This window comes from Flavobacterium sp. 25HG05S-40 (genome assembly GCF_052654735.1).
The window spans coordinates 576716-692058 of the sequence record NZ_CP199750.1; the positions used below are offsets into that span (position 1 = coordinate 576716).

110 protein-coding genes and 2 tRNA genes (2 of these 112 running past the window's edge) are annotated in these 115343 nt (G+C 36.1%); 42 read left to right on the forward strand and 70 right to left on the reverse strand.

Translation table 11 applies throughout. The annotated features are described in order from the left end of the window. The 3 genes in view from ACULEU_RS02460 to surE are tightly spaced (at most 37 nt apart) and all read right to left on the reverse strand, a layout consistent with a single transcriptional unit that may run on beyond the window. Nucleotides 1–646, reverse strand: the 5' portion of a protein-coding gene (locus ACULEU_RS02460; protein WP_445453872.1) for a C40 family peptidase. The gene continues 5 nt to the left of window position 1, outside the view; only the first 646 of its 651 coding nucleotides appear in the window; its start codon is at nt 644–646; the stop codon falls past the left edge of the window. A gap of 37 nt (nt 647–683) precedes the next feature. Beyond that, entirely contained in the window at nt 684–1796 is a 1113-nt protein-coding gene (lpxB, locus tag ACULEU_RS02465) for a lipid-A-disaccharide synthase (protein ID WP_445453873.1), read from the reverse strand. A gap of 10 nt (nt 1797–1806) precedes the next feature. Further along, entirely contained in the window at nt 1807–2577 is a 771-nt protein-coding gene (gene surE / locus ACULEU_RS02470; RefSeq protein ID WP_445453874.1) for a 5'/3'-nucleotidase SurE, read from the reverse strand. A 205-nt stretch (nt 2578–2782) separates the two neighbouring features. On the opposite strand from surE, the gene ACULEU_RS02475 reads away from it, so the two are divergent. Then, entirely contained in the window at nt 2783–5059 is a 2277-nt protein-coding gene (locus ACULEU_RS02475) for a carboxy terminal-processing peptidase (RefSeq protein ID WP_445453875.1), read from the forward strand. A gap of 49 nt (nt 5060–5108) precedes the next feature. Here ACULEU_RS02475 and ACULEU_RS02480 read toward each other — a convergent pair whose 3' ends face one another. From ACULEU_RS02480 to purH, 7 genes are all read right to left on the reverse strand, one after another. Beyond that, the gene (locus ACULEU_RS02480; protein ID WP_445453876.1) at nt 5109–5657 is read right to left on the reverse strand and encodes a hypothetical protein; all 549 of its coding nucleotides are present in this window, start codon (nt 5655–5657) and stop codon (nt 5109–5111) included. 77 nt (nt 5658–5734) lie between these two features. Beyond that, nucleotides 5735–6994, reverse strand: a complete 1260-nt coding sequence (rodA, locus tag ACULEU_RS02485) for a rod shape-determining protein RodA (RefSeq protein WP_445453877.1) — start codon at nt 6992–6994, stop codon at nt 5735–5737. Between the two features lie 12 nt (nt 6995–7006). Further along, the gene (mrdA, locus tag ACULEU_RS02490; protein ID WP_445453878.1) at nt 7007–8962 is read right to left on the reverse strand and encodes a penicillin-binding protein 2; all 1956 of its coding nucleotides are present in this window, start codon (nt 8960–8962) and stop codon (nt 7007–7009) included. Beyond that, the gene (locus ACULEU_RS02495; RefSeq protein WP_445453879.1) at nt 8959–9465 is read right to left on the reverse strand and encodes a rod shape-determining protein MreD; all 507 of its coding nucleotides are present in this window, start codon (nt 9463–9465) and stop codon (nt 8959–8961) included. Before ACULEU_RS02495 ends, mrdA begins: the two co-directional genes overlap by 4 nt. After that, nucleotides 9458–10285 carry a rod shape-determining protein MreC gene (gene mreC, locus ACULEU_RS02500; protein WP_445453880.1) on the reverse strand — a complete coding sequence of 276 codons (828 nt, stop codon included), beginning with the start codon at nt 10283–10285 and terminating at the stop codon, nt 9458–9460. Before mreC ends, ACULEU_RS02495 begins: the two co-directional genes overlap by 8 nt. A gap of 71 nt (nt 10286–10356) precedes the next feature. Next, entirely contained in the window at nt 10357–11385 is a 1029-nt protein-coding gene (locus ACULEU_RS02505; RefSeq protein ID WP_121312631.1) for a rod shape-determining protein, read from the reverse strand. 54 nt (nt 11386–11439) lie between these two features. Further along, the gene (purH, locus tag ACULEU_RS02510; protein ID WP_445453881.1) at nt 11440–12966 is read right to left on the reverse strand and encodes a bifunctional phosphoribosylaminoimidazolecarboxamide formyltransferase/IMP cyclohydrolase; all 1527 of its coding nucleotides are present in this window, start codon (nt 12964–12966) and stop codon (nt 11440–11442) included. 198 nt (nt 12967–13164) lie between these two features. Between purH and ACULEU_RS02515 the strand changes: the two genes are divergently transcribed. Further along, nucleotides 13165–14418, forward strand: a complete 1254-nt coding sequence (locus ACULEU_RS02515; RefSeq protein WP_445453882.1) for an ABC transporter permease — start codon at nt 13165–13167, stop codon at nt 14416–14418. A 49-nt stretch (nt 14419–14467) separates the two neighbouring features. Here the strand turns inward: ACULEU_RS02515 and ACULEU_RS02520 are convergent, their stop codons facing one another. Together ACULEU_RS02520 and nadE are read right to left on the reverse strand one after the other, a co-directional pair. Further along, complete coding sequence (locus tag ACULEU_RS02520) at nt 14468–15097, reverse strand: LuxR C-terminal-related transcriptional regulator (RefSeq protein ID WP_445453883.1); 630 nt, start codon at nt 15095–15097, stop codon at nt 14468–14470. Nucleotides 15098–15172: 75 nt separating this feature from the next. Next, nucleotides 15173–15985 (reverse strand): NAD(+) synthase, encoded by an 813-nt coding sequence (gene nadE, locus ACULEU_RS02525; protein WP_445453884.1) that lies wholly within the window; start codon nt 15983–15985, stop codon nt 15173–15175. 100 nt (nt 15986–16085) lie between these two features. On the opposite strand from nadE, the gene gldB reads away from it, so the two are divergent. Next, nucleotides 16086–17051: a gliding motility lipoprotein GldB gene (gene gldB, locus ACULEU_RS02530; protein WP_445453885.1), complete on the forward strand. Its 966-nt coding sequence runs from the start codon at nt 16086–16088 to the stop codon at nt 17049–17051. After that, entirely contained in the window at nt 17044–17376 is a 333-nt protein-coding gene (gene gldC, locus ACULEU_RS02535; RefSeq protein ID WP_445453886.1) for a gliding motility protein GldC, read from the forward strand. Before gldB ends, gldC begins: the two co-directional genes overlap by 8 nt. 6 nt (nt 17377–17382) lie before the next feature. Here gldC and yihA read toward each other — a convergent pair whose 3' ends face one another. Together yihA and ACULEU_RS02545 are read right to left on the reverse strand one after the other, a co-directional pair. Then, nucleotides 17383–18003: a ribosome biogenesis GTP-binding protein YihA/YsxC gene (gene yihA, locus ACULEU_RS02540; protein ID WP_445453887.1), complete on the reverse strand. Its 621-nt coding sequence runs from the start codon at nt 18001–18003 to the stop codon at nt 17383–17385. A gap of 37 nt (nt 18004–18040) precedes the next feature. Further along, nucleotides 18041–18805 (reverse strand): alpha/beta fold hydrolase, encoded by a 765-nt coding sequence (locus tag ACULEU_RS02545; RefSeq protein WP_445453888.1) that lies wholly within the window; start codon nt 18803–18805, stop codon nt 18041–18043. Nucleotides 18806–19187: 382 nt separating this feature from the next. Between ACULEU_RS02545 and mraZ the strand changes: the two genes are divergently transcribed. Genes mraZ through ftsZ form a run of 14 tightly spaced genes read left to right on the forward strand, consistent with a single transcriptional unit; the run spans nt 19188 to nt 35344 of the window. Further along, nucleotides 19188–19661, forward strand: coding sequence for a division/cell wall cluster transcriptional repressor MraZ (gene mraZ, locus ACULEU_RS02550; RefSeq protein ID WP_445454882.1), 474 nt, complete (start codon nt 19188–19190; stop codon nt 19659–19661). Beyond that, nucleotides 19648–20544 (forward strand): 16S rRNA (cytosine(1402)-N(4))-methyltransferase RsmH, encoded by an 897-nt coding sequence (rsmH, locus tag ACULEU_RS02555; RefSeq protein ID WP_445453889.1) that lies wholly within the window; start codon nt 19648–19650, stop codon nt 20542–20544. The genes mraZ and rsmH overlap by 14 nt, the downstream gene beginning before the upstream one ends. A 39-nt stretch (nt 20545–20583) precedes the next feature. Further along, nucleotides 20584–20931: an FtsL-like putative cell division protein gene (locus tag ACULEU_RS02560; protein WP_445453890.1), complete on the forward strand. Its 348-nt coding sequence runs from the start codon at nt 20584–20586 to the stop codon at nt 20929–20931. Then, nucleotides 20922–22931, forward strand: coding sequence for a penicillin-binding protein (locus ACULEU_RS02565; RefSeq protein ID WP_445453891.1), 2010 nt, complete (start codon nt 20922–20924; stop codon nt 22929–22931). Before ACULEU_RS02560 ends, ACULEU_RS02565 begins: the two co-directional genes overlap by 10 nt. Continuing rightward, entirely contained in the window at nt 22928–24391 is a 1464-nt protein-coding gene (locus ACULEU_RS02570) for a UDP-N-acetylmuramoyl-L-alanyl-D-glutamate--2,6-diaminopimelate ligase (RefSeq protein WP_445453892.1), read from the forward strand. The genes ACULEU_RS02565 and ACULEU_RS02570 overlap by 4 nt, the downstream gene beginning before the upstream one ends. A 5-nt stretch (nt 24392–24396) precedes the next feature. Continuing rightward, nucleotides 24397–25623, forward strand: a complete 1227-nt coding sequence (gene mraY / locus ACULEU_RS02575; RefSeq protein ID WP_445453893.1) for a phospho-N-acetylmuramoyl-pentapeptide-transferase — start codon at nt 24397–24399, stop codon at nt 25621–25623. Beyond that, entirely contained in the window at nt 25623–26957 is a 1335-nt protein-coding gene (murD, locus tag ACULEU_RS02580; protein WP_445453894.1) for a UDP-N-acetylmuramoyl-L-alanine--D-glutamate ligase, read from the forward strand. The genes mraY and murD overlap by 1 nt, the downstream gene beginning before the upstream one ends. 29 nt (nt 26958–26986) lie before the next feature. After that, entirely contained in the window at nt 26987–27349 is a 363-nt protein-coding gene (locus ACULEU_RS02585; protein ID WP_445453895.1) for a four helix bundle protein, read from the forward strand. A gap of 38 nt (nt 27350–27387) precedes the next feature. After that, nucleotides 27388–28677, forward strand: a complete 1290-nt coding sequence (locus tag ACULEU_RS02590) for an FtsW/RodA/SpoVE family cell cycle protein (protein ID WP_445453896.1) — start codon at nt 27388–27390, stop codon at nt 28675–28677. Between the two features lies 1 nt (nt 28678). Then, complete coding sequence (murG, locus tag ACULEU_RS02595) at nt 28679–29782, forward strand: undecaprenyldiphospho-muramoylpentapeptide beta-N-acetylglucosaminyltransferase (protein WP_445453897.1); 1104 nt, start codon at nt 28679–28681, stop codon at nt 29780–29782. 48 nt (nt 29783–29830) lie between these two features. Continuing rightward, on the forward strand, nt 29831–31171 hold the full coding sequence (gene murC / locus ACULEU_RS02600) for a UDP-N-acetylmuramate--L-alanine ligase (RefSeq protein WP_445453898.1): 1341 nt from the start codon (nt 29831–29833) through the stop codon (nt 31169–31171). Then, a complete protein-coding gene (locus tag ACULEU_RS02605; RefSeq protein WP_445453899.1) occupies nt 31168–31890 on the forward strand; it encodes a cell division protein FtsQ/DivIB in 723 nt (240 codons plus the stop codon). The genes murC and ACULEU_RS02605 overlap by 4 nt, the downstream gene beginning before the upstream one ends. A gap of 6 nt (nt 31891–31896) precedes the next feature. Then, nucleotides 31897–33285: a cell division protein FtsA gene (gene ftsA, locus ACULEU_RS02610; protein ID WP_445453900.1), complete on the forward strand. Its 1389-nt coding sequence runs from the start codon at nt 31897–31899 to the stop codon at nt 33283–33285. 58 nt (nt 33286–33343) lie between these two features. After that, nucleotides 33344–35344: a cell division protein FtsZ gene (ftsZ, locus tag ACULEU_RS02615; RefSeq protein WP_445453901.1), complete on the forward strand. Its 2001-nt coding sequence runs from the start codon at nt 33344–33346 to the stop codon at nt 35342–35344. Between the two features lie 247 nt (nt 35345–35591). Here ftsZ and ACULEU_RS02620 read toward each other — a convergent pair whose 3' ends face one another. Beyond that, entirely contained in the window at nt 35592–35912 is a 321-nt protein-coding gene (locus ACULEU_RS02620) for a hypothetical protein (protein ID WP_445453902.1), read from the reverse strand. Between the two features lie 228 nt (nt 35913–36140). On the opposite strand from ACULEU_RS02620, the gene ACULEU_RS02625 reads away from it, so the two are divergent. The 4 genes from ACULEU_RS02625 to ACULEU_RS02640 all read left to right on the forward strand — a co-directional run bounded on the left by ACULEU_RS02625 (nt 36141) and on the right by ACULEU_RS02640 (nt 39000). Then, nucleotides 36141–36590 carry a GatB/YqeY domain-containing protein gene (locus ACULEU_RS02625; RefSeq protein ID WP_445453903.1) on the forward strand — a complete coding sequence of 150 codons (450 nt, stop codon included), beginning with the start codon at nt 36141–36143 and terminating at the stop codon, nt 36588–36590. An 85-nt stretch (nt 36591–36675) separates the two neighbouring features. Continuing rightward, nucleotides 36676–36749: transfer RNA gene (locus ACULEU_RS02630), tRNA-Arg, on the forward strand. A gap of 275 nt (nt 36750–37024) precedes the next feature. Further along, nucleotides 37025–38110 (forward strand): T9SS type A sorting domain-containing protein, encoded by a 1086-nt coding sequence (locus tag ACULEU_RS02635; RefSeq protein ID WP_445453904.1) that lies wholly within the window; start codon nt 37025–37027, stop codon nt 38108–38110. Between the two features lie 77 nt (nt 38111–38187). Next, nucleotides 38188–39000: a zinc-dependent peptidase gene (locus ACULEU_RS02640; RefSeq protein WP_445453905.1), complete on the forward strand. Its 813-nt coding sequence runs from the start codon at nt 38188–38190 to the stop codon at nt 38998–39000. A 2-nt stretch (nt 39001–39002) separates the two neighbouring features. On the opposite strand, the gene ACULEU_RS02645 is transcribed toward ACULEU_RS02640, so the two are convergent. The 7 genes from ACULEU_RS02645 to ACULEU_RS02675 are packed head-to-tail and all read right to left on the reverse strand — an operon-like array spanning nt 39003 to nt 48471. After that, nucleotides 39003–40673, reverse strand: a complete 1671-nt coding sequence (locus tag ACULEU_RS02645; RefSeq protein ID WP_445453906.1) for a sodium/sugar symporter — start codon at nt 40671–40673, stop codon at nt 39003–39005. A gap of 2 nt (nt 40674–40675) precedes the next feature. Continuing rightward, complete coding sequence (locus ACULEU_RS02650) at nt 40676–41722, reverse strand: UDP-glucose--hexose-1-phosphate uridylyltransferase (RefSeq protein ID WP_445453907.1); 1047 nt, start codon at nt 41720–41722, stop codon at nt 40676–40678. Between the two features lie 3 nt (nt 41723–41725). After that, nucleotides 41726–42898 carry a galactokinase gene (galK, locus tag ACULEU_RS02655; RefSeq protein ID WP_445453908.1) on the reverse strand — a complete coding sequence of 391 codons (1173 nt, stop codon included), beginning with the start codon at nt 42896–42898 and terminating at the stop codon, nt 41726–41728. Beyond that, nucleotides 42895–45297, reverse strand: a complete 2403-nt coding sequence (galA, locus tag ACULEU_RS02660; protein WP_445453909.1) for a beta-galactosidase GalA — start codon at nt 45295–45297, stop codon at nt 42895–42897. The genes galK and galA overlap by 4 nt, the downstream gene beginning before the upstream one ends. 3 nt (nt 45298–45300) lie before the next feature. Next, nucleotides 45301–46299 carry a glycoside hydrolase family 53 protein gene (locus ACULEU_RS02665; RefSeq protein ID WP_445453910.1) on the reverse strand — a complete coding sequence of 333 codons (999 nt, stop codon included), beginning with the start codon at nt 46297–46299 and terminating at the stop codon, nt 45301–45303. 2 nt (nt 46300–46301) lie between these two features. After that, nucleotides 46302–47414, reverse strand: a complete 1113-nt coding sequence (locus tag ACULEU_RS02670; protein WP_445453911.1) for a glycoside hydrolase family 53 protein — start codon at nt 47412–47414, stop codon at nt 46302–46304. A gap of 10 nt (nt 47415–47424) precedes the next feature. Further along, entirely contained in the window at nt 47425–48471 is a 1047-nt protein-coding gene (locus tag ACULEU_RS02675; RefSeq protein ID WP_445453912.1) for an aldose epimerase family protein, read from the reverse strand. A 103-nt stretch (nt 48472–48574) separates the two neighbouring features. Between ACULEU_RS02675 and ACULEU_RS02680 the strand changes: the two genes are divergently transcribed. Next, complete coding sequence (locus ACULEU_RS02680; RefSeq protein ID WP_445453913.1) at nt 48575–49573, forward strand: GntR family transcriptional regulator; 999 nt, start codon at nt 48575–48577, stop codon at nt 49571–49573. Nucleotides 49574–49637: 64 nt separating this feature from the next. Here the strand turns inward: ACULEU_RS02680 and ACULEU_RS02685 are convergent, their stop codons facing one another. From ACULEU_RS02685 to ACULEU_RS02730, 10 genes are all read right to left on the reverse strand, one after another. Next, on the reverse strand, nt 49638–51299 hold the full coding sequence (locus tag ACULEU_RS02685; protein ID WP_445453914.1) for a T9SS type A sorting domain-containing protein: 1662 nt from the start codon (nt 51297–51299) through the stop codon (nt 49638–49640). 107 nt (nt 51300–51406) lie between these two features. After that, nucleotides 51407–52069, reverse strand: coding sequence for a ribulose-phosphate 3-epimerase (gene rpe / locus ACULEU_RS02690; protein ID WP_445453915.1), 663 nt, complete (start codon nt 52067–52069; stop codon nt 51407–51409). Nucleotides 52070–52300: 231 nt separating this feature from the next. Beyond that, nucleotides 52301–53164 (reverse strand): sigma-70 family RNA polymerase sigma factor, encoded by an 864-nt coding sequence (locus ACULEU_RS02695; RefSeq protein WP_026707723.1) that lies wholly within the window; start codon nt 53162–53164, stop codon nt 52301–52303. Between the two features lie 142 nt (nt 53165–53306). Next, on the reverse strand, nt 53307–54779 hold the full coding sequence (locus ACULEU_RS02700; protein ID WP_445453916.1) for a hypothetical protein: 1473 nt from the start codon (nt 54777–54779) through the stop codon (nt 53307–53309). Next, complete coding sequence (locus ACULEU_RS02705; protein WP_445453917.1) at nt 54769–55323, reverse strand: RNA polymerase sigma factor; 555 nt, start codon at nt 55321–55323, stop codon at nt 54769–54771. The genes ACULEU_RS02700 and ACULEU_RS02705 overlap by 11 nt, the downstream gene beginning before the upstream one ends. A 12-nt stretch (nt 55324–55335) precedes the next feature. After that, nucleotides 55336–56643: a hypothetical protein gene (locus tag ACULEU_RS02710; RefSeq protein ID WP_445453918.1), complete on the reverse strand. Its 1308-nt coding sequence runs from the start codon at nt 56641–56643 to the stop codon at nt 55336–55338. A 55-nt stretch (nt 56644–56698) separates the two neighbouring features. Continuing rightward, nucleotides 56699–57553 (reverse strand): hypothetical protein, encoded by an 855-nt coding sequence (locus ACULEU_RS02715; protein ID WP_445453919.1) that lies wholly within the window; start codon nt 57551–57553, stop codon nt 56699–56701. 130 nt (nt 57554–57683) lie between these two features. After that, the gene (locus tag ACULEU_RS02720; protein ID WP_445453920.1) at nt 57684–59834 is read right to left on the reverse strand and encodes a polyribonucleotide nucleotidyltransferase; all 2151 of its coding nucleotides are present in this window, start codon (nt 59832–59834) and stop codon (nt 57684–57686) included. A 151-nt stretch (nt 59835–59985) separates the two neighbouring features. Beyond that, nucleotides 59986–60255: a 30S ribosomal protein S15 gene (rpsO, locus tag ACULEU_RS02725; protein ID WP_290284316.1), complete on the reverse strand. Its 270-nt coding sequence runs from the start codon at nt 60253–60255 to the stop codon at nt 59986–59988. A 137-nt stretch (nt 60256–60392) separates the two neighbouring features. Further along, entirely contained in the window at nt 60393–60854 is a 462-nt protein-coding gene (locus tag ACULEU_RS02730) for a GAF domain-containing protein (protein WP_445453921.1), read from the reverse strand. Between the two features lie 70 nt (nt 60855–60924). Here ACULEU_RS02730 and xrtF point away from each other — a divergent pair, with 70 nt between their 5' ends. The 7 genes from xrtF (at nt 60925) to ACULEU_RS02765 (ending at nt 66427) form a co-directional block, all read left to right on the forward strand. Then, the gene (gene xrtF, locus ACULEU_RS02735; protein ID WP_445453922.1) at nt 60925–61479 is read left to right on the forward strand and encodes an exosortase family protein XrtF; all 555 of its coding nucleotides are present in this window, start codon (nt 60925–60927) and stop codon (nt 61477–61479) included. Beyond that, nucleotides 61457–61903 carry an exosortase F system-associated membrane protein gene (locus ACULEU_RS02740; protein WP_445453923.1) on the forward strand — a complete coding sequence of 149 codons (447 nt, stop codon included), beginning with the start codon at nt 61457–61459 and terminating at the stop codon, nt 61901–61903. Before xrtF ends, ACULEU_RS02740 begins: the two co-directional genes overlap by 23 nt. Before the next feature lie 80 nt (nt 61904–61983). Continuing rightward, nucleotides 61984–62403 carry an HYC_CC_PP family protein gene (locus ACULEU_RS02745; protein WP_445453924.1) on the forward strand — a complete coding sequence of 140 codons (420 nt, stop codon included), beginning with the start codon at nt 61984–61986 and terminating at the stop codon, nt 62401–62403. A 108-nt stretch (nt 62404–62511) separates the two neighbouring features. Beyond that, entirely contained in the window at nt 62512–64533 is a 2022-nt protein-coding gene (locus tag ACULEU_RS02750) for a TonB-dependent receptor plug domain-containing protein (RefSeq protein WP_445453925.1), read from the forward strand. Nucleotides 64534–64548: 15 nt separating this feature from the next. Further along, nucleotides 64549–64890: a heavy-metal-associated domain-containing protein gene (locus tag ACULEU_RS02755; RefSeq protein WP_445453926.1), complete on the forward strand. Its 342-nt coding sequence runs from the start codon at nt 64549–64551 to the stop codon at nt 64888–64890. Nucleotides 64891–64948: 58 nt separating this feature from the next. Then, a complete protein-coding gene (locus tag ACULEU_RS02760) occupies nt 64949–65677 on the forward strand; it encodes a DUF2490 domain-containing protein (protein ID WP_445453927.1) in 729 nt (242 codons plus the stop codon). A gap of 66 nt (nt 65678–65743) precedes the next feature. After that, nucleotides 65744–66427 (forward strand): DedA family protein, encoded by a 684-nt coding sequence (locus ACULEU_RS02765; RefSeq protein WP_445453928.1) that lies wholly within the window; start codon nt 65744–65746, stop codon nt 66425–66427. Nucleotides 66428–66476: 49 nt separating this feature from the next. On the opposite strand, the gene groL is transcribed toward ACULEU_RS02765, so the two are convergent. The 16 genes from groL to ACULEU_RS02845 all read right to left on the reverse strand — a co-directional run bounded on the left by groL (nt 66477) and on the right by ACULEU_RS02845 (nt 84523). Then, the gene (groL, locus tag ACULEU_RS02770; protein WP_445453929.1) at nt 66477–68108 is read right to left on the reverse strand and encodes a chaperonin GroEL; all 1632 of its coding nucleotides are present in this window, start codon (nt 68106–68108) and stop codon (nt 66477–66479) included. A 42-nt stretch (nt 68109–68150) separates the two neighbouring features. Continuing rightward, nucleotides 68151–68426 carry a co-chaperone GroES gene (locus ACULEU_RS02775; protein ID WP_445453930.1) on the reverse strand — a complete coding sequence of 92 codons (276 nt, stop codon included), beginning with the start codon at nt 68424–68426 and terminating at the stop codon, nt 68151–68153. 133 nt (nt 68427–68559) lie between these two features. Beyond that, entirely contained in the window at nt 68560–68892 is a 333-nt protein-coding gene (gene secG / locus ACULEU_RS02780; RefSeq protein WP_445453931.1) for a preprotein translocase subunit SecG, read from the reverse strand. Between the two features lie 2 nt (nt 68893–68894). Further along, entirely contained in the window at nt 68895–69743 is an 849-nt protein-coding gene (locus tag ACULEU_RS02785; protein WP_445453932.1) for a tetratricopeptide repeat protein, read from the reverse strand. A 70-nt stretch (nt 69744–69813) separates the two neighbouring features. Further along, nucleotides 69814–70317 carry an LPS assembly lipoprotein LptE gene (lptE, locus tag ACULEU_RS02790; protein WP_445453933.1) on the reverse strand — a complete coding sequence of 168 codons (504 nt, stop codon included), beginning with the start codon at nt 70315–70317 and terminating at the stop codon, nt 69814–69816. Between the two features lie 52 nt (nt 70318–70369). Then, a complete protein-coding gene (locus tag ACULEU_RS02795; protein WP_445453934.1) occupies nt 70370–71191 on the reverse strand; it encodes a hypothetical protein in 822 nt (273 codons plus the stop codon). 54 nt (nt 71192–71245) lie between these two features. Then, nucleotides 71246–72508: a sigma-54 interaction domain-containing protein gene (locus ACULEU_RS02800; protein ID WP_445453935.1), complete on the reverse strand. Its 1263-nt coding sequence runs from the start codon at nt 72506–72508 to the stop codon at nt 71246–71248. Between the two features lie 2 nt (nt 72509–72510). Then, a complete protein-coding gene (gene miaB / locus ACULEU_RS02805) occupies nt 72511–73965 on the reverse strand; it encodes a tRNA (N6-isopentenyl adenosine(37)-C2)-methylthiotransferase MiaB (protein WP_445453936.1) in 1455 nt (484 codons plus the stop codon). Nucleotides 73966–74123: 158 nt separating this feature from the next. Further along, the gene (locus ACULEU_RS02810; protein WP_445453937.1) at nt 74124–75170 is read right to left on the reverse strand and encodes an NAD(P)/FAD-dependent oxidoreductase; all 1047 of its coding nucleotides are present in this window, start codon (nt 75168–75170) and stop codon (nt 74124–74126) included. A gap of 66 nt (nt 75171–75236) precedes the next feature. After that, on the reverse strand, nt 75237–76151 hold the full coding sequence (gene porN, locus ACULEU_RS02815; protein WP_445453938.1) for a type IX secretion system ring protein PorN/GldN: 915 nt from the start codon (nt 76149–76151) through the stop codon (nt 75237–75239). Between the two features lie 49 nt (nt 76152–76200). After that, nucleotides 76201–77742: a type IX secretion system motor protein PorM/GldM gene (porM, locus tag ACULEU_RS02820; protein ID WP_445453939.1), complete on the reverse strand. Its 1542-nt coding sequence runs from the start codon at nt 77740–77742 to the stop codon at nt 76201–76203. 56 nt (nt 77743–77798) lie between these two features. After that, a complete protein-coding gene (gene porL / locus ACULEU_RS02825) occupies nt 77799–78434 on the reverse strand; it encodes a type IX secretion system motor protein PorL/GldL (RefSeq protein ID WP_445453940.1) in 636 nt (211 codons plus the stop codon). Between the two features lie 50 nt (nt 78435–78484). Beyond that, nucleotides 78485–79891 (reverse strand): type IX secretion system lipoprotein PorK/GldK, encoded by a 1407-nt coding sequence (gene porK / locus ACULEU_RS02830; protein ID WP_445453941.1) that lies wholly within the window; start codon nt 79889–79891, stop codon nt 78485–78487. Between the two features lie 251 nt (nt 79892–80142). Continuing rightward, nucleotides 80143–81297, reverse strand: coding sequence for a formimidoylglutamase (locus ACULEU_RS02835; RefSeq protein WP_445453942.1), 1155 nt, complete (start codon nt 81295–81297; stop codon nt 80143–80145). Between the two features lie 3 nt (nt 81298–81300). Next, nucleotides 81301–83817, reverse strand: a complete 2517-nt coding sequence (gene topA / locus ACULEU_RS02840) for a type I DNA topoisomerase (protein ID WP_445453943.1) — start codon at nt 83815–83817, stop codon at nt 81301–81303. A gap of 319 nt (nt 83818–84136) precedes the next feature. Then, a complete protein-coding gene (locus ACULEU_RS02845; RefSeq protein ID WP_445453944.1) occupies nt 84137–84523 on the reverse strand; it encodes a DUF983 domain-containing protein in 387 nt (128 codons plus the stop codon). 101 nt (nt 84524–84624) lie between these two features. Between ACULEU_RS02845 and ACULEU_RS02850 the strand changes: the two genes are divergently transcribed. Next, nucleotides 84625–86532: an ABC-F family ATP-binding cassette domain-containing protein gene (locus ACULEU_RS02850; RefSeq protein WP_445453945.1), complete on the forward strand. Its 1908-nt coding sequence runs from the start codon at nt 84625–84627 to the stop codon at nt 86530–86532. A 33-nt stretch (nt 86533–86565) separates the two neighbouring features. Here ACULEU_RS02850 and ACULEU_RS02855 read toward each other — a convergent pair whose 3' ends face one another. Beyond that, on the reverse strand, nt 86566–87534 hold the full coding sequence (locus ACULEU_RS02855) for an App1 family protein (RefSeq protein WP_445453946.1): 969 nt from the start codon (nt 87532–87534) through the stop codon (nt 86566–86568). 60 nt (nt 87535–87594) lie between these two features. Here ACULEU_RS02855 and ACULEU_RS02860 point away from each other — a divergent pair, with 60 nt between their 5' ends. Continuing rightward, nucleotides 87595–88470, forward strand: a complete 876-nt coding sequence (locus tag ACULEU_RS02860) for a diacylglycerol/lipid kinase family protein (RefSeq protein WP_445453947.1) — start codon at nt 87595–87597, stop codon at nt 88468–88470. Between the two features lie 11 nt (nt 88471–88481). After that, nucleotides 88482–88853 (forward strand): DUF4345 domain-containing protein, encoded by a 372-nt coding sequence (locus ACULEU_RS02865; protein WP_445453948.1) that lies wholly within the window; start codon nt 88482–88484, stop codon nt 88851–88853. On the opposite strand, the gene ACULEU_RS02870 is transcribed toward ACULEU_RS02865, so the two are convergent. From ACULEU_RS02870 to ACULEU_RS02935, 14 genes are all read right to left on the reverse strand, one after another. After that, nucleotides 88846–89334, reverse strand: a complete 489-nt coding sequence (locus ACULEU_RS02870) for a DoxX family protein (RefSeq protein ID WP_445453949.1) — start codon at nt 89332–89334, stop codon at nt 88846–88848. The two genes, ACULEU_RS02865 and ACULEU_RS02870, sit on opposite strands and share 8 nt — an antisense overlap. 2 nt (nt 89335–89336) lie before the next feature. After that, entirely contained in the window at nt 89337–89681 is a 345-nt protein-coding gene (locus tag ACULEU_RS02875) for a hypothetical protein (protein WP_445453950.1), read from the reverse strand. Between the two features lie 31 nt (nt 89682–89712). Continuing rightward, nucleotides 89713–90378: a GIN domain-containing protein gene (locus ACULEU_RS02880; protein WP_445453951.1), complete on the reverse strand. Its 666-nt coding sequence runs from the start codon at nt 90376–90378 to the stop codon at nt 89713–89715. Between the two features lie 60 nt (nt 90379–90438). Continuing rightward, nucleotides 90439–90795 (reverse strand): hypothetical protein, encoded by a 357-nt coding sequence (locus tag ACULEU_RS02885; RefSeq protein WP_445453952.1) that lies wholly within the window; start codon nt 90793–90795, stop codon nt 90439–90441. Between the two features lie 308 nt (nt 90796–91103). Then, nucleotides 91104–92402 (reverse strand): DUF2268 domain-containing putative Zn-dependent protease, encoded by a 1299-nt coding sequence (locus ACULEU_RS02890; protein ID WP_445453953.1) that lies wholly within the window; start codon nt 92400–92402, stop codon nt 91104–91106. Nucleotides 92403–92502: 100 nt separating this feature from the next. After that, on the reverse strand, nt 92503–93054 hold the full coding sequence (locus ACULEU_RS02895; RefSeq protein WP_445453954.1) for a DUF5655 domain-containing protein: 552 nt from the start codon (nt 93052–93054) through the stop codon (nt 92503–92505). A 6-nt stretch (nt 93055–93060) separates the two neighbouring features. Then, nucleotides 93061–93600: an SRPBCC family protein gene (locus ACULEU_RS02900; protein WP_445453955.1), complete on the reverse strand. Its 540-nt coding sequence runs from the start codon at nt 93598–93600 to the stop codon at nt 93061–93063. A 19-nt stretch (nt 93601–93619) separates the two neighbouring features. Continuing rightward, nucleotides 93620–93967, reverse strand: a complete 348-nt coding sequence (locus tag ACULEU_RS02905) for a YciI family protein (protein WP_445453956.1) — start codon at nt 93965–93967, stop codon at nt 93620–93622. An 82-nt stretch (nt 93968–94049) separates the two neighbouring features. After that, the gene (locus ACULEU_RS02910; RefSeq protein WP_445453957.1) at nt 94050–94640 is read right to left on the reverse strand and encodes a Crp/Fnr family transcriptional regulator; all 591 of its coding nucleotides are present in this window, start codon (nt 94638–94640) and stop codon (nt 94050–94052) included. Nucleotides 94641–94708: 68 nt separating this feature from the next. Continuing rightward, on the reverse strand, nt 94709–95569 hold the full coding sequence (locus ACULEU_RS02915; protein ID WP_445453958.1) for a DUF5694 domain-containing protein: 861 nt from the start codon (nt 95567–95569) through the stop codon (nt 94709–94711). A gap of 177 nt (nt 95570–95746) precedes the next feature. After that, nucleotides 95747–96859: a helix-turn-helix domain-containing protein gene (locus ACULEU_RS02920; protein ID WP_445453959.1), complete on the reverse strand. Its 1113-nt coding sequence runs from the start codon at nt 96857–96859 to the stop codon at nt 95747–95749. Nucleotides 96860–96867: 8 nt separating this feature from the next. Further along, the gene (locus tag ACULEU_RS02925; protein ID WP_445453960.1) at nt 96868–98070 is read right to left on the reverse strand and encodes a helix-turn-helix domain-containing protein; all 1203 of its coding nucleotides are present in this window, start codon (nt 98068–98070) and stop codon (nt 96868–96870) included. 26 nt (nt 98071–98096) lie between these two features. Next, nucleotides 98097–99242 carry an 8-amino-7-oxononanoate synthase gene (locus ACULEU_RS02930; protein WP_445453961.1) on the reverse strand — a complete coding sequence of 382 codons (1146 nt, stop codon included), beginning with the start codon at nt 99240–99242 and terminating at the stop codon, nt 98097–98099. Between the two features lie 60 nt (nt 99243–99302). Next, entirely contained in the window at nt 99303–99782 is a 480-nt protein-coding gene (locus ACULEU_RS02935; protein WP_445453962.1) for a DUF1761 domain-containing protein, read from the reverse strand. Between the two features lie 217 nt (nt 99783–99999). Here ACULEU_RS02935 and ACULEU_RS02940 point away from each other — a divergent pair, with 217 nt between their 5' ends. After that, nucleotides 100000–100854, forward strand: a complete 855-nt coding sequence (locus ACULEU_RS02940) for a leucine-rich repeat domain-containing protein (RefSeq protein ID WP_445453963.1) — start codon at nt 100000–100002, stop codon at nt 100852–100854. A 95-nt stretch (nt 100855–100949) separates the two neighbouring features. Here ACULEU_RS02940 and ACULEU_RS02945 read toward each other — a convergent pair whose 3' ends face one another. Next, complete coding sequence (locus ACULEU_RS02945) at nt 100950–101402, reverse strand: KTSC domain-containing protein (protein ID WP_445453964.1); 453 nt, start codon at nt 101400–101402, stop codon at nt 100950–100952. Between the two features lie 289 nt (nt 101403–101691). Between ACULEU_RS02945 and ACULEU_RS02950 the strand changes: the two genes are divergently transcribed. From ACULEU_RS02950 to era, 5 genes are all read left to right on the forward strand, one after another. Beyond that, nucleotides 101692–103014, forward strand: a complete 1323-nt coding sequence (locus ACULEU_RS02950) for a cyanophycin synthetase family protein (RefSeq protein ID WP_445453965.1) — start codon at nt 101692–101694, stop codon at nt 103012–103014. Continuing rightward, the gene (locus tag ACULEU_RS02955) at nt 103014–103217 is read left to right on the forward strand and encodes a hypothetical protein (protein ID WP_445453966.1); all 204 of its coding nucleotides are present in this window, start codon (nt 103014–103016) and stop codon (nt 103215–103217) included. The genes ACULEU_RS02950 and ACULEU_RS02955 overlap by 1 nt, the downstream gene beginning before the upstream one ends. Before the next feature lie 123 nt (nt 103218–103340). Beyond that, complete coding sequence (locus tag ACULEU_RS02960; RefSeq protein ID WP_445453967.1) at nt 103341–104342, forward strand: glutamate ligase domain-containing protein; 1002 nt, start codon at nt 103341–103343, stop codon at nt 104340–104342. A gap of 110 nt (nt 104343–104452) precedes the next feature. After that, nucleotides 104453–104525, forward strand: a tRNA-Met gene (locus tag ACULEU_RS02965). Nucleotides 104526–104585: 60 nt separating this feature from the next. After that, complete coding sequence (era, locus tag ACULEU_RS02970) at nt 104586–105470, forward strand: GTPase Era (protein WP_445453968.1); 885 nt, start codon at nt 104586–104588, stop codon at nt 105468–105470. An 8-nt stretch (nt 105471–105478) separates the two neighbouring features. Here the strand turns inward: era and ACULEU_RS02975 are convergent, their stop codons facing one another. After that, nucleotides 105479–105991: a hypothetical protein gene (locus ACULEU_RS02975; protein ID WP_445453969.1), complete on the reverse strand. Its 513-nt coding sequence runs from the start codon at nt 105989–105991 to the stop codon at nt 105479–105481. 93 nt (nt 105992–106084) lie between these two features. Between ACULEU_RS02975 and der the strand changes: the two genes are divergently transcribed. Both der and ACULEU_RS02985 read left to right on the forward strand, forming a co-directional pair. Continuing rightward, nucleotides 106085–107395, forward strand: a complete 1311-nt coding sequence (der, locus tag ACULEU_RS02980; RefSeq protein WP_445453970.1) for a ribosome biogenesis GTPase Der — start codon at nt 106085–106087, stop codon at nt 107393–107395. A 100-nt stretch (nt 107396–107495) separates the two neighbouring features. After that, nucleotides 107496–110276, forward strand: a complete 2781-nt coding sequence (locus ACULEU_RS02985) for an outer membrane beta-barrel protein (protein ID WP_445453971.1) — start codon at nt 107496–107498, stop codon at nt 110274–110276. Nucleotides 110277–110384: 108 nt separating this feature from the next. Here the strand turns inward: ACULEU_RS02985 and ACULEU_RS02990 are convergent, their stop codons facing one another. The 5 genes from ACULEU_RS02990 to ACULEU_RS03010 form a co-directional block, all read right to left on the reverse strand. Continuing rightward, nucleotides 110385–111206 carry a TPM domain-containing protein gene (locus tag ACULEU_RS02990; RefSeq protein ID WP_445453972.1) on the reverse strand — a complete coding sequence of 274 codons (822 nt, stop codon included), beginning with the start codon at nt 111204–111206 and terminating at the stop codon, nt 110385–110387. Nucleotides 111207–111208: 2 nt separating this feature from the next. Continuing rightward, nucleotides 111209–111646, reverse strand: a complete 438-nt coding sequence (locus ACULEU_RS02995) for a TPM domain-containing protein (RefSeq protein WP_445453973.1) — start codon at nt 111644–111646, stop codon at nt 111209–111211. A 5-nt stretch (nt 111647–111651) separates the two neighbouring features. Further along, the gene (locus ACULEU_RS03000; protein ID WP_445453974.1) at nt 111652–112239 is read right to left on the reverse strand and encodes a LemA family protein; all 588 of its coding nucleotides are present in this window, start codon (nt 112237–112239) and stop codon (nt 111652–111654) included. Nucleotides 112240–112333: 94 nt separating this feature from the next. Beyond that, on the reverse strand, nt 112334–112666 hold the full coding sequence (locus ACULEU_RS03005; protein WP_445453975.1) for a MerR family transcriptional regulator: 333 nt from the start codon (nt 112664–112666) through the stop codon (nt 112334–112336). Nucleotides 112667–112718: 52 nt separating this feature from the next. Continuing rightward, on the reverse strand, nt 112719–113699 hold the full coding sequence (locus tag ACULEU_RS03010; RefSeq protein WP_445453976.1) for a M23 family metallopeptidase: 981 nt from the start codon (nt 113697–113699) through the stop codon (nt 112719–112721). Between the two features lie 232 nt (nt 113700–113931). On the opposite strand from ACULEU_RS03010, the gene alaS reads away from it, so the two are divergent. Continuing rightward, on the forward strand, nt 113932–115343 hold the 5' portion of the coding sequence (gene alaS / locus ACULEU_RS03015; RefSeq protein ID WP_445453977.1) for an alanine--tRNA ligase. The gene runs 1225 nt beyond the window's last position; 1412 of the gene's 2637 nt are visible here — the first part of the coding sequence; it begins with the start codon at nt 113932–113934; its stop codon lies off the right edge, out of view.

A 115343-nucleotide genomic window follows, 5' to 3' on the forward strand; every position in this document is an offset into this window, starting at 1 on the left:
GTATAACTCTATTAATCTGTTTAAAAGTTCGATCGTAGTAGGATTCCTTTAAGGAGGAAATAATTACGCCGCTTTGGGTTGATGAATGGATAAATTTGATGTCATCGCCATTGACTTCCACAATCATACCGACATGATTTATTCTTCTTTGACCTCTATTGATAAAGAAAATTAAATCGCCTTTTTTAGCTTCTTGTACATCAACCGGTTTGCCAACTTCTGCCATTTGATGCGAAGAACGAGGTAATGTGATGTCAAATTTTTTAAATGTGGAATACATCAAACCGGAACAATCAAAACCGTCTTTAGTAGTTCCGCCTCCGCGATAAGTAACCCCTAGATTGTCAGATGCAGTATGGATTAACTGCGAAATTAAATAATTGGAGTCTTCGTTGTCAATAATGATGTCACTTTCGTTTTGATCATTGATAAGCGGAGTTTTTTTAGGACTTGATGCTTCTGCAGTTTGACGATTAGTATATTCTTTTTGGCTTTTTTTGCTCTTAACGGTAGTCGTTTTAGAAGCAACGGGTTGTGTGTAAATACCTTTTTTAACCGCTACATCCTTAGAAGTGATGATAGATGAAGTAGGTTTACACGCAGTAAACAGCAAGAGAATGGATATGATAAATAAATAGTGTCTCAACAAAGAATGATTTTGGCAAAGTTAAAAATTTAAAAAACTACTTTAGGTCTTTTAGGATTAATTTAGCAGTTTTTTCACTAGCGCCAATCCCTCCAAGCTTAGCTTCCAGTGCATCATATTTTTTAAGTAAAGTCGCTCTGTACTTATCGTCCAATAATTTAGTGAGTTCTGTTTTTAGGTTTTTGGCATTTAATTTTTCCTGAATCAATTCGGTTACCACTTGTTCATCCATAATTAGATTGACCAGCGAAATGTATTTGAGCGTAATGATTCTTTTAGCAATTTGATACGATACCCAACTTCCTTTATAACAAACCACTTCGGGAACTTTAAACAAAGCAGTTTCCAATGTTGCGGTTCCTGAGGTCACCAATGCTGCGGTTGCCATACTGAGTAGGTCATACGTTTTATTGGAAACAAATTTCACGTTTTCAGTAGTCAAAAATTGTTCGTAAAAACTGTATTCTTGGCTAGGAGCACCGGCAATTACAAACTGATACTCCGGAAATTCTGAAACGATGCTTAACATGATGCTCAGCATTTTCGAAATTTCTTGTTTTCGGCTTCCAGGAAGTAAAGCAATAATGGGTTTTTCGTATAGGTTATGTTCCTTTCGAAAAGTGACAGGGTCAGTTAGTGGTCGATTATGAATGGCATCAATCAAAGGATGTCCCACAAATTCGACGGGAAAATGGTGTTTTACTTCGAAAAAATCCTTTTCAAACGGAAGAATGACAAACAGCTTGTCAAAATCTTTTTTTACGGCTTTGATACGGTTTTCTTTCCAAGCCCATATTTGTGGTGCAATGTAATAATGTGTTTTAATGCCTTTCTGTTTTGCCCATTGGGCAATACGCATATTGAATCCAGGATAGTCAATAAAAATAATTACATCAGGACTAAATTTTTCGATGTCAGCTTTGCAAAATTTAATATTGTTAAGAATAGTTTTCAAGTTCATTACCACCTCGGCAAAGCCCATAAAAGCTAACTCACGGTAATGTTTCACCAAAGTTCCGCCTACATTTTGCATAAGATCACCGCCCCAAAATCGGATGTCGGCAGCAGCATCTTCCTTATAAAGTGCTTTCATCAAATTGGAACCGTGTAAATCGCCCGAAGCTTCTCCGGCTATGATGTAATACTTCATACGTTGTAGTTTAAAAATTCCAAGTATTCAACTGTTGAATCGCATGATGGGCGGTTAAATCAAACTGAACTGGAACAATAGAGATGTAGCCTTGCGAAAGTGCCCATTCGTCGGTATCTTCTCCTTTATCCTGATTTACAAATTCTCCTGTCAGCCAATAATAATCTTTACCATAAGGTGTTTTTCTTTTATCGAATTTTTCCATCCAAATGGCTTTTGCCTGACGACAAATTTTGATTCCCTTGATTTCGTTGGTTTTGAGTTTCGGAAAATTAACGTTTAAAATCGTGCCTTCCGGTAATTTCTTTTCCAAAACTTCCAAAGCTATTTTTTTGATAAAAGGTTTTATTTGGTCAAAATCGGCGTTCCAATCATAATCCAAAAGCGAGAACCCAATTGCCGGAATTCCTTCAATTCCTGCTTCAACGGCAGCACTCATCGTTCCTGAATAAATCACATTTATAGACGAATTAGAGCCGTGATTCACACCTGAAACACACAAATCCGGTTTCTTTTTCAAAATTTCATTGACGGCCAATTTTACACAATCCACCGGAGTTCCGGAGCAACTGTATTCCGTTATCGTTGCATTTTCGGTTGAAATTTTATTGAGATATATAGTGTTGTTAATGGTAATAGCATGTCCCATAGCGCTTTGCGGACTATCTGGCGCAACTACAAAAACATTTCCAATCTCAGACATGACAGCAATCAAAGCACGAATTCCCGGAGCGTTGATACCGTCGTCATTGGTAACTAAAATAGTTGGTTTGGTTTTCATAAATCTGAATTATGTAACATAGTACCGTTTTTGCACTCTAATGTTTACGACAAAATTAAACTATTTTTAAGATTTAATATGGCTTCGTTTTTATAACTTTGACGGATATGCCTCGCATAGCAATGATAACAACGATTTTTAACAAAACTTTATCGGAATCTAGAATTCATGGCATGGTTTTTTGTTTACTTTAGATAATTAATTAATGAACATTATAGTACAGTTTATGAAAAGAAATTATAAAATACTATTGGTAGTTTTGACACTGTCAGTAGCTTTGTTGGGATTTAGTTTATTTCCAACCAAGAAAGCATCAGATCCTGAAAAGGATAAAATGCTAATAGAATTGTTAACGTTTGTTATTGAAAAAGGACATTATAATCCGGCTAAAATTGACGACACCTTCTCAAAAGGAGTTTACAAGGATTATTTGAATGCTTTAGATCCATCGAAGCGTTTCTTTTTACAATCGGATATCGACGAGTTTTCGAAATATGAAATGCAAATTGATGATCAAATCTTAAACAAAGAGTTGACGTTCTTTGATTTGACCTATGCGCGTTTGATGAAAAGAATGGACGAGTCTAAAGACTATTACAAAATTGCACTTGAAAAGCCATTTGACTACAAGAAGAATGAAACGATTAATACGGAATACGAAAAATTACCGTATGCCAAAAACGTGCAGGAATTGAAAGAAAGATGGCGTTTGCAGGTCAAACTTTCAGCGTTGTCTTCTTTAGTTGAAAAGCAAAAATTGGAAGAGGATTTGCTAAAGGATAAAAACAAAACGTTAGAAGAGAGATTACAGGATTACAGAACTTCTATGGGTGACAAAATTACCCCAGAATTGGAAAAGAAATTTATTGCTGATGTTGAGAAAAAGAAAAATCAGGCACCCAAAACGTATGAACAGTTAGAAAAAGAGACTAGAGAAAGTACGCTAAATTCGCTTAATGATAACTTTAATTTTATCAAAGATTTGGACAGAGAAGATTGGTTTTCTGTGTATGTTAATGCTATTTCTTCTCGTTTTGATCCGCACACTTCCTATTTCGGACCAAGTGAAAAAGAGAAGTTCGATGTCAGTATGAGTGGTAAATTAGAAGGTATTGGAGCAAGGTTACAAAAGAAAAATGACTTTACCGAAATTACCGAGTTGATTTCCGGCGGACCGGCATGGAGAGGAAAACAATTAGAATCCGGAGACGTGGTGCTTAAAGTTGCACAAGGTGATGCGGAACCGGTTGATGTTGTTGGGATGCGTTTGGATGATGTGGTTAAAAAGATTAAAGGACCAAAAGGAACGGAAGTTCGCTTAACGGTTAAAAAGACGGATGGTACTATAAAAGTGATTACCATTATTCGTGATGAAGTTGAAATCGAGGAAACTTATGTAAAATCTAGTGTTGTAGAAAAAGATGGATTTAAATACGGAATCATTTATTTGCCAAAATTCTACATCGATTTTGAAGACCAAAACAGTCGTGATGCCGGAAAAGATGTCGCATTAGAAGTTGAAAGACTTAAAGCCGCTGGAGTTCAAGGTATCGTTATGGATGTTAGAGATAATGGTGGAGGATCCTTAAAAACAGTAGTGGATATTGCGGGATTATTTATTAGCCAAGGACCAATTGTTCAGATTAAATCGGCTGCAGGAAAAAAAGAGGTGCTTTATGACAGAGATGCCAAAGTGCAATGGGACGGACCTTTAGTAGTAATGATTAATGAGTTTTCGGCTTCTGCCTCTGAAATTTTAGCAGCTGCAATTCAGGATTACAAGCGTGGAGTGGTTATCGGAAGTAAACAGTCTTATGGTAAAGGAACCGTTCAGAACGTAATCGATTTGAATCAATTTGTTCGCGGAAGTACTTATGGAGATTTAGGAGCTTTAAAAACTACAACACAGAAATTCTACAGAATCAACGGTGGTTCTACACAGTTAGAAGGAGTGAAGAGTGATATAGCCATTCCAGACAGGTATGCTTATCTTAAAATGGGTGAGAGAGATATTGAAAATGCCATGCCATGGGACAAGATTGATGCTGCTGAATACAAAATTTGGGATAAGCAGAATAACTTCGATTTAACCATTGAAAAAAGCAGACAGCGAATGAGTAATAATTCTCAGCTGAATTTGATAGACGATAATGCTAAATGGTTAGACGAACGTAATAAAGAGAATATTTACAGTTTGAATATCGACAAGTTTAAAGCCGAACAAAAAGCTTTAGATGAGAAAAACAAAAAATATAAACCTATTTCAGATTATAAAAATGCTTTCGATTTTAAGTCATTGCCCTATGAAGTTGAGCAAATAAACAACGATCCTATTCTGAAAGAAAAGCGTGAAAGATGGCATGAAAGCCTTTCTAAAGATATTTATATTGAAGAAGCCATTCATATCTTAAATGATCTTCAATCAGAGAATGGTAAAGGATTGACAACAAAAGTTAAGAAAGATAAGCTAGTAAAATCTTAATCTGATGTAATAGCAAAAAAAAGCCATCCAAATTTGGATGGTTTTTTTATTAATTTCTAGCTTTATTAAGTTTCTTTTCAACTTTTTCAAGATCTTGTTGCAATTCTTTTATTTTGAGTTCTTGCTTGCTGATTTTAATATTCTCTTTGTCAACTTCAATGTCGGTGAGTTTACCTTTTCGTTTTGCTTTGGCAAGTTTCTCTTGCGCCTTTTGTAATTTATCTTTTTCGTTGTTAATCTTTTCTTTGGTCTTGATTACTTTTTTTTCCGCATCTGAAATTCGATCTTGAGCTTTTTCAAAGCGTCTTTGTTCTTTGTCGAGCTTTCGTTGCTCCTTTTCAACTTTTTTAGCCGCATCATCAGCTTTGTCATTGGCTCTTTTAGCAGCCTTTTGATTTTCTAATGTTTTTTTTTGAATGTCTGCAATTTGCTTGTCAGTAAGCACCGTAGTTTTTTCTGTGGCAACGGCCGCATCAATAGGAACAGCTTTAAGAGCGATAGTATCGACCGGTGTCGCAGTAGGTATCGTTATGTCCTGTTGTGCACTAACTGTTGTTATTGTAACAAGAGCAAGTAAAGTGATGATTCTTAGTTTCATATAATTTTATTTAATTATTACAAAATTAGGTTGGAAGTTGGGCTAATAAAAAATGAGTTGAAGATTTTAACGTAAAATTACCATTCATTTACCTTATTGGCGTCCATTTTGAGGAAAATGAATAGCAAGATAGTGAATCCCCACAGTCCTGAGCCTCCATAAGAGAAGAAAGGAAGTGGCACTCCAATTGTTGGGAAAATACCCGCAACCATCGCAATATTTACAAAAAAGTGAATAAACAATATGCCAGCTACACAATAACCATAGACTCGGCTAAACTTCGTTTTCTGTCGTTCGGCAAGATAGATGATGCGCATTATCAAACCTACAAATAGCGCTATTACAAATACAGAACCTAAAAATCCCCATTCTTCACCAACGGTTGTAAAGATATAATCAGAATGTTGTTCTGGTACAAATCCACCTTTAGTTTGCGTTCCTTCGAGGTATCCTTTTCCAAATAAACCACCAGAACCAATGGCGATTTCTGATTGATTGGTATTGTATCCGATACCTTTCATGTCTACTTCTTTTCCAAGAAGAATATTGAAACGATCACGATGATGTTGTTTGAATACATTTTCGAAAACATAATTAACCGAGAAGACAAATCCACTTACTGCTATGAAAATCATGGCGCTGGCAATCCAATTGCGGTTTATGATTCGGCTTCGTAAATAAATTAAAATAATAACCAATAAGGCAATTCCTGATAAAACTAAAGGCTTAAAAATTAGGGCAAGGACAAAAAGGAGTAGCGCGATAAAACCTGTCCATAAGTACCATGATGGTAAGCCTTCTCTATAAAGGACTAGGATGAAAACGCTAAAAATCAAAGCACTTCCGGGATCATGTACTGCAATCAATGCCATTGGAAGAAAAATTATTCCAAGTGCCTGAATTTGTCTGTTTACATCTTTCAAATTAATTTGAACATCACTCAAATATTTGGCTAACGCTAATGAAGTGGCTGCTTTTACAAATTCAGAAGGCTGTAATCCAAAAGAGCCAAAAGAATACCAGTTAGCCTGGCCTTTAACGGTTTTTCCGAATACAAATAAACCCGCTAAAGCTAACAATCCGATGACATAAATAACACTAGAGAATTTTTCATAAAATTTTCCGTCTACAGAGAGTACAACAAATATCAACGGAAAGGAAAGCACAATAAACATAAACTGTTTCCCATAGATTTGCGAGATATCAAAGATGGAAGTTTCTTCGGGAACAGAAGATAACGAAGACGAATAAATATTCAGCCAACCTAAAATTACCATAGTAATATAGATGCCTATACTTATCCAGTCCAGATTATTTGTAACACTTTGATTTTTCATTTACTTAGGAGCTTAATTTCCTTGAGAATCTTTTGGTTTAATTTGAGGTTTTTCAGATTTTATTTCTGGTTTTATAGCAATTGGCTTCTCACCTGAATCAATTTTAGATTTAATAAGAGTATCAACAATTGGTTTTGCTAAGTATTTATTATATTCTCCCTGCAAACTTCCTTCTAACATTCTTTTTTCCAAATCAGTTCTGGTAATTTTCTTTTTAATGTATTTTTCAATCATCAAGCTGGTAATAGGTCCAGCCCAACGAGATCCCCAATATCCATTTTCAACAAAAACGGCGATAGCTATTTTAGGATTGTCTTTTGGGGCAAATGCTACAAAAATAGAGTGATCCTGAAGTTTGACTCTTTTTCCGTTAATTTTGGCAAAATTTTCAGCGGTACCCGTTTTTCCGCAAATATCTATACCTTCAACGTTCAGTCCATGAGCTGTTCCAAAATTATAAACGTCAAATAGCCCATTTACAACTGGGTCAAAATGCCTTTTATCAACCGTAGTTACATGTTTTGTTCTGAACTTTTTGTCAATGGTAGCATTCTTTATTTTTTTGATGATGTGAGGCGTATAATAATACCCTCTGTTTGCAACGATTGCTATCATATTAGCCAATTGTATTGGCGTCATCAAAACTTCTCCTTGTCCAATAGCATTGGACACTATGGTTCTGCTGGACCAACCCCAACCAGGATACATTTTTTTATAGGTTTTAGAGGTTGGAATTTTTCCTTTACGTCCAGTTGGTAAATCATATCCCATAAATTGACCTAAACCAAAACTTTTTAAGTGATTACTCCATACGTCAACTCCTTTTGGCGGATTACCATACTTGTCAATGGTTCGCATATAAGAAGTCGAAAAATAGGTGTTGCACGATTCGTAGATACCGCGATGAAGTTGTAACGATCCACCATGACAGTGACATCTCATAAAACGTCCCGGCGCATAACTAAATCCATGATGGCAGGAAACGGAAAAGTTTTCGTCAATAACACCTTCTTGCAAAGCAACCAAACCGGTTAAAATTTTGAAGGGAGAACCTGGTGTGTATTCCGCTAACAATCCTCGGTCATATAAAGGTTTCGCAATAGAATCATGATACAACATCGTGTAATTTTTGGAGCGCTGTCTGCCCACAAGAATTGCCGGATCATAAGAAGGTGCAGTAACCAAAGCTAATATTTCTCCGGTTCTTGGTTCAATGGCTACAATACCACCACGTTTATTAATCATTAATTCCTCACCATATTTTTGAAGGTCGCCATCAATCGTTAAATTGATATCTTTTCCTTGAACAGCTATGGTGTCAAATTTACCTTCTTTATACGATGCTATATCTCTGTTGTATTTGTCTTTCTGAATGTATTTTACACCTTTGATTCCACGTAAAACATCTTCGTAACTTTCTTCAACACCTTGTTTACCAATTAAATCACCACTTTTGTAATACGGATTTTTTTCAATGATTTTATCGTTAACCTGAGTGATAAAACCGAAGACATTCGAACCATAAGTTACTTGATAGTCTCTAAGAGCACGCTTTTGAATGTAGAATCCACTAAATTTTCTCTCGATTTCCTGAAAAGCCGCATACTCTTTTTTGTTCAATTGTGATAAGAAAACTGAGGGAAGTCGTGGGCTGTATACTTTTGCTTTTGCTATTTTTTTAATAAAATCTTCTTTGGTAATCTTAAGTAGCGAACAAAATTCGGTTGTGTCAATGTCTTTAACATCTTTTGGAATTACCATAATGTCATACGAAGGTTGATTGGCAATCAAAAGTTTTCCATTTCTGTCGTATACATATCCGCGCTCTGGATAATCGTAACTTATTTTGATGGCATTATTGTCTGATTTTAACTTCAAGGTGTCATCAATAACCTGAAGGTAAAAAAGACGCATCACAAGTAAAATTGTAGCAATGAAGATGATTGTGGGGAGCAATACTTTTCTCATCGTTTACTTGGCTTGATAATGTAGATGATGATGATACAAGTGATTAGTGTGAATACAGTACTCAAAAGCGTACGCATTACTATTTCCCAAAGGAAGCTAATTTTGAAAACTTCGAGTACAAATAACACAAAGTGATGCAGAACAACCGCAATCAATAAAAATGAAAATCGTTCTGGAGATAAAACATCATTTAGTTTTACGGTCTGATATTCATAGCTCAATCCAAAGGAAAATTTAAAAATAGCAGGTCTGAAATAAGCGAGAATTAAACATGCTGCAGCATGAACTCCACCCGAATTCCAAAACATATCCATAAGCAATCCAAGAAAGAAACTGGCCGCTAATAGACCACTCTTATTGCCATTTACCGGATAAAGAATTATAAAAAGAATATACGGAAACGGGTTGATAAAACCGAACAAATCAATTCTGTTAAAAATCAAAACCTGTGCTAATAACAGCAAGACAAAACGGGCAATATTGGCAAGTAAAGCGCTATTCATCTTTTTTGTTTTGATTTTCTAGATTTATAATCTCTTCCGCATCTTTGTTTTTAATGATATACACATGGCCAAGATTGGTCATATCATTAAATAATTTAATGTTTAGTGTATAATAATTGGTTTCTTCGTCAGTGTATACATTTTCAATAGTTCCGATACCAATATTTTCAGGGAAAACGATTGATTGTCCTCCGGTTACTATGGTGTCTCCTTTTCGAACTCCGGCCAATCGCGGTACGTCAATCAGCTGCACAAAACCGGTGCTTTTTCCGTTCCAGACTAAAGAGCCAAAATGATTTGACTTTTTGATTTTGGCATTGATTTTTGAATTGACATTCAAGACACTAATGATGGTGGCATAATTTTTCGAAGTTTTATCTACAATTCCGACAATTCCGGCGCTGTTAATGACACCCATATTGGGTTTGATTCCGGAAGCGGCTCCATTGTTAATCGTGATAAAGTTTTCCTGAATGCTGTAGGAGTTGTGAATCACTTTGGAAACGATAATATCTACTTTTTTGACGCCTTTTATAGAGTCAATCTTGGGAAGTTTAGTAGTGTCCTTTTGATTAAATAAAATTGATTTTAAGCGTGCATTTTCTAACGCCAATTCATTATTTTTCTCTCTCAACCCAAAATACTCGTCAACATTATTGATCTTTTCATAAATACCTCCCGTAAAGAAATTGGCCGAGCTGATGATTTTGCTTTTATGATAAGAATGCGACTGTATTGTAAGCGATAAGGATATTACCAAAAGCAGCAAAAACAGTAAGCGATTACTGTTTTTTAGTATAAAATTAAAAATTTGCTGCATTTTTAAACTGTATAATGTTTGTTGTAAATATCCGTCGAAATAAAGATAAAAATAATTAGTCTTACAGGCTATTATTTAATTAAAATACTTCTGAATTTAGGAATATTTTTAAGCGCCATTCCAGTTCCACGAACTACTGCTCTTAATGGGTCTTCGGCGATGTAAACCGGTAAATCTGTTTTTTGAGAAATACGTTTGTCCAACCCTCTCAACATAGAACCTCCTCCAGCAAGATAAATACCAGTGTTGTAAATGTCAGCAGCTAATTCTGGTGGCGTTTGCGATAAGGTTTCCATAATTGCGTCTTCGATACGTTGAATAGATTTATCTAAAGCTTTGGCAATTTCTCTGTAAGATACTTCAACTTGTTTTGGTTTTCCAGTCAATAAGTCACGTCCTTGTACCGACATATCATCTGGTGGCGTTTCTAAATCATCAGTAGCAGCACCAATAGTAATCTTGATTTTTTCGGCAGTACTTTCACCCACAAATAAATTGTGCTGAGTTCTCATGTAGTAAACGATGTCATTCGTGAAAACGTCACCGGCAATTTTAACCGATTTGTCACAAACAATACCGCCCAAAGCGATTACTGCGATTTCTGTTGTTCCACCACCAATATCAACGATCATATTTCCTTTTGGTTGCATGATATCGATGCCAATACCGATAGCTGCTGCCATTGGTTCGTGAATTAAGTATACTTCTTTTCCGTTAACGCGTTCACAACTTTCTTTTACCGCACGCATCTCTACTTCGGTAATTCCAGATGGAATACACACTACCATACGAAGTGCCGGTGTAAACATTTTTTTCTTTAAGGCCGGAATACTTTTGATGAACATCGAAATCATTTTTTCGGACGCATCAAAGTCGGCTATTACCCCGTCCTTCAAAGGACGTATGGTTTTTATGTTTTCATGGGTTTTCCCCTGCATCATGTTGGCTTCTTTTCCAACAGCAATAATTTTCCCCGATATTCGGTCACGAGCAACAATTGATGGGCTATCAATTACAACTTTGTCGTTGTGTATTATCAGAGTGTTTGCGGTACCAAGGTCAATGGCGATATCCTCGGTCATGAAATCAAAAAATCCCATAGGTTTTTTTAGGGTTTAACGTTTATAAAATTTTAACGCACAAAGTTAAACAAATTAATGTTTAAAATGACGTGTTCCTGTAAATACCATCGCAACTTTATTTTCGTTGCAAAAATTAATACTCAGTTCGTCTTTTATCGAACCTCCAGGCTGAATAACAGCAGTTATTCCAACATTATGAGCCATTTCAACACAGTCGGGAAAAGGGAAAAAGGCATCACTGGCCATGACAGCACCTTTCAAATCAAAACCAAAAGCTTGGGCTTTTTCAATGGCTTGTTTTAAGGCATCAACTCGGGATGTTTGTCCTGTTCCTGATGCTATTAATGTACCGTTTTTTGCAAAGACAATCGTGTTGGATTTGGTGTTTTTACAAACTTTAGAAGCAAATAATAAATCGGCTATTTCTTGTTGGTTTGGAGCTGTTTCGGTAACTACTTTTAAATCTGTTTCAGAGTCGGTTATGTTGTTTCTATCTTGGACTAACAATCCATTTAAACAAGTACGAACTTGACTGTTTGGCAACTCTACTTCATGCTGAACCAAAATAATTCTGTTTTTCTTTTCAGATAAAACGGCTATAGCTTCCTCGTCAAAACTTGGTGCAATGACCACCTCACAAAAAAGAGCATTTATTTCATTAGCTGTTGTGATATCGATTTTACCGTTAGCAATTAAAACCCCACCAAAAGCTGAAGTAGGATCGCATGCCAAAGCAGTTATGTACGCGTCTTTCATTGTGCTTCTAGTAGCTAATCCACAGGCATTGTTGTGTTTTAAAATGGCAAACGTTGGTTCGTTGTTTTTGAATTCAGCAATAAGGTTAACCGCAGCATCAACATCCAATAAATTGTTATAGGATAATTCTTTACCGTGTAATTTGGTAAACATCTTGTCAAATTCACCAAAGAAGAATCCTTTCTGATGCGGATTTTCACCGTATCTCAGTATTTGCCCTTCCGAAATGCTAGTTTTGAAATATGTATCCTCATCATTAAAATAATTGAAAATAGTGGTATCGTAATGTGAAGAGACATGGAAAGCTTTGGTAGCCAAAAGTTTTCTTTGTTCCAATGAAGTTTCGCCGTTTTGTGTTGAAATATAATCAAGCAACTGCGAATATTCATTCACCGAAGCCACAATTACGGTATCTTTAAAATTTTTTGCAGCAGCACGGATAAGAGAAATACCACCAATATCAATTTTCTCGATAATATCAGCTTCACTCGCCCCGGAAGCTACTGTTTTTTCAAAAGGGTACAAATCAACAATAACCAAATCAATTTGCGGAATTTCAAATTCTTTCATTTGTGCCACGTCGGTTGGATTGTCCTGACGATTTAAAATACCACCAAATATTTTTGGATGCAATGTTTTTACTCTTCCACCCAAAATTTCAGGAAAAGAAGTTACTTCTTCAACAGGAACTACAGGAATTCCCAAGTTAGTAATAAATTCCTCTGTTCCGCCAGTCGAATAAATAATGACGTTTTGTTCGTTTAGTTTACGAACTATCGGCTCCAAACCGTCTTTTGAAAAGACAGAAATCAGTGCCGATTTAATGGTTTTTGCAGTAGTCATGTTGTGTGTGTTGAGAATGCCATTTGGCAGTTAGATTTAAGCGAACAAAAGTAGTTCATTGCGAGGAACGAAGCAATCCGGTTTCTCAACTTTTTTGTAACTTTTTTTTATTTTTTCACACCTATAAGCTAATCTATAAAAAAGTAGTGATTTTCATTATTTTTATTGAAATTTACCAAGTCAACTAAATTAGCCAACATGTTACTCTACCTCAGACTCCTTAAAGAAAGTTTTGCTTTGGCAATGAATGCGCTGCGCAACAATAAATTGAGAACGATGTTGTCGTTACTTGGTGTTACTATTGGTATTTTTTCAATTATAGCCGTTTTGGCGGCTGTCGATTCACTTGACAGAAAAATCAAAGCTGATTTGAGTACGCTTGACAAAAACACGATTTATTTGACCCAAGAATCCTTTGGACCAAGTGATATTCCGCGTTGGAAGCGAGAACAATTTCCGAATGTAACCTTTGAAGAATATCAGGTTTTAAAGGCAACTTTGTCAAATGTGGAAAACACATGCTTTCAGTATTTTACTAACAGTCAGAATATCAAATACGAATCGAAAACAGTATCCAATGTAAATATGGTACCTGTAACTTCTGAATTTGTAGATATTCAACGTATGGAATTTGACAAAGGTAGGTTTTTTAATGAGTCAGAATCCAACTCAGGAAGACAGGTTGTGGTTTTGGGTTATGATATTGCAGAACAGCTTTTTGAAAATGCAGAGCCTCTTGGAAAAACAGTTCGCATGTATGGTCAAAGGTTTACGGTTATTGGCGTTACTAAAAAGAAAGGTTCTTCTATGGATATTGGAGGTGGAGATGACACATCAGCTTTCTTTCCGTCTGGTTTTCTAAGAAGTATTTATGGGGATAATAATGATAATGTTTTACCGGTTATCGTAATAAAACCAGAGAAAAATATTGACATGAGTGAACTGAAAAGTGAAATTTCACAGAAGTTAAGAAATATGAGAGGTGTAAAACAAGGCGATGTCGATAATTTCTTTATCAATGTGCTTTCAGGTTTTACAGATATGATAGACGGTATCATTTCAATGATGAAGACGATAGGTTGGATTATCAGTTGCTTTTCGCTTTTAGTGGGTGGATTTGGAATAGCCAACATTATGTTTGTCTCTGTAAAAGAGAGAACTAACTTGATTGGGATTCAAAAATCGTTAGGTGCTAAGAATAAATTCATTCTTTTTCAATTCCTTTTTGAAGCGGTTATTCTTTGTATAATCGGAGGTTTAGTCGGAATGGTTCTCGTTTGGATTACGGCTTTAATTTTATCAAATTTATTGGATTTTGAATTTGTTCTTGGATTAGGAAATGTAATTCTGGGAACAAGTTTGGCCGCTATGATTGGGTTGATTTCGGGAATACTTCCAGCTATTTCTGCATCACGGTTAGATCCAGTAGAGGCGATAAGAAGTGGAATGTAAAAACACAAGCATAGTTTAAAATAAAAATCCCGCTTCAAGCGGGATTTTTTTAAACGATTTCTAACGTTTTTGCTTTGTTAACTAAATCAACCAGATTGGTAACGTTTAACTTAGTCAAAAGACGAAGTTTGTAAGTACTGATGGTTTTCTCGTTAAGTGCTAAAATCTTGGCGATTTCGTTGTTTTTCTTTCCATCACTCAAAAAGCGAAGGACTTCGATTTCTCGGTTAGAAAGTTTGCGATACAAACGTTCAGATTTGTTTTGTTTAGCAATAAGTGCTAAGTTTTTCTTGATTTCTTCATTTAGGATAATTTGCCCTTGGTTTACTTTGACAATAGCTATACCTAAATTTTCAAGTTTTGATGTCTTATGAACATAACCTGCACATCCCGCTTTTATAGCATTAGGAGCATAGATATGTTCTGACATACTGCTAAAAATGACAACTTTTGTTTTTGGAAAGTTTTTGATAATGGATTTGATTTCATAAATACTTTTTAATCCGTCAAGTTCTAAATCAATGACTAAGACATCAATTTCTTTATTTCTTAGGGCATCTGGAACCATAAAAAAACTTCCTACGTTTGAAACAACATTTATTTCAGGATGATCCTTAAAGTAAGCCTTCATTCCAAAGTGCACAACTGGAAAGTTATCGGCAACACATAAATTTATCATAATTGTGGTATTTGATAAAAATTAATACAAATTTATTGTAAAGTTAAAAATATATATTTAAAAAATTAACAAATCCTAATCTTTTTTGTAGTCATCTGGGATAACACATATCGGAATTGGATTCATTTTATGTTGGTTTATTGTATTTAATTTCTTGTAAATTTCAAAGACTGTTTTTTCTCTTTCTGTAAAATTTTCAACCTGATTATTTTTTTCAGATGCAAGCATCGCCCATTCTAATTCATCATAACTCGCACCGATTTGCTCTTCATCTGTTCGAGAATCTCCAAATAAGCCATCGGTTGGTGCTGCTTTTTGGATTGATTTCGGAATGTCTAAATATGTGGCTAAAGCATATACATCACTTTTCATCAAATCGGCAATCGGACTCAAATCTACGCCACCATCACCATATTTTGTAAAAAATCCTACACCAAAATCCTCTACTTTGTTTCCAGTTCCAGCTACCAAGAGTCCGTGAATACCAGCGAAATAATATAACGTCATCATGCGCATTCTTGCTCTGGTATTGGCCAACGATAAGTCTAGCTTAATCGAATTGTCTGTTTCTGGGACCACATTTCTGAAAGTTTCAAAAACAGTAGTCAAATCTGCTTCTCCATTTTTTACATTAGGAAAGCGTTTTTTTAATTGTTCAATATGCTCTCTACCGCGACTTACCTGAGTACTGTCCTGATGAATTGGCATTTCAATGCACAAGGTAGTTAAACCGGTTTGTGCACATAATGTTGATGTGACAGCCGAATCAATTCCGCCAGAAATTCCGACAACAAATCCGTTCATCTTTGCCTTTTGGGCATACTCCTTCAACCATGTAACAATATAGGTGTTCACTTCCCCTACCTTAATAGTACTTTTTTTTGCCATTTGTTATGAATTTTTTTAGAAACTGGAATGTATATTTGCAAAAGTAAAAAAAATCATGGGCTTCCTGTCTTGGTTTTCACCATTAAATTCTTTTTAAAAAATGAAAAAAATCTTAGTTGTCTTTTTAATGCTAATTAGCTTTATTTCATGCGATAAAAAATCTAAGGTTGAAAAGGCTGTTGAAGAAATTCCGCTTTCGCTTAAAGTATATCGATTTGAAAAAGATTTTTTCGAAACACCACCCAATGAGTTATTCAATTTAAAAGCGGAGTATCCTTTTTTCTTTCCCGACGGAGTTTCTGATAGTGTTTGGATCTCCAAAATGAAAGATCCTTTGTGGAGAGAACTGTACAAAGAAGTTGAAAAAAAGTATTCCAATTTTGACAAGCAAACTGCAGAAATTGAAGATTTGTTTAAGCATATAAAATTTTATTTTCCTAATGCTACAATGCCGAAAGTGTATACCGTAATTGCCGAAGTGGATCATAACACTAAGGCGATTTACGCAAATGATAAGCTGATTGTTGCACTGGAACTTTATCTTGGTAAAGACCATAAGTTTTATGACAAGGCGAAATACATTGAGCAAAACTTCGAAGAAAGACAAATGATGCCTGATATTGTGACGAGTTTCTCATTAGGTAAAATTCCACCTCCTAAAGAAAACACGTTGTTGGAGGAAATGATATATTATGGAAAGCAGCTTTATTTAAAGGATGAATTACTTCCTAATCACAATGATGCCGAAAAAATAGGGTATTTACCAGAACAGATTACATGGTGTGAAGAGAACGAAAGCTATATTTGGCGTTATTTTATTGAAAAAGAATTGTTGTATAGCACCGATTCAAAACTGCCTAACCGTTTTATCAACATAGCACCATTTTCAAAGTTTTATTTGGAGATTGATAACGATTCACCGGGAAGAGTAGGACAGTGGATTGGATGGCAAATGGTTCGTTCCTTTATGAAGAATAACGAGGTTTCCTTACAGGATATGCTCAAAATGGATGCTAAAACATTATTTGAAAAATCAAAATACAAACCCAAAAAGACCGATGAGTAAAACCCTTACTTCCGAAATAAAAATTGCAGTTACATTAGACGTAAACCGAGTTCCCGAAAAATTAATGTGGTCCGCACAAGATGGTGGTATTGAGCTTGAGGAAGCCAAGGCCATGATGCTTTCTGTGTGGGATAGTAAAGTTCAGGAGACGCTTCGAATTGATTTATGGACAAAAGACATGCCTGTTGACGAAATGAAAAAGTTCTTCCATCAAACTTTAGTCGCTATGGCAGATACCTTTCAACGTGCTACTCAGGATGATAAAATGTCGAATACTATGAAAGATTTCTGCGATTATTTTGCTGAGAAAATGGAGTTGAAGTAATACATTCTAGAACTGATTTAAGTCCTTAAAAACCTCTTCGTTTACACCGTCAATAAAGCCTAAAACAGCTTCTCTTCCTGTAGTCTCCGTTGCAGAAGTTACGAAGTGTTGCGGCATTTCTTCCCAATTATTGGCTAAAAGTGCTTTTCGGTAAGCGGCAATGTGTGAATCGATTTTACCTTTACTGATTTTATCGGCTTTGGTAAAAATAATACAAAAAGGAACTTCAATTTCTCCAAGATAATTGATGAACTCCAAGTCAATTTTCTGAGCCTCTAATCGAATGTCGATTAAAACAAAAGCGCAAACTAATTGTTCTCTTTTTTCAAAATAATCAGTTATAAATTGCTGAAAAACCTCTTTTGTTTTTTTGGAAACACGTGCGTAACCATACCCCGGTAAATCAACCAAAAACCAATTGGAATTGATTTTGAAGTGATTGATAAGTTGCGTTTTTCCTGGCTTCCCTGATGTTTTCGCCAAATTCTTATGATTGGTCAACATGTTGATTAAAGAGGACTTTCCAACATTAGAGCGACCAATAAAAGCATATTCAGGCAAACGTTCCAGCGGACATTTGCTTACATCAGAATTGCTGATTATAAATTCGGCGGTATTGATTTTCATAGTTGTAAAAAAATAAAAGCCCTTGACGGACTTTAGTTTATAAGTGCACTTCTTTCAACCATTCATCCAGTAAACGGTTAAATTCATCAGGATGCTCCATCATAGCGGCGTGTCCGCATTTGTCAATCCAGTATAACGAAGAGTTTGGCATTAGTTTATTAAACTCTTCAGCAACTTCAGGTGGTGTTACCTGGTCATTTTTACCCCAAATAAGACAGGTTTTTACATGCATTTTTGGCAAATCTTTTGCCATGTTATGACGAATGGCGCTTTTAGCAATCGTTAGTGTTTTTATAACCTTGATTCGGTCATTTACGACGGCAAAAACTTCATCAACAATTTCTTTAGAGGCAATGGCGGGATCGTAAAAAACCGCTTCTGCTTTTTTCTTAATATACTCATAATCGCCGCGTTTAGGATAACTGTCTCCCATCGCACTTTCATACAGTCCAGAACTACCCGTTAGTACCAATCCGGCCACTTTTTCAGGATACATTTTTGAATGGTATAAGGCAATGTGTCCTCCTAGCGAATTCCCTAGCAGAATTACGCGGTCGAATCCTTTAAATGTGATAAAATCTTTTACATATTTTGCAAAAGCTTTTACGTTGGTTTTCAGTATGTTTTGAGTGTATATAGGGAGTTCTGGAATGATAACTTTATAGCCTCTTGTTGAAAAATAATTGGCAACACCGTTAAAATTACTTAATCCACCCATCAATCCGTGAAGAACCACTATTGGCGTGCCTTCTCCAACTTCAAAATAGGAATATCTACCCTCTTTTTTATGTTTTCCTTCCATGTGCTATTCTGACTTTTACCTCGGCAACAAATATATGATTTTATAGATTAAAACGCATTTATATATTGATTATTTACTGCTGAAATTGTGTATTTCATGATGTCTGCCAGAAGTTTCTTTTGCCTAAAATTCTTTTGAAATAGTAAAAGTTATAACAACAAATTTTTGATGTTAAAGATATTCTTAGTCAATCTTTTAACCACTCATCTTTTTACTTCTAATCGATAAGGTAAGCGTCCTCCGAAAATTACAAGCATATGATTTTCTTATGTTTTTCATCAAAATAGGAATGAAGTGGCAAAACTTATTAACAAAGTGGTATTTTGTGGTAAAATGTGGTAATATATTTTATATTTTTGCTGATAACGAAAACAAAACCAACGTGAATAGCATCATCGGGACATACGAATGCAAGGTTGACACCAAAGGAAGATTGATGATTCCTTCGGCGTTGAAGAAGCAACTTGCGCCTTCTCTTCAGGACGGCTTTGTCTTGAAACGTTCCGTTTTTCAGCCTTGTTTAGAATTGTATCCGATGACCGAATGGAATCTGATGATGCAAAAAATCAACAAGTTGAATCGCTTTGTAAAAAAGAATAATGATTTCATACGTCGATTTACCGCCGGTGTAAAAGTGGTAGAGGTTGATGATTTAGGAAGGCTTTTAATTCCAAAGGATTTGGTGGTATTTAGTAAAATCACAAAAGACATTGTGTTGTCTTCGGCTGTGAATATTGTGGAGATTTGGGATAAAGAGTTGTATGAAAAATCAATTGCCGGAGATGATATCGATTTTGCAGATCTAGCCGAAGATGTAATGGGAAATATTGAAGATGATGGAAATGGAATATCATAACCCGGTTTTACTAAAGGAAACTGTAGACGGACTAAATATCAAGCCTGATGGAATTTATGTGGATGTAACCTTTGGTGGTGGTGGACACTCCAAAGAGATCCTAAAACGATTAGGGCCAAACGGAAAGTTATTCGGATTTGATCAAGATGAAGATGCACAGGCGAATGCGTTGCTAGACGAAAGATTTGTATTGATTCCCGAAAACTTTAGATACATAAAACGGTTTTTAAGATTTCATGGCGTGAAAAGTGTAGATGGAATTCTGGCAGATTTGGGTGTTTCATCGCATCAATTTGATGTTCCTGAAAGAGGTTTTTCTACTCGTTTTGATGCGGAACTCGATATGAGAATGAGCAAAAAAAACGAATTGGATGCGTACAAAGTGGTTAATGAATATGATGAAGCCAATTTGAAAAGAGTGTTTTTGGATTATGGCGAATTAAAAGCCGCTCCAGCCATCGCCAGAACAATTATAGAGGCTAGAGATAAAAAAGACATAAGCACTACAGACGAATTAAAAATGGTGTTGTCAAAGTATTTGCCGGAACAGTTTAAAAATAAAATTCTGGCGCAAATTTATCAGGCGATCCGAATTGAAGTGAATCAGGAAATGGATGTTTTGAAAGAGTTTTTAGAGCAATCTCTTGAAGTACTGAATCCTGAAGGAAGATTAAGCGTGATATCCTATCATTCTTTAGAAGATCGATTGGTAAAAAGGTTTCTAAAAAACGGAATGTTTGAAGGCGAACCGGAACGCGACTTTTTCGGAAATTTTTCGGTTCCGTTCAAAAGTATCGAAAAGTTAATCGTTCCAAACGATGCAGAAATTAAAGTAAACAACAGGGCAAGAAGTGCAAAATTGCGTGTAGCCGAAAAAAAGTAAATGCAGAAAGTTATTGCTTAAAGCTTACAGCTAAAAAAAATGAAAAAAGGAGTTTACAGCATATTAAAAGCTCGGTTTTTGGTCAATGAAGATGCTACAAGGAATTGGCGTTTCATAGTATTCTTATTTCTGTTAGCGCTTTTGATGATTGCCAATACACATCGATTTGAACAAAAGGTGTTTCGCATAACAGAAATGACCAATGAAGTGAAAGAACTGCGCTCTGAGTTCGTTGATAAGCGCTCCGAATTAATGAAATTAAAAATGGAATCGACCGTTTCAGAGAAAATGGAAGTGCGAAAAATTTTCCCATCGTCGGTTCCGCCACAAAAGATAAAAGTTAAACAACCAGCAGAAAAAAGTTTCTTTCAAAAACTATGGCAGTAGAAGATAAACATATCTCTTACCGAATTTATTTAGTTGCGTTCTGCATCTTCATAATGACTGTAGCAATCATATTCAAACTGACCAAAATTCAATGGTCTGAAGGTGATTATTACAGAAAGTTAGCGAAAGAAAGAACCGTGAGAAACTTTGTCATTCCGGCCAATAAAGGAAACATCTATTCTGCTGACGGTAGTCTTTTAGCAACGTCTATTCCAAATTATAACATCCGATTTGATGCCATCGCTCCGAAAGCAGAATCCTTCGATAAAAATGTAAAGCCTTTAGCCGATTCTCTAGCAAAAATGTTAGGCAAACCAAGTTCTTTTTATCACACACAATTAAGAATGGCTCGTGCCAATAAGAACAGGTATTTATTAATTGCCCGTGATTTAAGTTATACGGAATACATTAAAATAAAAGGATTTCCCTTGTTTAATCTAGGAGCTAATAAAGGCGGAATGATTACCGAACAAGAAACGGTTCGGGAACATCCGATTGGAAAAATTGCAGAGAGAACCATAGGTTATGACCGCATTGATGAAAACGGAATCCGCGTTGGAAAAGGAATTGAATGGTCTTTCAGAAAGTACTTGAACGGAAAAGACGGTAAAGTCTTAAAACAAAAAATAGCAAAAGGGCAATGGAAACCTATTCGTGATGTCAACGAGGTAGATCCTCAAGATGGCTATGATGTGGTGTCCACCATCGATGTTTATATTCAGGATATTGCCCACCATGCTTTGTTAAAACAGCTAAAAGAATTTAAAGCAGAACATGGTTGTGTGGTTGTGATGGAAACTAAAACCGGAAAGGTGAAGGCTATTTCCAATTTAGGCAAACTAAATCCAAATGACAGTACCTATATCGAAACTCAAAATTACGCTATAGCGGAGTCGCATGAACCAGGTTCTACTTTCAAATTAGTAGACATGATTGCTTTATTAGATGATAATAAAGTAGACACCAGTAAAGTCTATGATACTTATGGTGGAATAGTGACTTACGGTAAAGATAAAGTTAGAGATTCTCACGAAGGAGGTTATGGAAGAATCTCTTTGTCTAAAGGTTTTGAAGTTTCTTCAAATACTGTTATGGCTCAGGCGATTCACGAAAACTACAAAAACAACCCAAAGGAGTTCATCGATAGAATTTCAAGAATGGGATTAGACAAGCCTCTTGGGTTGCCGTTTCAGGGAGAAGGAAAGCCTATTGTACACAAGCCAGGAGAAAAGGGTTGGAATGGCAATATGCTCCCTTGGATGGCATTTGGTTATAGTGTGGCGATGACGCCACTTCAAACGTTAGCATTATATAATGCTGTTGCCAACAATGGTGAAATGGTGAAGCCACAGTTTGTTTCTGAAATTAAAGAATGGAATAAAGTCATCAAAAAATACGATAAGGAAATTATCAATCCTAAAATCTGTTCCGATGAAACCATTAAAAAACTAAAAGCAGTTTTACAAAATGTGGTAAAAAGAGGTACAGGTTCTAAGCTCTATTCTAAAGATTTTTCTATGGCAGGGAAAACCGGAACTGCTCAAGCTAATTACGGCAAAAATAGCGGGAACGACAAACATTATATTTCTTCTTTCGTGGGATTCTTTCCTGCCGAAAATCCTAAATATTCCTGCATAGTGGTGGTTCACAAACCGAATACTTCGGGCAATAATTATTATGGTGCCGATGTTGCCGGACCTGTTTTTAAACGAATAGCCCAAAAGATTTTCACCGATTCGCCATCCACGAACGAAATCAAAAATCTGAACAGAAAAATCAAAAAACAGGAAGTGGCTTATGATGATTATTTTATCAAATCGTCTTCCGAAAAGAAAGTTATTCCCAATCTAAAAGGAATGAGCGGTATGGATGCCGTAGCTCTTTTAGAGAATTTAAAGCTGAAAGTTAAAGTTATTGGTGTCGGAAAAGTAAAAAAACAATCCATTCCGGCCGGAGCGTCTCTAGATAAAAACAAAACCATTATACTCGAATTATCGTGATTATTTTAAAAGACATATTATATAAAGTAGGTATCGAAGCGGTAAAAGGTTCGACTGAAATGCCTATTCATAAAATTGAATTTGACTCACGAAAAGTTCAAGAAAATGACGTGTTTGTTGCCATCCGAGGAACAATTTCTGATGGTCATGATTTTATCGAAAAGGCAATAAATCTTGGAGCTGTAGCAATCGTTTGCGATACGTTGCCCGAAATTATTGTGTCTGGCATTACTTATATTCAAGTAAAAGACACCAATACAGCCTTAGCATTTTTGGCGGCAAATTATTACGGTAATCCATCACAACATCTGAAACTTGTCGGAATCACTGGAACTAATGGTAAAACAACCATAGCTTCTTTATTGTACCAATTATTTCAAAAAGCAGGTTATAAAGTAGGCTTATTGTCAACCGTAAAGATAATGGTGGATGATACAGAATACAAAGCAACCCATACTACCCCAGATTCACTGACCATCAATTATTATTTGGCCAAAATGTACGATGCTGGTGTCGACTATTGCTTCATGGAAGTGAGCTCGCATGGAATTCATCAAAAGCGTACCGAAGCGCTGCATTTCGAAGGTGGTGTTTTTACCAATCTGTCTCACGATCACCTAGATTATCATCCCACTTTTGCAGAATACCGCGATGTAAAAAAATCTTTTTTCGACCATTTGTCTAAATCGGCTTTTGCATTAACCAATATTGATGACAAAAATGGACTAGTGATGATTCAAAATACCGCAGCCAAAAAACTGACGTATGCTTTAAAATCCTATGCTGATTACAAAGCACAAATTCTGGAAAATCAATTATCAGGCTTGTTGTTGAAGATAAACGAGAGCGAAGTTTGGGTTAGATTGATAGGTACTTTCAATGCCTATAATTTACTGGCAATTTTTGGAACTGCCGTTGAATTAGGGTTGGATAAACTAGAAGCACTCCGATTATTATCGGAGCTGGAAAGTGTTTCCGGTCGTTTCCAATTCATTATCTCTGACGCCAAAATCACAGCCATTGTCGATTATGCACACACGCCGGATGCTTTGGAGAATGTATTAAAAACAATCAACGACATCCGAACCAATAACGAAAAATTAATCACAGTGGTAGGTTGTGGTGGCGACCGCGATAAGACCAAAAGGCCTGTTATGGCGAACATTGCTACAACATTGAGCAACCAAGTTATCATTACATCAGACAATCCTAGGTCAGAAGACCCGATAGATATTATTGCCGATATGGAAGCTGGTGTTGAGGTACAAAATCAAAGAAAAACATTGTCCATTGTCGATAGAAAACAAGCCATTAAAACCGCTTGTCAATTAGCGGGACCGAATGACATCATTCTGATTGCCGGAAAAGGACACGAGACCTATCAAGAAATTAATGGTGTACGCCATGATTTTGATGATATGAAAATAGTAACAGAACTTTTAGAACAGCTAAACAAATAACAGATATGCTATATTATTTATTTGAATACCTCGACAAAACCATGGATATTCCCGGAGCAGGAGTGTTTCAGTATATCACTTTTCGTTCAGCTTTGGCTTTAATCCTGTCACTGATGATTTCCACTATTTACGGAAAAAAAATCATCACATTCTTAAGAAATCAGCAGGTTGGCGAAACCGTTAGAGAACTTGGATTAGAAGGCCAAACGCAAAAAGCAGGAACGCCAACGATGGGTGGACTGATTATTATTGTGGCGACTTTGATTCCGGTTTTGTTATTAACCAAATTGAATAATATTTACATCATCTTGTTAGTGATGACGACCCTTTGGATGGGAACTATCGGATTTATTGATGATTACATCAAAATCTTTAAAAAAGACAAACAAGGGCTAAAAGGGATTTTCAAAGTAATTGGTCAGGTTGGATTGGGCTTAATCGTAGGTTCGGTTTTGTATTTCAATCCGAGTGTAACCGTTCGAGAAAGAGCCACTACACCCATAACCTTCAATCAGACAGAAACGGTAGTAAGTCAACAACCAGCCGAAATCAAGGCGACTACGACCACCATTCCGTTTACGAAAAACAACGAATTGGACTATGCCAAAATTATCGAGTGGACAGGCGATGGTTACGAGAACTGGGCGTGGTTGGTCTTTATCCCGATTGTAATTTTCATCATCACTGCGGTTTCTAACGGCGCCAATCTAACCGATGGTATCGATGGCTTAGCCGCCGGAACGTCTGCCATTTCCGTTTTGGCACTCGGAATCTTCACTTTCGTTTCGGGGAACGTGATTTTGTCTAATTATTTGAACATCATGTACATTCCGAATTCCGGTGAAATGACGGTTTTTATTGCCGCATTCGTAGGGGCATTAATCGGATTTCTTTGGTATAATTCCTTTCCGGCTACAGTATTTATGGGTGATACCGGAAGTTTGACTATTGGTGGCATCATAGCCGTATTGGCAATTTCGGTTCGAAAAGAAATGTTATTGCCAGTCTTGTGCGCCATCTTTTTTGCAGAAAATTTATCCGTAATACTTCAGGTTTCTTATTTCAAATACACTAAAAAGCGATTTGGCGAAGGAAGACGAATCTTTCTGATGTCGCCTTTACATCATCATTATCAAAAGAAAGGCTATCATGAAAGTAAGATTGTTACCCGTTTTTGGATTGTTGCGATATTGTTAGCCATAGTTTCCATTGTGACTTTAAAATTGAGATAATGCAAAGATTAGTAGTATTAGGAGGTGGCGAAAGTGGTGTAGGAACGGCCATTTTGGGGAAGAAGCAAGGATACGAAGTTTTTGTTTCTGACTTCGGAAGGATAAAAGACAATTATAGAGAAGTTCTTAAACAGTATGAAATACAATGGGAAGACGAAACCCATACTGAAGCACTAATTCTGAATGCCGATATAGTGATGAAAAGCCCTGGTATTCCAGAAAAAGCTCCGATGGTAAAAAAGCTTTTGGAAAAAGGGATTCCGGTGATATCCGAAATTGAGTTTGCTGCGCCGTTTACTACTGCGAAAACCATCGGAATAACAGGAAGCAACGGAAAAACGACAACAACAATGCTGACCTACCATTTGCTGAAAGAAGGCGGATTGAACGTAGGATTAGGAGGCAATATCGGTAAAAGTTTCGCCTGGCAGGTTGCAGAGGAAACGTATGATTGTTATGTATTGGAGTTAAGCAGTTTTCAGTTAGATGGGAACATTCATTACAGACCGGACATCGCCATCATAACCAATATTAGTCCTGACCATTTAGACCGATACGAGTATAAATATGAAAATTATATCGCATCAAAATTTAGAATAACCATGAACCAAACTGAGAATGATTTTCTCATTTACGACGCCGATGATATAGCCATCACAGCTTGGTTCAAAACAAACAAAACAAAAGCCCAATTAATTCCATTTTCATTGGAAAAAACATTTGAAAACGGAGCCTTTATAAATAACGACATTATGGATATTATTATCAACAACGAGGAATTCGAAATGAAAACCAGCGATATTTCTCTGGAAGGAAAGCACAACATGAAAAATGCTATGGCGGCAACTTCAGTGGCACAACTGATGAAAATCAGAAAGGAAACGATTCGCCAAAGCTTATCTAATTTTCAGGGTGTAGAACATCGTTTGGAAAAAGTACTTAAAATCCAAAATGTGCAGTACATCAATGATAGCAAAGCTACGAATGTGAATGCTACTTTCTTTGCGCTTGACAGCATGACTGTTCCGACCGTTTGGATTGTCGGTGGTGTTGATAAAGGCAACGATTATAATGAAATTATGTCGTTGGTCAGAGAAAAAGTAAAAGCTATTATCTGTCTGGGTGTCGATAATAAAAAAATAATTGATGCGTTCGGAAATGTAGTAGATATGATGGTGGAAGTAGACAATATGCGTGATGCTGTTATTACGGCGAAGCATATTGCCGAAAAAGGTGATGCCGTTTTATTATCACCAGCCTGTGCAAGTTTTGACTTATTCCAGAACTACGAAGACAGAGGCAATCAATTTAAAGCAGCCGTTAAGAATTTATAATATTAGATTTTAGATATCAAATATTAAATATGACAAATGATGAATTAAAATATAGAACGAAACAATTTTCTCTAATGGTTTTAAGCCTTGTTGAGAAATTGCCAAATTCTATTTCATCAAGAGTTGTAGTAAATCAATTAGCTAAAAGCGCTACTTCTGTAGGGACAAATTATAGAGCAGTTTGCAGAGCAAGGAGTGATAAAGAGTTTATTGCTAAGTTAAATATAGTATTAGAAGAAGCTGATGAAACACAATATTGGCTCGAAATTATTGAAGAAATGAAATGGATTAATAAATCAGAATTAGAATTTCTTCTAAAAGAATCAAGTGAATTGGTTGCAATTTTTGTATCAACATTAAAGACAGTAAATAACAGATTAAATAGTAAATAGGAATATCTACTATTTAAAATCTAAAATTTAATATTTCAATGAAAGAACTAGTAAACAGTCTAAAAGGAGATAAAGTCATCTGGGCATTCGTTGCCTTGTTGGCATTATTTTCGTTTATGCCTGTTTTTAGCGCGAGTAGTAATTTAGCCTATATGCGCCACGGTTCTGGAAATGCCTTTACCTACCTGCTTAAACACGCAGCACAGGTTTCTGTTGGCTTTTTTATATTGTATAAGATTCACAAAGTTCCGTATCACTATTTCAAAGCGATATCCAAAATCTTGTTACCTGTCGTTTGGGTATTGTTGATTTATACGTTACTCAAAGGAACCATTATTGACGGAGCCAACGCCAGTCGTTGGATACAGATTCCGTTTATTGGGATTACGTTTCAAACCTCCACATTAGCTTCGATAGTGCTTTATGTTTTTGTGGCTCGATATTTATCGAAAAAGAGAGAGGTACCTATTACTTTCCAAAACTCGCTTTGGGAACTATGGACACCGGTTTTTATCACGCTGATTTTCATTCTTCCAGCCAATTTTTCCACCGCAGCCTTGATATTTTCGATGGTAATCATGCTGGTTTTTATTGGAAAATACCCGCTGAAATATATCGGAATCATCCTCGGAGCCGGCATCATTGGACTGACATTTTTCATTTTAGTAGTCAAGGCGTTTCCCGATGCATTCCCTAACCGTGTTGATACTTGGATTAGCCGTATTGATAATTTTACCAGCGACAAGCCCGATGAAGACGATTACCAAATCGAAAAAGCAAAAATTGCGATAGCAACAGGAGGAATTTACGGACTCGGACCAGGAAAAAGCGTGCAGAAAAACTTCTTACCACAATCTTCATCCGATTTTATCTACGCCATTATTGTGGAAGAATACGGATTGTTTGGCGGACTATGTGTTCTCGGATTATACCTTTTGTTGCTGTTCCGATTCGTAGTAGCCGCACACAAATCCAATTCGCTTTTCGGAAAACTCGTCGTCGTTGGTTTAGGCTTCCCAATCATATTTCAGGCAATGACCAATATGGCCGTTGCGGTCGAATTATTACCGGTAACCGGACAAACATTACCCTTGATAAGTAGTGGTGGAAGTTCTATCTGGATGACGTGTATTGCACTCGGAATTATTTTAAGTGTCACCAAAAAAGAAGAAGAAATAGCCGAGGAATTGGCCGAAAAGCAAAAACGAGAAGACGCTTTACAAAAACTTATTGACAAACAATTACAGGAGGATGAAGCAGCTGAATTGGAAGACTTTTCAATTGTAGATAATGCCAATCCAATGAATGCGGTTTTAAATAAAAAGTAACATGGGAAAACTAAAATTCATATTAAGTGGAGGCGGAACTGGCGGACATATCTATCCGGCCATCGCTATTGCTAACGAATTGAAGTTGCGCTTTCCGGACGCCGAATTTCTTTTTGTAGGCGCCAAAGACAAAATGGAAATGCAAAAAGTGCCGCAATCGGGTTACAAAATAGAAGGGCTTTGGATTGCCGGTTTACAACGAAGGCTGACGATTCAAAATATGATGTTTCCTTTTAAAGTGATGAATAGCCTCTGGAAATCCAGACAGATCCTAAGAGAATTTAAACCCGATGTAGTTATCGGAACTGGTGGTTTTGCCAGTGGCCCTTTATTACAAGCGGCGAATAGTTTAAATATTCCAACGGTTATTCAGGAACAAAATTCTTATCCAGGAATTACCAACAAATTGTTGAGTAAAAAAGCCAATGCGATTTGTGTGGCGTATGAAAATCTAGAGCGATTTTTTCCAAAAGAGAAAATTGTTCTTACCGGAAATCCAGTACGTCAGGACTTGTTGGAAGTAGATTCAAAAAGAAAAGAAGCCCTAAAGCATTTCAATTTGAATCCGTATAAAAAAACACTTTTGGTATTGGGAGGAAGCCTTGGTGCCAGAAGAATAAATCAGTTAATCGAAAAAGAGATTTACAATATTGTTTCCAAAGACCTTCAGATAATTTGGCAATGTGGCAAATTGTATTACCACGACTACAACCATTTTACAGATGGTCAGGTGGTACAAGTGGTTTCCTTTATTGATCGTATGGATTTAGTGTATGCTGCTGCCGATTTTGTGATTTCCAGAGCCGGAGCATCCTCGGTTTCTGAATTGTGTTTGGTGGGAAAACCGGTAATTTTTATTCCGTCTCCCAATGTTTCTGAAGACCATCAAACTAAAAACGCTAAAGCAATAGTAGATAAAAAAGGTGCGATTTTGGTAAAGGAAAACGAACTCGATACCACTTTTGAACCCATTTTCTCGAATTTGGTTTTCAACGAAAATTTACAGCGGGAATTGAGCGAGAATATAAAGAAACTGGCCAAGCCAAATGCTACCAAAGATATTGTTGAACAAATAATAAAATTAGTCGAAAGCCGAAAGTTATAAAGTCAGCTGACTTTAAAAACTTTTGAACTTTGGACTTTAGAACTCAAAATGAATCTGAATCAAATACATAACGTCTATTTCATCGGCATCGGAGGCATCGGAATGAGTGCTTTGGCGCGTTATTTTCAGTACATCGGAAAAAATGTTTCCGGTTACGATAAAACGCCAACTTTATTAACCGATGAATTGATTGCTGGCGGTATGAGCATTCATTTTGAAGACAATATCAACCTGATTCCAGAAGAATATTACACAGAAAATACGCTCGTTATTGTGACGCCAGCAGTACCGGTTTCGCATTCAGAGTGGAATTATTTCATAGAACGAGATTACGTCATAAAAAAGCGTGCAGAAGTGCTCGGAATTATTACGAAAGATACTTTTTGTTTTGCAGTTGCCGGAACACACGGCAAAACAACAACATCCAGTATTTTAGGACATATTCTCTACGAAAGTGGTGCCGATATGACGGCTTTTATAGGCGGAATTGTTGAAAATTATAATTCGAATTTAATTGGAAACGGTAAGACTGTTACTGTGGTAGAGGCGGATGAATTTGATCGCTCGTTTTTACACCTGCATCCTAATATTGCCTGCGTCACGTCAATGGATGCCGACCATTTGGATATTTATGGCGACAAAAACGCGATTGAAGATTCGTTCCGTGAATTTGCCGACAAGGTGGAGGATAAAAAGAAGTTGTTTGTTCCAAAAGGATTGCCTTTGGAAGGGGTAACAGTCGGAATTGAAGAAGAAGCGACTTTTAAAGCGTTTAACATCAGAATCGAAAATGGATATTATGTTTTTGATGTACAAACTCCTTCTGAAACCATAGAAGACATACAATTCGGCTTGCCCGGAAGACATAATTTAATGAACGCCATGATGGCTTTAGCAATGGCAAAAACGTATGGCACCCCAACCAGTGCCATCGCTAAGGCCTTGGCTTCATTTAAAGGAATTCAACGCCGGTTTTCTTATCAGATTAAATCGGATACGTTGGTCTATATCGATGATTATGCACATCATCCAACGGAAATTAACGCAGTACATCAGGCGGTTCGTGAATTGTATCCGGACGAAAAAGTATTGGCGGTATTTCAACCACATTTGTTTAGCCGTACGAAAGATTTTGCCGATGATTTTGCCAAAAGTTTGTCTCAATTTGATGAAATATTATTGTTAGATATTTATCCGGCACGCGAATTACCGATGGAAGGAATTACATCAGAATGGTTGCTTTCGAAAATGGAAAATAGTAACAAAAAATTGGTCTCGAAAACCGATTTAATTCCGTCAATTTTAGAAAGTAAAGCCAAAATAATTGTAACCATCGGAGCAGGAGATATTGGTGAATTAGTTCCAAAAATTAAACAGGCATTAGTATGAAATTTTTCAATTGGACAAATATCAGATTGTTGTTGATGATTATTGCGGTAATCTTCCTGTTTTCGTTCACTTCGCATCGAAATGCCATGCGTAAGATTAAGAAAACAGAGGTTGTTTTTGTGGGTAAAAACTTGCTTTTTATGAAGCCTGAAACGGTTAATAAATTGTTAATAGAAAAAAATAGCGACCTAAAAACTATCCATAAAGTTGATTTAGATTTGAAGAAATTGGAGATGTCCGTCAACCAACAACAGTTGATCCAAAAAGCGGATGTTTTTGTGAGTGTTGATGGCGTTCTGAAAGCGGTGGTAAAACAGAAAACGCCAGTGGGAAGAGTGTTTGATGAATCGGGTTCTTTTTATATTGATTATGAGGGAAATAAAATGCCGTTATCTGATAATTACACAGCCAGAGTGCCGCTACTATCGGGGGAAATTAGTGTAGTAAAAAAAGAAAAATTATCTGAAGTTTTAAGGATGATTAATGAAGATGAGTTTTTGAAAAAAAACATCATTGGTGTGCAGGTTTTGCCTAACGGAAGCTTGGTTATGGTGAATAGAAATTATGATTTTGAGATTGATTTCGGCAGAACTATCAACATTGAAAGAAAATTTAAAAATTATAAAGCGTTTTTTCAGAAGGCAGTTTCAGATAGCACTTTGAACAAATACAAAAGGATTAACCTGAAGTTTACTAAGCAAGTGGTTTGCATTAAATAGATGATTATGGAAAAAGAGAATATTGCAGTAGGATTAGACATTGGGACAACCAAGATTGTTGCCATGATTGGCAAGAAAAATGAATATGGGAAGCTGGAGATTTTGGGCGTTGGAAAATCCAAAAGTCTTGGTGTAGCTCGTGGTGTTGTCAACAATATTACGCAAACCATACAATCGATTCAGCAGGCAGTTATTGAGGCAGAAGCTAATTCAGGCTATAAAATTAACGATGTGGTTGTAGGCATTGCCGGTCAACATATTCGCAGTATTCAGCATACCGATTACGTCATCAGAACCAATCCCGAAGAGGTAATCAGCGGTAGAGATATTCAGTTATTGATTGATCAAGTCAATAAATTGGCCATGCTTCCTGGAGAAGAGATTATCCACGTATTGCCTCAGGAATTCAAGATTGACGGTCAAGCCGAAATCAAAGAGCCTATCGGAATGTACGGCGGAAGACTAGAAGCAAGTTTTCATGTTGTGGTAGGTCAGGCATCATCCATCAGAAATGTCGGAAGATGTATTCAAAGTTCCGGTATCGAGTTGTCTGGATTGACCTTGGAGCCTTTAGCATCAGCTGATGCCGTTTTGAGTCAGGAAGAAAAAGAAGCTGGTGTGGCATTAATTGATATTGGAGGTGGGACAACTGATTTGGCCATTTTTAAAGATGGTATCATCCGTCATACTGCTGTAGTGCCTTTTGGTGGAAATGTGATTACTGATGATATCAAGGAAGGTTGTTCGATTATCGAAAAACAAGCCGAATTATTAAAAACAAAATTTGGCTCTGCTTGGCCAGGTGAAAATAAAGACAATGAAATTGTTTCCATTCCGGGATTAAGAGGAAGAGATCCCAAAGAAATTTCATTGAAAAACCTATCTAAGATTATTCACGCCAGAGTAGTGGAAATAGTAGAGCAGGTTTTTACCGAAATCAAAGCCTATGGTCACGAAGATCCAAGGAAGAAACTGATAGCCGGAATCGTATTGACTGGTGGTGGTTCACAATTGAAGCACATCAAGCAATTGGTTGAATATATTACGGGAATGGATACCCGAATTGGCTATCCAAACGAACATTTGGCAGGAAATTCAAGCGAAGAAATTTCGAGCCCATTGTTTGCTACAGCGGTAGGATTAGTGATGAACAGCATCGAAAACAATTCTAACAGTGCCTACAAAATAGAACTGAAAGAAGTAGTAGCTGAAACACCAAAACAAATTGTTTTCCAACAACCGGTTGCAATAGCAGTAGAAGAGAAGGAGGAAATATCCGATGTGATAGAGGAACCTATTAATTTGGAGACAGAAACCACAGAACACAAAATCAAAAGATCATTTTTTGACCGTTATGTGGAAAAGATTAAAGACTTTTTAGACAATGCAGAGTAAGCATTACGCTAAAACAAAAAACAGACAGAATATATAATACCTAATAAACCCAAGAAGTATGATAAGCAACTCAGAATTTGGAAACATCTCATTTGATTTACCAAAAAATCAATCGAATGTGATTAAAGTTATCGGAGTTGGTGGCGGTGGAAGTAACGCTATCAATCACATGTTCAAACAAGGAATCAAAGGCGTAGATTTCATTGTTTGTAATACAGACTCCCAAGCACTTCAAAACAGCCCTGTGCCCAACAAAATTCAATTAGGGGTAAACCTAACAGAAGGTCTTGGAGCTGGAGCAAATCCTGATGTAGGACAACAATCTGCATTGGAAAGTGTAAGCGAAATCGAAAAAATGTTGGATACCAACACCAAAATGGTTTTCATTACTGCCGGAATGGGTGGTGGAACCGGAACGGGTGCGGCTCCTGTAATCGCGCAATTGGCCAAAGAAAGAGACATTCTTACTGTTGGAATTGTGACGATTCCGTTTCAGTTTGAAGGGAAAGTACGCTCGGAACAAGCCTTATTGGGTGTTGAAAAACTAAGAAAACAAGTGGATTCTCTTATTGTTATCAATAACAATAAATTGAGAGAAGTATACGGTAATCTTGGATTCAAAGCCGGTTTCTCTAAGGCTGATGAAGTGTTGGCTACGGCTTCTCGCGGAATTGCGGAAGTAATTACGCACCACTACACTCAGAATATCGATTTAAAAGACGCCAAAACAGTATTGTCTAACAGCGGAACAGCCATCATGGGATCTTCAGTTGCTACAGGAGATAACCGTGCTAAAGAAGCTATTATTACCGCTTTAGATTCGCCATTATTGAATGACAATAAAATTTCAGGAGCTAAAAACGTATTGTTGCTTATCGTTTCAGGTTCTAATGAGATTACGATTGATGAAATCGGTGAAATCAACGACCATATTCAATCGGAAGCTGGTTACAACGCAAACATCATCATGGGTGTTGGAGAAGACGAAACTTTAGGCGAAGCGATTGCAGTAACCATTATTGCTACAGGTTTTAACGTAGAGCAACAAAATGGTATTGTCAATACGGAAGTTAAGAAAATCGTTCATGCTCTTGAAGACGATCAGAAAATTGTGCGCGATTTGACTCAAAAAGCAGTGGAAGTATTTCAAAATATCGAAACGCCAGTTGCCGAAAAAAAGGAAGAAAAAATCGTTTTTGAATTGATTGAAGACGAACTAGAAGTGGAAGCTCCGTTTACCTTCGAAACTCCGGCAACACCAACTGCTGTTATCGATGAGAACGAATTAATTGCCATGAATCATTTCATCAGAAACCTTGATGTGACTTTTGAAATCATTTCTCCTATCAAAGATATCGATTACAAAGTGACGACTCCTGAGGTTAAGGAAATGAAAGTAATTGAGCCATTGACAATCATCGAAAAAGAAGAAGAGCAAATCACCTTTACTTTTGATATGCCAGCGATGCCGACATTCGAAAGAAAAGAAGAAGTTAAACCAATAGAAGCGGTTGAAGAAAGCAGAGTTGTTTTTGATTTATCTGCCGAAGCTGTGAATGATATTGTGGTGAATGAGCCAGTACAGTTCGTGCCGATGACCGAGCTTAACGAAGAAGGGATCATCAAATATTCTTTGGAAGAGTATATGGAGTTGGAAAACGATTTGTTAAACTCTAAACCAGCGGCTGCTGCCAAAGTAGAAGAGCCAATTGCAGAGGAGTTAAACATCACCATGAAGTCGCAGACAACTGTCGAAAAACCTCATTCCCTTGTAGGTAATTTTGAAGATATTTCGCCGGTAGAAATGACCATCGAAGAAACTTTAAAGCACCGCGCAGACGATAGAAGAAGAAAATTAAAAGAGTTCAACTATAAATTCCATAACAATCCTTCTAAAATTGAGGAAATGGAAAAAGAACCCGCTTATAAAAGACTTGGAGTAGATCTGTCACAAAATACTCAAGCAGATTCAAACTCAAGAATGTCTATAGGAACAGATAGCAACGACGATATGCAGTTGCGTTCTAACAATTCCTTCCTTCATGATAATGTAGACTAGTTTACATTAAATCATTTCATAAATAACCCGTTTTGTTCGTACGAAACGGGTTATTTTTTTATTTTAGGAGCAGTACTTTATCTTTCATTACACTACTCCTCCCGCCATCCGCGCTACACGGTAGCTTGCTACTGTCGGGGCTAATTAAAACGCACTTATTTTTTAAGATTTCGAAACCAGAGTGATTTTCGTATTAATCTCGCTAATGAACTTCGCTTCGTTACAATTCACAATAAAAGATTATACCTTATTCTTTAACGATTTCTTTATTGATATCCCTCTTTGGATCTGTATTGTTAAAGTCTTGAAGTGTTTTTCCGTCATTGCCTTTTTTTATGATAGGTTCCTTCTCAACATGCTTAGTTACGTCCGCCACCTTATGATAATTTGGATTGCGTACAGGTCCTTTCTCCGCCAAACGGGAATCACTATCAGTATTGGATTCTGGATCAGTGTTCTCATTATTGGAATTTCCGCTTCGTTCCTGTGGTACATAACCAGGATATTTTTTGTGCTGCTGCGGGTTGTGGTCTTCCTGTTCCGAATCACTTTTTTTATAATCTTCCATGGTCTCGTTTTTTTGTTTCAATAAATTTAAAACTATTGTATTGTACTTCCTTTACATAATTAATATGACGTATTACATAATTATGGTCTAAGCAGAAGAAATGCATAAAAGTCACTAAAATTCGTTTCTGTTTTTCGGGTTATTTTTTTTACCTTCGCAAAGCTTTTGGACAAGCTTATGGTTGAATCTAAGTAGTCTTAAAATCTAATAATCTAACAATCTATAAAGATGAGTTTATCAACACAAATAATGGACGAAATGAAAAATGCGATGCGTTCCAAAGACACCATTGCGTTAGAAGCACTTCGTGCCATCAAATCAGAACTTTTATTAGCCCAAACAGCTACAGGTTCTAAAGAAGAACTTACGGAAGGAGATGAAATCAAGATATTGCAGAAACTAGTAAAAATGCGTAAAGACAGCGCATCGATATTCACCACTCAAAATCGTCCTGATTTAGCAGCACCGGAATTAGCGCAAATAGCGGTAATCGAAAAGTTCCTGCCTGCTCAACTTTCGGAAGCGGAAGTAGAAGCCATTATTACCAAAATCATCGCAGAAACCGGAGCTTCCGGAATTGCCTCGATGGGAAAAGTAATGGGATTAGCGTCAGCGCAAATTGGCGGTCAGGCCGAAGGGAAAACCATTTCGGCTATTGTTAAGAAACTTTTAGTTTAGACATTTTAGACTACTTAGATAGTTAGACAACTTTGATACCACACCTAACGATCTAATAATCTAAGAAGTCTAATAATCTAATAACGGCTCCGTAGTTCAACTGGATAGAATTTCAGATTTCGGCTCTGAAGGTTGCAGGTTCGAACCCTGCCGGGGTCACGATTAAGAAGGGGGATAAAGAAAAAATCTGAGCTTGCTCAAGTTTTTTCTTTATCCCCCTTCTTTCAAAGCATTTGATTTTAAGAGGAGGACAGCCAGTGGCTGTCAGGTAAAAGCGCGCTCTTTTATTTTCAAAGGGGAGTTTTGGCGTTGATAACACGAAAGTGGTAATTATGAAAAGTTTACCTTTTCAGCTATAACCTTACTATTTTTTTATAGCCTATCTTTGCCGTAAAGTAGGAGCTGATTCCTATGTTCTTAACATGTTAATTATCATGACTGCAACAATACAAACGCTGTATAAAAGAAGTACTTTACACTGTGTAACTGCCTTCATATTCCTTTTTCTTTCCGCCAACTCATTTGCTCAACTGTATTCTAATGGCAATTTGTCTACAGGAATTGTATCTAAAAGTGGCGTAACAGCGCCAGCTGGTTATACTTGGAGCGAACTTCAAAACGATGCTGGCAACACAACAGAATGCAATAGAAGTAGTGGTTTTGCAGGTTATTTTAATAGTGCCGGGACTTCTAGTTTTCAGCTAGCGGATGATTTTGTTGTTCCTGCAGGGCAACAATGGAACATCACCAGTTTTGATTTTTTTGCCCACCAAAATAGTTATACAGGTACCACAATTCCTGTTGATGCATTGCGAATTCAAATTTGGAACGGAGACCCATCTTTGCCAGCATCAGCAGTTCTAGTGGGCGATATGACGACAAATGTTCTAGACGCCCCAAATAGTAGTGGAAATACCTTTTTATATAGAATAGCCAACTCTATTATTGGGAACCCAATATTTGCGCCAAACACCAACAGAAAAGTTTGGGGAATAAAAGGCACTATTACAACCACTCTGAATCCCGGAACTTACTGGGTCGTTTATCAATTTCACGCAAGTAACGATGGTAGCATTTTTGTTCCCTCTGTAACCGTTGAAGGGACTAGAACTTTGATAGGATGGAACGCAAAACAAAATTTTGTTGCCAATACCATTCCTGAAGTGGTTTTAGGATGGGCGAATGTCATAGATGGTGGTGAACCAGATACTGCGGCTGATGTTCCTCAAGATTTACCTTTTGCTATAAATGGAACTATTTCGAATTTAAGTATATCAGAAAATGACTTGTCTGCTTTGGTACAAGTTTATCCAAGTCCAACTCAAAATACACTCCATATTTCAAATCAAAACAATGCAGCCTGGAATAGAATAACTGTTTTTGATCAATCCGGAAGAAAATTAAAAAGCATAAATGCCGATGAAACTAATATTGATGTTTCCGAATTTGCCACTGGAAATTATATTTTAAAAATCAGCTTTGATGAGGCTACTATTGTGAAACGATTTATAAAAATCTAAGTAATGGCTGCGTAGTCAACCTTTCACGATCATAGTAAAGCGCTAATTCATTGGCGCTTTTTTTATATCTTTCGGAAATGGAAATTATATTTTTACTGGTTATTGTAGCCATTATATTCGCGGCCGTTCTGTATTCGGGGATGTTTGTTCTTAGTTTTTTGGACGATCTCTCTATTTCTATTTTCAATAAACCACTTTACATTCACCTTTATTTCAGGCCTAAGCGGATTACTACCGAACAGGAGTTTATTCTTCGTCAAAAAGTCCAGTTTTATAAAAAGCTTTCAGAGAAAGAGAAGGGCTACTTTCATCATAGAATGGCCTGTTTTATCGAGAAGTATCAGTTTATACCTAGAGAAGATTTCACCGTCACTAGAGAAGCAGAAACACTCATTGCAGCTACCTATGTAATGCTTACCTTCGGGATGAGACGCTATTTGATAGAAGCGTTTGACAAAATAATTATTTATCCACAGGAATATTTATCGACCCAAAGTCAGGAATACTATAAAGGCGAATTCAATCCAAGAATGCGCGCTGTTGTTTTTTCTTGGAAGGATTTTATCGAAGGATATGAAATCAGTAATGATAATTTAAATCTTGGTATTCATGAGTTCGCGCACGTAGTCCATTTCCATAGCATGAAAAATAACGATGCTAGTTCACTCACATTCCGAAAATACTATACCCAACTTTACAAAGAAGTAAATCATCCGCCTAATAGGCAAATGCTAATTGATGCCGACTACTTTCGGATTTATGCTTATACGAATCCCTACGAATTTGTTTCTGTCATTATTGAGCATTATTTTGAAACACCACTCGAATTTAAAAGCACGTTTCCCAAATTGTATCAAAATGTAAGCCGAATGCTCAATCACAAACACTGATTTTACCAGAAAACGGTATACAAAGCCGCTAGAATTCCGATAATGATAATCGATCCCACCATGAATCCCGGAGATACTTTAAACATCGATTTGTCGATTTCAAGTCCGTTCGTCTGAACACCTTTGTTGGTCTCATAGATGCTGATAAAATACATTCCGATAACGCAAATCAGGAATACAAATCCCATTCGGTCTACAAATGGAATTTCGTAGATTCCGTCCGCATTAGGAACAGCGAAACCATAATCATATAAGAAGTGCAAATCGATAAAATTCGGCATAAATTTGAAAATAATCGAAAATAGGAATCCGCCAATCGTAGCAAAAAGCGCGGCATTTGAAGTCGTTTTTTTCCAGAAGAATCCCAGAATAAACATGGCGAAAATCCCCGGACTCACAAATCCGGTATACTCTTGAATGTATTGAAATCCTCCTTTTTTATCAATACCCAATAGCGGCGCTACTATAACGGCTATAATCATTGCGGCAACAATGGTTAATTTTCCCACATTGACTAATTTTTTTTCATCGGCATTTTCGTTGATGGTTTTTTTATAAACATCTAATGTAAAAATGGTCGCGATACTATTTGCTTTTCCGGCTAAGGAAGCCACTATAGCTGCTGTTAAAGCGGCAAAGGACAAGCCCTTTAATCCGGTAGGTAATAAGTTTAATAAGGTTGGATACGCTCGATCCGGGTTTAACGAACCGTCTTGTAGCATTTCGGTTTGGAAGCCTCCTTGTTGGTATAAAACATAGGCTGCAATTCCGGGAATTACTACAATTAACGGCATTAATAATTTTAAGAAAGCGGCAAAAAGGATTCCGTTTCGGGCCGTTTTAATGTCAGCTCCCAAGGCTCGTTGAGTTATATATTGGTTGCAACCCCAGTAATTCAGGTTGATAATCAGCATACCGCCAATAAGCACCGAAAGTCCGGGTAAATCCATGTAATTTGGATTGGTTTTGTCAAAAATCATATGAAAATGGTCGGACGCATTGTCTTTCATTAGATGGAAACCATTGATTACACCACTGGAACCAAACTTTTCGGCCACTAGGTTCAGCGCCAAATACGTAGTGACTAAGCCACCTAAAATCAGAAAAAACACTTGAATAACATCAGTATAACCAATCACTTTCATACCTCCAAGGGTAATCATTACGGCAAAAATCGCTAGGAAAACCATACACAACGTCAGGTTCAATCCCGAAATACTACTAATGGCTAAGGCGCCAAGATATAGAATCGAAGTAAGGTTGACCAATACATAAAGCAACAGCCAAAAAACAGCCATAATCATAGCCACGTTGCCATTGTATCGCTGATTGAGGTATTGCGGCATCGTAAATATTTTGTTTTTGAGGTAAACCGGAATAAAAAATACGGCGACAATAATCAACGTTAAGGCGGCCATCCATTCGTAAGTGGCAATCGCCAAGCCCATTTTGAAACCGCTGCCACTCATGCCAATGAACTGTTCGGCACTGATATTACTGGCAATTAAGGAGGCACCAATGGCCCACCATGTAAGCGAACCTTCGGCCAAAAAATAATCGTTGCTGCTGGTTACCGCTTTCTTTTTTCGGTTATAAATCCACAAGCCATAGCCTACAATCAGGACAAAATAGCAGCAGAAAACAATATAATCTTTGGTATCTAAGGTTTGCATGGTTAACGGGTTTTATAATGGTTGGTGGATAGTTCTCTTAAAATTTTAGCACTTTGTTCAGCTGAAATATCTCGTTGCGCTTCACCCAGCATTTCATAGCCTACCATAAATTTTTTCACGGTTGCCGAACGCAATAATGGCGGATAAAAATGCATGTGAAAATGCCATTCCGGATGCGAAACTCGGTCCGTTGGTGTTTGATGAATTCCAGCAGAATACGGAAACGAGGTTTCGAAAAGATTGTCGTATTTGACGGTAATGATTTTGATGATTTCGGCGAAAGCTTTGGTTTCTTCTTTAGACATCGCGATGATATTTCCGAAATGTCTTTTACTAATAATCATTGTTTCATAAGGCCAAGTGGCCCAAAACGGAACTACCACCGCAAAGTGATTATTTTCAGCAACAATACGTTCTTGAAGCTTTAATTCTTGGTCTAAATAGTCCTTGAGCAAGCTGGTTTTATTTTTTTCGTAATAGGATCTTAGATTTCTTTGGGTTTTTTCTACTTGGGTTGGGAGCGAGGATTGTGCCCAAATTTGTCCGTGTGGATGTGGATTACTGCACCCCATAACACTCCCTTTATTTTCAAAAATCTGAACATAATTGATGAAATCATGACTCCCCAATTCGATGTATTGTGCTGCCCAAGTTTGCACTACTTTTTCAATATCGGAAACCTCCATCTCGGGTAAGGTCAGGTTGTGTTTCGGTGAAAAGCAAACTACTTTGTTGATGCCTCTTTCGGGTTTTAACTGGAATAATCCGGAGTTTTTATTTTCGAAATGAACTTCGGTCTGAAGCAATGCGGAGAAATCATTTTCAAAAACATAGCAATCGGTGTAATCGTCATTTTTGAGTCCGTTGGAACGAACATTTCCGGCGCATAAATAGCATTCTGGGTCGTATTCTGGGCGATTATCCTCAGACAACTTTTCATTTTGACCTTGCCATGGACGTTTATTTCGATGTGGCGAGACCAAAATCCATTCGTCTAGTAACGGATTGTAGCGTCTGTGCGGATGTTCATTGGTTTTGAATGACTGCATACTTTATTTTTTATAGCGTGAAGTGCCTTTAGAAATCTTGATTTTATAGGGTTTTAATTCGATGCCAAATTGGTTGCGATATAGTTTTGAAATGCGTTCGATGATAGCATCTTCAGAACCTTTTTCTACCAAGTTGATTGAGCAACCTCCAAATCCGCCACCCATCATTCGGGCACCAAGCACTGTTTTTTCATTCTGAACGGCATCGACTAAAAAATCAATCTCATCACAACTTACTTCGTATTCTTTGGACAAACCTTCATGGGTTTCAGACATTAGTGTACCCAACTTTTTAAAATCGGAAGCTTCCATAGCTTGTACAGCATCCTGAACGCGCTGAATTTCTTTGACTACAAAATGACAGCGTTTATAAATCGTTTCTCCTAATTCACTTCGTAAGGCATCTACCATGGCTTCGGTACAATTGCGGAAGGTTTTGACTTCGGTGAAATGCTTTTTCAAAAGGGTTATTCCTTGTTCCACCTCGTGTCTTCTGACATTATATCCTGAAGTGAGATGGGTATGCTTGACATTACTGTCTAATAAAAGTAACGAATATTTTTTAAAATCGGCGTTATGGTATTCATATGCTAATGTCGTGCAATCTAGCTTGATGGCTTTGTTTTTTTTACCAAAAACAGAGGCAAACTGATCCATGATACCACAATTTACACCCACAAAGGTATGCTCCGATTTTTGTCCGATAAGTGCCATTTCTTTTTTGGATAAACCCAGGTCAAACATTGTATTCAAGGCATAAGCAAAACCACATTCAACAGCCGCTGATGATGAAAGTCCGGCTCCAATTGGAATAGAACTGCTGAAGACTACGTTGAATCCTTTTAATGGAAATTGACGGATTTTGAGTTGGTGCAGCACTCCGAAGATATAGTTGACCCACATTTTTTTATGAGGAACTACATTTTCATGGATGTCAAATTTTACTTCACTATTGAGGTCTTTAGCAATAATGGTACATTCGCTGGTTTCTTTTACTGAAAAGGCTAGACAAACGTATTTATTGATGGCAGCCGGAAGGACAAAACCATCATTATAATCGATATGTTCCCCAATGATATTGATTCTACCCGGAGATAGAAAAATAGTTTGGGGTGGATGCTGAAACATCTTTTCAAAGTGCTCCGAAGTATGCTGAATTAATTTCTTTTTACTCATTTAGAAAGTAGGATAGTGGAGGCTGAAACCAATCCGTTTGCTTTTGCTTCTAATTTTATAGTGCCAGATGTTTTTCCGGCTTGTATGATAACCTGACATTTTCCGTTGAATGCACTGCGTTGCCATGCGCCATCGCGACATTGGTCGGGTTCATGTGAACTCGGGTCGCCATTGCCAACCCCGATAATTTTGGCATCTCCTGAAATGGTAAAATAAACAGTATTGTTAGCATCTGGGACTTCTCGTCCTTCAATGTCAACAAAGGAAATGTTAATCACATTGGCATCTTTTCCATCAGCAATAATAGTGGTTTTATCCGGAGAAAGGACAATTTTTGACGCCTGACCCGTAGTGGCTACTTTTGAAGTTATTTTTTTGCCTTTTTTGTAAGCTACAGCTTCTAATGTCCCCGGTTCGTAGATGACATTCCATTGTAGATGACTGTTTCTTGGCATTTCTTTTTTGCCCAAACTTTTTCCGTTTAAAAATAATTCCACATCGTCAGCATTGGTATTTACCCATACATCTATTGGTTTTCCAATTTTTTCCGGCCAGTTCCAATGAGGAGAAATATGCAGTATATCTTTATCGGTCCACCAACTTTTATAATAGTAATAGATGTTTTTTGGAAAACCGCAAACATCCATAATTCCGAAATGCGAACTGATATTGGGCCATTTGTACGGAGTGGGTTCGCCGCGATAATCAAAGCCAGTCCAGACATAGCCGCCAAGCCAATGCTCATTTTCGGCCGCTAATTTCCACCAGGTTTCCGCTTTACTGGCCCACCAAGGATGGGTGATATCTTGGTCAGGAACATAGGCTCTGATTTCATCTTTTTCATAGATTCCGCGTGTAGTAACTGTACTTCCCATTTCAGTTCCAAGCAAAGGTTGGTTGGGATGAGCCCGATGATAGTCTGCTACGGCATATTCCCTGTAATTGAAACCGCGAATCGGGATGACTTCATTGACACCTTTAAAATCATTGGCCATGTCAGCAGCATAGGTGCTGGTTCGTGTTGGATCAATATCTTTCTGAATTGCTAAAAGCGTTTGAGCAATTTTTTTTCCGTAGTCATTTCCCTGAATGTTTTGTTCTTCATTTCCGATAGACCATAAAAACACCGATGGATGATTCCTGTCTCGTTTTAGCAGTCGTTTGAATTGGTTTACATATTCCGGGCTACTGTTTAATAACCGTTGCTCATCAACAACCAACATTCCCAAACTGTCGCAAGCATCAAGAAGTTCTGGAGTTGGTGCATTATGGCTGGCTCTATAGCTGTTTGAACCCATTTCTTTCAACAACTTTATGCGATAATATTGCATATATTCGGGTAAGGCGCTTCCAATTCCGGCGTGGTCTTGGTGGTTGTTGGTTCCTTGAATTTTGAGATGCTTTCCATTCAAGAAAAATCCTTTATTGGCATCAAAGGTTACCGTTTTAATTCCGAAACGGGTTTTAGTTTGGTGCACTATTTGATTTCCAGATTTTACTACAGCAATTACTTTGTACAAATAAGGATCTTCTAATGACCAAAGCCTTACATTATTTAAATTTAATTTTTGCTTGACTGTTATATTTTTATCGAAGTCTAAGCCAATTTTTTGTTCCGATGTTTTGGCTACTACTTTACCGTTTCTATCAGTAATATAAGCGTAAACTGAACCTGTTGCAGTTTTTAAATGACTATTTTGAACCGTAGTTTCAATGGTAACTTGGGCATTTTTGCCTTTGAGTTCCGAATGCACAAAAACACCATCATTCGGTATAAAGATTTTATCTGTGATGTTTAACCAAACATGTCTGTAAATTCCGGCGCCTTCGTAAAACCAACCTTCATATTGTGTGGCATCCACTCGAACGACCAAGACATTATCGCCTTCAAAATTAATATAATCAGAAACATCGTAAGCATTGCCAACATAACCGCTAAAATTGGTTCCGACATAAAACCCGTTTATCCAAATTTCCGCATTTCTGTATATACCATCAAATTGAATTTCGAAACGTTTATTGTTTTTGGATTTATCTACCTTAAAATGCTTGCGATACCAACCAATACTGGTTTCGGGATAAGCACCGCCAACAGGTTTGTAGCCATGACTGTCCATTTCTACTTGTTGTGAATTTACAAACGGAAGCGCTACTACCCAATCGTGAGGAACGTTTGTTGAGGTCCAAGTAGTATCGACGAATTTTGGATTGACAACTGTTGTAGCAAAAACATTGGATTTGTGAAGTAAAGCGGTTTTGCTGTAATCAAAATCTTTTTCAGGATTGGCTGCATGACCGAAATGGAATTTCCAATCTTCGTCTAAACTTATTTTTTCTTGTGCATTAGCTAAAACAATGTTTAGCAGTAATCCCAATAGAACAATTCTTTCTCGTATCATAATTTATTCTTTAAAAGCGTCTAACGCGGGAGAAGGCTGACCGTTTTCGAGCCAAGCACTTAAGCTATATTTACTCCAAGACCTCGCGCCTTGAGGTTCCCAATATAAAACGCCAATGCCTTTGTGATTGGGTACGTTTCTGACGGCTTTAATCGTTGCAGTAAGTAATTCATAGGTGTTTTGAATTTTATCATCTTCGCCACCCACTTCAACAACCATAACTTCTTTGCCATAACGCGAAGCCATATCGTTTAAATTGAATTGTAAATCCGCTATAGTTTCGGTGTAATCTTTTTTAATCCAAAAAGGATAATAAGACAACCCAATAACATCGTATTTTACTTTTTGAGCCGTTGCATTATCATAGAACTCTCTGAACTTGGCATTGTTATTTCCTTCATCTACATGAACAATGACCTTAATGTTTTTATCAACAGCTTTTACGGCATCGTATCCTTTGTTCAATAATTGTCCGAGTTGTTTCCAATTTTTAGTACTTCCTTCCGGCCAAAGCATTCCACCCGGGATTTCATTTCCGATCTGAACCCATTCCGGTGTAACTCCAGCAACTTTTAAGGAGTTAATTACTTCAAAAGTATGATTATAAACATCATTGAGCAGTTCTGGAAAAGAATGGTTTTCCCATACTTTGGGTTTGAATTGTTTGGCTGGATCGGCCCACGAATCAGAGTAATGAAAATCAATCATAATTCGGAATCCCATTTTTTGGGCACGCAATGCCATGACAACGGTTTCGTCTTTACTACAATGACCGCTTGTTTTGTCATCAGACGGATTTACCCATACTCGAAGACGAATGGAATTCATACCGCGGTCTTTTAAAAGTTGTAAGCAGTCTTTTTCTTTGCCATCGGTATCATAGAATTTATATCCTGTGGCTTCCATTTGGGGTAACCAACCCACATCAGCACCTTTTGCAAAAGGTGTATTTTGGCTAAAGCCAATTGATGAAACTAATAGTAATAGCGTTAATTTTTTCATGATTATTGTTCGTTAAATACGTCCATTACCGGAAGAGCATTGTTAGTAAAGTCCCATAAAGCTTGATTTTCCCATGGAGAACCATTAGGTGAAGTTGGACCACGGAAAGCTATCCATTCGGAACCCCAATAGCAAAATCCTATTCCGTGTGTGCTTTGTTTTACAGTGTTTTTTATAGCAGATAAAAATTGTTTTTGTCCATCATTTGAAGCTGGATATGTTGAAATAATTTGACTGTCTAGACCAATAATGTTGTTTGTATAATCGTTCCATCCGTGCGTAAATGGATATGCAGTTTCGGCAACAATTACTTTTTTATTGTATAATTGACCGAGTGTATTTATTTTGTTTTGTAAATCTGTCAAACTTTTTCCATGCCAAATAGGATAATAGGACAGACCAATATAATCGTAATCCATAGTGGCAACTTTACTGAAATACCAATCAGAACCTGATATTCCGGCATAGTGTAACATAATTTTTGTGGTAGATGATTTGCTTCTTACGGCTGTTGTGGCTGCGGTAACCAATTGTAAATACTGACTTTCATTTGTCGAAAGTTTTCCCTCCGGCCAAAGCATTCCATCATTGGTTTCATTTCCAATTTGGATAATATCCGGATTGATTTCGGTCATTATTTCATTGGTATATTCGGTTACAGAAGTTTTTAGCGTTTCAAAATTCAAACTTTGCCAGGCAAGCGGTTTGGTCTGACTTCCGGGATCTGCCCAGGTATCGGAATAATGTACGGTTAACCAAACTTTCAATCCTGCTTGTTTAACTCGTTGCGCAAAAGTCTTTACTTCTGCAAATCCGGAATGCGCATCGGCTGGATTTTTCCAAAGTCGGATTCGAATGGCATTACAGCCCGCATTTTTTAGTGTTGTAATAGCATTTTCAGCTACATTATTGCGCTTGTAAACTGTTCCTTCACTTTCAATTAATGGAAGATAGGACATGTCAGCAGCACGAAAGAAAACGGCTTCTTCAATTGGTGGCGTTGTATTGTTGTCAGAAGAGCAAGAAAAGAGACCAAATGATATAAGAACTAGAAGTAGATTTTTATATTTTTTAAAAAATCTGGTTTTGAGCTTTTCATAAATCTTTGTTTTCATAATAATTACTTTAAATGTTTTCGAATGTAAAGGTAGTTTGATGATGATATTCTTCTCCTACTTTCAAAACAGCGGAAGGAAAGCTGTTGTGGTTTGGCGCATCAGGGAAATTTTGAGTTTCGAAACAGATGCCACTTTTGGAATGATAGTCAGCACTTTCTTTTCCTTTTAGCTGATTAAAACAGTTTCCACCTACGTAAACATGAACAGCCGGTTGGTTGGTGTGTACGGTCATTTTTAATTTGGTTTTTTCACTTGAGAGTGTCACGGCGTCAGATTTTTCAAGGGCAAAAGTGGTGTCTATTGCTGATGGGCATTGCTTTGCAGAAGAAAAGTCAAGTTCATTATTTTTCAATGTTATGAATTTACCAGTTGGAATAAGTTCCTTATTAGTATCTAAAATTTTATCTGAATTTATGATCAGTTTTAGGTTAGTGACATCAGTTTTATGACCATTTAGGTTAAAATAGGTGTGTTGTGTTAAATTGATTATAGTATCTTCTGTTGATTTTGCCCAATACAGTACCTTCAACTCATTTTCTTCGGTTAGTGTATAAGTAACTTTAACGATTACTTCACCCGGAAAATTTTCTTCGTTGCTTTTGCTTGTATATTCCATAGTAATGGAGGGATTCTCTTCCAAAGTGATTATCATGACTTTCCAAATTTTACGACTGAATCCCAAAATTCCACCGTGAAGCGAATGTTCTCCATGGTTTTTATTTAAAAAGTGGCGTTTACCATTTAAGGAAAACTCAGCATTATTTATGCGTCCTGAAAATCTTCCGATAGTGGTTCCAAAATAGGGTGGACTTGGTAAATAATAAGATTTAATGTAATCGGTTACTGTGTCAAAACCTAGAACGACATCAACTAAAGCGTTTTCACTAGTTGGAATTTTTAAGGATGTGATTGTGGCTCCATAATTTATTACAGAGAGCTCGGCTCCATTTTTGTTTTTCAGCGTGTAGCATAAAATTTCTTTTCCATCTGGTAATAAACCGAATGATTTCACATTTTTTGGGCTCTCTATTTGTGAAAAATGATTTTTTTCCATAAAATTTTTAGTAATCATATATCAAAAATACTATTTAAAATTATTTAACCATACCAGTACCTACCAGTTTATTTGTATCTTGCCACCAGTTAATAGTAGTTTTATGAAAGTCATAAACATTGATGCCCAATCTACGCTGCCAAAATACAAGCAGATTATTTTCTCGGTAGAAGTAGCTATAGCGGAGAAACGGTTAAAAAGAAACGATAAATTACCTTCGGTCAATAAGATTAGCTTGGAATTTTCTATTTCTCGAGATACGGTTTTATTGGCTTTTGATGAATTAAAGAAAAGAGGCATTATTTATTCCATTCTAGGAAAAGGGTATTATGTCAAAAGTGTTGAATTTAATTTTGAGCAACGATTTTTTTTGTTGTTTGATGAACTCAATATTTTCAAGGAAGATATTTATAATTCTTTTTTGAAAACGATTAGCAATAAAGCGCAGGTTGATATTTTTTTTCATCATTTTAATATTGATACCTTCAGAAAATTAATTAGTGAAAGCAATGGAAACTATTCTAAATATATTGTCATGCCAACCAATTTGAGTGGTGCTGCTTCCATTATTAAAATGCTTCCTGAAAACGATGTTTATATTTTGGATCAAACAAACGACCAATTACAAGAGTATCCATCTGTGCATCAAAATTTTGTGAAAGATATGTATGATTCACTTTTTATTGGAAAAGATAAGTTGAATAATTATGAGAAACTGATACTAATTTTCCCTGGATTTAAGGAGCCCATTGGAATGGTTGAGGGATTTAAGAAGTTTTGTGATGATTATACTTTTTCAAATGAAATTATTTCGAGTTTTGAGGGTAGAACGGTTCAAAAAGGAACGGTGTACATTATTCCTGACGACAGGCATTTAGTAGCTGTTTTAGAACAGGCAAAAGTACAGCAATTTCAAATTGTAGCCGATTTTGGAATCATTTCTTACAATGATACTCCATTGAAAAAAGTAGTTGAAAGTGGCATTACGACGATATCTACCAATTTTTCCACGATGGGAATGTTGTTGGCGAGTATGATATTAGAAAACAGAAAGGAAAAGGTCGAAAACAAATGTGATTTAATTGTCCGAAATTCATTGTAAGTAAATTCCATAAAAAAACCGTCTCATTATTAGATGAGACGGTTTTTATTTACATTGTAAATAATTATTCTTTGATTATTTTCTTTACTAAGGTTCCTTTGTCAGAAATGATTTTCAACATATAGACACCTTGAGAAACATCAGCAATGTTCACTTGTGTTTCAGTTGCATTAGCCAATTTAATACTTTTGATACTTCTTCCGTTCAAATCGCTTAATTCTACAGCTTGAATAGCTGCGTCCATTGAATTTGAGATGGTGAAAGTATTTTGAGCTGGATTTGGAAATACAGAGAAATTAGCTTGCAACGCTTCATCAATTCCTAAAACCTCTGTTACACTAAAGTTGTCAATAATTAACGCATGAGTTCCAGTTGCAATTGGAGAAAAGTTTCTAAATCCGAAGTAATAAACGCCTGTTGTTGCAGGTGTAAAACTTACTGTTTTTTGGGTAAATGCAGCAATGTTCAATCCAGTTTCAGATAATAACACTGTAGTTTGAGCTGCTGCGTTTTGAGCATCACCAACGGTAAAATCTAAACTTCCAGTTGTAGTAGAAGCATTTTGAAAATTACTAACATAATACGTAATGGTTACGTCGCTTCCTTCTGTTAAATTAACCCCTCTTGAAAACATCCAATTATTGGCTGCAACTGTGGTAGGAGTAATTGAAACTACTGAAGATGTACCCTCTTGCACTAATGGTCCTGCACCATAGTTTCCAGTTGCCCAATCACCAGCAGCTGGGATTAAAGGATTTGGTACAGCCCATCCAACAAATGCTAAAGATTCTTGCTCATAACTAGTGTTGTAAGGAGGTGTTGCAGGTGAAAATACAGTATTAAAAGCATAAGGACCATTCCATAAACTGAAAGTACTTCCACAGTTTTGTCTTATGTAGGCATCATAAACGGTCCCGTCTGAAAGAGGAGTTATGGTGTAAGGAGAGCTAGTAACACCAGTTAAAATAGTTCCTGCTCCTGGAACAAAGCCATAAGGGCCATATTCAATTTCAAAGTTAGCGCCACCAACGTTGTTAAATGACAAAGATGCTGAGGTAGTTGTGTTACCAGTTACACTTGAGAATAAATTGTAAGGTCTTGCACAAGATACTGTTTTTCCTAATCTTGTAACAGGTCTAAAATTTGATGCAGCTATCGTTGTAGGTGGTGTTGTTGATGCAGCTGCGGACATGGCACTTTTAATACCACCAACTAAAGTGTTATTACAATATGCAGTATTAGGTGTAGCGGATACATCTGGAGATTGATAGTCAACAGCCACATATAATCCGGCACCAGTGTAGGTAAAAGGGCTACCTCCACTAAAATTATAGTTGATTTCACCTGCTGTATTTGGGATAGTAAAAGCTCCGTTGCTTACAGTTGTCATACCTGTTATTGCGGTTGCCCATGTGGTACTTTTGGTGTTTGTTGCATCAGCTGTGTTTTGTAGGTATATGACACAAGTTCCGGTTGTTGCCGTAGCTTGAGCAACTTGGTAGGTAAATCCTAAACCACTGATTACATCTCCGGAAGCAAATCCTCCAGCTGTCATTTCAGCAGCTGTTACAATCCATACGCCTCGAGTAACATTTCTTGCTCCTTGTGGTGCTCTACCATTTGCGGAAGTAGCTAAACCTTCCACAACAGGATAATGATCAACCTGTGCTGAAAGCTCTAGTGCTGATAAAAATAATAATAATAAAGTAAGAGTAATTTTTTTCATAGTTTTTTATTTTATGATTAATGAAAACAAATTTAGAGAAACAAATTTATTTTATTCTATCGATTGTGAATTATTTATTTAAATTATTTGAAAACAGTTGTTTATGTTTATACATTCGTCATTTTTTTTAACGCAGCGATCGTAGTAATTGGATTTTCAGCTCCAAAAACATAACTGCCTGCAACTAATACGTTTGCTCCGGCTTTGACTAACTGGGCTGCATTTTTATTGGTTACACCACCATCTATTTCAATTAATGTATCTAAACCTTGATCATCAATCATTTTTCTGAGTTTTTTTACTTTTTGATACGTGATTTCTTCAAACTTTTGTCCGCCAAAACCAGGGTTAATCGACATGATTAAAACCATATAGCATTCGGGTAGAATATCTTCTAATACAGAAACGGGTGTAGTCAGGTTTAAAACAACACCAGCTTTACAGCCAGCTGCTTTAATTTGTCTCAGGGTTCTATGCAAATGGACTGTAGCCTCATAATGAACAGTAATGATGTCGGCACCAACTTCTGCAAAAGTTTCAATATAACGCTCAGGCTTTTCAATCATTAAATGAACGTCTAATGGTTTAGTAGCGTGTTTTTTTATAGCTTGAATAACAGGCATTCCGTAGGAAATATTAGGAACAAAATGGCCGTCCATGACGTCAATGTGAAACCAATCTGCTTCACTGTTGTTAATCATTTCAATATCGCGTTGTAGGTTGGCAAAATCAGCCGCAAGGACAGAAGGTGCAATAAGAGTATTCTTCATTATAGTTGTTATGTTGTTTGGGCAAAGATAGAAAAAGTTTCTGTCTTACCGGAGATTGCGTTAGGGATAGGAGTGGAAATCCTCGTAGAGATTGGAGTGGATAGCCCGACCCATATGGGTAACGCCATATCCGTTACTGTTATGAAAAATAAAACTCCGGTAATCAGCCGGAGTTTCAATCATCAATCAAAAAACGAACAGTTAATCAGACTGTTGTTGCGGTTTTTAGGATTATCCTAAATATGTTTTTAAAATTTTACTTCTAGAAGTGTGTTTTAATCTGCGGATTGCTTTTTCTTTAATTTGACGTACACGTTCACGAGTTAAATCAAAAGTTTCGCCGATTTCTTCTAATGTCATTGGGTGTTGATCGCCTAAACCAAAGTATAAACGCACTACATCAGCTTCTCTTGGAGTTAAGGTTTCTAAAGAACGCTCAATTTCTGTACGTAATGATTCGTGAATCAATTCTCTATCCGGATTTGGGGATTCCCCTGAACGTAAGACGTCATACAAATTAGAATCTTCTCCTTCAACAAGAGGTGCATCCATGGATAAGTGACGACCAGAGTTTTTCATAGACTCTTTAACGTCATTTACGGTCATGTCTAGCTCTTTCGCAATTTCTTCAGCACTTGGTGGACGCTCATTAGATTGCTCTAGTAAAGCGTACATTTTGTTGATTTTATTGATAGAACCAATTTTATTTAGAGGCAAACGAACGATACGAGATTGTTCTGCTAGTGCTTGAAGAATCGATTGACGAATCCACCAAACGGCATACGAAATGAATTTGAAACCACGTGTTTCATCAAAACGTTGTGCTGCTTTTATCAAACCTAAGTTTCCTTCATTAATCAAATCGGGAAGCGTTAAACCTTGATTTTGGTATTGTTTTGCTACAGAAACTACGAAACGTAAATTGGCTTTTGTCAATTTTTCTAAAGCTCTTTGGTCACCAGCTTTGATTTTTTGTGCCAACTCAACTTCTTCATCTGCTGTAATTAAGTCAACTTTTCCAATTTCTTGTAGGTATTTGTCTAAGGATGCAGTTTCACGATTCGTTACCTGCTTGGTGATTTTGAGCTGTCTCATTTAATGTTCTCCTTTTCTTTTAAAGTGTTCAATTGGTTGTACGTTGTAAGTTGCAAAAAAGTTACAATTATTTGCATTAAATTAAAAAAGCCCTAGTTCAAATGAGAACTAGGGCCTTTTACCACAATTATAACTAACCAAATTATTTATTGTTAATGCTGTATCGAATTCCGGTGTGAATTCCGAATATATAGGGTTGCAAATCGTTTCCGGTAAAGGCTTTTATTTGATAATTAAGTAATGGTTCTACAAATATTTTCGTGTTTTTGAAAAGAGGATAATCAATCTCTAAACCAACATTTACTGAAAAAGACGTATCGGATAAGTCTTTAGTTTTTCCAATGTCTTGTGTATATCCATTTAATGTTTTAATGCTAATCTTATTTTCATCAAGTAATAAATAACTGAATCCTAAGCTTGATTTCAGACCAATTTTTTTATTAAGTAACATATATTTAATTTCAATCGGAATTTCTGTGTATGAAATTTTTTGAGTGATATCCATTTTTTCAGAGCCATTGGATGCGGCAAAAATTGTTGCATTGGATATGTTAGCATTGTACCTAATGCCACTAAAATTGTCAGCACCTGGCATATTAACTCCAATTGGAGCATTTTTTGTTATATAATTTAAGTTAACTTTTGAATAACCAATACGGATAGAAATGGCTTCCGTCAAATCGTATGTCACTCCGAATCCGTAACTGAATTTGATTTCCGATTTTTTGGTAAGGGTGTCCAAATCTCTATCCAAAACAGATTCTCTAGTTAAAGAACCATAATAAGTTGGCGAGATAAAGGCATCAATATAAAATTTTCGGAACACTTTTGTACTGTCTGTTTTGAGACTGTCTTTAGGATACATGTTGATATTTATCGTTTTTTCTTTTCCCTTTTTAGCAATAAGTGAATCTGTTTTTTTTGCTTTGATTTCGGAAATCGATTCAATTGATTTTTGGTTTTGAAGTTCTGTCAGATCAACCACTACCGAATCTTTCTGTATTGTATTGTTTTCCGATGAAAGGAGTTTTCTTTGTTCTTTAATGGATTTATTCCTTATTTTTTTTATTGAATATTTTTTTGAATCAAATTTTGATTTTCCTTTCGCTGACTTAGAGGACGTTGTATTCGAATTGTTTATTGTGCTAGTTATTTCTGAACTTTTTTTAGCGGTATTATACCTTAATTTTTTGGAGCTTTTATCAGATTTACTAGTGTTTACAGGACTATTATTTACATTTAAACTTGAATCATCTTTAGCAGTATTATCGTCTAAAGTACTTTTGATATTTTGATTTTGATTGTTTTTAATGGTATTTGGATTGGTAGCATTAGGTTCTCCGTTTTCAATGTTTATTATGATTTTATCCTTTGAATTATTAGGTAAACCAAAGTCAAATCCATTATTTTGATGATAAATAAAGAATGCAGCAACTGCGCCTATAAAAAATAAGCCTAACGTTTTTGTCCAAAAGAAAAAGAAAGCCAATCTTCTTTTTTTCTTCTTCTTTTGTATTTCTTCCTGTATGCCAATCCAAACTTTTTCATTGGGTGTTTTGTCCAATGAGTTCAGCTTTTCGTTAATTACTTTTCCTATATCTTTTCTATTTTCCATATTTAATGTTTATGGTAACGATTGATTTTTGAGCGATTATTTTTTCTTTCAAAATCATTTTAGCCCTATGTAAATTGGATTTTGAAGTTCCAATATTGATATTTAACATTGCTGCAATTTCGATATGGGAATAATGGTCAAGTTCATACAAGCAAAAGACCAAGCGGTATTGATTGGGTAAGGCCTGAACCAATTCTAAGATATAGTCTAAGGACACATCTTCTAGTTCATTTTCCTCGATTTCACTATCAGGATAGCTTTTGTCGCTTATGGAGACCAACTGATAGGACTTTTTATAACTGTCAATAGCTTTGTTGATGGTAATTCTTTTCATCCATCCCTCAAAAGAACCTTTGCCATTATATTGTCTGATTTTGGTAAAGATTTCGATAAAAGCATTATGTAGGTTGTCTTCAGCCTCCGTTTCGTTTTGACAATACTTCAGGCATAGCACAAAAAGAGTTTTCTTATACAAATGGTATAATTCTTCTTGTGCCTTGTTATTCTGCTTTTGACAGGCTCTTATTAAATCTTCTAAACTCAAAAAAATAATTTTTTAAAAGTAACGAATGCATCTAACTTTCACGGTATTTGAAGTAGGAACCTTTAAAGTATTTACTATTTGTCCGTTTGTGAAATCAATAGTTTTTACCGTAGTTGGATCATTTTCTGTTGAACTCCAATATATTGTATTTGAAAAATTGCCTAAACTCTGTTGGTGTAAGTTTGTATGCATAAGCGCCAGTTCATTTTCCGAAGGCAAAAACCAATCTTTCTTTCCATTCCATTCATATCCTAAAGTTTCTTTAGCAACCACAGTTCCATTATTCAAACTGCTGCAAATAGTAGGGTTACTATAAAAATTGACTAAACCATCGTGAAAGTTCAAAATGGCACTTGAATTATAAAGTCCTTTTCCAATGGCTGTATTCTGTGCGTTACCAATAGATGACGTTGCACAACCCCACTCAAAATAGGATAAATCCACTAAAGAAGCTTCGGCATAACGCCATCCGTCGCTGTAAGAACCTTTGTCATAAAAGACAATTCCTCCTGCAGTTCCTCTATCTCCGACGGAATAGCTTGTTGTCACTTGACAAGACTTTTTTAAATGAATATTTTTTGGTGAATTTTCTATGATAATTTCCTCTGGAGTCATTATAACCTTTCTATCAAAGTTCCAATCTAATGCAACCTGAGTAGTGCCTTCTAAATTAATATTCATATGGAACTCATTATTAATAAATAGAAAAGTCCAACTTCCATTATAGGTTTGATTGTCATAAAATAATTGAATTGTTCCGTCAACATTGACATCAAAATAGCCACTCAAATAACGGTTATCTCCAGTAGCTGTATACTGAACTTTCCATACACAAGGTACAATTGCGGTTGGCGTAGAAGTACAAAATAAATTTCCAGCGTAATTAATAATGTCCTCTCTAGAACAACTGTCAATGACCATTTTTAATTCGGCATTATTATTTACCGTGAATTCTGTTCCATCTGCTAATGTAGTCGAGATTGGATAACTGATGCTCAACAATTGATCAGCAGGTAAAATGCCAAGAAAAGCACTAAAATTATCGTCACCCACTATTGTTACTGCTCCGATTCGTTGTAAGCTTGAATTGTAAATCAGTAGATTAATAGGGTAAACAATGTCAATGCAAACAATGTCGTTCATAGGGTCATCTTCTGCTTTTGTAACCCTTTCCAATAAATTGTATATTTCTGAATCTTTTTGAATCAAATCAGCAGCATCGGGGTAGGTTATTGTATCATCGATGTCCTTGCAACTGTTGATACTAAACGTTATTAATAGTAAAGCAAAAATTTTTGGAAGTGAATAGATCGATTTCATAATTGTCAGGTTTTAAACCAAAGTCTTAAATTAGAAAAAAAGGTTGCGTTATTTTTTAATTGTAATAATAAAATTTCTCTGTTGTCATGGTTGTATTTGGCGTCACGGCTGTATTCGTGTAAACGCTTTTGTAGTACGTTTTATAATTGGCACTGTTAAAAGTAGTAATATCGCTGTCGTTTGCTTTGAAATAGGAATTACCATTGTAGGCTAAATAGCGTAATTCATTCCCCATTACAATTAAATTGTTTAACTCATTTTCAGATTTTTGGAGGTTTGCAGGCATAGGGTTGGGATAATATTGATACATAGTCACGGTTCCCGAATAGTTATTGGACAACAGTATCTGCCCCTGAGAGCTAGCAATATCCTCAATGTTTACGGTTTGACCTGTGTTAAAATCATAGTAACTATAATTATTCTTGTATATCAGGCCATCCGTATTTTTGGTAAAGGTTCTGAAAGTTGTCGTCTGATTGTCTAGGTCGTTGTAATATTTTGAAGTGACAGTGCCGTCATCATTGTAAACATACGTAAAAAACAAAGCAGAAATGGGTTCATAGGTATGCCTTCCAATCAGCCTTCCTTGAGAATCATAGTTTTCTTCACGGTGTTCGCTTACTTCTCCGGTATTTAAATAAGTCTTTATTATTTTCGTTAGTCCGTTGGTGGTTATAACTGTACGGTATATAAATTGATCTTGATTATTAAAGGTAGAATCTGAAACCACCTCAAAGTTTGCATAACGCTTTATGTTTTTTGTGTTGTATGTAGGATTGTCAGAATACGTTGTTAAGGTGACTATTTTTTCAAGATTGTTTGTTTGAACGTTGTTTGTAGTGTCAGTACTGTCACATGAAACCAATAATGTAAGGATACTTCCAAAAATGAACAGATTAAAATTTTTCATGATGCTTTATTTTGAGGTTTATATTTCATAGTATAGAAAACCCAAAAAGGTTGCGTCAGTCATTGAAATAAAATCAAAAACCCCGACTTAAATTACTCAAGTCGGGGTTTATTTATAAAGTATAAAACTATTATTCTCCTTTTGGAGTAATTTTATTTTCTTCTCTTGGAGGTCTTGGCAATAATGCTTTTTTCGACACTTTTTCTTTTCTTGTTTTTGGATCAACACCTAAGTACTTCACCATAAATACATCACCCATTTTTACAACATCAGCAACGTTTTCTGTTCTTTCCCAAGCCAATTCTGAAACGTGTAACAATACTTCATTTCCTGGAGCAGCTGTATATTCAACAACAGCACCAAAATCTAGCATCTTGATTACTTTTACTTCATAAGATTCGCCCAAGGTTGGTTTGAAAATAATCGAATCGATTTTCGCCAATACTGCTGCAATTCCGGCTGGATCAGTTCCCAGAATTTCAACAACACCTTGCTCGTCAACTTCATTAATAACAATAGTGGTTCCGGTAGCTTTTTGTAATTCTTGAATCACTTTTCCACCAGGTCCGATTAACGCACCAATGAAAGCACCTGGAATGGTTCTCATGATTATTTTTGGAGAATGATCTTTTACATCAGCTCTAGGTTGTGCTAGTGTTTCCGTCAATTTCCCTAAGATATGTAAACGTCCGTCACGAGCTTGAGCCAAGGCTTGCTCCATGATTTCATATTTCAATCCGTCGATTTTAATGTCCATTTGACAGGCAGTGATACCTTCAGAAGTTCCAGTAACTTTAAAGTCCATATCTCCTAAATGATCTTCATCACCTAAAATATCAGACAATACAGCGAAACGTTCTCCATCAGTAATCAATCCCATTGCAATTCCAGAAACCGGACGAGTCATTTGAACTCCAGCGTCCATCAAAGCTAATGTTCCAGCACAAACAGTTGCCATGGAAGACGAACCGTTAGACTCTAATACTTCTGAAACCACACGAATTGTATAAGGACAATCTGCTGGAATCATGTTTTTTAAGGCTCTTTGTGCCAAGTTTCCGTGACCAACTTCTCTTCTTGAAGTACCTCTTAACGGACGCGCTTCTCCTGTAGAAAATGGTGGGAAATTATAGTGTAAATAGAATTTTTCTTCTCCTTGTTCAGATGGCGAATCGATTTGGTTAGCTTCTCTAGATGTTCCTAAAGTTGCCGTTGCCAAGGCTTGAGTTTCTCCACGTGTAAACAATGCTGATCCGTGAACAGATGGTAAATAATCTACCTCACACCAAATTGGTCTGATTTCAGTAGTTTTTCTTCCGTCTAAACGAGTACCTAAATCTAAAGTTACGTTACGAACGGCTTCTTTATTGGTTTTATAGAAGTATTTAGAAACTAAATCTCCATTTTCTGCTAATTCTTCTTCAGTAAATAATGCTTTTACTTCTTCTTTTACCGCGTCAAAGGCAGCTGAACGTTCGTGCTTAGCCGAACCTTTGCTTGCAATGGCGTATATTTTATCATAAGCCGCTGCTTTTACTTTAGCGTAAATAGCTTCGTCTTCTTTTTCTTGTTCATAAGTACGAACTTCTTTTTTACCAAAAGCTGCTGCCAAACGTTCTTGCGCTGCAATTTGTACTTTAATATGTTCGTGAGCAAATTTAATGGCTTCTACCATTTCTTTTTCTGAAATCTCTTTCATTTCTCCTTCTACCATCGCAATAGAATCTGTTGAAGCTCCAATCATCATGTCAATATCAGACAATTCTAATTGCGCACGACTTGGGTTGATGATGAATTTTCCATCAATTCTACCAACTCTAGCTTCAGAAATCAAAGTTTCAAATGGAATGTCAGACAAAGCAAGGGCTGCCGAAGCTGCTAATCCTGCTAATGCATCGGGCATAACTTCTTCGTCATGCGACATCAATTGAATCATCACTTGAACTTCTGCATGGTAATCTGAAGGGAAAAGTGGACGCAAAACACGGTCAACTAATCTCATCGTTAATACTTCGTTGTCGCTTGGACGTGCTTCTCTTTTGAAAAAACCACCAGGAAAACGACCTGCTGCTGCAAATTTTTCGCGGTAATCTACCGTTAATGGTAAAAAGTCGATACCTGGACTTGCTTTTCTTGCTGATACTACTGTTCCTAAGATTACAGTTTTACCAATTCTTACTACTACAGAACCGTCGGCTTGTTTAGCTAAACGACCTGTCTCGATTGTGATGCTTCTGCCATCACCTAAATCGATTGTTTCTACAAATAATTGTGGAATCATAAATAATTTCCTTTTTTAATTTTACATTGGTTTCTGCCTGTCGACAGATAGTTGTGTTGTTGTAGTTGTTGTGTGTAACCCAATGAAAAACCGAAACTTTTCTTCTTTTTAACCTAAAAAAAAGAGGCGCGTGGGCACCTCTTTGTATTGATTATTTTCTAATATTCAATTCTTTAATAATCTCACGATATCTGTTGATTTCTTTTTTCTTCAAGTAATCTAAAAGACTTCTTCTTTTACCTACCAAAAGTACTAACGAACGCTCTGTGTTATAATCGTGACGATTTTTTTTCAAGTGCTCTGTTAAGTGAGAGATTCTAAATGTGAACAATGCGATTTGTCCTTCTGCAGATCCTGTGTTTTCTGCTTTTCCTCCGTGTTTAGCGAAGATTTCTGCTTTTGTTTCTTTACTAAGATACATTCCAATATTTGTTTAAATGATTATTATGTATGAATTAAGGTTTTCTCAATTCGTGTGCAAAGGTAAAAATAATTATGACCCGAGCAAAATAAATAGAATTTATTTTGAGAACAGGCGAAGCAATTATGAATTGTAAATTATTTTGAAAATAATTTTGCAACTTCCTGATTTACAAATTCTAAAAATCTTTCGTCTGCTTCGGTAAAAGGATCAATCACATGGCTGTCAATATCTATTTGACCAATATTTTTACCATCAACAAAAAGCGGTACTACAATTTCTGACTTGACCGTAAAGCTACAGGCTATATAATTATCCTGTGCTGAGACATCAGGAACAACAAAGTTCGCATTGGATTCTGCCACTTGTCCGCAAATGCCTTTCCCAAACGGAATTACCGTATGATCGGTTTCGGCGCCAACATAAGGTCCAAGGTGCAATGTTTTAGTTTCGTGATTGGCAAAATAAAATCCAACCCAATTATAATAATCAACGTTGTCAGAAAGTAATTGGCAAAGGTTTTTCAGTTTTGCATCTCTTTCAGTATTAGTTTCGGAAAGAGTAGCAATTACTTGAAGTTTTAGGTTTTCAAATGTCATTTTCAAATTTTTATGCAAAGGTAACGACTGCGCTTTTTTTATTTTATATAAATTTGTTAAAAATTATCTCTTGAAAAATCTCTTGCTTCAATACAAACCATTTTTACTTTTTCTCGGAAAGTTTATTGTTAGCTATTTGATTTTGTCCATTATGTATCAGAGCTATTTGAATCGTTTTGATGCTTCCCGAGCTGAAGTAGATTTGTTTACCGAAATTGTTGCAGATCAATCAGCGACGGTTTTGTCGTGGTTTGATTCTAAATCCTATACGATGCCACATCTCAAGGAACCAAGTGTAAAACTGATTTATAAAGGAAAATATATTTCCCGCATCATAGAAGGTTGCAATGCCATAAGTGTAATTATTTTATTTATTTCGTTTGTAATTGCCTTTACCGGAAAATTCAAAAACACCATTGTTTTTATTCTCTTTGGAACCATTCTGATACATATTTTGAACATTGGCAGAATTGCACTTCTATGCGTTGGCTTATACTCCTTTCCTAATTTGGAGCATTTGCTTCATGGTGTAATTTTTCCACTTATAATCTATGGTATTGTGTTTTTGTTGTGGATAGTATGGGTTAATAAATATTCTTTATATGCTACGAAAACTGTTAAGTGATCCAAAAAAAATAGGGTGGTCCTTTTTCCTAATAGGGCTTTTGATTTTAATCAGAGCTTTTGAGGAAACACTTTTTTATGATCCTTTTTTGGACTATTTCAAAAGCGAATATGCTCATCTGCCTTTTCCTAAAATCAATATTATCAAATTGTATTTCAGCTTGGGCATGCGATTTTATATGAACTCGGTGATTTCATTGTTGCTCTTGTATGTGATTTTTAAGGACAGAAAAATAGTCAAGTTTACCGCATTCATTTATATGGTTTTAGGTTCTTTGCTACTTATTGGATTTATGTTTGTGCTAACTTTTTTTGCCGAAGAAAATAAAATGATGTTGTTCTATATCAGACGATTTTTGATACAGCCTATATTCATTTTGTTGTTTATTCCGGCTTTCTATTACCAAAAACAGATTAAAGAATAAACTTTCGTATTTAATCTGAAAGTTTTGCTTTTTAACCGAAATTTAAGTTGGCAACTTTTTCTTTTAGTTATCTTTGCCTTATGATTTTTAAAAAGCACATAAGTCTTCTAATTGCATTGCTGGTATTGGTGTCCAATTCAGGTCTTGCATTCAATGTGCATTATTGCGAAGGTAAGATTGCTTCCATTTCCTCTGTGTTTTCAGAGGAAGAGGTTTGTGAACAGCCTGTTGTAATTGAAAAGACCTGCTGTGCAAAAATCGAAAAAACCCACAAAGAATGTTGTTCTGATAAAAAGGTTGACCTAAAAAACAAAACCGAGAAGATTATTATCAAAACGATTTCGCTTGATTTTGAACCAGCTTACTTTACTTTTTACAATACACTCACATTTTCAACTACCGGAATCCAAATCAATACAGATGAAAATGTAGCATTTTATTGCGAGGCGAATGCACCGCCACTTTACAAACTCTATTGCCAATATACTTTTTATTGCTGATTTAATCTGAATTTAGTTTCTATTCTCGTTTGCTTGATGAGAATTATTTGAAATCAAATTAATTGTAACTTTCAGCACCTCTAGTTGCTGAAATAAATTCAGCATAAAATGAAAAAAACACTGTTATTCCTAATATTGTTGTTTTCTATCAGTACGTTTTCTCAAGAAGATATCAAAAAAGATACGCTCAAAACCGTAACTATAGAAAGTAATAAAAAAGGACTAAAAAAATCAATTTCCGGTACAGCAAATACTACACTCGTTACTAGTAAAGAGTTGCTTAAAGCAGCTTGTTGTAATTTGGCAGAAAGCTTCGAAACCAATCCGTCCATCGATGTGAATTTCTCCGATGCGTTGACAGGAACCAAACAAATTCGAATGTTGGGTTTAACAAGTCCCTATATCATGATTACTGAAGAGAATATCCCATCTGTTCGCGGCGCTTCTCAAGCCTATGGATTGTCTTTTACGCCCGGAACCTGGGTTGAAAGCATACAGATTACTAAAGGTGCAGGAAGTGTAGTCAATGGCTTCGAAAGTATTTCGGGCCAAATCAATACCGAGTTAATCAAGCCCATAAAGGACATTCCATTTTTCCTGAATGCTTATGGTTCTACCGATTCTCGTTTTGAACTCAATACCCATTTCAATAAAAAAATCTCCGATTATTGGTCGACGAGTTTGTTTGTTCACGGTAACGCACGTATTTCTAAAAACGATATGAACGATGACGGATTTCTGGATAATCCGTTGGGAAAACAAATCAATGTTGCCAACCGTTGGCAGTATTCCAATCCGAATACAGGTTGGGTTTCGTTTCTTAATCTTCGGTATATGAATGACAATAAGCAAACAGGGCAACTTGATTTTGATCCGGATAGAGACCGATTTACAACCAATTATTGGGGTTCAGAAATCAGTACAGAGCGAATTGACTTTTCTTCCAAACTAGGCTATGTTTTTAAAGATATGCCATATCAAAGTATCGGTTTTCAAAATGCTTTCAGCAGCCACAATCAGCAATCCTACTTTGGGCTCAATCAATACGACATCAAGCAGCAAAGCTATTATTCTAATCTGATTTTCAATTCGATCATAAACAATACCAAGCATAAATTTGCGACAGGACTGAATTTTACTTATGATAAATATAGTGAGTTTGTCAATCTTTTTGACGTCAGCAGAATCGATAATTCGGTGGGCGCTTTCTTCGAATATAATTTTGATGACAACGATAAATTCAGTTATATACTTGGTGGACGATTGGATTATCACAATAGGTTAGGTGCCTTCTTCACTCCAAGACTACACGTTAAATATAATCCTTGGGAAAAATCGGTTTTGCGTTTTTCTGCCGGAAGAGGAAAACGTGCGGCGAATGTTTTTGCCGAAAACCAAAATCTTTTTGCAAGTTCCCGAACCTTCTCTATTTTGAATACCAATGGAGAAGTTTATGGTTTACATCCTGAAATAGCATGGAACTACGGAATCAGTTTTACCCAGAATTTCAAATTATTTGGAATGAATGCCGATACTACGGTTGATTTTTATCGAACCGATTTTCAAAATCAGGCCGTGGTTGATGTTATGAATTCGCCACAACAGGTTTTGTTTTATAATCTGGACGGAAAATCCTATGCCAATAGTTTGCAACTTGATTTTAATTTGGAAATCATCAAACATCTGAATTTGAGAACTGCCTATAAATATTTTGATAGCAAGACGGCTTATCTTTCGGGGAGTTTTCAGAGACCTCTACAGGCCAGACATCGATTTTTTACTAATATTGAATACGCCACACATATTGTTGAAAAAGGGAGACAATGGAAATTTGATTTCACTGCGAATTGGTTAGGAAAACAACAATTGCCCTATACAGGAAGTAATCCACCACAAGAGCAGCTTCCAGAATTTTCACCGTCATTTGCTGTAATGAACGCACAAATTACCCGAACTTTTTCGAGTACTTTTGAACTATATTTAGGCGGAGAAAATATCGGTAACTACCGTCAGGATAAAGCCATTTTGGGAGCAGACAATCCTTTTGGCTCCAATTTTGATACCTCAATAATTTATGCTCCGGTTTTTGGTCAGATGTATTATGCTGGATTGCGATTTAAAATAAAATAATTAAAAAACACACGTATGAAAAATATGATTTTAGGAATGTTGCTATTGATGGTAACAGTATCCATTCAGGCGCAAGAGAAGAAAAACAAAAACGCTAAATACAATGTTGAAGTCAATGGTAATTGCGAACAATGTAAAAAGCGTATTGAAAAAGCTGCGTTATCAGTTACAGGTGTGAAAAGCGCCGAATGGCATCTTGATGACCATGTTTTGCATTTAATTATTAACGAGGAGAAATGCTCCGTTACTGAAGTTAAACAAGCAATAGCTAATGTTGGTCACGATACCGAAGATGTTAAAGCTAAAGACGAAGTTTATGAAAAGTTGCATCACTGCTGTTTATATGAAAGAAAATAATTTACAAACTCCTTAGAAATAAGGAGTTTTTTATTTCTAATTTTGTAAAAAAAGCGCTTTGAAAACAAAATTAACTGTAATCGCTCTGATTATTTATTGTACTGTATTTTCTCAAACGAAGCAAGATCAGCGCGTTTGGTTTGCTTATATTGGTCAATTCAAGATTTCCGAAAAGTGGGGTGGTCATTTGGAAGCTCAGTTTCGATTAGACAATCAACTCGAGCAGAATCTTCAAAATCTTTTTAGGATTGGCGGTGTTTATTTTTTATCATCTAGAGCGAACATTACGGCCGGTTATGCCTTAGTGAATACCTATAATGTAAGCCAAGATGCTTTTTTTAAAGAAAATAGACTTTGGGAGCAATACCAGCTAAATACAAAATGGAATGAGAACAAAAACACGATGACACATCGTTTCAGGCTAGAACAACGTTGGGTTGAACAGCTTTCTACTGATATTGCTATTGCTGGCACAACAAATTATCAAAATAGGTTACGCTATTTGAATAGAAATTTATTTCATCTTCTGAACTTAAAATCGGAGAAGAATGAGGTGTATGCCGTGCTTCAAAATGAAGTTTTTTTAAATTTGGGAGATAATAAGATTAACAGCAAGTTTATAGATCAAAATCGTTTGCTTGTTGGTTTCGGATTGAATTGCAACAACAGTATTCGATTGGAGTTAGGGTATATGAATCACTTACTTACATTCAGTAAAGGCGATAATGTAATGAATCATACTGTCTCTCTTTCATTACTTCAGAATTTAGATTTACAAAAGCAATAATTTTAACGCAGAATACGGGAAAAAAGCAGTATTTTCACGCTCGATTTCTAACTAAATTTATGGTGCATGAGTGATTTTGACTGGATGCAGTTGCTGAATCCCGAGTTTTATATAACCCTTACTTTTGGAGGTGTAAAAGTGGGCTTGTGGATTGTTTTATTTATTGTTTTTGCCGAAACGGGTTTATTTGCCGGTTTCTTTTTACCAGGTGACAGCTTACTTTTTTTGGCCGGGATTTACAGCCGGGATTTGATTGAAAACTTTACTATTATCGAAAGTGATTTAGCTAATGTTACCCTTTTAGCAGTACTTGTGGCTATTGCCGGAATTATTGGAAATATGGTTGGCTATTGGTTCGGATCCAAAAGCGGTTATTATTTGTATAAAAAAGAAGATAGTTTTTGGTTCAAGAAAAAGTATCTGATACAGTCTAAAGACTTCTTCGAAAGATATGGAGGCAAAGCAATCATTTTTGCTCGTTTTTTACCTATTGTAAGAACATTTGCGCCCATCGTTGCCGGAATTGTAACTATGGATAAAAAGAAGTTCATGTTTTACAACGTGGTCAGTTCCCTTCTTTGGTCTTTCATCCTTATTTTTTCAGGGCATTACTTATACGGAATGTTCTTAGAGAAATTTGATATTGATTTAAAACATCATATTGAGAAGATTGTCATTGCCATTATATTGATTTCGACTTTCCCAGTTTTTCTCAAGATGATTAAGAAAACTCCAAAACAAGAAGAATAAAAAAAGCCTCAAGAAATTGAGGCTTTTTTTATAAAAATAAATGAAATGATTACATCATTCCTGGCATTCCACCACCCATTGGCATTCCACCACCAGCATTTTCTTCCTTGATTTCAATTAAAGCACATTCAGTTGTTAAAATCATTCCAGAAACTGAGGCTGCGTTTTCAAGAGCAACTCGGGTTACTTTTTTAGGGTCGATGATTCCAGCTTTAAGCATATCGACATATTCATCCGTTTTAGCATTGTAACCAAAGTTTGCTTTGCCTTCAGATACTTTTGCTACTACTACAGAACCTTCCAGTCCTGCATTTTCAACAATAGTTCGTAACGGCGCTTCAACTGCACGTGATACGATTTGAATTCCCGTTGCTTCATCTGCATTATCCGCTTTAAGTTTGTCTAAGGCAGCTTTAGCTCTAAGTAAAGCAACGCCACCACCAGCAACAATTCCTTCTTCAACAGCAGCGCGAGTTGCGTGTAAGGCATCATCTACTCGGTCTTTTTTCTCTTTCATTTCCACTTCAGAAGCAGCGCCAACATAAAGAACGGCAACACCACCAGCTAACTTAGCTAAACGCTCTTGTAATTTTTCTTTATCGTAGTCCGAAGTTGTGGACTCCATTTGACCTTTAATTTGATTGACACGATTTTTAATCATATCAGCACTTCCTGCTCCATTTACTATGGTAGAATTGTCTTTGTCGATAGTAACTTTTTCGGCAGTTCCCAACATTTCTAATGTGGTATTTTCAAGCGTATATCCACTTTCTTCAGCAATTACAGTTCCACCTGTTAAGATGGCAATATCTTCCAACATTGCTTTTCTTCGGTCGCCAAAGCCAGGAGCTTTCACCGCTGCAATTTTTAGTGCACCACGCAATTTGTTTACTACTAACGTTGACAAAGCTTCGCCATCAACATCTTCAGCAATAATCAATAATGGTTTTCCTGATTGCGCAACAGGCTCTAAAATAGGCAACAACTCTTTTAAAGACGATACTTTTTTATCATACAAAAGAATGTAAGGTCTTTCTAATTCCACTTCCATTTTTTCAGGATTGGTCACGAAATAAGGTGAAAGATAACCTCTGTCAAACTGCATTCCTTCAACCACATCAACATAAGTATCCGTTCCTTTTGCTTCTTCCACAGTGATAACACCTTCTTTACCAACTTTCCCGAAAGCGGTAGCGATTAAATCACCAATAACTTCGTCGTTATTTGCCGAAATAGAAGCAATTTGTTTTATTTTTTCGGAATCGCTTCCTACAACTTGTGCTTGTTTAGCCAAATCAGCAACGATTGCCTCAACAGCTTTGTCAATACCACGTTTTAAATCCATTGGGTTGGCTCCGGCAGCCACATTTTTAAGACCTTCTTTAACGATAGCCTGCGCTAAAACGGTTGCAGTTGTAGTTCCGTCACCAGCTAAATCGTTGGTTTTAGAGGCTACTTCTTTTACCATTTGGGCACCCATATTTTCCAAAGGATCTTTTAATTCAATTTCTTTCGCAACAGTAACACCGTCTTTCGTAACATTCGGACCTCCAAATGATTTCCCAATGATTACATTACGTCCTTTAGGACCAAGGGTTACTTTTACTGCATTTGCCAATGCGTCAACACCGCGTTTAAGACCATCACGTGCTTCAATGTCGAATTTTATATCTTTTGCCATTTTTAATTGTGTATTTGGTAATTTTAATTGGGTTATTTGGAATTAGATGATTGCAAGAATATCATCTTCTCGCATGATTAGATAATCTTTACCGTTGAATTTTAAATCGGTTCCTGCATATTTTCCGTACAGTACAGAATCTCCAATTTTAACAGTCAAAGGTTCATCTTTTTTGCCATTTCCAACAGCAACAACAGTTCCTTTTTGTGGTTTTTCTTTAGCGGTGTCAGGGATGATAATTCCTGATGCTGTTTGTGTTTCAGCCGCAGCAGGCTCAATAATTACTCTGTCTGAAAGAGGTTTAATATTTAATGCCATAATATAAAGTTGTTTATTTAATGTTCGTCTTTTTGATTTCAGAAATTATACCAATTGGGTACTGGCTGACAAATTTTCAGTTTAAAAAAAATGCCAGCATTCGATGCTGGCATTATATTTTGGGATACAAAAATTATTGTTTTGGTGTTTCCGCTGGTTTTGCAGGAGCCGGTGTTGCCGTTTTTGGGGCAACAATTTCTTTATCGTCGATGATTTTGGAGTCAGAACCACCCATCATACCTGGGAAACTTAAACTTGATAATAAAATCAAAACGATTAATATAGTAGCTAAAGTCCAAGTACTTTTGTCTAAAAAGTCAGTCGTTTTTTGAACGCCACCCATTTGAGTTGAACCTCCTAACGAAGATGATAAACCGCCACCTTTAGGGTTTTGTACCATAATCACGATTATCAATAGAAAACAAACTATTGTTATCAGTACTAAAAAAATTGTAAAATTAGTCATTGTTATAAATTGTTATTTTGTTGTAAAATTCTAATATCCGAAATTCGGTCTGCAAAGAAACTACTTTTTTCTGGATATTTCAAAATTAATATTTCATAAGCCTGAATTGCTTTAGAATATTTTTTCTGTTCCAAATATACTCTAGCCAGCGTTTCTGTCATGAGATACGTTGTGTCTTCCGAAAACGTTTCTATTACTGGGACTACAGCGTCTTTTGCTATTGGAGTTATTTTAGGGTTGTTTTCTATGAATTTGTCAATGAGGTCAAGTTTTTTCTTTTTAGCGCCGCTCCGTTCCATTTCGACATTGCTACTATCACTAGTTGCTGTTTTGATTTCTTCACGAACTATTGGTTTTAAGCGTGATAGCTGTAACCATTCCTGAAAGGAGTGTTTTTCGTTTTTAGAAAATTCCAAAGGTTTCCCTATAGCGAGTTTTTCTTCGACTTTTTGCTCATCAGAAGGTGTGGCTTCTTTAATCGATGTTAAAATGGATTGTTCAAGAGCATCTACTTTATTAGGTTTAGCCTCTACGATTAAATGTTCGCTGCCCACAACATTCATATTCATTAATTCTTCGAGCTTCTTTTCATACAATCCCTTTTGCACGGAGACAAAACTGTCAGAAGTGATAAAGTCAAACAAAATACTTCGGTCTGTAGTATAGGCAGCCGATACTTTTAAAGCATAATTATAATGAAAACTATCCTGATTATAGAGATGCTTTAACTTTAAAACTCGGGCACTTTGAAAATAAGGGAAGGCTTCCAATACAGTATCTAATGTATCGGCATATCTATCGTTGATAGCGTCAGGTTTGTTGAGTAGAAAAGTATAATCGGTTAAATTCATTTCTATTTAGTATGCCGTTTTTAATTTGCAGATTGTTTTATTTTAATTATAATCTGATTATTAATCACTTTTACCATTTTGCCAAGGACTCATTGAATATGTCTTGGGTTATTCTTTCAAAAATAACATCCAAAGCTTCTGTTAGTTTAGAGCCTACCAATTGTGTAGTCCCATCGTAGTCAAAAAAGAAAGAAAAGCGTTTTTCAAAATTGTCAGCTTCTTTGTTTTTGTTACTGAATCTTACCTGAACGGCAATACTCAATCTATTTTGCGCTGCCGTTTGCGCAGCTGTAGCCTGCATAGGAGTGATTCGGTATTCTACAATTTCACCTTCGTAAAGCAAATCGCCATTAGAAGAAGTTAAATTCAGGTTAGTTTGATTCTGAATAATTTCCTGAAGTTTAATAGTAAATGTTCTTTCAATTCCCGGTTCTACTAAGTCGGCATTATTTTGAAAATAATTGACCTGAAACGTTTTGGCATCGATAGGCTTAGCTCCAGTAAAATTATAGGAACCACAACTGTTAACAGTAATAGCAAGGATGAAAACAGAAAGTAATTTAATAAACTTCATAGCAATAATTCAAGACTGCTAAAGTAATTCTTTATTTTGAATTATAGAAGGGTTAAAATTGGTGGATGTATTCTGCAAATGAGTAGAATTCAACTGTATTCATACTATTGTCCAAAACCTCAATACCAATTGAGAAGTCTTTAATATTGTGAGTTGGATTATTAGTAGTAGAAGAAGTGTAACCATAACTATAATAATTAGGGTCAGAGGTACCTCTATCATAACCTCCTGCTATATTTGTAGATGTTACACTGTCAATAAAAAAATTTGGATCTGTTAGTGATTTAACTCTTGCCACAGCTAAAACAGATGCATAAATCGGATTCGCACCAATTCGAGCATCAAAATCGAAATTTTTGACAACGTCAACAGTATTATTGGCTACTTTTTTAAATGAAGTCATATCGCCATTGAAATAGCTCATATGATATTCTCCGGCATTAGACCCCATTCTAACAAAATCAACCGCTAACTGATCCGCATTAACCACACAGTTTATCGTAAAGTCGCTTCCATAGGAGTAAGTATACGTTCTAGTCGTTGCATTAAAAGTATAAGGTAAACCATTTATGCTTTGGATGGTATTGTTGGGAGTGTACGTGATGACATTAGTTTCTGATACTATTCCGTTCACGTATTTGGTATCATTGATCACACGATTTTGACTATCGTAAACGAATTCTTCAACTACAGTTCCATCAGAAAGGGTGATGTTGGTCAATAAACCATTTTCAATATTCCAATGTTTTTCGTTTGGACTATCGCGATAAAAAACAACTTTTTGTAAAATGGAATCAGTATTGACATTATCATCACTGCTGCTACAAGAGAAAAGCGTAGTGGCTAAAACTAAAAGAGTTAAAATTTTGTTCATGGCTATATAATTTGGTTGGCGTAAACGTAAATAGTTATTGCTAAATTAAAAAATTTATAGGTCGTATTGCTTGATTTTTCGATAAAGTGTTCGTTCTGAGATGCCTAATTCATCGGCAGCAGCTTTTCGTTTGCCTTTATGACGTTCCAAAGATTTTTTGATAAGTTCGATTTCTCTTTGTTCCAATTTTAGAGTTTCCTCTTCTTCGACCGTTTCTGCCATAAGGTAGTTAGCATCGTCGTCGTCGTCAAACTCTTCTTGATCGATATCGTGTTGAGGTGCTATAGCACTAAGTCGCGGTTCTTCTTCAAAATTAGTAATAGCCTCTTCTTTTTGTCCAAAGACTTTCTGAATCAGGTTTTTATTCATTTCCTGTACTTTAGAACTTCCGTTTTGCATTAATTCCAAAGTTAATTTTTTGAGATCGTGTAAGTCACTTTTCATATCGAAAAGCACTTTGTATAAGATGTCTCTTTCCGTTGAAAAATCACTTTCCGACTTCTTTTTCCCAATTACAGAAGGTAAACTTGTTCCTTCTGTTGGCAAATAAGATTGCATAGTTGCTAACGAAATATCGCGGTTGGTTTCTAAAACCGAAATTTGTTCGGCAAAGTTTCTTAACTGACGGATATTTCCACTCCAACGGTATTTTTGAAGAAATTGAACGGCATCGTCGCTTAATTTTACCGGAGGCATTTTGTATTTGTGAGCAAAATCAGAGGCAAATTTTCGGAACAGTAAATGGATGTCTTCTTTTCGTTCCCGAAGTGGTGGTAATGGTATGTCAACAGTACTCAATCTATAATACAAGTCCTCACGAAATTTTCCTTTTTCGATGGCGTCAAACATATTAACATTGGTAGCCGCAACGATTCGGACATTTGTTTTTTGTACTTGAGAAGAACCTACTTTGATAAATTCGCCATTCTCAAGCACACGCAACAATCGTACTTGCGTTGTTAAAGGCAATTCGCCAACTTCATCAAGGAAAATGGTTCCGCCATCAGCCACTTCAAAATAACCCTGTCGTTCCGAATTGGCACCTGTAAAGGAACCTTTTTCGTGTCCGAAAAGTTCACTGTCAATAGTTCCTTCCGGAATGGCACCACAGTTTACAGCTATATATTTTCCGTGTTTTCTGTGTGAGAGTGAATGGATAATGCGTGGGATACTTTCTTTACCAACGCCACTTTCACCTACAACTAAAACGGATATGTCAGTAGGAGCAACCTGAATTGCTTTTTCTATAGCACGATTTAGTTTTGGGTCATTGCCAATAATCTCGAAACGTTGTTTTATGCTTTGAACGGTTTCCATAATTAGTTTGTTTGCATTTCACTGTACCCGATTGCTTCTCCTAGTAAGGTTCCGCTGGTACAATTAGTAATTAGTACATTGACAAAATCGCCTATATTATAATTTTCCCTAGGAAAAACAACCATGAAGCCTTGTGAATTTCGTCCTGATAAATCCTTATCTGATTTTTTGGATACTTTCTCTACCAAAACTTCCACGGTTTTGCCTAAAAATTCTTTAGTTCTCAAACCGCTGTGAATTCGTTGTAAATCTACTATTTCCTGAAGTCTTCTAAACTTTGTCTCTTCTGCTACGTCATCTTCCATCTTTCTTCCCGCTAATGTTCCTGGACGTTCTGAATAGGCATACATGTAACCAAAGCCATATTTTACATATTCCATCAATGATAGTGTATCTTGATGATCTGCTTCGGTTTCTGATGGAAATCCAGCTATCATGTCTTGTGTGATAGAACTTTCTGGGAGAATGATATTAATTTTATCTATAAGAGCTCTATATTCGGAACTAGTGTGTAAGCGGTTCATTTCTTTTAATATTCTGTCGCTGCCACTTTGAACGGGAAGGTGAATATGTTTGCAAATATTAGGATATTTTGCAATCACATGGAGTACTTCTTCATGCATGTCTTGTGGATTTGAAGTAGAAAATCGGATTCGCATTTTTGGAAATTGAATCGCAACCATCTCAAGTAATTGTTCAAAATTTACAGCGGTAGCCTTTTGCATTTCGGTTGCTTTTTCAAAATCCTTTTTTAAGCCGCCTCCATACCATAAATAGCTATCTACATTTTGACCTAAAAGCGTAACTTCTTTAAATCCTTTGCTCCACAAATCTTTTATTTCTTCTATAATGCTCTGTGGCTCACGGCTTCGTTCTCTACCTCGAGTGAAAGGGACTACGCAAAACGTACACATATTGTCGCATCCTCTTGTGATTGATACGAGAGCAGTTACGCCATTACTCATCAAACGAACCGGAGATACATCGCCATAAGTTTCTTCTTTAGATAAAATTACATTGATTGCATCTCTACCGTCTTCAACTTCTTTTAATAAATTGGGTAAATCCTTATAGGCATCTGGACCAACGACCATATCGACAATTTTTTCTTCATCTAGAAACTTTTCTTTCAGACGTTCTGCCATACAGCCTAAGACACCCACTTTCATTCCCGGATTCACTTCGCGTTTGACCGCATTATATTTTTCCAAACGCTTTCTAACGGTTTGTTCTGCTTTATCTCGGATGGAACAAGTATTGACTAAAACCAAATCGGCTTCTTCAAGAATTGTAGTAGTATTATAGCCTTCATTAGTCATTATGGATGCTACGATTTCACTATCAGAAAAATTCATAGCGCAACCATAGCTTTCTATAAATAGTTTTTTGGTGTTTTGTAGTTTATGTTCTAAAACAAGAGCTGTTCCTTGTTTTTGTTCGTCAATTTCCTTTTCCATAAATAATTTTGGCTTAATTTTCCAATGCTATAACGCAAGAATTGGACATCAAAGATAATACTAAAATATAAAATATGACAAGATGGCAGAAAGGGTTTAACAAAAGATTACAATAAGTAACATTGACTAATTCGTGGGAACAATATGAACAAGACTCATTATTTTTTACTTTCGTATCTTTTAATATCAATTGCCTTGTCCAGAGGTTCTTTATTTTCAATAAAGTTAAATAAATCTATAGCCATTGAAGGAGCAAGCATAACGCCACGGGTTCCTAAACCATTAAGAATATGAACATTTTTATGAATGTGATGTGTTCCCAATAATGGGCGCCTGTCCTTAACCGTTGGTCTCACACCTGCTAAATGATCTATAATTTCAAAGTCGCATGTAATAAGTTCCTTTAATCGTTCGATAAGTTCTTGTTTACCTTGCTCTGTTGGTGTGTTTGATTTATCTTCCCAATTGTAGGTTGCTCCAACTTTATAAAGATGGTTCCCTAGTGGTAGGATAAAAACACTTGTATTGATTATTACATTAACCTCTAAATCAATAGCTCTGATTATAAATAGTTCCCCTTTGGTTCCGTCTAAAGGTAAATAACTAAAGAATGGATTAGCATGCATACCAAAACCTTCTGCAAAAACGATGTGTCGGACTTTTTCATTTTCGTATTCGAGATGATTTTCAAAAATCTTTACTGCGTCATAATTGAAATCGCTTTCCCTTAACCAGTTGTTTTTTTGCAAATATTTGTGATAGTTTATAAGTAAGGCTTCGGTATCAACATAGCCCGTTTCTAAAACCTCTCCGAAGCCAAAAGGAGATTCAATACTGTTATATTTAGTCGTTATGATTTTTGTGGAGAGAAAAGGGGTAAGGCTGGGTTTATCTGATGCGGCAAACCAATTGTTTTGTTCTTCTACTGAGAAAAACTTTCTGTAAATTGGAATTTTAAAGTCAAGCTGTAGGTCAAGTTTTTGTTCTAGGCTTGAATAGAATTTACTTGCTGTGTGAAGCTGAGTGTTAGCATTCCACACTTGACTAAATCTTTTTAGGATGACAGGGTTGTATAAACCACCAGCAATTTGGGTTGAGTTTTGCGAATGATTATCAAAAACAATAAATGTCTTCCCATGCTGCAAAAGTGCTTCTGCAAAGGCAATTCCGGCCAAACCTGAACCCACTATTATATAATCAACCATAGTTTATCGCTAAAAAAAACTCTCACCATAAAGATGAGAGTTTTATATTGTATTATGAAATATCTTTTAGTAATTCCACATGTCAGATTCAAAACTACGAATCTTTTCTTTGACCCTTTCGGATTCTAAAAGCTGATTTTGAGAATTGTCTTTCATGTATTGCTGGATTTCACGGTCACCGTATACATTTTCTTCTTTGTATATCTCTCCGTTAAATCGTCTGGAGTTTAGCAAATGATCGAATGTGATAGGCATGGCTGAGTTTTTATCATTAAATGCTTTTGACTCATGTAGAATGTCTCTAACCGCAGGGAAATACACCCAAAATAAGTCGATAACATCTGCATTATCATTACCAGCATCTCTTGCTTCAGGAGTAACTGGACACAAAGCCAATAATCTATATTTTAATTCACCTTGGCGTTTGTCAAAGTACCAATAACCTTTAATTTTGTAGCCAGAAATATAACTGGCATCTAATTCTTTTTTATTGATAAATTGTGGGTCTAATACTTTTTTCCCGGATTTGTACTCATCATAATAATTGTTGATTTCGTCTTTTCCTGCGTCTATAGTATCTACGTAAGTGAAAGATGATTCCATATCCTTGAACGTTTTCTTGGTATTGAAATAATCATCTACATATACCTCAGTAATTTTCCCATTTTTAATATTCTTTACAAGAACATCAAACAAAGCTCTTCTTTCTTTACCAACAAATGCTGTGTCAATAGGATAATAAAAAGGGAAATTAATTCTCTCATCAATATCAATAAACTCCCAGATGGTTTTACCCATCAATACGTCTCTATCGTGAACATAACCATAAGGTAATGGTTTGTCGTTGTCAGAAATCAACTGAGCAGGTGTTTTCTTTCCAATCTCATCTGGAGTTTTGGAATTCAACAAGTTTGACTGAGCAAAAGTTGAAGCGCTTATTGCTACGGCAAAAACTACTGATAAAAGATTTTTAATTTTCATAATTGTATACTATAAGTTATTTAAGTAGGTTTTTCTTCAACTTAAATTATTATTGAATTTCATAAATAACTGGTGCAGCATCTTTAGGAACTATACTTGCTGTAGTTCCAACAATTTTTGTTTTAATATCAAAAATTGAGATTTGATCACCTTTTGTAGCTCTTGCTAAAGCAGCCTTACATTGCGCATTAACTCGGTCTCCGCTAACAATGATTGCTGCTTGTCCTGGAACTTTGAAACTAAATCTCGTAACATTGAAATTCAAGTCATACAAGAAGTCCTGTAATACTGCAGAAATCTGTGAAACTTCTAAACGTGACTTAGCACCTTTGATAATTCCAACCTGACCTGCAATGGCACCAACTGGAGCTGGGATATTTTTAATTCTGAATACTTTTTTATCAGCTACAGATTTTCCATCAGACATTTTACCAGTAGCGGTAACAATAACTTCAGTACCAGAACCTGGATTCAAGTTATACTTACCTTTCCCAATAGAACTTAATCCAGGAGCAGAAGCAGTAACGTTGTTTTCAGGAATACCAGCAAATGATATTGTCATTGGGTTTGGTAAACCTCGGTATACTACGTTCATTTTATCAGCAGAAATGTTTGCTGAATTTGGACGTGGAACAACTACATATTTACCTTCAAATTTCAATGGTACTGGTTTTCCGTCTTCCATGAAAGAGAATGTACCATTAATTGTTTTTTCTCCAACACCACCAGCAGTCATCGAGATAACAGCTTGTCCGTTTTCAATTTTACCTGGTCCAGAGAAACTTGTTGGAACCGTGTTTGCATCGTATTTACCTAATACTACTTTCCCTTTCACTGTCTCACCTTCAAAGAATACATTTTTTTCTAAAACTACCATAGCTTGGAAGTTTTTCAAAGATGCAGCTTGAGCAATAGTGTTGCCAATTAAAGCGTTGAAAATATCTTGCTCTGTTGATTGAACATCATTTTGCATACTTGTTAGTTTAGCAAGCGATGCTACAGCAGGAAATCCTTCAAAGTGGTATGATAAATATTTTTTAGATACACCTTCTTTATCTTTTACATTATCTAAATTGAATTTAGATTTAATGTTATTGATAATAGGTTGGTACTTAACATCGTTTCCAAAAACGGCAATTAAATCCTTTTTGTATTTTTCTATTTTGGCAATGATTTCATCACCTTTTTTAGAATATTTATCACCTTCAAACCAATTTTCATCGATATAGCTACCTTTGTCCATTGCTTCGTATGGTAATTTACCATTCTCTTCTCTGTCAAATTCTTTAGAAACATCATTTTTAATGTTACCTAAATAAGTGTAAAGTTCTTTGGAAATCTTTTGCACTTCATTTGCTTTATCTAAAGGTGCTTTAAATCGAGCTGGCTCATCTTCTGCCTTTTGCTCTAAAGTTCCTAATAAACTTTTATTGTATTCTTCAGAAAATTTATTTACACCTTCAAATTTTTCATTCATTAAACCGAAAGCGGTCAATACTTCTTTTGACATGTTCAATGCCAACATCGCGATGAAAACCAAGTACATCAGGTTAATCATCTTCTGTCTAGGGGTTAGTTTTCCTCCTGCCATTTTTTCTAATTAGTTTAAATTATTATTTTGTTTAAAATATATAGTTATAAAACTAATTATCCTTTGTTACTCATTGCAGAAAGCATTCCACCATATACATTATTCAATGTAGATAGGTTAGAAGTCAAACTTTGCATTTGATCTTTTAATTTTAAATTGTTTTCAGCGACCTCATTGTTAATTTGAGCGTTTCTTTCAGCGCTTTGTAATTGAACTTGGTATAAGCCATTTAAAGTTTCTAATTGAGTAGCTGCTTTAGTCATTTCTTCAGCATATTTTTTAGTTGAAGCTACAGAATCAACTGTTGGAGAGATTGCTTTTGCAGCACCTTCAAAATTCTTGATACTGTTTCCTAAGCTTTCCATCAAAGCGCTGTCAACTTTAGCTTCTTTCAACATCGCGTCTAATTTTTGAGATAAAAGACCTTGAGCATCTTTTGGATCTTCCGCTTTCTTCGTTTTTTCTTTAGCTTGACCACCAGCTAATTCTGGATACACAAGTGACCAATCTAGTTCTGTGTCAACTGGATCAAAAGCAGACAAACCAAAGATTAATGCTTCTACTCCAAGTCCTATGATCAACATCGCACTTGCTCCAGTCCAGTGTTGTATTTTAAATAATGCTCCTACGATTACTACTGCCGCTCCCATACCGTAAGCGAAATTCATAGTTTTTTTGCTTAATAATGCCATAATAATAAAAATTTTAGTTAGTTAAGTTAATATATTCAAGTTAGTTTAATTTATTTTCTAGGTGCAGCATTCTTGGTTACTTGTGTTCCCATATAATCTTGTACTGTACGGAAACCAATATAACTTCTTGCAGAATCTGCATATTCAAAATCTCTAGTTCCTACTTGTAAGAAGTAAGCAACGTCTTTCCAAGAACCGCCACGAACTGCTTTTCGCATGTTCTTAGTATCAGAAACGTTTGGATTGATTGAAGAAACATATTCATAAGCTGCAGCGTCATAAGACGAATCTGTCCATTCTGCTACGTTACCTGCCATGTTATATAAGTTATAACCGTTTGGCTCATAAGATTTTGCTTCTACAGTATATAATGCCTGATCTGCAGCATAATCTCCTCTGTTTGGTTTGAAATTTGCTAGGAAACATCCTCTGTCGTTTTTAGCATAAGGACCACCCCATGGGAATGTTGCTGATTCCAGACCACCTCTTGCTGCATATTCCCACTCTGATTCGATTGGTAAACGGAAAGAGTTAATTAAATCGCGTTTCTTTTTCTTTGATTTGATGTATGCGTTTTTGTTAAGTGTTCTCCAAGCGCAAAATGCTTTAGCTTGTTTCCAACTTACTCCAACAACTGGATATTGTGCATAAGCTTGGTGCCAGAAATAATCATTGTGCATTGGCTCATTGTAAGAGTATGCGAAATCTTTAATCCAAACTGTAGTATCAGGATAAACTTCTTGTTGTTCTGTCTTAATAAATGAACTTCTTTTTCCAACCTTAGCTTTCGCTGCTGCCTGAATATCCATCCAAGAATATCTGAATTTTAATTTTTTAACATCGATAGTTCTCAAACCATTGAAAGATTCAGCTATTGGCAAATACATTGTATCCATAACTTCAGTGTAATACTCATCTGGATATTTCTTAGTATCCTTTATGAGTTTAACTTTCTTGTTAAGTCTTCTTCCAGCGTAAGGATCGTCGTCAGTACCGACACTATAATAATTCTCATACATGTATTTATCGTATGGAGTCATTTTTGCAGGATCGGTATCGTTGAACGCAAAATCACCAATGCTGCCACCTTTGCCACCTTTACCGCCTTTACCAGTAGAAGTTTGTCCAACTTCATCTGCCAAAATCGCTAAACGCACTCTGATAGTTGAGTCTTTAACCCATTCTACAAATTGGCGGTACTCACTATTCGTGATTTCAGTTTCATCCATGTAGAATGATCTAACGGTAACCGTTTTTGTTGGCGCATCCTGCATATTTGCAAGATCATCGTCGGATTTACCCATAATGAACGCTCCACCGGGTATCAAAGTCATTCCAAATGGCTTTTCTGGATGCCATTTCTTTCCTTTAACTCCTACCAATTCACCTTTGTCGCTAGATCCACCACAACTGGTTAATACAGCTAAAAATGACGCAAATGTTATGAACTTCTTCATATGTATATTTTGGGGTTAATTTGATTAAAATTTTAAGGCCGTAAACCTATTTATTATTTTTCAAAAAAGCAATTAATTACTATTAAATTTATTAGTTTAAATATTCTATCAATTAATTCACATTTCAAAAATAGAATTATTGTTAGTATAAAAAAAATATTTTATCGATAAAATGCACTTTTTAACGATAAAATGCTCTTTTTTGTATTTTTTGTAAGTATATATTTATTATATTGATAAATTTATATTGATTAAATGCTATTTTTTCGCTGGGCTTTCCACCATCTTTCCGGAATTTCATTGTTACAGGCAGCTAAGTATTCTTCGTGCGAACAAGGTAATAACGTATTTTTTTTCAGTTTATTGTGCTGCCCTCCAAAAAAATTTATCTCTATCCACCATCTGCCCGTTTTATTGCTCTTGTAGAAAACTAATTCTTCACTTTCCAATGGAACTATATACTTTAAATAATTTTCTTTTGTTCCAAATGGATATTCATTGGAGCGATAATTTACCCCTTCAATAAAGTACCAGATGATTTGAGCAATTAATACAGATTCTGTATTAGTATTATTATGATTAAAAATCCCCAAAGAACTTACTTTATCACTGATGCCAGAATATCGAGACAAACTGCAAATCTCTTTGCCATCAAAACCGTTAGGCGTAAAAGTAGTAAAATTTCCTGAATAGGAAGACTTTACCGAATTCAAATCTACACTTACAATATCTGCATCTCTAAATGTAGGTTCGGCTAGCTCTATATTGTTTGAAATTTCTCCCAATCTGTAGGCGTCAAAATATAATTTTTCAATTAAATCAATCTCTTCCTGTGAATTGTAGTAGGTTTGGAAACCGATATTACTATAGTTAAAAAGATTATTGGGCTCATCCAATACTATTTTGGACAAATATGAATTGGCTTTAATGTCTTCATCTTGCTTTCCAAAATCAAATTTACTGTCAATAGATACCAAATTCACCATTTGCTCCTGATTATCGTATGCTCTGTAAAGTGGATACGTTAAATCTTGTGTGCCACCAATAACAATCGGAATAATCCCTTTTTTTATAAGTTTGGAGGCTACTTTCTGTAGGGCAAAAAAAGTATCTTCCAAAGAATTTCCAGCAATAATATCTCCTAAATCTGCCATTGGGGTTTGCCAATTACCCGGAAACAAGCCATATAACTCTTTTCGGATGGCATCCAAATTTACTTCTTGATCTACGAAATTTACAGCGCCTCTGTTTTCTAAAACTCCTATTATCGCAATTTTTATTTTATCTATGTCCGGAAAATCTTTGTCAGTATGAAACGCTACTTTGCTTCCCAAGTGTTGGGAGGACAGTCCGTTGATGTATTGGATAATTTCGTGATCAACTGGTGACAAAAAATCGAATTCCATAGATTATTTCTTTTTAGCGGGTGCTTTTTTGGTGGTAGTTTTCTTAGTGGCCGTTTTTTTAGTTGCGGTCTTCTTTTCCGGAGTTTTGGAAGCAATCATTTCTTTTACTTGCGCTAAAGTCAATTGGGAAGCATCAATATCTTTATTTAATTCGATTTTGAGTTTGCCTTTTAGGATAACCGATTTACCCCAGCGAGCTTTTTCCACCAAAATACCTTCTTCTTTCCAGTCGTGTATTACTTTATCGATATTCTTTTGTAATTTTTCCTCAATCAGTTCCGCAATATCAGCTTGAGATAAATTGTCAAAGTTGTATTTTTTGCTAACATTTATGAAAATACCATTCCATTTCAAGAAAGGGCCAAAACGACCCACGCCTTTTTGTACAGGCTCATTCTTGTATGTTGCAATCGGCGCATCGGCTTGAGCTTTTTCATTAATCAACTCCTGAGCTCTTTCCATAGTAACGTCTAACGGATCTTCGCCTTTGGGTAATGAAATGAATTGCTTTCCAAAGCGGACATAAGGGCCAAATCTACCATTACTTACTTCGACTTCTTCGTCTTTGAATGTTCCTAAGTTTTTTGGCAACAAAAACAAATTCAGCGCTTCTTCCAAAGTAATACTTCCTATGTTCTGTTCCTGACGCAAGCTGGCGAATTGTTTTTCATCATCGTCTGCTTCGCCAATTTGGGCAACGGGACCAAATTTTCCTAAACGTACCAAAACTTGTTTACCTGTTTTAGGGTCTTTACCCAATATTCTCTCACCACTCTCTCTTTCTGCCGTATCCTGAACTAAAGTTACATTCGGGTGAAACTTATCATAGAACTCTTGCATCATCTTAGCCCAGTCAATATTTCCTTCGGCAATTTCGTCAAAATCCTGTTCTACTTTCGCAGTGAAATTATAATCCAATATCGCCGAAAAGTTTTTAACTAAGAAGTCGTTTACGATAGTTCCAATATCCGTCGGTACTAGTTTACCTTTATCAGAACCTGTATTTTCGGTTAGTATTTGTTGTGCAACCTTGGCGTTTTTAAGCGTAAGTTGCGTATATTTTCTTTCGATGCCTTCTAAAGTCCCTTTTTCTACATAGGTTCGGGCAATAATTGTCGATATTGTTGGTGCGTATGTCGAAGGTCTTCCAATGCCCAATTCTTCTAATTTTTTTACCAAAGATGCCTCGGTGTATCTTGAAGCTGGTCTGGTGTATCTTTCGGTCGCTGTAATCGAATTGTTTTCGAGATTTTCTCCTACTTTCAAGGCAGGCAACATGCCTTCTTGTTCTTCATCATCTTCATCATTGCCTTCTAAATATACCTTTAGGAAACCTTCAAACTTGATAACTTCTCCAGAGGCTTGAAAAACTTCTGAATGGTTGTTTGCTTCAATTCTGACATTGGTTCGTTCCAACTCGGCATCACTCATTTGTGAAGCCAGTGTTCTTTTCCAAATCAAATCGTATAAACGTGCTTGGTCTCGTTCAACATTAACTGTATGACGGGACATATCGGTAGGACGTATGGCTTCGTGTGCTTCTTGGGCACCTTTACTTTTGGTAGCGAAGGTTCTTGGTTTAGAATACTCCTTGCCATAGGATTTTGTGATTTCTGCCTGAGCCGCTTCAGAGGCTTCTTTGGAAAGATTCACGCTGTCTGTTCTCATGTAAGTAATCAATCCCGCTTCATATAAACGCTGAGCAATTTGCATCGTGATCCCAACCGGTAAATATAATTTACGGGCAGCTTCCTGTTGTAAAGTAGAGGTTGTAAAGGGTGCGGCAGGTGATTTTTTAGTAGGTTTGGTTTCTAAATCGCCTATTTTATAGGTTGAACCTATATTTTTATTCAGAAAATCTTCAGCTTCTTTTTGGGTGGTAAAGTTTTTAGGCAATTTGGCTTTAACCGTCTTTCCGGCTTCGTTGGTAAATTCGGCGGTAACCGAATAAGAAGCTACTGGTTTGAATTCTTGTATTTCTCTTTCGCGTTCTACAATCAAACGAACAGAAACCGATTGCACTCTACCTGCTGATAATCCGCCTTTTACTTTTTTCCATAAAACAGGAGAAAGTTCATAGCCTACTAATCGGTCCAAAACCCTACGGGCTTGTTGGGCATTGACCAAATTATAATCGATTTCCCTTGGGTTTTCGATGGCTTTCAGTATGGCATTTTTGGTAATTTCGTGGAAAACAATTCTTTTGGTTTTGCTTTTATCTAATTTCAATTCTTCCGCTAAGTGCCAAGAAATGGCTTCCCCCTCGCGGTCCTCATCGGAAGCTAACCAAACCATATCGGCATTTTTGGCAAGTGATTTTAGTTTGGTAACTAAGGCTTTTTTATCAGATGAGACTTCGTACTTTGGTTTAAAACCATTGGCTACATCTACGCCGATTTCCTTGGATGGCAAGTCGGCAATATGACCGTAGCTTGATTCTACCTGGAAGTCTACTCCCAAAAACTTTTCAATGGTTTTTGCCTTAGCTGGTGACTCAACGATAACTAGATTCTTTGCCATATATGGATTGTTTATGTCGGCAAAAGTAAACGTTTTTTTTAAATTTCCGATTTAAGGTAACTTTTTAACGATAAAATGCTTTGCCTGAGGGCAAGTTGAAACTTTTGCTGTGTTGTTCTATATTCGTTCGATTAAAGACCCATTTAAGTAGCACAATACCGAACAAAGTCCAAACAAAAGCGAAACAAAATCAGATTGTTTTTGACCATTAGTAAAGTCCGTTCTTGGCAGTTTCGTTGGTGTGGATAAGATAAAAACTATCGGTCAAGCGCTCTATTTTTAATAAATTCAGGGCTTACCTTTATAAATTTTAATGAAGTTAGTGCTTCCTCGCAGCATCTTTGTCGAAACTGACAAACATATTAATGTAAATATTTCTAGCCAATCGCGCGGTTATCGGCATAAAGACTAACAATGCGAGGATTATCGCAATAAAGGAATGAAATAAGACTAAACCCAAAAATACTTTTGCAATGATAAAGACGGCCACACCAATGGCAACGGTCAGTCCATAGCTCACATACATCGCGCCATAAAAGAAAGAAGGCTCTATCTGATAGTGCAATCCACAATGACTGCAATTTTCATGCATGTCGTAAATATTTTTAAGATGATAGGGGTTTTTGTCCTTGTACATACTTTCTTCTTGGCATCTCGGACAAGTTCCTGTTAAAATGCTATTTAATTTGGATCCTTTTTTTAACATTTGCAAAAATTTTAATTTCCTTCCGTTGGGTCTTATGACTTCGGGTTCACAAAGGTAAGCTTAACAAAGTTTACAATATTAATATACTATTCTTTTTCTCTATGTTGAATATTCACAATTTATCAGTTTCGTTTGGTGGTACGTATCTTTTTGAAGAGGTAACTTTTCGACTGGGTTCAGGAGATAGGGTAGGGTTAGTAGGGAAAAATGGCGCTGGAAAATCAACAATGTTGAAGATTTTGGCAGGCGATTTTAAACCCGATTCGGGACAAATTGCTACTGAAAAAGAAGTGAAAATCGGATTTCTGCGTCAGGACATCGATTTTGAACAAGGAAGATCTGTTTTAGATGAAGCTTATCAGGCTTTTGAGGAAATTAAAAGAGCCGAGTTAAAAATTGATGAAATCAATCACCAGTTGGCCACGCGAACCGATTACGAGAGTCAGAGTTATTCTGATTTAATCGAGCAATTAAGCGATGTTACGCATCATTATGAAATATTAGGCGGATATAATTATGTTGGCGAAACCGAGAAAATCCTTTTGGGTTTAGGTTTTAGAAGAGAAGATTTTAATAACCAAACCGATACTTTTTCCGGTGGATGGCGTATGCGTATTGAATTGGCTAAATTACTTTTGCAATCCAATGACATTTTGCTTCTGGATGAGCCAACGAATCACCTAGATATAGAGAGTATCATTTGGCTTGAAAGCTTTTTACGCAGTTTTCCGGGAGTTGTCGTTATCGTATCACACGATAAGATGTTTTTGGACAATGTTACCAACAGAACCATTGAAATTTCTCTTGGGAAGGCGTATGACTTTAACAAACCGTATTCGCAATATTTAGTTTTACGTGAAGAAATCCGTGAAAAGCAATTGGCTACCCAAAAAAATCAAGCCAAAAAGATAGAAGAAACTGAAAAACTTATAGAGAAGTTCCGAGCGAAAGCTTCCAAAGCCTCGATGGCGCAGTCGTTAATCAAGAAATTGGATAAAGTAGAGCGCATTGAAGTGGATGAGGATGATAATTCGGTCATGAATATCTCTTTTCCGCTCTCGCAATCTCCTGGTCGAGTTGTGATCGAAGCGGAGCACGTTACTAAAGCTTATGGCGATAAAACCATTTTAAAAGACATTTCTCTTTTGGTAGAGCGCGGTTCCAAGATTGCCTTTGTAGGTCAGAACGGACAAGGAAAATCGACGTTTATGAAAGCAATAGTAAACGAATTTAAATACGAAGGTTCAATCAAACTTGGACATAACGTACAGTTGGGATATTTTGCCCAAAATCAGGCCGAATACCTTGATGGCGAAATCACTTTATTGGAAACGATGACTAACGCAGCTTCCGATACCAACCGTTCAAAAGTTAGGGATATGTTGGGGTCTTTTTTATTCCGAGGTGATGATGTAGAGAAAAAAGTAAAAGTGCTTTCGGGTGGCGAGCGGAACCGTTTGGCCTTATGCAAATTATTACTGCAACCCATCAACGTTTTGGTTATGGATGAACCTACCAATCATTTGGATATCAAGTCGAAGAACGTTTTAAAAGCCGCCTTAAAAAAATATGACGGGACCTTGTTGCTCGTGTCGCACGACAGGGATTTTTTGCAGGGCATGTCTAACATCGTTTACGAATTTAAAGACCAAAAAATAAAGGAATATTTAGGTGATATCAATTACTTCCTGGAACAACGTAACGCGAATAACATGCGTGAAATTGAGAAAAAAGAAGTCGTTGTAGCATCCAATAACAAAGAGAATAAGAACCTTTCATATGAGGAGCAGAAGAAAAGCAAGTCTTTGCAAAACCGTCTGAGTAAGATAGAAAGTCAAATCAAGCAGTTGGAAATAGACATTCAGGCAGATGATAAAGCTTTGGCTTCGAACTATGACAAGCATGTAGAAGATGCCAATTTTTTCATTGCTTACAACAAGAAAAAAAAGGAGCTTGATACATTACTCGAGGACTGGGAAATGGCTCAAGGTGAGATTGATAATTTGTAGTTTATATAAATCGTCACTCAAACTGACGAGTTTTCAAGAAATTAAACCAATGGCTTTCGAATGCGCTATGGCTTCGGAGCTTTTCTTAAAATAACACACCTTCACGTTTAACGTTTCAAGATTTTTCAAAGCTTGTACCGCTTTTACTTTTTTGGAGCTTCCGGTTTGTCGGATATAAACGGCTTTTACATTTACCGGGAAGATTTTACAGATATTCTCATACAGATACGGATCGTGCTGCGAATCATCGCCCAACAAGGTATATTGTAAATTTGGATAGAATTCGAGGATATGCTTGATTTTTTCAAACTTATGATTGTGATCTCCGCGACCCGTAATGAATAAATCGGTTAAACTAGTTTTTATGTCTTTGAGCAACAACACCGCTTTGGGCAATTGATTGATTTCGGCAAATTGAGTGATGAATCGGTACAGATTCCACTCGCTGCTCGATACATAAAAAAAGGCGTTGGGCTCATTAACATTCTTTTTTCCGGCACTACTCAAGGCTTTGTAATGTGTAACTACATCTTTAAAAACCTTTCGGTCATACACATTTTTAAATAATAAAATATACAATTTTTTGAAAGGATTTCGGGTATGAGAGACCAAAAAAGTATCGTCAATGTCCGATATGAATCCGAAATTACTTTGATGAGGCTTTATATAGCTTGAAGTTTCTTTGATCTCTTCACCATTATATACGAGGCTTACACTATAATTTATCCAGCCATAATCAGACTGTTCTGTAAGTGGAATGCAGAATTTAAAATACCCATCATCCAAGGTTTTGGTATGGATTTTTACTCCGTTATGTTCCAGATATACGTCGGCATTCGCCATAGTAGCAATGCGAAACATCCGGATTACTGAAGTAGCATTTTTAAAATTTCTTTTCTGAAAATCGTAATCTTCCTTAGAGGTAGGTTTAAATACATGTCCCATCACCATTAATTCCTGTTCATTGGCATATCCTCGGTATAATTTTAGAATGGGCTTCACTTAATTGCGTACTTTTGAATTAGGATGGACAAATTACAAATTATTTAGGGAATACGGTTTATGACAAAGCATAAGAAATACATTTTGGTACTCAATCCCATTTCGGGAGATATCGATAAAACCGAAATTTTAGCAAAGACTTTGGCTTTCGCCGAAGAACATCAAGTGGAAATTATCGTTTACGAAACTTCGGGTAAAGACGACAAAACCGCGATAAGGGATTTGTATGAAAAGCATCAACCCGAACGTATTCTGATTGCCGGAGGTGATGGTACGATAAAAATTGTTGGAGAAGCACTAGAAAAAGAGCATGTCATTTTCGGAATTCTTCCTGCGGGTTCTGCTAACGGATTGTCGGTCGATTTAAATCTGCCAACCACCATAGAAGACAACCTTGCTGTGGCTTTTCACAACCATTTCATGGAGATGGACATGATTAGTATTAATGGGAGAAAAAGTCTTCATTTGAGTGATTTAGGATTGAATGCTCAATTAGTAAAAAACTACGAAAGCGGTTCGACACGCGGTAAAATGGGATATGCGCTTCAGATCATTACCACCTTAACCGAATTGGAAGAACCTTTTGCGGCCATAATTCATGCTAATAATGAGACCATCGAATGTGTAGCCCGAATGATTGTTATCGCTAATTCACAGAAATACGGAACTGGAGTCACCATCAATCCAGAAGGCAAGATGAACGACGGCAAATTTGAATTGATTATTTTAAAGAATTTAGATTTAATGGTTTTCGGGAAAATCATCACGGGCAATATCCCTGTAAACACAGAAGACGTCGAAATAATCTCGACCGATAAGGCAACAATCATCACCAAAAATCCGGTCAGCTTTCAGATAGATGGCGAATATATTGGTGAAGAAAGTCAGTTACAGATTGTAATTTTACCAGCTCAAATGAAAGTGGCGATACCTTAAAATCATATTTGATGAAGAATTTGCATCTAATAATATCTACTATCATCGTTATTCCGGTTGGACTCCTCTATGGTTTTCAACCGGAATTGTTTTTTGATGTACATATAAATTCCGCTGATGAACAATCTATTTTCAAAGCCAATATGGGAATGTATTTGGGTTTTGCATTGCTTTGGGTTTTGGGAATTTTCAAACCTAAATTTTGGCAAGTCGCCACTATTTCTAATATGATTTTTATGTTAGGTTTAGGGACTGGTCGCATCATTTCTATGTTTTTAGACGAAATACCAACTGCTATTTATGTCTTCGGTGCACTAGGAGAATTGATTTTAGGGTTTTATGCTTTGTATGTTTTAAAGAAAACAAAGGAAATACCTAATTAGAATAGCGTTTTCTCGAAATCAAATAGTCTAGTCCAAATTTACCCGAGCCTAAAATCATGTAAAAAATCGCTGCCCAAAGAAACCCCATAGCAGGCAAACAATTCCACATTCCGTTATTGATTTGTTGCATAAAAATGGCGACTAGCATGGTACATATTAGTAAAAAAGAGGCAATTCGGGTTTGAAGGCCGAAGAGTAAAAAGATGCCACCTACAGCTTCGCTGAAAGCTCCCATCCAGGCAAAGAAGGTAGGCGCTATGGCAAATATTCCTCCGTAAGCCGCAACATCGTTTGGGAACCAATAAGCCACTTCAAAAAAGCCTAAATTTTTATCAGCTGGCGACCAAGGCAATCCAAATTTGTCAGCGCCAAAGCTAGAAGTTAAAAGGAATCCACAAACAATTCGGGGAATTGCGAGGAGAGTGTCTTGCCACCAATGAGGCAACAAAATTGGTTTTGTGATTTGTTTTAAGATTTTCATGATTAGTCGATTATGTAGTTGATAGTTAGGCTTTCGTTGCTGAAATTTTTCAATAAAACAGCTCCGTTACTTGGTACTGTAAAGTCGAGAGTTCCATTAGCCAGTAGCGATGGTGAAATCCATTTTTCTGTATTGTTTTTAACGGTATATGCTTCGCAAGAATTGGTGCTGCTTTTATTTTCTAAATGAAGCGAAAACGAGGTATGTTCGAGATTTTCCCAAATCCGAATTTCACCTTTTGCAGGAACTGTTATGGTACCTTGTTTTGGAGAGATGTTAACGGTTTTACAAGAAAGTTGGAATAGTATAAGCACACTAACCAAGATAATTTGCATTACATTTTTCATGATAATTTGATTTTGATGATGATTAAAACTCTTAATTAATTACTAATCGTCCGTTTCCAGACTGTGTAGAATCGGAACTAAATTTTGCTTTTCCTTTATTAAAAACACTGCCATTTCCTGTTGCAGTTGCCTCTATTGTTGATGTAATATTTACTTTTGCATTGCCATTTCCAGATGATTTTACTTTGGCTGATGTGGCAATTAAATTCTCGGCAAATAGATTTCCATTTCCTGAATTTTTGACTTCTAATTCATGAACAGAACCTGAAATTGTAGTGGTTGCATTGGAACTATTTTCAATTCTAAAATACCTGCCAAACACTTTAGTAATGGTTAGTTTACTGTTTCCAGAATGACAAATAACAGACGCTTCAGGCATTGTGATTTTTATATTCAAATTAGTGTCTTCGATGTACATTTTGTTATTGTTGTTTCCTTTAAAGTAAATAGTTAATTCGTTTTCAGGTTGGTTGTCTTTGAAGGATAAAAGAGAGAATAAATTATCATCAATTGTAACGGTGATACTCCAACTTGATCCAATTTCAACGGCTATTTTTCCGTCCAAATCTTGAAAATTGATTTTGTCAAAGTTCTTGTAGTCATAAGTTTTGGTTATTGTTTTCCCAGAACCTTTTAATTGTGCGTTAGCCAAAAGGCTTGCCATTGCCATTGCGATTGTAAATAAGATTGTTTTCATAAGATTGTTGTTTTAATTGATATTGATTTTATAGTTTTTGATTTTTGATGATTAAAACTCCTATTCATTGTAGGACATTCCCAAATTAAGATCACCTTTAACCTTTAAGGTAACGGAAGCATATTCAACTCCGGTATTTTCGATGACAAGCGCGGTATTTTTTTCCATCTTGACGTATACAGTTTCTTTAGGTTTTATATAAACAGGAGAAGGAGTTCCACCAGTAATTGGTGTCTTGTATATTTTTAATAGTGTTACTCCTTCATTGGTTAGATGTGTTTTAAATACACCGTGTTTGTTGTTTCCCAAAACGAAACATTCTTTGGGTTTGATAGAGGTGTTCGAATTCAAAGAGGAAAAAATTCCGCATGAGCTCAACAAGATAGTTGCGAAAATTGTAGTAAGAATTGTTTTCATGAGATTATGTTTAGTGATTATTTCTGAGGCAAAATTGCATCACAAAACAGCATCAATCGCCTCAAATTATGATTTGAGACGTTCTAAAAAGGTCTCAAATAAAAAAACCTTGTAAAGCTTTGTATTTACAAGGTTTTTTTGAAAGTATCAAATTATGGAAAGTTGATTATTATGAAATTAACCAGCATTTGTGTAGGCCATTTTTATCGAATCCATCACTTCTTGGTCAATTTCAGAAACGTCAGTAATATTAATTTTATGCGAACAAATACCGTTTGGTTTTTTGGTTTTTAATCTGCCTTTTAGATTTATTCATTTTGCTTCAAATCTAAGATTAAATTTCCATCTTTTCCATCTACATTCAATGCCGTTTCTGGCGGATTTTGCCAACCATTTTCGTTAATTACAAATTTGAATTGTTCAGGTTTGGATATGTTAAATTTATTTTTTGAAAAACGTAATTCATATTTGTCCTTATTATTAAATGTCATGATATAATTACTGTCATTTGGATTCCAATTATTAAAAGTTCCTGCAATCGTGACTGTTTTTATCAAACTTTTATCCATCGATTTTGGTATTTTATATTCAAAAACAACATCATTATTTTCTATTCTATAGCCATAAATCACTTTTATGATATTTTCTTTTGGAGGTGTTATTTTTCCAAATTTTACGTTTTTAACAAATGCTATATCTTCATCTGGAACATAACCTGATTGTAGTAGAAAATTCTTAGCTTCTTCGTTCGTTTTAAATCCATTGCCAAGCATTTCTGCAATGGCTTTGTTTTTGTTTTTTGAATTATTGTAATAGCTTTTGCAAATTTGGTAACCCATAAAATAACCCAAATCTTTCATGGTCGATTCATTTATGGTAATTCCTTTTGAACCATATAACCAGTTGTGGAAGTTCCCATTATCATAATCTGAACCTAAATAAATTTTAAACCTTTCCCAAATTTCTTTTTCGTTTTGTAAACCAAAAGCAATATAACCACTTGGGTTATATTCGGCAATTTTTTTATCTAAAAGTAATTCAGCAACAAAATCAGCCATTCCTTCATCAATACAATGAGCCAATAAATCATATACTTTTGAGGTTTGTTGTGTGTGTACATACTCGTGCAATGCCATATATACTGCCCAATCAGGTTGGTCATTTGCAATTACTTCGGCACCAATGATACAATTTCCTTTTATAGCATTGCCGCCAAATTCGCCCACACCAATTACAAAATAAATACCCGAATTGCTTAAATTTGGATACACTTTTTTAAAATCAGCCAATTTAGTGTCCAGTGTTTCTTGTTGCTTGTAAGCAGTTAACGTGTACGGTCGAATTCTATCTAAAGTACCTGCATTTTTATCAATATAATCAACCCATGTTTCTGCACTATATCTAAAATGGTTTATTACGGTTTTTAAACCTATTGTTCCTTTATCGATGTACATTTTTTGCACCAAATTGATTTTGTCTTTTGGATTTCTTACTTTTTTTATACTGTCAAATAGGGCCCAAAAATTCGTAATATCAGTTGTAACTGCCCTATTTTGAGCGGTTGCCACATTACCAATAATTAGTAAGAGCAAGATTTTTTTTTTCATATTTCTATTTTTGTTGGATTACGGGTAGAGATTAATAATAAATTATTCCGACCCTTTCTTTTCAGAAACAAGTCAAAACAATTTTTCTTCATACAGTGACTTATCCCGCATTTTCATAAGCCATTTTTATCCAATGCATCACTTGTTGGTCAATTTCAGAAATATCTGTAAGATTGATTTTATGAGAACAAATTCCGTTTGGTTTTTCGTTTTCGAGTTTACCTTTTGCTTCAACACCTTTTAGATTGAAACCGACTTCAAAACGTGTTTTTGATGCTGGATTTAAAATAATAAATTGTTTTTTTCTTTTCAAACTTACATAAGTTTTCTTTGGGTCAATTTTGAAATCGCCTTCAAATTGCTCAATTTCTGCTAGTATCTTGTCGTAAAAAGGTTTTAAATGTTCTTTTCCTTTGTATTGAGATTCTATAAAAGCAGTTGCGTCGTTCGAAGAATCGGCATCAGAACCTAACACTTTCAAGGCAATTTCACTAGCATATCCATGTGTTACATTATGACTTTCTTTTAAGAATTTTACAATTTCGCCATGTTTTACCAAGTTTTCCTTAGTAATAACTACTTTCCATTCTTCTAAAGTATACCCTGTTTTTTCTTTCAGGTTTTCTATCATTGTTGCTACATTTTTGTCCATGATTTTTTAGTTTTTAGTTTCTACCGCTTTTTTCAACAAATCCAATCCTTGCTGGTTGGTTTTAATCATTTCCGCTTTTGCAACAAAAACCCATAAAAAGAAAGCATCTATCAATCCTGATTGCAATTTGAAAGTTTCCTTCACAGTTACGCCTTGAGGAGTTTCTGTGAAATTATACTCAAATGTTGGTTTGGCTACAAATGGTTTTTGAATATCACATTTTTTACCAATAAACGTGCCTTCTTCAATTTTGGTTATTTCTTGGTAACCAACATCTTTTCCGCCATTACCAACCCAATGAAATTGCGAACCAACGGCGCCATTAGTTCCTTTTATTTCATATTTTTGAGATGGATCTTGCACTAAAAAAGGCGACCATTTTGGGAAATCATTTAAGTTCTTTACCAAATTAAACACTTCTTGTTTAGATCCTTTAATTGTGGTTGATGTAACTATTTCTATAGATTGTAAACCACTAGCTTTATACAATCCGAATGCAATAAATGCTACAAGAGCAATAAGTATATAAGTTATCATTTTTTTCATTTTTTAAATTATTAATTAGTTAGTTCATTGGTAGTACATTGCGAACTTCAACTGTTCCGCCCATAAAGAGAATAGGACATTTTTTTGCCCATTCGGTTGCCACTTCAATTGATTCTGCTTTCAAAACCATATTTCCTGCAATCATTTGTTGGTTAGCAATTACAAATCCATCTTGAGTTTGATGGTCGGGATTAACTTGAACACCTTCAAAACCTAACTGATGTGTACTTACTAATTTTCCTTGCATAGCAATTGTACCAATAAATGTTCCCCATTGTTGACCCATTTCTTGAAGTTGTTCAGGTGTTGGCTGTTCGTTGCTTGGTTCCATTCTAAAAAGCAACATAAATTCTTGTAAATTTTCCATTTTTTGATTTATTTAATTGATTAATACTGATGCAAATTTCTATTTATGTAATTGATTAAATCTTGTCATATGGCAAGAAGTGCTATTCGGTTGCAATTTCTTTTCTAATTCTACTCAATGAAGTATCGGTAACGCCCAAAAATGTGGCGATATGCTTTAAGGAAACATTTTGAACAATATGTGGTTTTGATTTTAATAGTTTTAAATAACGGTCTTTTGCTTGATCTGCGATAAGCGAAATGCTATGTTTCTTTAGTGCAAAGTAACTGCCAACTAGCAAGCCTCGTTGTTGGTCTCTAAAGTTTGGAATTTGACCAAAAAGTTCCTGAAAGTCATTAAAATTAATTTCCCAACAAACACAATCAGTCAATGCTTGTAAGTTTTCACGAGTAGGTGCAAAGAAGAAAAACGAAGGATAATCAATGACAACATCGGTTTCGGCATATAAATTAAAAGTAATATCATTGCCGTCCGTGTCGACGATATAGGAACGTATAAATCCACTTTCGACAAACCAATATTTTTTTTCGATAGTTCCTTGTTGTAATAAATAGTCGTTTTTTTTAAAAATAACTTTTTTGTACTTCGGAAGTATTGTTTCTAGTTCATTATTTGTAATTCCACTCGAGGCGAAGACCTTATTTAGAAAATGATTCTCGTTAGTAATTGACATAATTTTTTAAGCAAAATTTTCTAAAATTAAATGAATAATTGAGAGTGCTAATTTTAAAACAAGCTGTATCATTGTTTGTTAGATTTATATTTTTCTATTACTTCTTTCAACTCCACAATTTTATAATTAGAATCATGTTTCAATAAATCCAAAAACATGGTTATATGACTTGCGCCTGCCAAAACCATAATTCTATTGTCTGAACTTTCGGTTTGTTTTTGGATATTGGCTAGCATATATAAATTACGTCTGTACCATTCTGAAGCTAGAAAAGCGCCAACATAAGTGCCTAGTTTGTCTGAATCATTAATTTTGCCAACGTACCAAGGAATGTCAATTTTTCTAAGTTCTTCACTGTTGTAGTAATACAAACATTTTAAAAGATCATTTTCGGTAAAAAGTGCATTTGATTTTGTTTCGGTACTTTTTATATCTAGCATAACCTCTTTCTTAAAATTTGGAAGTCTTATAGAATCTGCAAATTTCATAACACTATCAAAATCAAAACTCGTTTCTTGATAATCGATGGCATATACTTTTTTTAGATTTGATTTTTTCGCTGCTCTAAATGCCAATTGTACTATTTCGTTTTGTATATAAAATTTTCTTTTCGGGTATTTTTTGGCTACATATTCAAAATAAATTCCTTCTTGGTATTTGTTATAGAGCGTATCTAAAGCCAATTGATCTTTCAGTTCCCATTCGGTAAAAATTTTTGTGGGTTTGAATTTAGCAATTGCGGTGGCAATTTCTTCCAACTGCTTTTGAGGTTTTTCGCCCATAATATCCAGAACCTTGTATTGAGCAACATCCAATCCGGGATTATTAAAATGATAGGTTCCGATGACTAAGATTTCGGTTGGTTTTTTTTGAGTTTGGGCAAAAAGAGTTGTACCCAATAATAAAGAAAAAAAAAGTAGTCTTTTCATTGTTCAGTTTGTAGTTGATTGTTCTAAAGAATTACATCACAAATTGATTAAAAGTGTATTTCACAAAATTTAAATCTGGAAATTCTTTAAACCAGTAATGCATCAGTTTTATTTTAAACAAAACTGCAACATTATCAAACTGAAAAAGTTTTAATTTATAATTTAGGACTAATTTTTTTAACTAAAATTTGATTTTTTGAATTCATTTGGAGTTTGCTTAGTTAGCTTTTTAAAGGTTGTATTAAAAACAGATTTCGAATTAAAACCAACTTCAAATCCAATGCCTAGAATACTCAAATGATTGTTTTTTGAATTTACTATCATTTTTTTTGCTTCTTCTACTCGATATCGATTTATGAATTGATTAAAATTTTCGCCACTATATTCGTTTATTATAAAAGACAAATTATGAGCAGAAACGGAAAGTTGATTTGCTAAACTAAAAAGCGAAAGTTCTGAACTTAGGAATGGTTTTTCGGTTTCCATCAACTGTAAAAGTGCTTCATATAACTTATAATCGTCATCAGATGCTTTACGTTTTTTTGTAGAATTATTCTTTTTTTCTTGTTTGATGATGGTTTTCATTTCTTTTTTAGAACTATCAGAAAAGGGAAAAATTTCCTTTTGCCTCATTGCGTTATATCCAATAAAAAGTAGACTAATGAGCAGAAGTGAGTTAATCATAACTGCACTTTGAGTAAAAATATAAATAACAAAGAAAAATGAAAAACTAATGATTATGTATAAAATATGTTTTAACCATTTTAAGTCAATTCCCTCAGTATTCGAACTGAATTTTTTAATGTTTTGATTGTGTTTTTCAATTTCTTTAAAGCATTGCCAGAAGTAGATGATAAATTGTGAAGGTAAAACAACATACATTAAGAACTGATTAAAAAACACCGAAAAAGTTGATGAAACGGACTTGTTAATTACCAAATTTCCATTTAGTATTTGAGTAGAATTTTGTTCAAAAATGATGAAAAGTAGTCCAAATATGAAATGCAAAAAGTATCTTGGTTTCCATTTTTTGTTTGGTTTTACAAAATAAATAATTGTAAAATAAAAGACAGGAACGATACAATATCTTGAAAACACATAAAATTTTATATGACCAAAATCTAAATTATTATAATAAAGAAATTCATCAATATTCATTAAAAAAATACAAAAAATAAATAAGCTCAACCATCTATTGCCTGCAATGTTATGCTTATTTGGATTCAAAAAAATTAAAAGAGCAATCAGTAAACTTGAGCCGGCAATTAAATTAACAAGTAGTTGATTCATGATTTATTTTAAATATTTAACAGATATTCTTTAGGCGAAAGTCCGGTGTTTTTTTTGAAAGCCCTGTTAAAAGTCGCTTTTGAATTAAAGCCGCAGTCGAACGCAATTCCGAGTAGCGTAGATTTTTTGTGTTCGCCCTTTTGGAAACTCGATTTTACCGCCTCGATTCGGAAGTTGTTTATAAAGTCGTTAAAGTTGAGTCCAAATCCCTGATTGATGGTTTTTGAAATAAGAGTAGCATTTGTATGGAGGATTTTCGCCAAATCGGTTAAGGTCAGCTCCGGATTTTGATACAGTTTTTCCTCCACAATTGCATTTTCAATTTTAACCTTCCAATTTTCAATTTCAGGAGAGGGCTGTACTTCAAAGATTTCATGGTCAATATCAATGATGGCATTTTCGGTTGCATAGCTATCAGATAAAAGTAGTGCAGGCTTTTTATCAAAAACGGATAGTTCAAAAGGTATTTTGGTTATGATAGGATTGGCATAACCTGTAATAGCAATGTAATACATGATAATTGAAAAGAACAGAAAAAACCACCAAGTTCCTTTGTAGGAGTTTAAGTCGGGATAAAACAGGCTGGCAATATCAAACACAATCGGTAACAGCAGCATTATTAAAAAGCTGTAGAGATAGGTTTTTATCCATTTAAATAAAACGCTTTCGGCATAACTCGCCACTTGGAACATGAGCTTGCGGTACAAGGAATAATAGCGTATAGACATTACAAAATAGACAATCATGGATACCAATCCTGTTTTTTGATACCAAAAATCAAAATCTTTATCCATCCCATCTTTATAGAAGTAATAGTCTTTTACAAGGAATTGGTCATAAATCCAAAGGATTACAATATACACCACATAGACGATTCCCGGAATTAAATGGAAAAAGTTCTTTTTAGACAAACGAAAAGATGGGTTTAAAAGACTTTGCGTGTAAAAGTAAATGATGGGACCAATAAAGAATAAATGTTGGAATGGGGTATAAAATAAAATGTCTCGATACGGTTGATTGTCATACCATCCAGCAAAACCCAACATCCATGGCGCTACAAAAAGGGCACAAAGAAATATGAAGGCACTAAGCCAGTAATTGGACTTGTTTTCGGAAACAATGGCTTTTTTCAGGAGTAGCAGACTGTATATGATTCCTTGGGAGAAAGTAATCAGCAATAACGAAGAGTAAAATCCGAAACTAAACTGCATGGAAGTTTTTTGATAAATATACGGATTTATTTAAACGGATGTCGTTGCTGCCAGACTAACGTAGGTTCTAGTTTTGGGAATATTTTGTCAAAATAACGGTTGATAAGCGGGTTCCGATGATAGATAAACCCTGACATTCTAATCGGTTCTGCGCCAATTGAACTTTTGATTTCCAGAGCCGTTCTTCCGAAGATTATTTTTTTGAATTGGTTTTCGATGCCAAATTTCGTCATGCTGTATAGCATGTTAAGATATAGCATTTTTTCCTTTTGGATGTGTTCGTCATAGCCCAGAAAGTACGTTTCCAAAGTATCTCCATTTAATAATAGCGTATAAAATCCGACTAATTCATTATTTAAAAAGTAGCCTATCAGAACGAATCGGTTACCGCATTGTTTTTTGAAAGCAGAAAAGTGATTTTTTGCTAAAAAGAACGTGTTAAAAGGCGCATTTTTAGCTACGTAAAAATACAATTGGTAGATTCGGTCTTCCATCAATACAATATCCTCTAAAGACAATTCTCTGGTTTGAATTCCATCAAATTTTTTATGAGCACGTTTGTATTGGTCGCGGTATTTTTTGGAAAAAGCAGCTACATAGTCGTCATTGGTTTTCCACTCCGATTTCAATTGAAAAATCATATTGGGCTGTGTATTGAATTCATACATTTCGGAAAAAGCCGCATTTTTCAATTCGGAGGCACCTTCTTGGTAAAAATCTTTAAACGTAACAATGTGAATTTTTATCTTTTGTTTTTGGAAATAGCTGGTAATTTCCTGAGCACATTGCTTTAAGATTTGACCAATTTTTTGCACCTCAATTTTTGTATTGAACGTGTAGCCGTTTTGTCCGGTAATCATATTATTGCCCAAAAATAGGGCATGCGAGGCGAAGTTTTTGAAGACAAAATTCCGAACATAGGTTTTCATACATTGATCGCGTTCACCAAAAGATTCGAGTTTATTCAAATTCAGATACTGCGCCAAAGCAACGCCAATAAGTTCTTCTTTTTCAAAAATACCGATGTAGAAGCACTGCATGTTGGTAGGCGCTGATTCTTCTAAAACGCTTAAATAGGGTGTTTGCAAGAATGCGTTGTCATGAGAAACGCCATCCCAAGATTTGGGAAGTTCTGCTACAGCAGTAAATATTTTGTAGGTAATCGTTTCCAATAGGCTAAAAAAAATCGCCCTACAAATGTAGAGCGATTGGTTGATAATTAAATGTTAAAATTATTTCCAACCACAGATAATAGCACCCATAATGGTCATCGATACAATCCAGTATCCCGCATTAATTAGGATGTATCTCCATGATTTTTGTTCAAAGAGACTGTTAATGGCTGTAATTGGGAGTGCAAAGCATAATCCTGCAATGAAACCATGAAGCGCGCCATGTTTGAACGTTCTGAAAGCATTGCTATGGGCTTTCATAAATTCAATGTAAGCCGGGTCATTTACGTTTCCTTCTACCATTCCAAAAGCACCCATTTGATGCACTACTAAATTTGGTAAAACAACAAAGGCAAGCATAAAAGAATAAAAAATAGTTAATCCAAATACTTTGACCAGATTGGATTGTTTGGCTTTTTCTTCGGTCATTCCGGTTTCTTTCATCCAGATGTTTCCGAATACTTTTGGACTGTACCAGACAAATCCAACGACAAGTGTTACGAGTGATGCCACTAAAACAGCGTAAAAATTAAACGGCATAATATTAAGTGTTAATTGGTTAGTGTTTCAAAAGTAGGAAATATAATTTAAATAGACTTTGGACGTTCTTTTTTTTCAGATTTTCAGATTTGCAAAAGTATATTTGTAAGATAAATACATAAAATAAATCACAAATAATGCATTTTGTCGATTATTTTTGTTTTTAAACGATTTTGCTTATAGTTTTACACCGTCATAACCTCAAACCCTAAATGATATGAAAACAATTTTTACCTACGTAACATTACTTTTAGTTTCTGCATCCAGTTTTGCTGAAATCTCATCAGCTGAGAAAAATGCCTTGATTAAATTCAACAAAGCTACTAAAGGCTCGCAATGGACTAACAAATGGGATTTAAAAGCGCCAGCATCCACATGGTATGGGGTGGAAATCCAAAATGATAAAGTAGTTTCTATTAAATTGGTGAACAATAATCTAAATGGCGAATTGCCAAATGAAATAGGTGATTTAACGTCACTTCAAGTATTGAACCTCTTTAGAAATAATATTTCTGGTGTTTTACCTGCTTCTATAGGAAACTTAAAAAGCCTTGTTAAACTAAACATCGCTTTCAATCAGGTTTCAGGAGCTTTACCAGAAGCTCTTGGTAGTGCATCTCAATTGAAATCTATCGAATTGCACATGAACCGATTAACGGGACAATTGCCTGTAGCCGTTGGTAATCTTTCTAATTTAGAGACTTTATCTTTATTTAATAACGAAATTGAAGGTCAAATTCCAGCCTCATACTATGAGTTGAAATCATTAAAAGTATTGTTGTTAAACAGCAATAAACTTGTGGGAAAATTAGAAAAAGAAGTTGCCAACCTGTCCTCATTAGAAACTTTGAGTTTGTTTGAAAACAAAATGGATGGTCAAGTTCCGTTTGATTTAGAAAAATTACAGAATTTGAAAGAAATGAATATCTCTTATAATATGTTTAACGGATTGGTTTCTAAAAACCTTTCTAAATTGGATACGCTAAACATGACTATGGTGAACGAGCAAGGCGTTGCTACTACGTTAAAAGTAAGCATTGACAAAAACTCAGCTTATGCTGCAGATGAATAGAACTCTCGGTTTTAGTTTATAGAATTTAAATTTTGTTAGGTAAAAAAGGTCTTGAGTAATCAAGACCTTTTTTTTATGAAGTACAGACGAATATTTTATTCAGAAGCGACTAACTTAGAAGTGCTTCTATAAATGTATTCGTTGTAAATATGTCTTCGGGCAAACCGGCTTGGTGATTCCGCATTGACCATTTTGATATAAGCAGGTCTTAAAACACCAAAATATTCAAAGGCACTTCCGTCAATGAATGTGATGTATAATACGCCTTTTTCATAATAAAAATCGGCAATGTTGGTTGTTGACGTAATTCGTGTATATTCAGCTTTATCTTTTTCCAAAGTTTCAGGCGCAATGCTTACTAAGAAGTGGTACGCTGCAATAATCTCTGTGCTTTTCTCTTCTGCAGCCAGACGTTCAGCATCATCTTGGATAGTATCCGGATGAATATCTTTCATACAGTTTCTGTAAATTGTTTTTAGCTCTTTTAAAGTGGCTGTTTTGGTAACGCCCAATAGCGCTCGGTATTCAATGATTTTTTTTGTATTCATTTTGCTGGAATATAGCCTTTTAGGCTTTTTTAATTTTTTTGCAAAAGTAGTTCTTTACTTTAGATATTTACGACAGTAAATGAAAATTAATGCATATTTATCAAAAGCATTGATTTTAAATCCTTTCAGACTTCAAAGTCTGGTAAAATGATGGGTTGATGCGAACTGTCACATCTAAAAACATAAAAAGTATAAAAGATTACCAAAATAGTATAATGAGCGTGAGCTACTTTGTATAGAAATTTGAAGTCTCTTACTGTCAATTTTTTAAACTTCAAAAACTTAATCCATGAAAATAATCAAGACTCAGGTATTGTGCGGTCCTAATGTTTGGAGCAATTACAGAAACCGGCTTATTCAGGTCAAGCTCGATTTGGAAGAAATGGAACAGTTTCCTACAGATAAAATCGATGGATTTGCTGACCGTTTAAAAGAACTTTTACCATCGATGCAGAGTCATGAATGCTCAGTAGGGAAAGAAGGCGGTTTTTTTGAAAGAGTAGCGCAAGGGACATGGCTTGGTCATGTAATGGAGCATATTGCTCTCGAGATTCAAACACTTGCGGGTATGAATGTTGGCTTTGGACGCACAAGAGAAACTGCGACTAAAGGAGTGTATAATTTGGTCTTTGCTTATGAAGTTGAAGAAGTAGGATTATATGCTGTAACAGCAGCGTTCCGTATTATTGATGCTTTACGAAAAGGAGAACCTTATGATATCAGAGAAGACATCGATGCAATGGCATTGCTTAAACGGAGATACGGATTGGGACCAAGTACCTTATCTATCGTCAAAGAGGCAGAAAAAAGAGGGATTCCATGGATGCGACTTGGAAGAAATTCTAAAATTCAATTAGGGTACGGCGTTCATCAAAAGCAATTTCAGGCCACAATAACTGGGACTACTGCAAACATAGCTGTCACTATTGCTGGTGACAAAGATGCGACTAAATTGCTCTTGGCAAACGCAGGGATACCAGTAGCTGTTGGTGGAACATGCGCAACAGAAGAAGGTTTACAAGAGATTATAAAAAGCATTGGTTTTCCCATTGTCGTAAAACCCTTGAACGGCAATCAGGGGAAAGGAGCTACAATTAGCATAAGAAATTTAGAGGAAGCTACATTTGCCTTAACCGAAGCCCAGCAGTTTAGTAAATACGTCATTGTAGAAAAGTATATTACAGGTTCTGATTACCGGATTTTGGTTATCAACGGGACATTTGTTGCCGCTGCCAAAAGAGTCCCGGCACAGATTATAGGAAATGGTTTTGCTACTATTCGCGAACTGATTGAACAAGTCAATAGTGAACCCCTGAGAGGTGAAGGCCACGAGGCAGCATTAACCAAAATCAAATTTGATAAAGACACCTGTTTTCAATTGGAGAAGTGTCGGTATACCATAGAAAGTGTGCCAGCTGATGGGGAAATTGTATATTTAAAATCGACAGCAAACCTCAGTACAGGAGGCACAGCAGAAGATGTAACGGATGACCTTCATCCTGAAAATAAATTTATGGCAGAGCGTATCGCCAAAATTATTGGACTCGACATCTGTGGCATCGATATTATTGCTGAAACTATCTGTGAACCCTTAAGAGAAATCGGCGTGTAGTGCTCGAAGTAAATGCGGCTCCGGGTTTCAGAATGCATCTTCATCCTTCAAAAGGAACTCCACGCAATGTGGCAAAACATGTGATTGATATGTTATATCCTAATGCTACTCCAACGAACATTCCGTTGTTTGCAGTGACAGGAACTAATGGCAAAACCACTACAACGCGTCTTTTGGCGCATATAGCTAAAACAGCCGGATAACATCCAGGATACACTACCACAGACGGAATCTACATTGATAATTACAAAATTAAAGAAGGCGATTGCACCGGGCCTGCCAGTGGAGCCGTAATTCTCAGAGATCCAACGGTAGATTTTGCCGTATTGGAAACAGCCCGTGGCGGATTGTTGCGAAGTGGTCTCTGCTTTGACCATTGCGATGTGGGTATAATCACTAATATCAAAGAAGACCATTTGGGACTCAACGATATTGAGACTTTAAGAGATCTGGCATGTGTGAAGGCAGTTGTTGCCCGAAGTGTAAAAGAAACGGGTTGGACAATTCTAAATGCTGAAGATGAAAACTGTGTGCGTATTGCCCGCGAACTCGATTGTAATCGGGCTTTTTTTGCTATGGATGAACATAACGAAATAGTCCAAAAACGTATTCGAAACAATAGACCTGTAGCGGTGTTAGAAAATGACTATATAACCATCATCAAAGGAGAAGAGAGGATTAGAATTGCTCACGTTAACACCATTCCGCTCACAGAAAATGGTACTTGCCGCTTTATGATAGCGAATATTTTGGCGGCATCACTAGCGTCCTATTGTTATGGATTTGAACAACTTTGGATACAGAATGCGCTACAATCGTTCTATCCAAGTTACGAACAGACTCCGAGTAGAATGAACCTCTTTGAATTCAATAACTTTAAAGTATTGGTAGATTACGCCCACAACCCACACGGCTTTTTGGCCATGAAGGATTATTTGTCAAATGTAAAAGCCCCGCGTAAAATTGGCATTATTGCCGGAATTGGAGACCGAAGGGATGAGGATACTTTGGAATTAGCAAAGATTGCCGCTAGTATGTTTGACCATATCATTGTGCGTCAGGAACACAGTCTCCGTGGCCGAAATGTTGACGAAATCAATAATTTAGTTATAGAAGGGATTCGATCTGTCAACAAAATGATACCCATTGACCTTATGCCTCTAGAAACCGAAGCAATACAACATGCCTTGGGGATGGCACAGCTTGGTGATTTTATTGTAGCTTTAAGCGACGAGCATAAAAAAGTGGTCGACATTATTAACGCCAAACTTGAAATGGAAACTCCTGTAATGGCTCTTAAAATGGAAATAAAGCCATTGGCATGTTAATTAAATGGAAGTATCCGTTCATTGGGTCAGTCATTTAGCAGTATAAAGTAGTTTTTTTTATTTTTTACTTGACTTATAAGATATTCGTTGTATATTTGCACTCGAAACAGCGCGGGATAGAGCAGTAGGCAGCTCGTCGGGCTCATAACCCGAAGGTCACAGGTTCGAGTCCTGTTCCCGCTACTAAGCAAACTAAAAACCGAAAACACTAATTGAGTTTTCGGTTTTTTTATTCTTATTTAAATGGATCACAAAGCAGGCTTCGTCAATATCATTGGAAACCCAAATGTAGGTAAATCAACACTAATGAACGCGTTTATTGGAGAACGATTGTCTATCATTACGTCTAAAGCGCAAACGACGCGTCACCGTATTTTAGGCATCGTCAATGGCGATGACTTTCAGGTAGTCTTGTCAGACACGCCTGGAATTATTAAACCGGCGTATGAAATGCAGAAATCGATGATGGATTTCGTAAAATCGGCTTTCGAGGATGCAGATGTGTTGATTTACATGGTTGAAATCGGTGAAAAGGAATTGAAAGACGAGGACTTTTTCAATAAAATCATCCACTCTAAAATACCGGTGTTACTGTTGCTCAACAAGATTGACAAGTCTAATCAGGAACAATTAGAAGAGCAAATCGATTTGTGGAAAAATAAAGTCCCGAATGCCGAAATCTATCCTATTTCAGCTTTAGAAAATTTCAATGTAAAAGAAGTTTTTGCGCGCATCTTGGAGTTGCTTCCGGTATCTCCGGCGTATTATCCTAAAGATGCCCTGACCGATAAACCGGAACGTTTTTTTGTAAACGAAACCATCCGTGAAAAAATCCTAATCAACTACGACAAAGAAATTCCTTACGCGGTAGAAATAGAAACCGAAGAGTTTATTGAAGACGACACGATCATACGAATTCGTTCGGTAATCATGGTAGAGCGCGATACGCAAAAAGGGATTATCATTGGGCACAAAGGCGCAGCCCTAAAAAAAGTCGGAATGCAGTCACGTGAAGATTTAGAGAAATTCTTCGGGAAGCAGATTCATATCGAATTGTATGTAAAAGTCAACAAAGATTGGAGAAGCAATTCGTATCAATTACGACGCTTTGGTTACAATCAGAAGTAGGCAAAAGCTTATTTCGAAGAGGCGATAATTTTAGTAAACTCTACTTCCAGCTCTTCCATTTGGCCATAACCATTGGTTCGGGTTTGTCTGCCAATGATATACAACAGCACCCAACAGACAACCATCAAACTTACAACCAAAAGATCACCTTTGATAGGCTGATGCACCACCCAATCAGAATAGGAAAACATCAGAAAGACCAAAAAGATTCCGGCGATAATAAAATGCAAAAAGATAAAGAAGGTCCACATCGTTTGTGCCGGCCCAAATAATCCTCTGATATGAGTAGCATTTTTTTCGTTGCCTTCCTTTTCTTCCAACTCAATGGATAAGTGAGGCGACCAGTATTTTTGTTTTGCACCGTGAATAGTGAACTGAATGTGGTTGTTTCTTATTTTCATCAAAAAGCCTGGTGAGATATGCTGCGCATAATCTACAAACTTCTGTCGGACTTGTTCAATATTTTCATCAATATCTTTATAAAACCGAAGTCGTAATCGGATGTCGTTATGCGATTCCATAGGGGTTGAGGGTTGGTTAGTACACACTAAAGTAATAAAAAAATTGATATTGTATTCATTAATACTACCTTTGCACCATTATTTAAAAAGAGCATGAACAATATTGTAGCCATCGTAGGAAGACCAAATGTAGGGAAATCTACTTTTTTTAATCGTTTAATTAAGAGAAGGGAAGCTATCGTTGATTCGGTTAGTGGTGTGACCCGCGACCGTAATTATGGAAAAAGTGAGTGGAATGGAAAAGAGTTTTCTGTAATTGATACCGGTGGTTATATTAAAGGTTCCGACGATATTTTTGAAGGCGAAATCCGTCGACAGGTGGAATTGGCCATTGATGAAGCCGATGCTATTATTTTTGTGGTTGATGTAGAGGAAGGAATTACGCCCATGGATGCTGAGGTTGCCAAATTACTACGAAAAGTAACCAAACCAATTTTATTAGCCGTAAACAAGGTAGATAATGCGATGCGTGAAAAAGACGCGATTGAGTTTTATAATTTAGGATTAGGTGAATATTTTACCATTGCCAGCATCAGCGGTAGTGGCACCGGAGATCTTTTGGACAAATTAGTAGAAGTACTTCCGGAATTGCCTGATACCAGTGAAGAGGAGGAAGCCTTGCCCCGTTTTTGTGTGGTGGGTCGACCTAACGCCGGAAAATCATCCTTCATAAATGCTTTGATTGGTGAAGACCGTTTTGTAGTTACCGATATTGCCGGAACTACCCGTGATGCCATTGATACCAAATACAACCGTTTCGGATTCGAATTTAATTTGGTGGATACTGCCGGAATACGCCGAAAAGCCAAAGTAAAAGAAGATTTAGAGTTTTACTCCGTAATGCGTTCGGTTCGTGCCATTGAACATTCGGATGTTGTTATTCTATTGATTGATGCAACCCGCGGCTTTGAAGGACAGGACCAAAGTATCTTTTGGCTAGCCGAAAAAAATAGAAAAGGAGTTGTTATTTTAGTCAACAAATGGGATTTAGTCGAAAAAGACACCATGTCAACACGCGATTATGAAAATAAAATCAAAGAAGAATTAAAGCCATTTACCGATGTGCCTATTTTGTTTGTTTCTGCTTTGACTAAACAGCGATTACTGAAAGCTTTGGAAACCACAGTACAAGTTTATGAAAACAGAAAACAGCGTATTGCCACTTCGAAGTTCAATGACTATATGTTAAAGCTTATTGAAGCCTATCCGCCACCCGCTTTAAAAGGAAAGTATGTGAAAATTAAATATTGTATGCAGTTGCCAACACCAACGCCTCAGTTTGTGTTTTTTGCTAACTTACCGCAGTATGTTCAGGAAGCATATAAGCGTTTTCTTGAGAATAAAATCCGTGAAAATTGGGATTTCTCCGGGGTTCCGATTGATATTTACATGAGAGAAAAATAATATTTATGTTAAAACTTACAAACTCATTGTAGTCTTACATAATAAAATCATTAATTAGCCGTTCTTAATACTTTGTATTACTAACCGCTAATTTTTTTTTATGCCAAAATCATTTTTTGTATTTGCATTTCTGTTCTTTACCACGCTTACCTTTGCTCAAAAAGCAATTACTTTAAAAGGAAAAGTAATTGAAGAAACCACCAAACTACCCATCGAATCGGCCACCGTGTACCTTTCCGCTGTTAAGGATTCTGCCGTTATCGATTATACAATTACCAACAAACTCGGTAATTTCGATTTCAAAATCAAGAAATTTAACCAACCTGTCTTCCTCAAAATTTCCTATGTCAGTTACCGCGAATCTAAAATACAATTAGCTTCTGTTTCTGAAGATAAGGATTTTGGGACTATCGAATTAAAAGAAGCCACCAATCAATTGGATGAAGTGGTGGTCAAAAACGAAACGCCACCAATTCGAATCAAAAAGGATACACTCGAATTTAATGCGTCTTCTTTTAAATTACGTCCCGATGCTAATGTGGAAACCCTGTTAAAACAGTTGCCCGGAGTTGAAATCGATGCCGAAGGGAAAATCACAGTGAACGGAAAAGAGGTGAATCAGATTTTGGTCAATGGCAAGCCCTTTTTTGACAAAGATGGAAAGATAGCACTACAAAATCTACCTTCGGATATTATCAATAAAGTGCAGGTTACCGATACTAAAACCAAAAAAGAGGAAATCACCGGACAAGCGGCGAGTTCGAATAATGCCAGCATCAATCTAACCATTGATGAAGATAAAAACAAAGGCTTCTTTGGTAAATTTATGGCAGGAGGCGGCACCGATGAGCGGTATGAAAGCAGTGCGCTCGTCAATTACTTTAAGAATAAGCGGAAAATCAGTGTGTTGGCTTCATCCAATAATATCAATGCCACGGGCTTTTCTATGGATGAGATTTATGACAACATGAGCGGAAGCCGAAACAATTCGTTTTATACTAGTTCTGACGGTTCTTTTGGACTTAACGGAATGCGTTTTGGAGGTAATAGGGGAATCACACGCTCCAATTTGGTCGGCATCAATTATTCGGACGAACCATTTAAAGAATTCAATACGGCAGCAAGTTACTTTTTTGCCAATGGCGATACCACCAATAAGAACAAAACCAATCAAATTAATTTGTTGCCCGATGGGAATTTCACCACCAATTCGGAATCCAATACCCAAGAAGACAAATACAGTCATAATATGAACTTGGAATTAGAATATAAAATTGATTCTACGGCCTCTTTTGTTATCGTACCTAAGTTTGCGAAATCCAACAGTCAGTCGGTAAACAATTCTTTTGAGGAATCCCTTGACGAAACCAATCAGTTGCTCAACGAAAGCACTTCATTGGTCACTAATGAAAATGACAGACAGAATTTCAATAATAGAATCGATTTTAATAAAGCCTTCCGCAGAAAGAGAAGAAATGTCAGTGTGGCTTTTGAAAATGATAATACCAAGACCGAAATCAAAAACGGCACCAACTCGAGTACGCTTTTTTATCAAGGAAGTAATCCGGATGATATTCGGAATCAAATCAAGAACACTCGGAATATTTTGGATAAGTATACTACGGAGCTTCAGTATACAGAACCCGTTGGCGATTCGATGACAGTTAATATAGCTGCTATCATTGAAAACGAAAGAATTTCTGATGACCGAGAAGCGTTTGATTTTGATGCCAGTTCCGGAAGCTATACTATCGTGAATGATTTCCTGACCAATTATCTCACTTCCACTCGAAACACCATAACGCCTACGGCTGGATTCTCCATCGAAAAAAAGGACTATCGTTTGTATGTAAATTTAGGCCAGGCTATTACACAATTCAATAATCATTCGCGCTATCTTGGCAATGTTGTAGACTTGAATAAAGGATATATTTTACCCTCAGCCAATGTGTATGGAGGCTATAATTTTACGAAGTCAAAAGCCATCTGGGTTAACTACAATTACGAAGTCTATTTCCCGCAGGCAAGCCAGATTCTTCCAGTTGAAAATTTAGCCAATCCCTTGAACACCTTCATCGGAAACCCAAATCTAAATCCGAATAAATACCATCAGGTGTATTTTAGTTTCAGAGATTATGATTATGCTACCAAATCGGGCTACAGTATGTACATGGGCGGCAGTATTTACGACAGCCAAATTGTTTCTTCTACGGTTTTTGATGCGAACAGAAAAAGAACAACCACCTATGAAAATATCTCGGGAACTTACGATAGCTGGTTTGGAATGAACTGGAGCAAAACCATTAAAAAAGACGCCCATAGTTTTAAATTCGGCGTTGGTTTTAATGCCGGATACGATTTGATTAAAGGATTTACCAACACAGAATTGTTTAAAGCCCACGCTTTTGATATTACCCCTAGAGCTAATTTCACGTATGATTATGGCGAGTTGTTTTCGATAAACCCTAGTTACCGATATACACTCAACGATACTAAATATTCCAATTATGTGGTCAGTTCGGCTTCGAGTTTTATACACCGATTTAATATGCAGGTTACGAATTATTGGCCTAAGAACTGGATTTTTGGTAATGATTTTGGCTATACTTATAATTCTAATATTGCCGATGGTTTCAAGAAAGACTTCTTTTTATGGAATACGAGCTTGTCGTACAGTTTTTTCAATAAAAAGCTGATGGCTAAAATTAAAGTATACGACATCCTAAATCAGAATCAGAATGCAACACGGACCATTACGCCAACAACAATAAGAGATGAAGAAAATATAGTTTTAAAGCGATACGCCATGTTTTCGTTAACGTACAAGATTGAAAAGTTTGGCGGAAAGGAAAAGAAACCTAGTGGCAGGTTTAATTGGTAGCAAAACAAAACCCTCACTCGAAAGAGTGAGGGTTTTTCTTCAATTATGAATTACAAAAATTGTATTAATTTTTAATCTGCTTACTGCGACTGACCACTGCAAATTGGGCTACCAGCTTCCACCGGCGCCACCTCCAGAAAAGCCACCACCGCCAAATCCGCCACCAAATCCGCCACCGCCGCCGGAGCTTCCTCCGCCAAAACCACCAAATCCGCCGCCACTGCTTCTGCCAAGGCTGCTTAATAAGATGATATCAGCTAAGTCAAGACCACCGCCACGGTTGCCCGAGTTGCCACCGTTGTTTTTGTTTTTGGCTGCAATAATAATGATGACAATAATGATCACAAGGATAGGAACAAAAGGGAAGCCACCTCCTTTTTTATCTTTTTTACGCTCGCCTTTGTATTTGCCAGTGAAAACATCAAAAAGAGCATCAGCGCCTTTGTCCAAACCTTTGTAATAACTACCGGCTTTAAACTCTGGAATAATGATATTTCTGATGATTTCGCCATTCTGCCCAGCTGTCAATCGGTCTTCTAAACCATAACCGGGAGCAATCCAGATTTTACGTTCTTTAGCGGCTAATAAAATAAAAACACCATTGTCTTCTTTAGCCTGACCAACACCCCATTCTTGTCCCCATTTAGGCGCCAGAATACCAATGTCCTCTCCTTTTAAGCTCTCAATCGTAACGACAACCATTTGAGTTGAAGTAGAATCGGAATAGCGAACTAGTTTTTCTTCTAATTGCTTTTTTTCGCTTTCACTTAAAAGTTTCGCATAATCATAAACAGAAGTTTGAAAATCCGGTTTTTTGGGAATGTCAAACTGCGCAAAAGCGGGTAAAAAACAAAGTACTGCAAGAATTAATAAAGTGCTCTGTATAACTCTGGAATTCGTAATTCGTAATTTCCAATTCGTAATTTCCATAATTATCCTTTTGATATTTCGTTGGTAAGTTCGTCAGTATCGTTATCCTGATACGGAAAATATTTTTTAAGCTGCTCTCCGGCATGAAGAATTCCATCAATTAAGCCTTGCTTGAAATTACCCTCTTTAAAGTGATTAGCCATGGCATCTTTGGTACAATTCCAGAAATCATCATTGACTTTTTCGTTGATTCCCTTATCTCCATAGATAGCAAATTTATGGCTTTTGACGGCAACATAAATGATGACGCCATTGCGTTCCTGAGTATTTTCCATATTGAGCTGTTGGAATACTTCCACTGCGCGGTCTATTGCAGCAATGGAAGTTTCTTTTTCTATATGTACTCGGATTTCACCGGAAGTATTTTTTTCGGCTTTGCCAATGGCAGCAACGATTTCTTGTTCTTCTTCAGCAGTTAGAAAGTCTTCTACTTTTGACATTGCTATTAGAATTTTACTTCAACAGGTTTGTCTGCACCTTCAACAGCTTTGAAATACGCTTTCTCTTTATATTTTCCTAAGAATATACTTCTCGGCATCGCCAAAACATAACCGTTATAAGCTTCTACAGACTCGTTAAAACGGGTTCTTGAAGTCAAGATTTGGTTTTCAGTACTAGCCAATTCGTCTTGTAATTTTAGGAAGTTTTGGTTGGCCTTCAATTCCGGATACCGCTCTACACTTACCAATAATCTTGATAACGCAGAAGACACACCAGATTGCGCTTGATTAAAAGCTGCCAACTGTTCCGGAGTAATATTAGTTGGATCAACAGTAACCGATGTAGCTTTAGCTCGGGCTTCAATAACTGCTGTTAAAGTTCCTTTTTCAAAATCGGCTGCACCTTTAACGGTATTCACCAAGTTTCCAATCAAATCATTTCTTCTTTGGTAGGCTGTATTAACATTTCCCCATTCCTTTTCAGTCGCCTGATTGTAACGTAAAGCCGAATTCTGAATTGAAAAATACCACATCACAATGATAATTAAGGCTCCAATTCCAATAATCCAAGGTAAAAATTTTTTAAAGTCCATTTGTTTTTAATTTAAAGTTGTTTTTAATTTTTGTGTTAGTATTCTATTTTTAGTTTTGCGTAATGCGTAATGCGTAATGCGTAATGCCTAATGCCTAAATCGCATTCTTAATATTCAATAACTGTGCCTTAATACCCTCGAGCTTGCTTATGATTTCAAACTTGTCTAAGGTTTTCTTTTGCCCTTCTTTTAAATGCGTTTTCGCACCTTCCAAGGTAAAGCCACGTTCTTTAACCAAATGATAAATCAACTGGATGTTTTTTACATCTTCGGGCGTAAAGAGTCGGTTTCCCTTGGCGTTTTTCTTGGGTTTCAGAATGTCAAATTCCTTGTCCCAAAAACGGATTAATGATGTGTTCACATTAAAAGCTTTGGAAACTTCTCCAATGCTGTAATATCTTTTGCCTTCTTGTAACTCTATGTGCATAGTTATATTTTTTAAAAACTGAATACTAAGTACTAGGTACTACCCAAAAGTATCAGTCTAGAGATTGATTTTCCTGATTCGCCAATTTTGATATCACGGTATACTCAGCAGCGGATATATTTCCGTAATAAAAATTAATCGGATTGACTACTTTTCCGTCTTTATGTACTTCATAATGTAAATGCGGTGCTTCACTTCTTCCGGTACTGCCTACATATCCTATGATATCGCCACGTTTCACTCTTTGTCCTGCGCGGCATTTGTATTTACTCAAATGTCCGTAAAGCGTCATGTATCCATAACCATGTCTGATTTCAATATGATTGCCGTAACCTGATTTCGAATTGTCGGCATTGACTACAACGCCATCTCCGGTAGCATAAATTGGAGTTCCTGTCGGCGCCGTAAAATCCATCCCTTCGTGCATTTTTCGAACTTTGGTAAAAGGGTCACTTCGGTATCCAAAACCCGAAGCTACGCGCTTCATCTGTTCATTTTTTATCGGTTGAATTGCCGGAATCGCAGCCAATAATTTGTTTTTCTCTTTAGCCAGTTTAACTATTTCATCTAGTGATTTTGACTGAATCGCCAATTCTTTAGAAATAATATCCACACGTTTTGACGTGTTAATCACTAAATCCGAATTGTTAAAACCCTCTAATTCTTTATAGCGGTTAACGCCACCAAACCCAGCTTTGCGCTGTTCCATCGGAATGGGTGAGGTGTTGAAATAAGCTCTGTAAATATTATTATCCCTTTCGGCAACATCATTCAAAACTTCATCTACTTCATCCATCTTTTTATTCAAAATAGCATAGCGCAGTTTCATCGTTTCAATTTCACGTGCCTGAAGCCTGTCTTTTGGAGTATCTAAAAGTGAAGTATTCAATAATGCCACAAAACACAAAAAGCCAAAAAGCGCAGAAGCCAACAAAAACAAACCAATATATCCCAGCTTTTTGGATAGTTTTGGATTGATTTTGCGATAAGCTAAACTTTCAGTATCGAAATAATACTTTACTTTCTTCGCCATTTTTTAATTTATGCTATTTTTGTGCTTGTTTAAGAAAACAATGGTTATACGAACAAATTTAACAAATGTTTCAGTCATACCCTAAATTTATTTTAGGAGCAGATGATTCGGGCATTTTAAGTAAACCATGTTCCTGCTCTCCGCTATACAAGGTGTCGCTGCGATCAGGGCTAGAGAGCAACCATTTTTTAAAATTTAATAATCAAAAGATCTAACAGTCTAAATAGCTACAATGAAATCACAAGACATTCGCAAAGCCTATCTGCAATTCTTCGAATCCAAAGGACACTTAATTGTTCCTTCTGCGCCAATCGTCCTCAAAGACGATCCAACCTTAATGTTCAACAATTCGGGAATGGCTCAATTTAAAGAGTTCTTTTTAGGTAATGCCACCCCAAAAAGTAAACGTATCGCTGATACGCAAAAATGTCTACGTGTTTCAGGAAAACACAACGATTTAGAAGACGTAGGTTTTGATACCTATCATCATACCATGTTCGAAATGTTGGGCAACTGGTCGTTTGGCGATTATTTCAAAAAAGAGGCTATCACTTGGAGTTGGGAGTTATTGACTCAAGTGTATCAATTGCCCAAGGACCGTCTGTATGTCACTGTTTTTGAAGGTGATGAAAAAGAAAGTATCCCGCGTTCTACTGAAGCCTTGGCTTGTTGGAAAGAGTTAGTTCCGGAAAAACACATCGTTTTTGGAAATAAAAAAGATAATTTTTGGGAAATGGGTGAGCAAGGGCCTTGTGGTCCGTGCACCGAAATTCATTTTGATGGCAGAAGTGATGTAGAACGGAATGCGGTTGCGGGAGAAACACTAGTTAATAAAGATCATCCAGATGTCATCGAAATTTGGAACAATGTTTTTATGATGTTCAACAGAATGAAGGACGGATCATTACAACCCCTTCCGCAACGACATGTTGACACCGGAATGGGATTTGAAAGATTAGTAAGAGTAATTCAGAACAAATCATCCAATTACGACACCGACGTGTTCACGCCGCTTATCGAAAAAGTGGAGCAAATCACTGGATTTAAATATACTTCCAACGAAGTAAAAAATATCTCAGAAGAACAAAACAAAACCAATATTGCGATCCGTGTAATTGTAGATCATGTTCGTGCCGTGGCTTTTGCCATAGCTGATGGACAATTGCCTTCAAATACCGGAGCAGGTTATGTAATACGCAGAATTTTGCGTCGTGCGATTCGCTACGGATTCACCTTCCTGAATACCAAAGAGCCTTTTATCAATAAATTGGTGGAAGTTTTGGCCAATCAAATGGGTGAATTCTTCCCAGAAATAAAGTCACAACAACAATTGGTTACCAATGTAATCCGCGAAGAGGAAGCCTCGTTTTTAAGAACTTTAGAGCAAGGGTTACAGTTATTAGACAACGTAGTTTCGAAGACCAATGGTAAAGAAGTTTCAGGAGAAAAAGCTTTTGAGTTGTATGACACTTTTGGTTTTCCAAAAGATTTGACGGCTTTGATTCTGAAAGAAAAAGGCATGATGTTTAATGAAAATGAATTTGATGCTTCAATGAAAGCGCAGAAAGACCGTTCGCGTGCTGCTTCTGAAGTTTCTACGGAAGATTGGAAAGTATTGATTCCAGGAAATATTGAAACTTTCGT

Excerpts from the sequence above, each read along its gene's own strand:
- lpxB (WP_445453873.1), bottom strand. The coding sequence starts at position 1,796 with ATGAAGTATTACATCATAGCCGGAGAAGCTTCGGGCGATTTACACGGT.
- surE (WP_445453874.1), bottom strand. The coding sequence starts at position 2,577 with ATGAAAACCAAACCAACTATTTTAGTTACCAATGACGACGGTATCAAC.
- ACULEU_RS02475 (WP_445453875.1), top strand. The coding sequence starts at position 2,783 with ATGAACATTATAGTACAGTTTATGAAAAGAAATTATAAAATACTATTG.
- ACULEU_RS02480 (WP_445453876.1), bottom strand. The coding sequence starts at position 5,657 with ATGAAACTAAGAATCATCACTTTACTTGCTCTTGTTACAATAACAACA.
- rodA (WP_445453877.1), bottom strand. The coding sequence starts at position 6,994 with ATGAAAAATCAAAGTGTTACAAATAATCTGGACTGGATAAGTATAGGC.
- mrdA (WP_445453878.1), bottom strand. The coding sequence starts at position 8,962 with ATGAGAAAAGTATTGCTCCCCACAATCATCTTCATTGCTACAATTTTA.
- ACULEU_RS02495 (WP_445453879.1), bottom strand. The coding sequence starts at position 9,465 with ATGAATAGCGCTTTACTTGCCAATATTGCCCGTTTTGTCTTGCTGTTA.
- mreC (WP_445453880.1), bottom strand. The coding sequence starts at position 10,285 with ATGCAGCAAATTTTTAATTTTATACTAAAAAACAGTAATCGCTTACTG.
- ACULEU_RS02505 (WP_121312631.1), bottom strand. The coding sequence starts at position 11,385 with ATGGGATTTTTTGATTTCATGACCGAGGATATCGCCATTGACCTTGGT.
- purH (WP_445453881.1), bottom strand. The coding sequence starts at position 12,966 with ATGACTACTGCAAAAACCATTAAATCGGCACTGATTTCTGTCTTTTCA.
- ACULEU_RS02515 (WP_445453882.1), top strand. The coding sequence starts at position 13,165 with ATGTTACTCTACCTCAGACTCCTTAAAGAAAGTTTTGCTTTGGCAATG.
- ACULEU_RS02520 (WP_445453883.1), bottom strand. The coding sequence starts at position 15,097 with ATGATAAATTTATGTGTTGCCGATAACTTTCCAGTTGTGCACTTTGGA.
- nadE (WP_445453884.1), bottom strand. The coding sequence starts at position 15,985 with ATGGCAAAAAAAAGTACTATTAAGGTAGGGGAAGTGAACACCTATATT.
- gldB (WP_445453885.1), top strand. The coding sequence starts at position 16,086 with ATGAAAAAAATCTTAGTTGTCTTTTTAATGCTAATTAGCTTTATTTCA.
- gldC (WP_445453886.1), top strand. The coding sequence starts at position 17,044 with ATGAGTAAAACCCTTACTTCCGAAATAAAAATTGCAGTTACATTAGAC.
- yihA (WP_445453887.1), bottom strand. The coding sequence starts at position 18,003 with ATGAAAATCAATACCGCCGAATTTATAATCAGCAATTCTGATGTAAGC.
- ACULEU_RS02545 (WP_445453888.1), bottom strand. The coding sequence starts at position 18,805 with ATGGAAGGAAAACATAAAAAAGAGGGTAGATATTCCTATTTTGAAGTT.
- rsmH (WP_445453889.1), top strand. The coding sequence starts at position 19,648 with ATGGAATATCATAACCCGGTTTTACTAAAGGAAACTGTAGACGGACTA.
- ACULEU_RS02560 (WP_445453890.1), top strand. The coding sequence starts at position 20,584 with ATGAAAAAAGGAGTTTACAGCATATTAAAAGCTCGGTTTTTGGTCAAT.
- ACULEU_RS02565 (WP_445453891.1), top strand. The coding sequence starts at position 20,922 with ATGGCAGTAGAAGATAAACATATCTCTTACCGAATTTATTTAGTTGCG.
- mraY (WP_445453893.1), top strand. The coding sequence starts at position 24,397 with ATGCTATATTATTTATTTGAATACCTCGACAAAACCATGGATATTCCC.
- murD (WP_445453894.1), top strand. The coding sequence starts at position 25,623 with ATGCAAAGATTAGTAGTATTAGGAGGTGGCGAAAGTGGTGTAGGAACG.
- ACULEU_RS02585 (WP_445453895.1), top strand. The coding sequence starts at position 26,987 with ATGACAAATGATGAATTAAAATATAGAACGAAACAATTTTCTCTAATG.
- ACULEU_RS02590 (WP_445453896.1), top strand. The coding sequence starts at position 27,388 with ATGAAAGAACTAGTAAACAGTCTAAAAGGAGATAAAGTCATCTGGGCA.
- murG (WP_445453897.1), top strand. The coding sequence starts at position 28,679 with ATGGGAAAACTAAAATTCATATTAAGTGGAGGCGGAACTGGCGGACAT.
- murC (WP_445453898.1), top strand. The coding sequence starts at position 29,831 with ATGAATCTGAATCAAATACATAACGTCTATTTCATCGGCATCGGAGGC.
- ACULEU_RS02605 (WP_445453899.1), top strand. The coding sequence starts at position 31,168 with ATGAAATTTTTCAATTGGACAAATATCAGATTGTTGTTGATGATTATT.
- ftsA (WP_445453900.1), top strand. The coding sequence starts at position 31,897 with ATGGAAAAAGAGAATATTGCAGTAGGATTAGACATTGGGACAACCAAG.
- ftsZ (WP_445453901.1), top strand. The coding sequence starts at position 33,344 with ATGATAAGCAACTCAGAATTTGGAAACATCTCATTTGATTTACCAAAA.
- ACULEU_RS02620 (WP_445453902.1), bottom strand. The coding sequence starts at position 35,912 with ATGGAAGATTATAAAAAAAGTGATTCGGAACAGGAAGACCACAACCCG.
- ACULEU_RS02625 (WP_445453903.1), top strand. The coding sequence starts at position 36,141 with ATGAGTTTATCAACACAAATAATGGACGAAATGAAAAATGCGATGCGT.
- ACULEU_RS02635 (WP_445453904.1), top strand. The coding sequence starts at position 37,025 with ATGACTGCAACAATACAAACGCTGTATAAAAGAAGTACTTTACACTGT.
- ACULEU_RS02640 (WP_445453905.1), top strand. The coding sequence starts at position 38,188 with ATGGAAATTATATTTTTACTGGTTATTGTAGCCATTATATTCGCGGCC.
- ACULEU_RS02645 (WP_445453906.1), bottom strand. The coding sequence starts at position 40,673 with ATGCAAACCTTAGATACCAAAGATTATATTGTTTTCTGCTGCTATTTT.
- ACULEU_RS02650 (WP_445453907.1), bottom strand. The coding sequence starts at position 41,722 with ATGCAGTCATTCAAAACCAATGAACATCCGCACAGACGCTACAATCCG.
- galK (WP_445453908.1), bottom strand. The coding sequence starts at position 42,898 with ATGAGTAAAAAGAAATTAATTCAGCATACTTCGGAGCACTTTGAAAAG.
- galA (WP_445453909.1), bottom strand. The coding sequence starts at position 45,297 with ATGATACGAGAAAGAATTGTTCTATTGGGATTACTGCTAAACATTGTT.
- ACULEU_RS02665 (WP_445453910.1), bottom strand. The coding sequence starts at position 46,299 with ATGAAAAAATTAACGCTATTACTATTAGTTTCATCAATTGGCTTTAGC.
- ACULEU_RS02670 (WP_445453911.1), bottom strand. The coding sequence starts at position 47,414 with ATGAAAACAAAGATTTATGAAAAGCTCAAAACCAGATTTTTTAAAAAA.
- ACULEU_RS02675 (WP_445453912.1), bottom strand. The coding sequence starts at position 48,471 with ATGGAAAAAAATCATTTTTCACAAATAGAGAGCCCAAAAAATGTGAAA.
- ACULEU_RS02680 (WP_445453913.1), top strand. The coding sequence starts at position 48,575 with ATGAAAGTCATAAACATTGATGCCCAATCTACGCTGCCAAAATACAAG.
- ACULEU_RS02685 (WP_445453914.1), bottom strand. The coding sequence starts at position 51,299 with ATGAAAAAAATTACTCTTACTTTATTATTATTATTTTTATCAGCACTA.
- rpe (WP_445453915.1), bottom strand. The coding sequence starts at position 52,069 with ATGAAGAATACTCTTATTGCACCTTCTGTCCTTGCGGCTGATTTTGCC.
- ACULEU_RS02695 (WP_026707723.1), bottom strand. The coding sequence starts at position 53,164 with ATGAGACAGCTCAAAATCACCAAGCAGGTAACGAATCGTGAAACTGCA.
- ACULEU_RS02700 (WP_445453916.1), bottom strand. The coding sequence starts at position 54,779 with ATGGAAAATAGAAAAGATATAGGAAAAGTAATTAACGAAAAGCTGAAC.
- ACULEU_RS02710 (WP_445453918.1), bottom strand. The coding sequence starts at position 56,643 with ATGAAATCGATCTATTCACTTCCAAAAATTTTTGCTTTACTATTAATA.
- ACULEU_RS02715 (WP_445453919.1), bottom strand. The coding sequence starts at position 57,553 with ATGAAAAATTTTAATCTGTTCATTTTTGGAAGTATCCTTACATTATTG.
- ACULEU_RS02720 (WP_445453920.1), bottom strand. The coding sequence starts at position 59,834 with ATGATTCCACAATTATTTGTAGAAACAATCGATTTAGGTGATGGCAGA.
- rpsO (WP_290284316.1), bottom strand. The coding sequence starts at position 60,255 with ATGTATCTTAGTAAAGAAACAAAAGCAGAAATCTTCGCTAAACACGGA.
- ACULEU_RS02730 (WP_445453921.1), bottom strand. The coding sequence starts at position 60,854 with ATGACATTTGAAAACCTAAAACTTCAAGTAATTGCTACTCTTTCCGAA.
- ACULEU_RS02740 (WP_445453923.1), top strand. The coding sequence starts at position 61,457 with ATGCTACGAAAACTGTTAAGTGATCCAAAAAAAATAGGGTGGTCCTTT.
- ACULEU_RS02745 (WP_445453924.1), top strand. The coding sequence starts at position 61,984 with ATGATTTTTAAAAAGCACATAAGTCTTCTAATTGCATTGCTGGTATTG.
- ACULEU_RS02750 (WP_445453925.1), top strand. The coding sequence starts at position 62,512 with ATGAAAAAAACACTGTTATTCCTAATATTGTTGTTTTCTATCAGTACG.
- ACULEU_RS02755 (WP_445453926.1), top strand. The coding sequence starts at position 64,549 with ATGAAAAATATGATTTTAGGAATGTTGCTATTGATGGTAACAGTATCC.
- ACULEU_RS02765 (WP_445453928.1), top strand. The coding sequence starts at position 65,744 with ATGAGTGATTTTGACTGGATGCAGTTGCTGAATCCCGAGTTTTATATA.
- groL (WP_445453929.1), bottom strand. The coding sequence starts at position 68,108 with ATGGCAAAAGATATAAAATTCGACATTGAAGCACGTGATGGTCTTAAA.
- ACULEU_RS02775 (WP_445453930.1), bottom strand. The coding sequence starts at position 68,426 with ATGGCATTAAATATTAAACCTCTTTCAGACAGAGTAATTATTGAGCCT.
- secG (WP_445453931.1), bottom strand. The coding sequence starts at position 68,892 with ATGACTAATTTTACAATTTTTTTAGTACTGATAACAATAGTTTGTTTT.
- ACULEU_RS02785 (WP_445453932.1), bottom strand. The coding sequence starts at position 69,743 with ATGAATTTAACCGATTATACTTTTCTACTCAACAAACCTGACGCTATC.
- lptE (WP_445453933.1), bottom strand. The coding sequence starts at position 70,317 with ATGAAGTTTATTAAATTACTTTCTGTTTTCATCCTTGCTATTACTGTT.
- ACULEU_RS02795 (WP_445453934.1), bottom strand. The coding sequence starts at position 71,191 with ATGAACAAAATTTTAACTCTTTTAGTTTTAGCCACTACGCTTTTCTCT.
- ACULEU_RS02800 (WP_445453935.1), bottom strand. The coding sequence starts at position 72,508 with ATGGAAACCGTTCAAAGCATAAAACAACGTTTCGAGATTATTGGCAAT.
- miaB (WP_445453936.1), bottom strand. The coding sequence starts at position 73,965 with ATGGAAAAGGAAATTGACGAACAAAAACAAGGAACAGCTCTTGTTTTA.
- ACULEU_RS02810 (WP_445453937.1), bottom strand. The coding sequence starts at position 75,170 with ATGGTTGATTATATAATAGTGGGTTCAGGTTTGGCCGGAATTGCCTTT.
- porN (WP_445453938.1), bottom strand. The coding sequence starts at position 76,151 with ATGAAAATTAAAAATCTTTTATCAGTAGTTTTTGCCGTAGCAATAAGC.
- porM (WP_445453939.1), bottom strand. The coding sequence starts at position 77,742 with ATGGCAGGAGGAAAACTAACCCCTAGACAGAAGATGATTAACCTGATG.
- porL (WP_445453940.1), bottom strand. The coding sequence starts at position 78,434 with ATGGCATTATTAAGCAAAAAAACTATGAATTTCGCTTACGGTATGGGA.
- porK (WP_445453941.1), bottom strand. The coding sequence starts at position 79,891 with ATGAAGAAGTTCATAACATTTGCGTCATTTTTAGCTGTATTAACCAGT.
- ACULEU_RS02835 (WP_445453942.1), bottom strand. The coding sequence starts at position 81,297 with ATGGAATTCGATTTTTTGTCACCAGTTGATCACGAAATTATCCAATAC.
- topA (WP_445453943.1), bottom strand. The coding sequence starts at position 83,817 with ATGGCAAAGAATCTAGTTATCGTTGAGTCACCAGCTAAGGCAAAAACC.
- ACULEU_RS02845 (WP_445453944.1), bottom strand. The coding sequence starts at position 84,523 with ATGTTAAAAAAAGGATCCAAATTAAATAGCATTTTAACAGGAACTTGT.
- ACULEU_RS02850 (WP_445453945.1), top strand. The coding sequence starts at position 84,625 with ATGTTGAATATTCACAATTTATCAGTTTCGTTTGGTGGTACGTATCTT.
- ACULEU_RS02860 (WP_445453947.1), top strand. The coding sequence starts at position 87,595 with ATGACAAAGCATAAGAAATACATTTTGGTACTCAATCCCATTTCGGGA.
- ACULEU_RS02865 (WP_445453948.1), top strand. The coding sequence starts at position 88,482 with ATGAAGAATTTGCATCTAATAATATCTACTATCATCGTTATTCCGGTT.
- ACULEU_RS02870 (WP_445453949.1), bottom strand. The coding sequence starts at position 89,334 with ATGAAAATCTTAAAACAAATCACAAAACCAATTTTGTTGCCTCATTGG.
- ACULEU_RS02875 (WP_445453950.1), bottom strand. The coding sequence starts at position 89,681 with ATGAAAAATGTAATGCAAATTATCTTGGTTAGTGTGCTTATACTATTC.
- ACULEU_RS02880 (WP_445453951.1), bottom strand. The coding sequence starts at position 90,378 with ATGAAAACAATCTTATTTACAATCGCAATGGCAATGGCAAGCCTTTTG.
- ACULEU_RS02885 (WP_445453952.1), bottom strand. The coding sequence starts at position 90,795 with ATGAAAACAATTCTTACTACAATTTTCGCAACTATCTTGTTGAGCTCA.
- ACULEU_RS02890 (WP_445453953.1), bottom strand. The coding sequence starts at position 92,402 with ATGAAAAAAAAAATCTTGCTCTTACTAATTATTGGTAATGTGGCAACC.
- ACULEU_RS02895 (WP_445453954.1), bottom strand. The coding sequence starts at position 93,054 with ATGGACAAAAATGTAGCAACAATGATAGAAAACCTGAAAGAAAAAACA.
- ACULEU_RS02900 (WP_445453955.1), bottom strand. The coding sequence starts at position 93,600 with ATGAAAAAAATGATAACTTATATACTTATTGCTCTTGTAGCATTTATT.
- ACULEU_RS02905 (WP_445453956.1), bottom strand. The coding sequence starts at position 93,967 with ATGGAAAATTTACAAGAATTTATGTTGCTTTTTAGAATGGAACCAAGC.
- ACULEU_RS02910 (WP_445453957.1), bottom strand. The coding sequence starts at position 94,640 with ATGTCAATTACTAACGAGAATCATTTTCTAAATAAGGTCTTCGCCTCG.
- ACULEU_RS02915 (WP_445453958.1), bottom strand. The coding sequence starts at position 95,569 with ATGAAAAGACTACTTTTTTTTTCTTTATTATTGGGTACAACTCTTTTT.
- ACULEU_RS02920 (WP_445453959.1), bottom strand. The coding sequence starts at position 96,859 with ATGAATCAACTACTTGTTAATTTAATTGCCGGCTCAAGTTTACTGATT.
- ACULEU_RS02925 (WP_445453960.1), bottom strand. The coding sequence starts at position 98,070 with ATGCAGTTTAGTTTCGGATTTTACTCTTCGTTATTGCTGATTACTTTC.
- ACULEU_RS02935 (WP_445453962.1), bottom strand. The coding sequence starts at position 99,782 with ATGCCGTTTAATTTTTACGCTGTTTTAGTGGCATCACTCGTAACACTT.
- ACULEU_RS02940 (WP_445453963.1), top strand. The coding sequence starts at position 100,000 with ATGAAAACAATTTTTACCTACGTAACATTACTTTTAGTTTCTGCATCC.
- ACULEU_RS02945 (WP_445453964.1), bottom strand. The coding sequence starts at position 101,402 with ATGAATACAAAAAAAATCATTGAATACCGAGCGCTATTGGGCGTTACC.
- ACULEU_RS02950 (WP_445453965.1), top strand. The coding sequence starts at position 101,692 with ATGAAAATAATCAAGACTCAGGTATTGTGCGGTCCTAATGTTTGGAGC.
- era (WP_445453968.1), top strand. The coding sequence starts at position 104,586 with ATGGATCACAAAGCAGGCTTCGTCAATATCATTGGAAACCCAAATGTA.
- ACULEU_RS02975 (WP_445453969.1), bottom strand. The coding sequence starts at position 105,991 with ATGGAATCGCATAACGACATCCGATTACGACTTCGGTTTTATAAAGAT.
- der (WP_445453970.1), top strand. The coding sequence starts at position 106,085 with ATGAACAATATTGTAGCCATCGTAGGAAGACCAAATGTAGGGAAATCT.
- ACULEU_RS02985 (WP_445453971.1), top strand. The coding sequence starts at position 107,496 with ATGCCAAAATCATTTTTTGTATTTGCATTTCTGTTCTTTACCACGCTT.
- ACULEU_RS02990 (WP_445453972.1), bottom strand. The coding sequence starts at position 111,206 with ATGGAAATTACGAATTGGAAATTACGAATTACGAATTCCAGAGTTATA.
- ACULEU_RS02995 (WP_445453973.1), bottom strand. The coding sequence starts at position 111,646 with ATGTCAAAAGTAGAAGACTTTCTAACTGCTGAAGAAGAACAAGAAATC.
- ACULEU_RS03000 (WP_445453974.1), bottom strand. The coding sequence starts at position 112,239 with ATGGACTTTAAAAAATTTTTACCTTGGATTATTGGAATTGGAGCCTTA.
- ACULEU_RS03005 (WP_445453975.1), bottom strand. The coding sequence starts at position 112,666 with ATGCACATAGAGTTACAAGAAGGCAAAAGATATTACAGCATTGGAGAA.
- ACULEU_RS03010 (WP_445453976.1), bottom strand. The coding sequence starts at position 113,699 with ATGGCGAAGAAAGTAAAGTATTATTTCGATACTGAAAGTTTAGCTTAT.